Genomic DNA, 112548 nt, shown 5'->3' with positions numbered 1-112548 from the left:
TGATGATGAATTGCGTAGCATTTTAGTTTTGTGCAGTTGAAATTGGTAAGGTAGGGCGTATCATTAAACATAACGTTGACTTTTATGAGGAAAGTTCTAATATTAATTATTAAGATAGACTGACTAGTCGTTAGAGGGGAGTAACATGACAGCGAAGAATGAGCATTTTTACGAGGCTTTCCAACCTTCACATTATGATTTGTACATTGATGTGAACCGCGGTACAAAAGTGATTAGTGGACGCACAACGATTTCCGGTGAAGCCAAGGCAACCGAAATTTCAGTTCACCAAAAGTATTTGACGATTACGTCAGTGACTGATGAAGCCGGCCAAGAGTTGGCTTACAAAGTTGATAATGAACATGAGGCGATTCGCGTTACATTGCGTGAAGTGGGGCCAACCGCTTTGACGATTACGTACACGGCGCCATTGACCGACACGATGATGGGGATTTATCCGTCATACTATGAGGTGGCCGGTGAGAAGAAGCAGATTATCGGTACACAATTTGAAACGACTTTTGCGCGCCAAGCGTTCCCGGCAATCGATGAACCTGAAGCCAAGGCAACGTTTGATTTAGCGCTCAAGTTTGATGAGCAACCGGGTGAAACCGTGTTGGCAAATATGGCGGAACTACGTGAAGAAGATGGCGTGCACTATTTTGCGACGACTGTTCGCATGTCAACGTATTTGGTGGCCTTTGTGTTCGGTGATTTGCAGAGCAAGACAACGCGTACCAAGAGCGGTGTCGAAGTGGGTGTTTTTGCCACGAAGGCGCACCAGGCAAATGAATTAGACTTTGCGCTTGATATTGCTAAGCGTTCAATTGAATTCTATGAGGACTTCTACCAAACACCATATCCATTGCCACATTCATGGCAGTTGGCATTGCCTGATTTTTCAGCCGGTGCCATGGAAAACTGGGGCTTGGTTACGTATCGTGAAGCTTATCTAACGCTTGATCCAGATAATACCCCATTGCGTCAGAAACAACTGGTGGCGACTGTGATCGCGCACGAATTGGCGCACCAATGGTTCGGTGATTTGGTGACGATGAAGTGGTGGGATGACTTGTGGCTTAACGAAAGTTTCGCCAACATGATGGAGTATGTTGCCATTGATGCCATTGAACCAGATTGGCACATTTGGGAATTGTTCCAAACATCTGATGTGCCAGCAGCATTGAGCCGAGATGCGACTGATGGTGTGCAATCAGTTCACGTGCAGGTCGAAGATCCAGCAGAAATTGATGCGCTCTTTGACGGCGCCATCGTCTATGCGAAGGGTGCGCGGATGTTGGTCATGGTCCGTGCGTTGCTTGGGGATGATGCCTTGCGTAAGGGCTTGAAGGCTTACTTTGATGCGCACCAGTATGGTAATGCCACCGGTGCTGACCTATGGCAAGCGTTGGGTGACGCCTCTGGCTTGGATGTCGGTGCTATCATGACGTCTTGGTTGGAGCAACCAGGTTATCCAGTCGTGACAGCAGCAGTTGTCGATGGTCAATTGACCTTGTCACAACAACAATTCTTCATTGGTGAAGGTGAAGAAAAAGGTCGTCAGTGGCAAATTCCGTTGAACAGTAACTATGAAGTGGTGCCAGAATTGCTGACTGAACATGAAATCGTGGTTGGTGATTATCAACAATTGCGTGAGCAGAATGGTCAACCATTCCAATTGAACGTTGGCAATAACTCTCACTTCATTGTGAAATATGACGAGACGCTGTTGGCTGATTTGGCACAAGCTGCGACGAACTTGTCTGCCATTTCACAGTTGCAATTGCTACAAGATCAACGGTTATTGTCTGAAGGTCGTTTGACGTCATATGCCGCCGTTGTGCCATTGCTACAAACGTTTGCGAATAGTGAACATGTGATTGTCACGATAGCACTTTATGATGTGGCGAATAATTTGAAGAAGTTTGTGACACCTGACTCTGATGCAGAACGCGAACTACAAGTATTCTTTGATAACTTGAGTCGTAACCAGGTTGATCGTCTTGGTTGGCACGCACGATCTGGTGAAAGTATCGACGATGTGATTACACGTCCGCTGGTCTTGCGTGCAGCGTTGTATGCCCGAAACGCCGAAGCTATTGCGTCTGCCCACGATTTATTTGTGGCGCAACAAGCCGATTTGGCGGCTTTGCCAGCCGAAGTGCGTGGCTTGGTTTTGCGTAATGAGGTCGAAAACTTTGGTGACGAGGCCTTGTTTAATCAATTGCTTCAAGCTTACGTTTCGTCATCTGATGCGACGTTCAAGCGTGATATTCAAGGGGCGCTTACGCAAACGCCTGATCCAGCTTTGATTGCAACGTTAATCAACAAGTTTGAGGATGCTAACACCATCAAGCCGCAAGATTTGCGTGCTTGGTACCTCGGTGTCTTGGCAAACAAGCACGGTCAACAAGCGGCATGGGACTGGATTCGGGCAGACTGGCAATGGTTGTCAGATACAGTCGGTGGTGATATGGAGTTCACGACCTACATCATGGTTACGGCTGGTATTTTCCAAACGGCCGAGCGCTTGGCAGAGTTCAAGGAATTCTTTGAACCAAAGTTGCCAACGCCTGGTTTGACACGTGAAATCACGATGGATATCAAGGTCGTAGAAACCCGTGTTGCGTTAATTGAGGCGGAACAGGAAGCTGTTAACGCAGTTGTTCACCAGGTAAATAACAACTAATAGATAAAATAAAGAGGTAGAAAATCCGCGGATTTTCTACCTCTTTTTGTTTACATCAAAATGTTCTCAACAATCTTAACGAACATCGCAGAACCAACTGGCATGCAATCTTCATCGACGATGAACTTAGGGTGGTGGTTGACGAATTCGTAACCATCTTCAGCCAAGCCAGAACCCAAACCGAAGTACGCACCAGGCTTAACTTCCGTGTAGGCTGAGAAATCTTCACCGGCCATCAATTGTGGCATGGGGTACGTGTTCTTCACCAAGCAATTCCTTAGCTGTATCCAACACCAAATCCATTTCTTCCTTGGCGTTCATCACTGAACCATAGCCTTTTTGGAAATCCAAATCGTATTCAGCACCATACATTGCCGTCACGTGTTCGATAATGTCGCGAATCATACGTTCCATGTCGGCACGCACTTGTGGGTTACGTGAACGAACTGACGCTTTGATGTGTGCCGTGTGGGGAATGATGTTGTTAACAGTACCGGCCGTGAATTGTCCCCATGAAACCAAAGCAGCTTCAGTAGGGGCAACACGACGCGCAATCATGTTGTTAATTGATTGAATAATCTCTGTGCCAATCGTAATTGGATCGATTGATTGTTCAGGCGCCATCGCGTGAGCACCGCGTCCCTTAATCGTTAGATTGAACAAATCAGATGAGGCAGTGACTGGCCCGTAGGCAAAACCGATGGTACCAGTCTGAGTCATTGGGAAGATGTGCAAACCAAAGATTTGGTCCACATCATCCAATACACCGGCTTCAACCAAGGCGATTGCGCCACCAGGTGGCATTTCTTCAGCGGCTTGGAAGATAAACTTCACATCACCGTGAATATCATCACGCATCTCAGCAAGTGCGAATACGGCACCAAGCAAGATGGCAGCGTGGACGTCATGACCGCAAGAGTGCATCACACCAGGGTTAATTGACTTGTAAGGTACATCAGCCAATTCGTCCATTGGTAAAGCATCGATGTCGGCACGCAAGGCAATCGTCTTACCAGGGTGGGCACCGTGCAACGTCGCCACCAAACCGGTTGGCGCTGGGCGTTCAATCGTTAGGTTTGGCACATCGCGCAACAAGTTCTCGATGTAAGCCGTTGTTTCAAATTCTTCGAATGACAATTCGGCGTGTTGGTGCAACCAACGGCGCCAGGTTACTTGATCAGCAACCCGAATCTTTTCAAGCAATGCTTCCATAATTAGGCGTTCTCCTTAGATTGTTTTGGAATAAAGCGTGACCACAAGAACATCAAGGCTCCCAAGATTAGGAAGTAGACGAATACCATGAAGTAAGCGCCGTTAGCCATGTCAACCAACAACCCAATCAACGTTGGTGAAACGATACCACCCAAGATACCACCAGTCGCAACAATGGCGTATGATGGGCCGAACTTATGTGGCGCGAAACGCTTAACTGGCAATGACATCAACGTGACGAACGTCATGGCACTGAAAAATTCACCAGAAGCCAAGGCAATTGTAATCATGCCGCTGTCAGCAGAAAGTGAGGCCAAGAATAGGCTCACCGCAGCCATGATGGCCGCAAAACCGATAACTGTCTTTTCCTTACCGAAGAAGAACTTACCAACGATGTATGAACCACCGATTGACCCAACCAAGAAGGCCAAGCCACCAATAGCTGTGATGTGACCTTGCACAATCGTTGAAAGCTTCACTGATTGAATCAAGTAAGAAGGCATCCAGTTGATCATGCCGTACATCATGGCGTTAATTGTAAAGTTAGCTAGGAATAGTAGCCAAACAAACCGTTCACGGATGACTTCAGACATCTTGGCAGCGGGTGCTTGCTCTGTGACGGCTGCGTCAGATGCTTCCGTAAGCTTCTTTTCGCTTGGCAAAACGAAACGCAAGACAATCCCGACGACAACAGAAGCGATGGCAATCATCCAGAAGGCGCGTTGCCAACCGTAATCTTGCAAAACAGGTGACACGACCAATGGGACGATAATTCCTGAAATACCTGAAGCTGAAATCAAAATACCTTGCGCCAAAGTACGTTGATCCAACGGTAACTTGGTCGCAACTTCCTTGGCAGCACTAGGTGCATACCCAGAGTGAGCGATGGCACCGGCCAAGAAACGAATGATAATGATGAACAGCACAGCCTTGGCGAATCCAGCCATCGCAGCGAAAATAGCAATAGCGGCCATCGAGAAGACCAGCAAACGCTTTGAACCAAGCTTTGTGTTCAACAAACCAGCGGGCACTTGCATTGAAGCATATCCAATGAAGAAAGCTGACATAACCATTCCTTTTTGGACGTTACTGAAACCGAAGTCTTGTTGCATGCTAACCAAGATGATTCCAATCGCGTTTTTATCAAAGTAAATCATAATGAAGCCGAGGAATAGAGCGGCTACTAATGTGATTGTGCGGGCAGTGACCTTGGCTTTTGCCGGGGCTGCCGTTTCAGTGGACGGCTTTGCCACAATTGTTTCGTCATCCATAAGAAAAATTCTCCTTCTAAGACTAAATAGTTGTTATAGATGAAATTAGTCTACCGGTTGAGTATGGTAATTTTGTGAATTTCAACTAAGAAGATTTCTCATGGTATAGACCACGTATAGCAACCGTATTTTATTCATAATTTATGCATGCTAATTCAAAAAACCACACCAACTTTTTCGATTTTGTCCGGCATGATTAAACGTGACGAAAAATATTGAGGGGATATTAATATGGTTGCAAATATTCGAAACATGGAAATTGATAACGAGACGCAGAACGGTATCACGGCAATACGTGTCTATGGGGAGTCATTGAAGGGGTACATGATGCAAGAAGCAATGGCTTCAATGCACGCGCAAAATGGGGATGTCATCTTGGATGAAATTCTATGGCGTTTGTACGCCGGTTACCGTGAGACACCAGAGGCGGTTGTTGAACGCGTTAAGGACAAGATTGAATCGATGGGTCAAAAGGTTGAGGACATGAAGATCTTGACGGCTGGGGTGGAATTGTTGGATAAGGATCAATTCTTCCGTAACCGTTTTGTTGGTGAAGTGGCTGATACATTTGTGGAAAAGGGTTATGACATCAAGCTTGCCCGACCAGAAGGTTACGTGTTGATTAACCCGCGTCGATAATTTCCTAAATCAAAAATTATTTGATTGGGCAGCCGGGCAAAGTGGCTGTAACGTATAAGAAGAAAGGAGGTTCCGCATGAATAGTTCAGTTATTGCGACGGCATTTTGGTCAAACGGACTTGAGTTAACAGTATTTGGATGGCTAGTTGGTTTCTTAGTGCTACTCGGTGTTGTGTCAGCACTCGGTGAATTAAACTGGCGCAAAACTGCTAAGCAGGAACCTGCTGTTTTCGTACGTGCCGGTATGATTTTCGGTATGACGGTCATTGGATTGGTGATGTTGTCATCAGTGACAGCTTTCTCATTTGCATTGGGACAATAAATAATTTGAAGGTCGGCCAGCGATGGCCGACTTTTTTATTTTTACGACTAGTTGAATATTTGTTTGGTGGGTATACGGTCAGGTTAGATACACTAGAGCATGTTTAATGACCACATGCGAGGAGAATGATATGAAAGAGTATAAATTTGCACATCTAACGTTAGAAGTAGAGGACACAATGCGCGTAGCAATTTCTGAAGAAGGAGATTTTGCAACGGTTCTCCACAAAACAGATAAAAATGAAGGGGTAACATTCTCATTGTTCGTTGAGGATGGCGCTGTTAAATTTGGGGATATCCCTTTTTACCTCTTTGCGATTTCCTTGATGGCTGGTGATCGAATGGTGGTTAAGGTTCGTCCTGAACTGTAGTATTTGTACACGGTGTCCACTGTGAATTTTTGAGTCGACCAGTGATGGTCGGCTTTTTACATATTCTCCCTATTAAATGAGTCTCGTTTTTGTGACAAAAAGCAATCCCGGTTGTGGTACTAGTTACCGGGGTGATTTTGTGTACTAGGAGATAAGGAATCTGTAAACTTAATTAGTTGTTTATTTACAAATTGTTTTAGGGAGAAAAGGATGAATTTTAATAAAGGATTACTTTCAAAAACTTGGGTTAGGGTTTTGTTGGGGTTGTTTGTGGTAGGTGCATTTTCGGCAATGGGCGTCACTGGGATGATGATTGCATTTGGAGTCATCGTGTACGGTGGTTATAACATGTACCAAGACAATAAGGCAGGAAATCCAGCTTCGAAAAAGTACATATCATTTCTACTAGTAGGAGCCTTGTTGATGGTTATTGCCGGTACTGGTGTGGCTAACAAATCAGCACATTCAAACAGTGAATCAACGGTTGCAGAATCAAAGGAAACGCAATCAGTTAGCCATGATGAAGTACAGTACACGACTCTTACGGCGTCTTCTTCTTCAGAGTCTGTTGTTAAGGAAGAAACAATCGAAGACAAGGTTTCTAATTTAATTAAGCAAGGAAAAGCATTTGGACCTAGAAGTTATACTGCCGGTCAGGTTCCAGCAGGTGAATATGTTTTTGTTGCTACAAAATATGGCGCAAGTAAGTATTATTCCGAAGATGATGCGGCAGGAGAAATCATCGACAACGAAAACTTCTCTAGCTTTGGTTATGTTCAAGTCCACGCTACCGGTAATTTGACAACACGAGGAACGCTGGTCAATGTTGACTCTCTTGGCGAATTAGGTGTCTCAGGTGCGAAAGAGCTTTACGAAAAGTTGAATGATAAGCAGAATTATAACGGACCTGGAATGTACAAGATTGGCGTTGATTTGCCTGCCGGTATGCACACGGTGTCAAGTACGGGTTCGGCTTATGTTGCGGTAGTGACTGGTCCTGTTGGTAACAGTGACATTGTTGATAATGAAAACTTTAATGGAGATTATGCTGTGAATTTAGCTGATGGACAATATTTGGAAATGTCTCGAGCTATGTTTAAGAATTAATCGTGGCCAAAATTAATTTATACCTTTAGGTAGCGGAAGTGATAATGTGTATGCGTTATCGCTTCTTTTTGTTTCACTCTGGTAAAATAAGTAGATTGTGAAAAGAGGTTTAGGTTGATGAGTGACATTAATGAACAATATAATCATGCGCGCTCTTTGATTAAGGCCAAGCAGTTTGCTGAAGCGCAGGAAGTTTTGCAGCAGGTGATGACAAGCAAGCCAAGCTACAAGTCGGCACGTTACTATGCGGGACGGGCTGCATTTGCGTTGAAAGATTACGAACAAGCGGGCCAACTGTTTGCGGGGTTTGTCCGTCAGAAACCAACGCCGAAAGCGAATAGCGAATGCTTATTCTTATTTAGCGCGCTTGGCGATTCTTGATGAAGACAGTGATAGTGCGCGGAAACTCTTGCAACGCGCGGCTTCGCACGGATTAGTGAATGACCGTTTAGAAAAGATTCAGGCACAAATTTGGCATTTGGAAAACGCATTTGGTGATGATGAGCCAGTTTTGAATTCACGGATGAATGTCCGATTGGATCGGTTAGCCTCAAATGGTACGCCAATTGTCACGACAACTGAAAAGGGTTATCAAAGTGCATCTATTTTTGTCGATAAGCTATCTTATGATCAGATTCAAATGCTAACTGATAAGGAGTGGCACCAGTTACGTTTGACGACGCCACGTTGGACAAATATTCCAGGTTACATGAGTGCATCAGCGTTGGAGTCACGAACGTTGTATGAAAAGTTTCTGCCACGCATGACAGATATTCGTTACATGTCAGCGTTTAATGATTACTTGGAAGAGAATGCCTACTTCCAACAAAAGTGGGAGTTATCAAAGGTATTTGCATTATTACAAGTACCCGAGTTTAGTAAAGCAATTGTTGCGCAACTACTGGATGAAAGTCGTCTAACTGACGGGCAGGTGCTAAAGCATTTGGCGGCCGTGGATGATTTGGTCATGCTAAAAGCGAGCGGTGAGGTGCTGCCGGTTTCAGAACGTCAACGTTTCCGATCATTGGCATTAATGCAATCGCCGGAATTCGGTTTTATTAATGAAGAAGACCAATCAGGCTTGTTGTATTTGAAATCAAAGTTAGCGGATGAACGCTTGGTACGAAAGGCGTTGGCCAGCATAACAGACGCCCGCTTGCCATTCCGTGACAAAGTGACTGATTTTGAACCAATTGGTGAGCAAACTGACTTTATCAACTGGATTAAACAAGAAAAGCGTCGCTTAGTTGCGCTCCTTGGTGTTGGTGGTAGTGGTAAAACGTTTGTGTTGGGGAAGATTTTGAATACAGATGCTGTTGTAGCGTTAGCACCGACGCACAAAGCAAAGTTAAATCTGGTGGATAATGGCTTTAAAACAGTGGGGACGGTGCAGTCTGTCGCAGCGGATACTGATGCTGCCCAAGCGTTTAAGCAATTCGATACTGTCATTATCGACGAGATTTCGATGATGTCGATGGAAATGATGGCCAAGGTGTTGGCATTCTTTGGGCCAGGCACGCGCTTTATTTTGATTGGGGATGACGCGCAATTGCCGCCAGTTAGTTTGGATGAGGACGCTTTGTCGGTGACCGGTGATTTGATTGGGCTGATTCGTCAGTTCGGTACAGGATTCGTGTTCCAAAACAATCACCGTGCCAAGGTGTCGACGTTACGTGAATTCATTGCGCATGTGCGTGCTCAAGATGATTACTTTATTCAGACAACCGGGCAGTATCACACGGCGAAGTATGGCGACATGCTGCAAGATAAGCGTCGCCACTTAGAACTGGATGACGTGATGATTCTGGCGTACACCAATCAGCGCGTTGCTCAAGTGAATGAGTATTTCTTCAAGGCGCTGGCAGCTGATGAAGAAGTGGTGGTGCCGTTCACGAAGCGCGGTAAATATGGTCGTGGTGGCTTCTTTGTCGGGGCAAAGGTTATGTTCTACAACAATGACGATACCCATCAATATGGTTATACGACCAGCGAATATGGCGAAATCACCAATCTGCGTGTGTCAGACATGAATGGCGATTACGGTGAAGTCGAGGTCACGGTGCCAGCCACTGGTCAAACGTATAAGCTGCCCGTCTGGCAAGCAAAACGTGATTTGTTGTTGGCTTATGCAATTACGATTCACAAATCGCAAGGTAGTGGTGCCCGTAAAGTTTATGTGATGGAAGCGGCTGATTATGGACTAGCTTATACCGCGGTTTCGCGCGCAAAGGAAGAATTAGTTTTTGTGGACTACAGTCGCGAACAACTCATTCAAGCTTTGCATACGCCTTCGCCAAAGAAATTGAATTTGTATAACTAATTTAGCAGTCGATTCCAACAATGGAATCGGCTGCTTTTTCTATATTATTTCAATATCGTCAAATTATTTGTTATGTCTTTTGTCACTGATTTTACCCGCTATGCTATATGCAGTTCTATAATATAAGTAAATTGAATAAGTTACTGAAATTGCACACGGAATTGTAACGGGGGAAACGATACAATGGCAGAGAAGTTAACGACACAAGAGGGACAACCTTGGGCAAACAATCAACACAGTTTGACAGCCGGTCAACGCGGACCGGTGTTGATTCAAGACTACCAACTACTTGAAAAGTTGGCGCACTTTGATCGCGAACGCATTCCTGAGCGTGTCGTGCACGCCAAGGGTGCTGGTGCGAAGGGCGTGTTCAAGGTGACGCATGACATGAGCGCATACACCAAGGCGGATTTGTTCAACGGTGAAGGTAAGGAAACGCCACTGGCAATTCGCATTTCACAAGTTGCTGGTGAGTTAGGCTACCCAGATACAATTCGTGACGTACGCGGTTTCGCAGTGAAGTTCTACACGGAACAAGGTAACTACGACATCGTTGGTAACAACACACCAATTTTCTTTATTAACGATCCTTTGAAGTTCCCAGACTTCATTCACTCACAAAAGCGTGACCCACGTAGCCACAAGCGTGATGTGAATATGCAATTTGATTTCTGGGCACATTCACCGGAATCAATCCACCAAGTGACCTACCTCATGGGGGATCGTGGTAACCCAACCAGTTACCGGACGATGAACGGGTATGGTAGTCACACATACAAGTGGGTGAATGCGGCCGGTGAGCAATTCTGGGTGAAGTATCACTTCATCAGCGACCAAGGTGTATCAAATATGACCAATGAAGTTGCTGAAAAGTTGGCTGGTCAAGATACGGATTATTTGCAAAACGAATTGTTCAGTGCGATTGAAGATGGCAATTACCCTTCATGGACGCTATATGTCCAAATCATTCCTTACCAAGAAGGATTGGACTACAAGTACGACATTTTTGACGTCACGAAGGTTGTGTCACACAAGGATTATCCACTACAAGAAGTGGGTGTGATGACATTGAATGCTAACCCTGATAACTACTTTGAGGATGTTGAGGAAATCGCCTTTTCACCAGCTAACCTGGTGCCAGGGATTGAACCTTCATTGGATAAGCTGTTGCAAGGGCGTTTGTTTGCCTACAAGGATGCGGCGCGTTACCGTTTGGGAGCCAACTATGAGCAATTAAAGGCAAATCGTCCGCGTAACGAAGTCCACAACTATGCGCGTGATGGCTTTATGGCGCAAAACCAAGATGGCAGCGTGAACTATGAACCAAACAGCCAGGGTGGACCAGTTGAAGATCCACACGCATCAATTAGTGGTGATATGTTCCAAGGTATGACGGGGGCGTACGAGCCTTATGACACGGACTACTATTCAGCAGCCGGTCGTTTGTATAATTTGATGTCTGAAGAGGAAAAGCAACGTTTGGTTGAGACGTTCAAGCAAACATTGGGAACGATTGATAGCCTTGAAAACAAACGCTTGATGGTGCAACAAATGGCACGAGCCGACGCTGATTACGGTCAACGTGTTGCAGATGCCATTGGCGTTGATATGGCGGATATTGACCTATAATGACATGCTAATGAAGTGCAGCGGGAATGTTCTCGTTGCGCTTTTTTAATAAAGGGGTCCTAAAAAACGCCTTAATGGCGAGGAAGTTTGTCTTAAGATGGATAACATTTAACGCTTGTTGAGGACAAGGATACGTATTGTGAAAAAACGAACTAACCTTATAATTAATAAGAAGATGTGAAGAGGGGGACATCATGACGAAATCGAAATTATGGCGATTGATTACCTTGTTTTTGGTGATTGAAATTGTGAGTCAGAGCTTACATATTTTTGGGATGTATTGTATGCCTAAAGTGAGACACACGATGCTAGCGCTTGTTGTGGTAGAAGCAGCACTAGTCGGACTTACGTTGTTGCTTAATAAAGTTTTAACTCAGGTGCAGGTGCCGTTTGACCGGCATATGACCGTCCCGAAGTCAGCATATCTACTATTTCCAGGGTTTCTATTCTTAATTATGACACTGGGCACGTTGGTCAGTGCCGATTACACATTCAAAGGGTTTATAATCGCGGCTGTTTTGACGTTGTTAGTGGTATTCTTTGAGGAATACTTATGGCGCGGGATAATTTTGTCGGTGGTGAAGCAATACATTAAGAGTGAACTAGTGCTTGTTATTGTGCTGGGAATGCTGTTTGGTTTATGGCACATTACCAATGCCATTTCACAACCTTGGCATGATACGGTAGCGCAAATGATTGAAATTGCTGGCTTTGGTATGTTGCAAACGGCGCTGATGCTGCGAACGAAGAACTTGTTATATCCCATGATTATGCATGGGTTGTTGGATTTCAGTGGCATCTTGCGAAATTTGGCAGAGCCACACGGTATTCCTTATCATATCGCTGCGGTTGTGCTTGCTAGTTATGCCGTACCGGCATTATGGTATGTCTATTTGGGTAGAAGAAAACGTGGGGAAATGAGTGATGAGTAAACAATTAACGGGCTTTAAAGGGTTGCTATATATATTGGTGCTAGTGAGTGTGGGGCCGATCATTTTAGCGGTGATTGGTGGCGATAATATTTGGCAGGGATATCCCTGGGGCGTTGTTGCAACGGTAGCGGCGTCTTTCTTATACTTAACGAATCTAAATGAAGTGTTGCTGACGTTGTTGATTTATCTGGCATGGTTGGTTGCCATTGTTTTCTTTAAAAATGATCTTATTTTTCCAAAATTTATTATTCAGGCAATCTTGGCAGGATTTATGACCGGATTTTCGGCAATGCTTGGCATTTACGCTAAGAACCACAAATAACGTTTGAAGCCCAGGTCGTTCTGGGCTTTTTTCATCCTTGAATTTACAATTCAAGTGCAACACTAAGCTAAATAAAAACTGACTCATAATGAACCAGCGTAAAATGTAGTTTGTCTAGAACATACAGAACGCAGGAAACATTATGAGTCATTATCATCAGCTTACCGCATTTGATCGCGGACGTATAGAAGTTTTACTCAGAGAAGGGTTGTCAATGCGTAGCATTGCAAAAGAAATTGGTAGAAGCGCTTCGACAATCTCTCGTGAGATTGCCCGCTGTGTTGGCTCAACTTATGAAGCTGAGGATGCCGATCAAAAGCACATGCTTGCTCGAACGAAGTCGCATAAACACCGAAAGTTAGATAACACTGAACTGCGAGAACTAGTTATATATGGAATCAATCAAAAACATTGGTCGCCTGAACAGATAGCTGGTCGACTAAAGATATCAAAAGGTCATACGATTATTAGCGCAAATACAATCTACCGAGCGATTTATAGAGATAACTTGGGCCAGCCGGTGAAAAGTCACAAAGCTCGGGGCATTGCTCGTGCGCTTCGGCATAGAGGAAAAACTCGACATACTAAAGGTCATGTCGAGCGTCGAGGTAAGATTAGAATTCCAAATACGATTGACGAGCGACCTGCAGAAGCAGGTTGTCGCTCTCGAATTGGAGATTGGGAACTGGACACTGTTATTGGCCGTAAAGGCGGTCAAGTATTGGTCACAATGGTTGATAGGAAGACCAGAATATTACTTTCAAAACGAGCGGCATCAAAGAAAACCGTCGATGTTATGAGAATCATAGGTTCAATGCTAGATTCCCTTCCAACTAGTCAGATACAGACTTTAACTCCAGACCGCGGAAATGAATTCAGTGCGCAAGATGAGATAACAAAGAAATTCGATGTCCAGTTTTACTTTCCTGATCCCCACGCTCCATGGCAACGTGGGACCAACGAAAATACAAATGGGCTAATCCGTGAGTACGTCCCTAAAGGGACTGCAATCGAAGATTATTCAGACGAATACATTGAACAAATGGTTGAGCAAATTAATAGCCGACCTCGAAAGCTTTTCGGCTGGAGATCGGCTAAAGAATATTATTTATCTCAAGTGTTCCGGTTGAATTGACAATTCACCTCGCAAAATATGCTACGATTAGGAAAATTACGTGAGAGGTGCTCTGACATGGTACTGATTATTATTATCCTAGTTCTGGTGGCAATCGTTAGCGTGGCAGCCTTTTTTGACGATTCAGATCGGACGATTACCTGGGAAGATATCGACCGTTGGGAACAAGAACGACGTGATCACAAGCGTCGTAATCGTTAACTCCTTTTTAATTTGTCATTCGTGTTACAAAATGTAATAATAATGACATATTAAAACTGTTGGGGGATTGTGACATGAAGATGTGGCAACGAGGATTAGTTGTAACGATGGCTTTGGCTGGCCTTGGTGGGGGTGTAACGCCAGGTGCAGTTATTTTTGCAGATGAGGCAGTGTCAGCGACGAGTTCGTCAGCCGCAGCAATTCAAGCGGATATGGATTTGACGTTGGCTGGGGATGCTATCGCGGTGCAAAAGTTGAAGGTTGGTAAGACGATGGCTGCCGGCACAACGTTGGTGAAGATTTACTACATGAAGCCAGGTGCGGTGTTGCAATTATCAGGTCCATACACGGATTTTGGTGGCTACACAGTAACGTCAAACGAATTGCCAAAGATTAACACGGACAAGTATGTGTATGTCGTGAACGATGAGGGCCTCTCACAAGACGGCACGACGTTGAACCACAAGGATCCAGAGACAAAGATGTCGAAGGACGAGCCAAAGTTCAGCAACTACAGCAAGAAGTGGGCTAAGAAGTTGTCGACCAAGGAAGTTAAGGCAATTAACGAATACAGCAAGAACTACGGCGACATGAATAACTGGTTGCGTGGTTTGGACAAGAAGGCTTCTGCGAAGACAAAGAATGAGATTAAGTTGATTGATTCTTCATTCAAGAAGTTCAAGAATCCTAAGACGACGACGGTTTGGCGTGGCCTTTCAACGGACGGGTTTGATGCTGGTTTGAAAGGCAAGTTGAAGGTCGGTGCGATGTACACGGATAAGGGATACATGAGTGCAACGTTCGATCAAGAAATTGCCAAGAAGTATGCAACGGGTATCGTGCTCCAAATTACGTTGCCAAAGGGTAAGAGCACGGGTGCTTACATTGGTAACTTGTCAGACTGGAAGATTGAAAAGGAATACCTCATCAAGCACGGTAGCCAATTTAAGGTAACGGCGGTTGATGATTTGGGCGATAACAAGCTGGTTAGCTTGAAGTATGTGAAGTAATGCGATGAAGGTCGTTGGTGTGATGCCAACGGCTTTTTTGATACAGAGAAATATTTACGTGAAGTGCGTTACAAGGTAGAATGAGTTTTAGTTCAAAAATTTTATTAAAAACTATTCGCAAAGGCAAATATGAATATGGCGTTTAGTATTGAGGAGTAGGAAATGGGTGAAGAGAACCGCAATAGGTCTGGACGTAGCAAAGGTATTTTGAATGTAATCATCCATCCCAAGCTGATCCATAAAGTGATAATGGCTCTTGTTGTGCTAGTACTGGTTGCAGGTGGTTCATATTGGGCTGCAACACGACATTACGAGCAGAAACAACAAGAAAAGCAGGTGAAATCAGCGGTAAATGTTAGACAGATACAACAGATTGGGGAACTGAACGTGTTGTCAGTTTCGTACCAACAGTTGGTAAAACTTTCACAAAGCAAAAAAATTTCATTTACTAAAATTACGTATGGGAGCGCCTTAGATATTGTTGAAATTAAAGGACAAGTGAAACTTGGATTTAATACGAAGCATATTGAAATCAGTAAGACAGGAGCTCATAGCTATTCGGTTGGTGTACCTGAAATCAAAACAATGACGATTTCTAATGAGAAACAAGAATTGATTTACGAAGGAAAAAAGGCTTTTTTGTTAAGAATTCAAAAGAAGATTTGCAAAAGGCTATCAACAAACAACTTTCTTTGAAGAGTGCTTTTGCAGATAAGATACTTGATGAAAATCGAACAACTGCTGAATCAAGCTCCAAAAGGGTTTTGCGAGGCATTATTACTGGTATGGACCCAGAAGCTAAGGTGTCGTTCTATTTAGTGAATTAAGCGAACGAATAATATGAAGGTCGTTGGTGTGATGCCAACGGCTTTTTTATGTTATTCGTCAATAATGCGTAACTTGAATCGGGTCGAAATTAGCGTGCTTTCTAAAAATTGAACTATCATATAAGTAATAGGTGATATGGGAGAAAGCACAGAATGAAGAAAGTGATTTTGTTTTTAGGTTTAGTAGCCATTATTGTTATCGGGTCCGTTTTCTATTTTTTGGGTCGTGACTATAATCAAACATTGGTTAAGGATGAGCCGGCCAGTTCGTCGGTGGTAAGCGGCTCTGATGTCAAGACTCCGGACCTCTTTTTAGAGCCCGCTAGGGCTCGTACCACGAAAATTTTTCAAAATGACCTGATTTCGTACAGATTTTGGGTCATTTTTTAATGGGGTCCAGGGGTTTTGCCCCTGTGCCTGCCGGAGGCTATGGAGTTACGGTGGTCTAGTTTGGATTTTGTTGAATTTCACAAGTCTGAGGGTATAGCAAATAAGCACTGGTCAGAGTGATTTTTGGACTTCACAAAGTCAGTGCTTGTAAACGCCGGTGTATAGGCAAATTTGTATAATCGCGTTTATATCATCTAGAAATTGGTCTAGGCGGCATCACGGAGTGATATACGATTGTTGTTATACCAGTTGACGTACCATCCAACAGCGGCTTGCACATCAGCGATACTCTCGAAATCCTGTTGGTAGATCAGCTCCCTCTTGAGTAACGAGTGAAAACTTTCGATGCGGGCATTATCGTAAGGGTGCCCTTTACGGGAGTAAGAGTGCCTAATACCTATGGACTCCAGTGTATTTTCAAACAATTCGCTGGTATACTGGCTTCCCATATCGCTATGCACATACAGTGGTTTTTCACCTCGTCTTAGCGCCTTAACGATTACTGAGGTTGCTAGTTGAGCTGTCATCGTATCTGCAATTCGATACGACAGCACCTTACGGTCTTCCGGATCATATGCACTAGCCATGTAAACCCATGTCTTATCGGTCAACTGGATATACGTAATGTCAGTTGTAATTACGCCACTTAGGTCATCCAGATTGATAATGAGATTTGGCATCTGATCTTTGTCATTGACTGTTGTAGGCTTGTTATATCGCTTTTGCATACGCGATTTCAAGCCAGCTTCACTCATCAATTGCCATACAAAGCGGTCGCTGATTGCTAGTTTGAATAAGTCGCGCATGGTTTTAGCAATTCGTCGATAACCATAAATGCCTTTATTGGCTGTGTAAATTGATTCGACGGCAATTCTCAATTTGTTGTGTTGTATTTCTTGTGCGCTCGGCTCCCAATGGATCCAGTCAGAGTAAGTGGACATTGGAATTTTCAAAGCACTCAGAACGCGTGTGATGCGGTGCCCCTGTACCAAATTTTTGTGGATAATTGGTAAAACAACACTTCTACCGCGCAAAACTAATGTTTTGCCAGCAACACCGCCGCACGTTTTAAAATTTCGAGCTCTTCTTTCAAAATTGCGTTTTCCTTACGCAACTTCTTCAATTCATCAGCTGATATTGATTCGCCATTCACTTCTACAGGCGCATATTTTTTGACCCAATTCCGAATTGAAATCGGCTGAAGGACCGTATTCCTTGGATAATTCATCGGGCCGACGGCCCGCTTTAACCATCTCCACGATGGACTTTTTAAAGTCCTCTTCATAACGTGTAACCATAAATAAAAATACTCCTATGATGATATTTTACCAAACTAGAAAAACTAGTCCGGAATCTCATCATAAGAGCAAGCTCAGTTTCATCAAGCGTTCAGTCATCGGAGTCAGCATCTTCTTCCTCACAGGCTGTTGAAGTACCAAAAGAGTTGACGCTTTCCGGCGCACAAACTGACGCGTTTGGGCAGTGGATTGGTGAGCAAGCGGCTAAGATGAACCGGGCTGGATCAGTGTTGAATATTACGATGGGCGGCCCAGGTATAACGGAGTCTACGTCGTTGTATTATCAAACGGTTAATGGCCCATTGTACATCAACGGGACTAACGGTGGCCGTGGTCTCCAAGCCGAAGGGATTTTCGGATTCTATGTTTGGGATGCCAATGATTTGCATGGGATGGGGGCTTCCGATAATTACGATGGCACTGTTGGCTATCAAGGTGCACAAGATGTTCATATTGGTTATGAAGGCTATACCGGTCACGTAGCATCAACAACAGATCATTCAATGGATATGTATATCGTCGCTAATGATGGTAATATTTATGAGTTTAAAATCCCACAGTCCGAAAATGGCATTATGTTCAGGCCGAACGCTAGCGAAGGCGCATCAAGTTCAACTGGGGTCGTAGGGCAAGTTACGCAAGATCAAAATGCGAAGGCTGAATTAAACAGTCTAGTGGGTTATCAAGCGAATAAAGTGAGCCAGACATTTAATTATTAATATAAATTCGTCGCCGATGTTGAATTGGCGATTTTTTATTTTTGGAAAATTCGGGGCATTTCGACTCTTTATTATTGAACGACAACTAGTTGTATCAAATAGAAAGATGTGGTGACTTTGGAAGTTTTTGCTACTATATAGTAGCAAAGGAAACGTATTCACTATATAATTTGTGTGCTTGATGGTAAATGATATCGAAATTGGCGTAGCACTCGCACGATTGCAGTCTTGGGTAGCGCGGGATTCTTTTAGTGTTGTTGAACGCCATGCGCAACACGCACAGGCGGTTGATCGCAGTTTGATTAAGTTAGCGGTTCGAGACATGTTGAAGACGGATTTTGTTCGTAAAGATGTTGATCGTGATCGCCCAACTGAATATCTTTGGATTTTTATTACTACATCAAATTTAAATTCATGACTGGCTCCATCAGGGTGAAATTCATTAGTTTTCATTTAGCAAGAAAGTGAGTCGAAGAATAAATTATGGTTAAGACGTATGTCAAAGATTACACCAACACGTATCATATTCATGGCCACGAATATCGGGTCACGGCTCCTGCGCGATTCGATGCGGACACCGATGAGATGGTCGAAGATGCTGAATTAGATGATGCTGCCGCAAAAATTGCGAGGGCAATGTATCGGTCTGAGTTCGGCATTGTAGACCCGGAAAGTATCAAAGAATATCGGGCTCGAATTGGACTTTCGCAACGAGAATTTGCGAAGTTGCTGGGATGGAGCCCAAATACCGTTGCTATGTATGAGGTTGGTGGCTTTCCGTCAGAATCGAATAACAAGCTACTAAAAATGCTGATTGCTGATAATCATGTTCTGTATGAATTGGCTCAACAAACAGCTGGAAACGATAAAGAAGCATTACTAGAAAAAGTAAATGCCTATCTGAATGGACAGGATGGCAGTCAAATTGTGGTATTTGAAGAACCACGTTTTACCGCCATGCAATTAGCAAACTGGTTCCGAGCAGATAATTATTTTCAAGTTGAATCCGATATAAATGCTGAGTATTTAACGCAAATGAAGGTTGTGAAGCTACTTTACTTTGCGTACGGACGCTATTTGGCAAGAACAGGAAACAAACTGTTTAGTTCACCAATTATCGCGATGCCATACGGGCCGGTTGTTGCTGAAATTCATGAATCGTTTGACGGTCTGCATGAAATCGTGTTTGAAGACATGGATGCGCAAGTGTTTGACGATTTTAGTGCCATACAAAGAGATCATGAAATTTCTGACCTATTGATGGAAATCTTAAACGATTTTGGTGATTATACTGCATCTGGTTTGAGCCGAATTATGCATCGGGCCGGGTCGCCTTGGTCGAGGACAGAATCGTATGGTGTAATTAGTCCAACCATTATCGAAACGACATTTGTAAAAGGGATTGAACAATAGACTTGAGCCACCGGGTTAATATCTGGTGGCTTTTTTGTTGTCACTTTTTCCATTAATCTAACAAATTTAGCGTCTCCAAAATGCACTCGCAATCGTGGTTTGGTCAGTTTTAACAATTTATGGCCATAAAATCAGTGTTGCTTACTTTTTTGAAAGCGGTTACAATAAGTGCGTACAAAAAAGGAACCGGTTCCAAAATTAATATTGAGGGGAAATATTATGAACCACGAAGAGGTTGCAAAGCGGGTTGCGAAGGCTTTGGGTGATGATAATGTCATTACGGCAGCACACTGTGCCACGCGGTTGCGTCTGATTGTTAAGGATCGCGACAGCATTGACCAGCAAGCATTGGATAGCGATCCAGATTTGAAGGGGACATTCGATTCAAATGGTCAGTTTCAAATCATTGTTGGACCAGGGGATGTTAACAAAGTTTATGATCATTATGTGAGTCAAACGGGGGTTAAAACAGCGACACCGGAAGAACTTAAGGAACTTGCAGCGCAACAAGGCAAGAAAAAGAATCCGATTATGGCAGTGGTCCAGGTATTGTCCGATATTTTCGTACCATTGATTCCAGCAATGACGGCTGGTGGTTTGTTGATGGCGTTGAATAATATTCTGACGGGAAAGGACTTATTTGGACCGCAATCATTGGTTCAGATGTTTCCGCAAATTAAAGATGCGGCTGACATGATTAACTTAATGTCTTCGGCACCGTTTGCGTTTTTGCCAATCCTGATTGGTTATACAGCCACGAAGCGATTTGGTGGTAGTGAAATCTTGGGAGCCGTTGCGGGGATGATTTTAGTTATGCCAGCCTTGGTAAACGGTAATGATGTTGCGTCCGTCGTGGCGGCTGGAAAGATGCCGTCGTGGGATATATTTGGCTTGCATATTGCACAAGCTGGGTATCAAGGCCAAGTGCTGCCAGTTATCGGTGTGGCCTTTATCTTGGCGAATATCGAAAAGTTTTTCCATAAGCATTTGAAGGGCGCAATTGATTTCACCTTCACACCAATGTTTGCCATTATTATTACGGGATTCTTGACCTTCACCGTAGTTGGTCCCGTCCTACGAACATTGTCAAATGGGCTTACCGATGGGTTAGTGACACTTTATCAAACACTTGGGTTCCTGGGCATGGGAATTTTTGGTTCCGTTTATTCAGCAATTGTCGTGACGGGGTTGCACCAAAGTTTCCCAGCTATTGAAACGACGCTGCTTGCGGATATTACGAAGACGGGTGGCGATTTCATCTTCCCAATTGCAGCGGTTTCAAATGTCGCGCAAGGAGCGGCAGCGTTCGCGGTGTTCTTCTTGGCTAAAAAAGACGAGAAGCTGCGGGCGCTATCGTCATCAGCCGGGGCTTCCGCCATGCTTGGTATCACGGAACCGGCAATGTTTGGAGTTAACTTGAAGTACAAGTTCCCATTCTTTATTGCCCTTGGTTCAGCCGGAATTGCTGGTTTGGTGATTGGGTTGTTCCACGTGCTGTCATCTTCATTGGGACCAGCTGGGGTGATTGGGTTCATTGCCATTCCGGCGGCCAAGTGGGTTGGCTTCTTTATCAGTATTGCCTTGGCATTCGTTCTGGCTTTCTCGGTCACCTATGTTTATGGCAAGCGTCGTCATTTTGGTGACGATTTAACCGTAAGCGAAGAGCCGGTCCGTTACGAACCAAAGGCGGGCGACATTGTCGTAGCAGCGCCAGTTGATGGTCGGGTTGACCGGTTGAGTTCGGTTGATGACCCTGTCTTTTCAAGTGGTGCAATGGGTAAAGGTGTTGCAATCATGCCAGAGGCTGGGCAAGTATTTGCACCGGTGAATGGTACGGTAACCGTTGTTTATCCAACTGGTCATGCGTATGGCTTACTGGGTGATGACGGCGTTGAAATTCTAATTCACATCGGCGTGGATACAGTGTCAATGAATGGCGACGGTTTTGAAACGGCCGTAACGCAAAATCAACACGTTCGAGCTGGTGAAGTACTGGGAACGTTTGAGGCAGCTAAAATTAAAGCGACTGGTTTGGATGAACATGTCATGGTGATTGTGACGAATACAGCACAATATCAAGACGTACAGCAGATTGCAAACCAATCAGTAACGGCAGGTGAGCCATTATTGGCAGCCCAAAAGGAGAGTATCGTTTGATTATTGGAGATATAGCAAAATTTGAACAGTATCACATTTATGCAGAACATGGCTTAATTAATGATCCGAATGGTTTGATTTATTTTAACGGGCAATACCATGTTTTCTATCAGTGGAATCCCAACGCGTTGGACCATACTTATAAGGTTTGGGCGCATGTTGTCAGTGATGACTTGGTGAATTGGCAACGCTTGCCAGTTGCAATCGCCCCTAGTTTACCTGAAGATCGTTCAGGAATATATTCTGGCACAACAATCGAAAAGGATGGCCGACTTTACGCGTTTTATACCGGCAACGTGCGCAATGATGCTGGTGAGAGTGTTGCATCATTTCAAATGGCGGCAGTGTCTGATGACGGGGTGCACTTTGAAAAATTAGGTAAGCTATTCGATCAACCAACCGGGTATACGCGTCACGTTCGCGATCCGAAGGTCTTCGAGCGAAATGGGCATTATTACATGTTGCTCGGTGCCCAAAAACTTGATTTAACGGGTGATATCATTGCCTACGAATCAGCAGATTTGCATCATTGGACGTTTATGGGATCGATTTCTGGGTGACCAAATAATGGCTTATCGTGGTTATATGATGGAGTGTCCAGACCTTGTCACGATTGATGGGCAGGACGTGTTGATGTTTTCACCACAAGGCCTTGCCGCAGAAGGTGACCGTTTGCAGAATATTCATAACACGGGGTATGTTTTAGGTGAGTTTGACGATGTTAATGGCTTTTTCCAAGTGACAACGCAATTCCGGGAGCTTGACCAAGGATTTGAATTTTACGCGTCACAAACTTTGACGCGTGGCAATCGTCACCTGTTGTGGGGGTGGTCGGGGATGATGCCATCCGCTAGAGAAAAACAATTGCCAACGATGCAGGCTGGTTGGGCGCACGTTTTGTCGTTGCCACGTGACATGGCAATCGTTGACGGTGAATTACGTCAGTATGCGATTCCTGAATTGGGTGACTTCCAACTTGTGCAACCAGAAGCAGTTACAGGGTTAGGGTTGTGGCGTTTGGCGGCCAAGACTTGGCAGGTGTCGTTGACGTCAAAGATGTCTATCCAGCACGATGGCGATACCATTACGTTTACACGGGTGGCTTGGGAGTCTGGTGAGACGGAGGAGCGCCGGGCGCACGTGACTGGGGATGTGCTCTTGATTATTGATAACGATGTTGTTGAACTGTATACCACATCAGGCGACACGGTTATGACGGCGAGATATTTCGATTAAGGTAAATAGTCTTAAATAGCGACGTTGCGGATAACGTCGCTATTTCTTTTGCGCTCATTCTTGATAAAATGAATACGGAGGGGCGCGAGATGATCGAAAAAGAAAGAGTGACAATCAGTGATATTGCCCGACTAGCTGGTGTTGGGAAAAGCACAGTCTCACGCTATTTGAATGATGGTTCAGTTAGTCCCAAAACGCGGGCTAAGTTAGATGCCGTTGTTAAAGAATATGACTATGAACCAAATCGATTTGCGCAAAGTTTGAAAAAGACTACCAGTGGGATGATTGGTGTTGTTGTGCCAACGTTTGCGTCATTCTCGTTAACTGAGATGATGCGGGGTATGGATCATGTTAACCAGGATGATTTTTTTCTAACGATTAATACTTATCATGATGCGAAGCGCCAAGTTGAAGCGGTCAAGCAACTGGCACAGCAGAACGTTGATGGCATTATTGTCATGACTGGCCAAGTTACGGATGAAATGACCGCTGCGCTCGAACAAGTCTCCGTGCCGGTCATTGTGCAAGGACAGCCGTCAACGCAATTTGAGACAGTTAACGTTGATAACCAGCATGCCGGCGAATTGTTGTTGCCATTAATCGCCGACGGCGAACCAAGTGATGTGTTGCTGCTTGGCGTTGACCCGTCAGTTGACTACAACGTCGGTCAAGTGCGTTTCGATGCTATTATCAAAGCATTAGACGGCAAAATGAAACGGGTCTATACATCATTTGAGCGCAATGAAACAATCGAAGTTATGCGTGATTATCTTGCAACGCATGAGTTGCCTAAGTATATTATTGCGGCCACGGACATCATTGCATTGGGTGCGCTGGCAGCAGTGCAAGAGCAAGGCTTCAACGTTCCGGATGATGTCAAAATCGTGGCGTTTGATAATTCGCCGGCAGCTGAAATTGTGACACCAGCGTTGACGACGGTCGGGTTTGATTATTTTGTTTTGGGGCAATGGTTGTACCGTCGCCTAAAAGACCTATCTCAAGCTGAGCCAGTTTTACATGATCCGATGTTGGCAGGAAGTTTGGTGCGTCGTACGAGTTGGTAAGACTTGTGCCACGTAAATTAAGTTCGTATGCTCTAGAATTAGGTTACAAACATCTAGACAAGAGAGGATGCGAGCTATGAAGAAATTGATTGTATTTTTAGTACTAATCGCCGCAGTTGTGATTGGTGCGGTGGCATTTTTCTTAGGACGAGACTATAACCAAACATTGGTGAAAGATAAGCCAACTAGCTCATCAGTTGCTAGTTCGACGTCATCTAGTGACAAGTCATCAAAGTCGGCATCATCGACATCAGAAACGGCGGCACTTCCGAAGACGCTGACACTTTCAGGGGCGCAAACGGATGAGTTTGCTAAGTGGGTCGGTAATCAGGCTGAGAAGATGCGTCTGGCTGGGTCAGCACTGAATCTTGAGGTTGATATGCCCGACGTTAATGATACGGATCCAGTGTATTACCAGACGGTGAATGGACCGCTTTACATTAATGGCACAAATGATGGTCGTGGCTTACAAGCTGAGGGTATCTTTGGCTTCTACGTTTGGGATGCTTATCCAGTGCAGGATTTGAACGATAAGCAGAATTACGATGGCACAGTTGGCTATCAACCTGCGCAAACCGTGAAGTTTACCCTCGGTGCAAATTATGGCCACATTGCTGATACCACTAATCATTCAATGGATATGTATATTGTGGCAAACGATGGGAATATCTATGAATTTAAGCTAGCCCAAGGTGCAAGTAGTTTGGCGCCGTTGTATGGGGATGAACACGCATCAGAAAATGACGTCGTGGGACAAGTCACGCAGGATGAAGCAGCGAAGGCTGAGTTGAACCGCGTCGTGGGTTATCAAGCGGACAAGGTTAGTGAGTCGTTTAATTATTAATAACTGGAAAGGTCGCCAAGTTTACCTTGGCGATTTTTTATATGAAATCATACTTTGCGACTAAATATTGATTTGCGTCGCATATTTAACAGGCATACAATTAGGTTAATGATTAGTAACAATGGTATGAGGGGATATGAGTATGACAGCAGTTTATATTTTTATTGGTGTTGTGTTGATTTTGCTAGTAGCAGGAAATTATGTAATCTACAGACGTCATGCAACCAAAAGCTTAAATAAGACGCAATCCTTCCTGGGCGCGATAGTTTTGTCTATTGCAGATTTATTTTTGTAATCGTTGCTAAAAGAAAAAACGACGATGTCACCATCGCCGTCATTACTTATCCTGAATCGTCGAGATATCCTCGGCGATTTTTTCTTTTAGCGTTTGTAGCTGCAACTTTGAAAGGTTCGCTGACTCGATTAGTGAGACAATCGCTTCTAAATCAGTATCCAAATCCACAAATGCCAGTGGTAGTGTTTCAACACTGTTGTCTGGGTTATCAGTATTACCTAGTAGGTAGTTCACTGAAACGCCAAGAACGTTAGCGACTGCTTCAACGTGACGAACAGTGGGTTCCTTGAACTTCCAGCCGTAGATAGTATTGTGACCGAGCATAGCTACGTTATTAATCGTGCGCAACGAATAACCTTGCTTGTCTGCAATTTCCTTAATTCGGTCAAATGTGATTGATGAAAAGTTTGCCATGGTAACAACTTCCTCCGTTGATCTCATTATGCTACAAATACCGCCGTGGTGCTAGTCGGGGCGCCTATTTTCGCCACTTTCTGAAAATGGTGTTAGGCTATACGTAAATAAGAAAAGAAGGCAAGAAAAATGAAGGCAGTAGTTCTTAAGAAGCTTGGTGATTTTGCATCACTAACAGATGAAACGGTTCCTGATTTGAAGGTGACACCAGATGCCATCTTGGTGAAGGCGCACGCGGTGGCAGTTGATCCGATTGATATTAAGATTGGTAGCGGTAGCCGTGGTGGTAGTGCGCCAATGATTCTTGGTTCGTCAGTTGCAGGTGAAGTTGTTGCAGTTGGTCGCAATGTGCACAACTTCAAGGTCGGTGACCGTGTTGCAGCCAATGTCCGTGGTGGTGAAACGTATGCAGAAGAAGTACTAGTTCCTACTCATTTGGCAGCCCACATCCCGGACGATGTGACTTACGCAAGTGCGGTTTCTGTCGTACTAGGTGGTCAAACCGGTTACAGTGGTATTGTTCGTGGCTTGCAAGTTAAGGCCGGTCAAAATGTCCTCGTGCAAGGTGGTGCCGGTTCCGTTGGCTTGATGGCGGTGCAAACAGCATTGGATGCTGGTGCGAAGGTTAGTGCGACAGCTCACGGCTGGGGCTTGGAATTCTTGCGTGAGAAGTTCCCACAAGTGACGACGTTTGACTACAAGACGGATGACATCACTGCAAATGGTGCAGTTTATGATGCGGTGTACGATACGGTTGGGTCAGAAAAGGTGTTGGCAGATTCGTTTGCAGCAACTAAGGCTGACGGACATGTGCTATCGATCGTTGCGCGTTCACACCGTGACCCACGCTTTGTGCATTTCTTCAATCAACCAACTGGTGCAACGGTGCAAACGCTGTTGGACGGTTTGAGTAGCGGTCGCTTTATGGCGGTGGTTGATAGCGAGTTGCCATTGAGTGCTGACAATGTTCGCTTAGATTATGAGCGACTACAAAATGGCGGCGTACATGGTAAGCTGATATTAACGTTATGATACTTTTGCTTAGAAGTATTAAAATAAGATGATAAAAACTGTTGACACTTACTAATAACCAGCATATACTCATTTTCATCGAGTGATGAAGAGATAAGTATTAGCTGGCGAGTTTATCAGAGAGTCGATGGTTGGTGAGAATCGATAACAAGCCACTAAGAAAATGGTCTTGGAGCTTTATGCATTTGCGAGCGCAAGTAAGTGAATGCCGGGTGCGCCCGTTATCGCGTACGAGTATATCTGGAGGCTGTATCAGCTGGAAGGCGTACTTTTTGAGGATGGACTGGCGACAGTCTATCGAATCTGGGTGGTAACACGAGTTAATTCGTCCCGGGGATGCTATTTGTAGCGTCCCCGGGATTTTTATTTGGAGGAATTTTTCATGAGTAAGCATTTGGTTTTGCAAACGGATTTTGGTCTACAAGACGGTGCCGTATCAACGATGTATGGTGTTGCCTATCAAGTATCTGATGACATTGTCGTTTCTGATTTAACGCATGGTATTACGCCATTCAATATTTTTGAAGGATCATTCCGTTTGGCACAGACCGTGAAGTACTGGCAACCAGGGACCGTGTTTGTATCAGTTGTTGACCCAGGTGTTGGCTCTGACCGATTGTCGATTGTGGCAAAGCTAAAGACCGGCCACTTTGTCGTGACACCAGATAACGGCACCATCACACATTTGGCTGAACTATACGGTATTGAAGAAGTTCGCATTATCGATGAATCAATTGATCGTTTGCCAGGCTCAGAAAAGTCGGCGACATTCCACGGCCGTGACATTTACGTTTATAACGGTGCGCGCTTGGCGTCAGGCGAAATTTCATTTGCAGAAATCGGTGAGGTTTTGCCACTCGACAAGGTGGTGAAGTTGCCATTGCACCTTTCTAAATTTAACGGCGACACCATTGAAGGCAATATTGATATCACGGATGTTAACTTTGGATCACTTTGGACGAATATTCCTGAGGAAACTTGGACAGATGAATTCCATGCTGTGCAAGGTAAGCAATACCGCGTTCGTGTTTATCACCAAGGGCAATTGCAGTATGAAGAGACATTGCCATACGTGAAGACATTTGCGGATGTCCAACCAGGCGAGTCTTTGATTTATATCAACTCGGTATACACGGTCGCCTTGGCAGTTCACACTGGAAACTTTGCAACCGCCCACAACGTCGGTGCTGGACCTGATTGGTCAATCGACATTACACCCGCAATTTAGGAGAAAAATATTATGAAGCAACAAAAGGGACTTTCAACTCGCGCAGTGGTCGCAACTGGAATTGGTGCGGCTGTATTCTTGATTCTATTTAAATTCGTCGCAATTCCAACCGGTATTCCAAACACGCAAGTTAACGTGGCACAGGCTTGGGATGCACTAGTAACGGCCATCTTCGGACCAATTGTCGGGGGCTTGGTAGCCTTCATCGGACACGCTCTGAATGATGCGATTTCTTATGGCTCAGTTTGGTGGAGTTGGGTAATTGCAGATGCTGTGTTTGCGTTGGTATTTGGTTTTGCCATCAAGCGTTTGCAATTGACGAATGGTGACTTTACAACACGCAAAGCGGTTTTGTTCAACGTTTGGCAATTGATCGGTAACATCGTTGCTTGGAGCATTGTAGCGCCACTTGGCGACATCCTAATTTTCAGTGAGCCGGCAACCAAGGTGTTCCTCCAAGGGTTCGTTGCAACCGGGGTGAACTTTGTTTCAACTTTGATTTTGGGAACAATCATTTTAGCTGCGTACAACAAGACACAAGTGAAGCGCGGTTCATTGACTAAGGAAGATTAGCGTTTTCGGCGGGATTGCCCGTCATACATATATTTAAATTGAAGTGAGGAAAAGAACGTGACAGCAGCATTAGAATTTCAACACGTGACCTTTCAGTACGATGCGCAGGCAGCGCCCACATTGCGTGACATCAACTTAACCGTTCAGCGGGGTGAACGTATTTTGATTGCTGGTCCATCTGGGTCGGGGAAGACAACGTTAGGGCAGCTGATCAACGGCTTAATTCCACACGCCTATCCTGGTGAACTCACCGGGAAGATTTTGATCGACGGACAGGATGCGACGACCGCCAGTATCTTTGAGCGCTCGTTCTCCGTGGGAACGGTCCTACAAGATACAGATGCACAGTTTGTTGGTTTGAGTGTTGCTGAAGATATTGCGTTCGCCCTTGAAAACGATAATGCTACGCACGACGAGATTATCAGTAAAGTGCAACGCTGGGCCGATGTACTAGATTTGCAAGACCTACTGACGATAGCACCACAACATCTGTCTGGTGGCCAAAAGCAGCGTGTGGCTATGGCAGGTGTGTTAGTGGATGACAGTCCAATTTTGTTATTCGACGAACCGTTGGCGAGTTTAGATCCAGCCAGTGGGCACCGTATGTTAGCATTGTTGGACCAATTGCAAGCGGAGTACGGGCTGACAGTTGTTATGATTGAGCACCGCCTTGAAGATGTGTTGCAAAATCGTTTAGACCGCGTGATTGTATTGGAAGAGGGTCAGATAACGTTTGATGACACGCCAGAAACGTTGCTACGTAGCGATACATTGCACCAATATGGTTTGGCGGTGCCAGGCTACTTACAGGTGGTACAACAAACAGGCTTTGATTTAAATGTGGTGACCGGTATTCGTAGTCCAAAAACAATCGATGGCGAGGGCCTGGGTGAACGACTCACGCAGTTAGCATTGCCAAAGATTAAAGCGACTGGAAAGGCGAAAGAGCCGTTGCTAACAATCGACGAGTTATCCTTCGGCTTTGACCACCGGGCGCTATTTAATCAGCTGTCTACCGAAATTTATGATGGTGAGCTTGTGGCGTTGGTCGGTAAAAACGGATCTGGTAAATCAACGTTAAGTAAAATAATCGCTGGCTTTATCACACCGACAGCCGGTAAGTTGTCATTGGCAAATGTCGGTGATTTAGGCGTGCTCTCAATTAAAGAACGCGCGTCTTATATTGGCTATGTGTCGCAAAATCCTAATGAGATGATTACGCAAGCGATTATCTTCGATGAGGTCGCCAGTGGTTTGCGATTGCGCGGTGTGGCTGAAGAAGACATTACAAAACAAGTGAACGATTTGTTGCGCTTGGCTGGGTTGTATGAAATGCGTAATTGGCCAGTGACGGTGCTAAGTTACGGGCAAAAGAAGCGCCTGACGATTTTGAGTGTGTTGGCTCTTCAACCGCAAGTGCTTATTTTGGATGAACCAACGGCGGGGCAAGACTATGCGAATGCACAAGCGATTATGCAATTTGTGCGTCACCTACATGACGAGTTGGGGACGACGGTTATTGTCATTACGCACGATATGTCGCTGATGTTGCGTGTTGCGGAACGGGCGTTGGTATTGGTGGATGGTGAGTTGATTGCTGATACAACACCAGCAGATTTGTTGACGAATGAGGAGCTGGTTGATAAGGCAGCCTTGCATCTCACAACAGTCTACGATTTAGCACAACGCTTTAACTTGGCTAATCCGGCTGCGTTGACGCAATTGATTGCAGGAGAGTAAGAGAGTATGAATCAATTATTTGGTTATCGCGCAGGGAACTCGTTTATTCACCGGTTGACCGGTGGAACGAAGCTGCTCGCGTTTTTGATTTTAACGATGAGCGGTATGGTGAGTTTTGATTTGCGTTATTTGGCGTTGCTGATAGTTGTTGCGATTGCGGGTTTGGTGGTTGCTGGTATCCGTTGGCGTGATGTTTCGGCAGTTGTGTACTTTGTAGGCGTGTTCGCTCTGATGAATGTGGTACTTATTTACGTGTTCGCGCCACAATATGGCGTGAGTCTGTTTCATCATAAGATGGTGTTACTGGGGAGCGGACCGTATGCGCTGACGCTTGAGCAATTAGTGTATGAATTGATCGTGTTGATGAAGTACGTCTTCAGTTTGCCGTTGGCATTGATTTTCTTGTTGACGACTAATCCAAGTGAGTTTGCAGCTGGATTGAATAAAATCGGTGTGTCGTATCGTATTGCGTATGCTGTTGCACTGACCTTGCGCTACATACCAGATGTTCAACAAGAATTCGTGACCATCAGTCATGCCCAACAAGCACGCGGATATGATATGTCAAAGAAGGCGCCGTTAGTACAACGTGTACGTGGTGCAGCTGGTATTTTAATGCCATTGCTGTTTTCATCATTGGCAAGGATTGACGATATTAGTCGGTCGATGGACTTGCGTCGATTTGGTAAAGAGAAACGTCGAAGTTGGTACTATCAACAAACCTTCCGTCGTAATGATTGGATTGTGTTGGTGGGGATGGTTGTACTTGTGGTGATTGAATTTGTGCTTATTCGAGTTACTGGTGGGCGGTTTTGGTGGTCAATTTAAAAGTATGTCACTTACAAGAAGAGCGTGTCCATGCTATAGTCCCCTAGAGGTTGACGGAAGAAATAATATAAATTTCTTCCGTCAACTTCTAGGGGATTTTTCTATGTCTAGATCAAAATATTCACCTAAAGAGAAATTGAAGATGATTGAATCGTATCAAAAGTCTTCTTTATCTATGAGAGCCTTCGCTTTATCGAATAATGTCGGGCTGAATGCATTGCATAACTGGTTGCGGTTATACGCTAATTTCGGTATGGAGGGGCTTAGCGAATCACAAGATAATCAAAAATATTCTAAGGAATTTAAGCGTAAAGTTGTGCAAGCTTACTTGTCTGGTGAAGGAACATTACGAGAATTGACACGACGATTCAAACTACGTAGTGATAGTCAAATATCTGATTGGGTGGCTCTGATGTCAAGACTCCGGACCTCTTTTTAGAGCCCGCTAGGGCTCGTACCACGAAAATTTTTCAAAATGACCTGATTTCGTACAGATTTTGGGTCATTTTTTAATGGGGTCCAGGGGTTTTGCCCCTGTGCCTGCCGGAGGCTATGGAGTTACGGTGGTCTAGTTTGGATTTTGTTGAATTTCACAAGTCTGAGGGTATAGCAAATAAGCACTTGTCAGAGTGATTTTTGGACTTCACAAAGTCAGTGCTTGTAAACGCCGGTGTATAGGCAAATTTGTATAATCGCGTTTATGTCATCTAGAAATTGGTCTAGGCGGCATCACGGAGTGATATACGATTGTTGTTATACCAGTTGACGTACCATCCAACAGCGGCTTGCACATCAGCGATACTCTCGAAATCCTGTTGGTAGATCAGCTCCCTCTTGAGTAACGAGTGAAAACTTTCGATGCGGGCATTATCGTAAGGGTGCCCTTTACGGGAGTAAGAGTGCCTAATACCTATGGACTCCAGTGTATTTTCAAACAATTCGCTGGTATACTGGCTTCCCATATCGCTATGCACATACAGTGGTTTTTCACCTCGTCTTAGCGCCTTAACGATTACTGAGGTTGCTAGTTGAGCTGTCATCGTATCTGCGATTCGATACGACAGCACCTTACGGTCTTCCGGATCATATGCACTAGCCATGTAAACCCATGTCTTATCGGTCAACTGGATATACGTAATGTCAGTTGTAATTACGCCACTTAGGTCATCCAGATTGATAATGAGATTTGGCATCTGATCTTTGTCATTGACTGTTGTAGGCTTGTTATATCGCTTTTGCATACGCGATTTCAAGCCAGCTTCACTCATCAATTGCCATACAAAGCGGTCGCTGATTGCTAGTTTGAATAAGTCGCGCATGGTTTTAGCAATTCGTCGATAACCATAAATGCCTTTATTGGCTGTGTAAATTGATTCGACGGCAATTCTCAATTTGTTGTGTTGTATTTCTTGTGCGCTCGGCTCCCAATGGATCCAGTCAGAGTAAGTGGACATTGGAATTTTCAAAGCACTCAGAACGCGTGTGATGCGGTGCCCCTGTACCAAATTTTTGTGGATAATTGGTAAAACAACACTTCTACCGCGCAAAACTAATGTTTTGCCAGCAACACCGCCGCACGTTTTAAAATTTCGAGCTCTTCTTTCAAAATTGCGTTTTCCTTACGCAACTTCTTCAATTCATCAGCTGATATTGATTCGCCATTCACTTCTACAGGCGCATATTTTTTGACCCAATTCCGAATTAAATCGGCTGAAGGACCGTATTCCTTGGATAATTCATCGGGCCGACGGCCCGCTTTAACCATCTCCACGATGGACTTTTTAAAGTCCTCTTCATAACGTGTAACCATAAATAAAAATACTCCTATGATGATATTTTACCAAACTAGAAAAACTAGTCCGGAATCTCATCATAAGAGCAGGTTTCAAAGTATAATGGGAATCAAGAACTGCGTTCTTCAGGCGCAGGTACAAGGAGAGTTACCATGGCATCACGCAAGACAACATTCGAAGAGCGAGTTGAAATCGCAACATACGCAATCGAACACGACCGCAACTTCACCCATAGTTCAGAGGAGTTTAAAGTAAGCTACCAACAAGTCCGCTCATGGGTATTGAAGGTTGAAGCTGGTGGATTCGAAGCGTTGCGTGATGGCCGTGGTCGAAAGAAGACAGCAGACGAGTTATCAGAAATGGATAAGCTCGTTCTTGAGAATAAGCGTCTAAAGGCTGAGTTAAAGGCCCAACAGATGAAGTTAGACCTAGCAAAAAAATTACAAGAGATTCTAAGCAAAGGCAGGTAACTGTAAACCGGGTCGCTAACGTGCTGTTGTACGAAGCAATGCATGCACTTCATGAGGAAAATCCAGCGGCATATCCTATTTATCAATTAGCCGAGGCCGCCGAAGTATCTAAGCAAGCGTATTATAAGTGGCTTAGGCGGTCTGAAACGGCGAATGATCAACTAAACCAACTCGTGATGGAGAAAATCAGAGGCCTTGATGAAGCTCATAAGCACAACCTCGGGGTAAAGCGAATGACGATGTACATCAATCTTGATGAAGAAATTTCTCAACGTATCAACCACAAACGCGTTCGTCGTTTGATGCATATCGCCGGTATCCGTGCGGATATCCGAGAGAAGAAGCACAACCATATTAAGACAAATGAAATGTACATCACTGATAACGTGATGAATCAGGACTTTACTGCCTTAGCGCCTAATCAGAAGTGGGCAACTGATATGACTGAATTGCGCTACGGCGCAAACCTAGAACACACACTTAAACTTTCAGCCGTGATTGATTTATACGGTACGTACGTTCTTTCATTTAACGTAAGCGAAACAGAAACTTCAGCTGCAGCTGTCCAAACTTTTCAGCGCGCATATCGAATTAGCGGGCATCCACGACATGTTTTAGTGCATTCAGATCGTGGCGCAGCGTATACTTCTGGTGCTTTCAAAAACTATCTAAGGCGACACAACGCTCATCGCAGTATGTCTCGCCCGGGAACACCATACGACAACGCCATCATGGAGAAGTTTTGGAATGACTTCAAAGTCGAATGGTGGGATAAGCAACACAGTTTCACATTCAAGGAAGCAGTTAAGGCAATCAAAGCAGGAATTGATTACTTCAACTTGATTCGACGTTCGGAAACTATAAATGGCCATACCCCGGAAGAATTCCGGAATATGGCCATTTACGGCGGTGCGAGCGCCTAGTTAAATTTTATATTATTTCCACCGTCAACTTGACGGGGCCTAGTACACCAAATTGGATGCGCTTTTATTTTTTTAAGAGGCGCGAGACGCTTATGAAAGAATTATTAGAAATAAGTGTTGACTTTTCTAATGATGTGGATATACTAAGACTTATCAAAAAGAAGGAGGACAACGTCATGAAGAACGTGTCAGTTGAAAAGTTGAATGTTATGACGTTGGTTGCCCCAATTATCATTGCGATTATTATTATTTCGCAGTGATGGTTGGCTTTTTGAGATGCTAACGCTAGTCATGACTGCTTCCCAAGGAAGATTATCATGGCTAGCCAAATTTAATTACTTTGTAAACGAGTAACGGCTAGTATTTTGCGCAGAATACTAGCCGTTTTTTTATATATTTTTTTGAGCTCAAACTTTTTCTCGTAGGTCATACAGGAATATTAGGAGATATGGTTATGAATAAGTTTGTTAAACAATCAGTATTACTTTCAGCGACGGTCTTTGCCGCTCTTGGGGCTGCAACAGTAGCTGCTCATGCGGATGGCAAAACCATCAATTGGACGCAGACATCAGATTTGATGACTTTGGATCCTTCACAAGCTGGTCAAGGGCTTTATCGCATGGGAAAGGACGGTAAGGGTGAGTTGGCTGATGCCGTTTCAGCCAAGGTTTCCGATGATGGTAAGACGTGGACCTTCAAGCTCCGCGACGGATTGAAGTGGTCAAATGGTGATCCGGTCACTGCGGCAGATTATGTTTATGGCTGGCAGCGAACGGTGGACCCAGCTAACCAATCGACATCCGCGTCTTTGATGTCAAATATGGTTGGAGCAACGGATTTGAACAGTGGTAAAAGCACGGGCTTTGACACATTGGGTGTAAAAGCGTTGGATGAACAGACGTTGCAAGTTTCACTAAACGCACCTGAACCAATCTTGCCACAAGTGCTAGTCGGGACTGCATTTTATCCTCAAAATAAGGCGTTCGTTGAAAAAGAAGGTAGCAAGTTTGGTACAACCGCTGAAGAAACGCTATCAAACGGTCCGTTCGTGGTGAAGGGTTGGACCGGCTCAAACAAGACGTATTCATTGGAAAAGAACTCAGACTATGTTGACGCCAAGGAAGTTAAGCCAGATGAGGTAACGTTCCAAACGGTAACTGACTCAACGACAGGTTATAACCTCTACAACTCAGGCAAAGTTGATTTCACGACGCTAACTGCAACGCAAGTTAAAACAGCTAAAAGCAACAAGAACTTCCGTGAATTGAAGAATGCGCGTGCACAGTATATGGCGCTTAACGTGACTCACAGTGTGTTGGGTGACAAAAACGCTCGTCAAGCGTTGCAATACGCGGTCAACAAGGAACAAATGGTTAGCCGTGTTGTGACTGGTTCGGGAACCAACAGCACAACCTTCACACCAAAGGGCGTTGCAACCGATCCCAAAACTGGTAAGGATTTTGCTTCAGCTTATGCAACTGACTATACGACCTACAACAAGGTCAAGGCGCAAAAGCTATGGTCAAAGGCATTGAAAGATGCACATAAAAAGTCTGTCAAATTAACATTGTTAACCGATGAAGATGATTCATCAAAGAATCAAGCACAATTCTTACAATCACAACTACAAGAGTTGAAGGGACTGAAAGTGACTGTTAAAACAGAGCGAAAGCCAGCCCGCGTTAAGCAAATGCTGTCATCAGACTTCGATTTGGTACTTACTGGTTGGGGTGGGGATTATGCCGATCCGCTAAGTTACCTGGGGTTGTGGACGACTGGGGCTAAGATGGACTTTGGTAAGTGGTCAAACAAAGCATACGACAAGGCTGTGAGCGATGCGCAAACCACAGATGTACAAGACAAAGAGAAGCGTATGGCTGACTTAGGTGCAGCCGATAAGGTACTACAAGAGGACGTGCCAGCAGTTACGTTGTACTACCCAGCTAGCGCAACGTTGATGAATAGCAAGGTAAAGGGTGTTCAAGTTAACACAGTTGGGTCAATGTTTGATTTTACCTGCGCAGTTAAGAAGTAATTTGGAGGATAGTGATATGAGCCTAACAACGTATCGAAATGCACAAGTATTTACTGGAGAATCCGAGGTATTCACGCGAATGGATTTCACGGTTAATGATGAAACTGGTCGGTTAGTAGAACTCGACGATTCGGGAATGACGCGGGTTGTCGACTTAACGAGTAAATACGTGGTGCCGGGATTGATTAATGCGCACGTTCATGTGGTATTGGATCCATATGGCCAATTTACTGCTGGGGTGAACCCAGTAGTTGATACAACTGTTGCGCTGAATAATTTGCAGCAGGCCTTTGCGGCGGGTGTTACCTACGTGCGAGATATGGGGTCGACTTTTGATGTCGATTTAACCCTAGCTAATCTGGAGAAACAAGGTCAGCAATTGTTGCCGGAAATCGTCGGTAGTGGTCCGGCGTTGACCATGACTGGGGGTCACGGCGCCAATTTAGGTCGTGAAGTCGATGGACCGGATGAAGCTCGTAAAGCGGCACGTGAAAATATGAAACGGGGGGCCAAGAACGTAAAGCTTATGGCGACCGGGGGTGTCAGTGTTGACGGCGAACAACCGACTGATGTGCAATTGAACGAAGACGAGTTAACCGCTGCAGTACTGGAGGCCCACCATAAGGGGTTTACAGCGGCTGCGCATGCTCAAGGCACCGTTGGTATTAAGAATGCTGTTCGAGCTGGTGTAGATTCAGTGGAGCATGCTATTTATATGGATGAAGAAGCTGCTAATATGATGTTGGCGCGAGGAACGGTTATTGTGCCAACGTTAGTAGCACCTTGGGCAATCAATCGATGCCCAGATGTACTACCGGACTTTATGGTTAAGAAGGCACAAGAAGTTGCAGACGCTCACATGAATAGCATGAAGCTGGCTGTCCAAAGAGGTGTGAAAATGGCGATGGGGACCGACGCGGGTACGCCATACAATGATTTCCAAACAGCGGTTGTGCAGGAGTTGTTGATGATGCAGGAAGCGGGGGTGACACCGGCGCAGGTATTGCTTGCGGCCACGGTGTCAGGTGCCGAGTTGTTGCATGTGGCTGACGATGCAGGTGAGTTGGTTAATGGTAAGTTAGCAGACTTTGTTGTGTTGGGGAATAATCCGTTGGCAGACCTGCACGCGTTTGCAGAAGAGCGACAAGTATTCAAAAAGGGACAGTTGGTCTTTCAGTCGCAAGATTAAATAATTTCTGGCCAGGGGGATTCGTGCCCTGGCTTTTTCTGTGGTTTGCTACAAATAGAGAAAATGGCTCAATTGGTCAGTTAAACGAGTGCGTAACTTCATCTACAAAATGGCGGCGCGCATGGTAAGCTGGTTCTAACGATGTGAGATAATGACAGTTATGCATGAATTTTTCTGTTGAAGGAGGTGACGTCATGAAACAACTCATTTTAACGGCTGGCTTATCAAATGGTGACATGGCTGCGTTTGTTGCACAATTACAGCGTAACAATTCAAATATTCGCGTATTTGATGCTTTTCAAGAGCGACTCAACCAGTATGGGACGCTTGATATCACCCACACCCAAGATGTTACGGTGTATAACCGCATTTACAATTTGTTGGATACGGCAATTCTGCAAAATGAAGAGGGCGTGTTTGTGTTGTTGGATAGCAACTTAACGCGATCACGTCGGCGGGGGATGTACAACCGTTATAAAGAACCTAAATATGGTGTGTCACAAGTCACGACGCATTTCTTTATCCGGTCATACTCTGAGTTGATGAATGACGAAAACGGCTTGTCATCAAAGTCGGTTAAAGCACAGTACATTAGTTTTCAACCACCGCGAATTGGTGTAGATGCTGATGAAGTGATTATTCACTCTGATATCTTCAACACAGTAGACCGTGACAAGATAATTACCAGTCATTCTGCTGATGAACTGTTCACCCAACTATTGGTAACGCCGCTAGCAGATGAAATTAAGCTTGATTACCAAAGTCATGATAATCCACATCATTTGGAGTCGATTAAAGAGCACATTGATATGACAATTAAGGCAGCACCCGCAGATGAGCTACGCCAGGTCGCGATGTTCCATGACTTAGGTAAAGGTATAACCAAATCGGTAGATGGAATTACTGGGATTGCACATATGCCAGGGCATCAGTCCGTTGGTGCGATGATTGCGTTTGCATTCTATGGTGAGCCAAACAATATTACCGAAACGGTGTTGTGGCATATGGAGGCACACAAGGATATTTCTACGAAGGTTGTGAAACGGGAAAGGCTGGATCTGCCTGTTATGGAGTTACTGCAGAAATTTGCGGTGATTGATAGTAAGGCTCGGATAGACGTGACGCTGTAAAATGTCAAATTGAGAATGTGGTAGCTGTTAAACGCTAGGTCACGGATTAATGCGAGCTGGTAGTGTTTCTTAGTACATAGGAATTTTCATTCTTAGCAGATACGTTTGGAGTCGTTTTTATTAAGTGCTAAAGGAGTAAATTTCAATACGAAAAACAAGGCTGATGAGCTTGTGCGACGATTTTTATTCATGTACACAAAATAGGTTATAAACGTATGTATTTCAAATCATAATACGTGGCAGAAAGTTTAAAAATAACTTTCTGCCTTTTGCTATAATGAAATATGACAAATTGAACTGGGAAGTATGTACGATGGAAAAGCCCGTCATTAAATCTATAAATTATAGCGAACAAGGAATTCGTAATCTCCGAAAAGATCTCGATGCAACTGAGCGTGATGTAATTTTGAATCAGCCAACGGTTTACGTAATTAATCAAGATTACAAGAAAAAATCACATTATCGCGTGTACGTCGGAGAAACGAATGACGTTATCCAACGAACTGAACAGCATTTACAAAAAGCAACCGATAAGATAAATACGTTGAATGATGCCGACATGTATATCATCGGTAACCCATTGTTTCAAAAATCGATGACACTGGATATTGAGAATAGGATGATTGAATATCTAATTGGTGCGCCTGATGTGTTCGACATAGAACTATTAAATTCTAGAGGAAATGACCAGTCTCATAATTACAGTGGTAAGGATAAGACAGACGAGGTCTTTCGATTAACAATCGATGAACTGAATAAGCGAGATCCAAAGCTCTTTCCAAAATTTTCAGACGTGGTAACTCGTGCAATCTTTAAGGCATCTCCGTTTAAGAGCCTAAATGAGGAGCAAGAAAAGACGAAAGACCTTATACTAAACACGGTTGCTGGACAAGTTAAAAATAAAGCAACGGGTCAACTTATTCTTGTAGAGGGTGCAGCTGGAACTGGGAAAACAGTGCTGCTTAGCAGGCTGTTTTATGATTTGGCTTCGCGAGAGTTTGCTAAAAGGGCAGAGTTAAGTCAGAAATTGAGAGTTGCTTTAGTAGTGAACCATAAGGAACAAGTAAAGGTGTACAGCAATTTGGTCGATAAACTAAAAACGACTTTTGGTACACCTGATTTCATTGTCGGTACGCCTACCCAGCTTCTAAATCGAGTAATGAATCATGGTGATGAGTTTGATGTTGTGTTAATTGACGAAGCACACCTTGTTATGACCCAACCAAACAAAGGTGCTTGGACACATAAACTACAAAATTACTTTAATGCTAAAGAGCAAATCTCAGCAATTCAAAGCGTTGCAAAGACAACAATTGCAATATTTGACCCAAATCAAATTTTGAGAGCGGATCAGTCATGGGATGAAGATGCGGTTAAAAAATTACGGCAGCAAGCTACGACGCGTTATGAACTAACAACTCAGATGCGAATGGAAATAGATGATGAAGATAAAAAATGGATTGATGAATTTGTGAATGGCGAACTGCGTGAAATTCCCGTTTCAACGAATTATGAGATTAAGGCATTTGCAAATGTATCGGACATGTTTAATGAAATTAAATCTAAAAATGCTCAATTCGGATTGTCGCGAATGTTAGCTACTTACGATTGGGAATGGGACAACGTTGGCGAATGGTTTGTAGAGGTAGATGGTTTATCTATTCCATGGAACTATACTGCCGTTAAGGAAAAGAAAAAAGTAACGTGGGCTGAAGATTCGGATACGATTGTTGAAGTTGGGTCGACATTTACAATTCAAGGATTTGATTTGAATTATGCAGGTGTGATTCTGGGACCGTCAATAAAGTATCGTGATGGTCATATTGTAATCGATGATGATGAAAACAAATCTTACTGGGCTGCGTTTAATCGAAAGATTGGTTCTGCAGGTACTGAAAAACATTTACGCGATGCTCTAAATGTTTTGATGACACGCGCTGTCCGTGGGTTGTATATATATGCTGTTGATGATGAGCTGCGGAACCAGTTGTTAGGAAATTAGAATGTTCGATTAGCAGTGTAAGTGCAAAATGCGCATGTAGTTTTTCAAAATTAAAAAGTAGAGAGTGACTGGGCTTCACGTTTCGTATGTGTATATGAAACGCGGAGATCGGTCTTTTTTTATGCTTTTTATCTTAGAAATCAATGTCATTTTGAAATGGTATAATGAGGTTATTCATAGGTGAGTATTGAGTTTTTTGTTTAAAAAGACCACCACTTATTCTTTTTTTGAAAGGCAGAACCTTTTTATGGAAACAACATTTAATTGGCGCACAGCTCCGAGGTCTATCACGAGACTAATTGATTGGCTGCCGTATTTTGATAAATTTCAGAATGAGGATTACCAACTTGTAGTTCCTAATCAAAATCCAGATACTTCGAAAAGCTTTAAGAACTTACGACCAACTCGTCGTGCAATTAGATATGCATTCGAAAGTGATTTGGATTTTCCTGATAAGTTGGTGACCATCCCTTATCAAGATTTTCTAAAGGGAAAGCAGCCGGATGGTGATACTGCCGACAAGGAATCTATTGTTAGACAAGTTGTTACGACAGCTGAACAATATGGATTTATGGATGCAAGTAATGCAAATCTAACGCCTGTTGGTAGGAGGATTGTTGATGGAACGTTTAATGCTGAGGATTTCCTAGCACAACTGTTAAAGATGTATATTGTAGTTGATGGAGAAGGTGTGTTTCCAATCAAGACAGTTATTAAACTCATTGCCAAATTCGGGTACATTTCACGAAATGAAATGACTTTTATCTTTGGTCAGATTCACGATTCTGACTATAAAACTACTGAAAAGGCTGTAAGTGATTTTCGCCATAGATATGCCGACTTGCCTGCTAGAAATGATACGAAAGCGGTTGAAGATTTAGTTGAAGATGTTTGGAATACGTATTTGCCACCAGTGCCAACGAAAAAGATAAAAAGTATTTTGAAAGACTATACAGATGCATTGAGACGGTCGCTTGAGTTTACAGAAATGTTTTATAGTCATGGCCGTGGTACCGCGACAAAGCTTCGGGTGTCGGAACTTAATCAAACTAAATTCAAACAGTTGGTTGAGAAGTATACATTCGTAACGCCACCACTACAAGTAATTAAGGGTGAATCTGTTCAGCTTGGTTCTCGAATTCTTTGGAGTGGTATGGTGCGGTTGGAAATGTAACTCTACCGTGGGATAACGTGGATGAGCGTCGAGAGCTTGTTCAAGATAAACTTGACATAGCCAGTAAGTTGTATAGTGAGGTTCCCGAACCCGCGTTTACCTCTCAGAGAGCGTCTGACCTGTTGAAATCTGTTGTTAGAGCGCCAATAGCGACGTTGAAGGATATTGAGAGTGAGCTTGATTCAGTAGTGTTGGAGCGTAAAGAGCAGCTTTTTGTACAAGTCGAATCAAAAAGCCGTGCGGTTCGTCGTGAAATTTTGGAACGCTTTGATACGATATTGACAGATAATGATATGTCTGCGCTTTGGTTGGAAGTTAATACGTGGAAGGCTTTCGTTGCACTTAATGGAGATCATAAAAAGGTAGTTCACAATTTTAAGATGAATCCAGATTTAACACCTAAATCATTTGCACCTGGAACTGGTAATACTCCGGATATGGAAGTCTATTATAATAACTCAATAATTTTGCCAGAGGTTTCCCTAATGACTGGTGTACAACAATGGGAGCACGAAGGCAGTTCAGTGATTGATCACGTACTACGCAAAATTGAGCAAAATAAAGATACTGGCAAGCGTGTAATTGGATTGTTCATTTCTTCCAGAATGAACGTACGGACAATGTGGCAGTTTTTCTTGCTCAATCGAGAATCGTGGATTGGACAACCAGTCCCTGTTGTTCCTCTGACGATTAAACAATTTTCTGAGACTATGAAAGTTGCGTACAAGACTGACGCAAGTATTTATGATGTCGCTGCCCTTGTAGATGGTATCAGTCAAGTGACCCTCTCGATGAACAATTACGAAGAGTGGTCAAAGGGGATAGAAATATTAGTTGACACGTGGATGAAAGACAGAGTAGAAAATTATGGATGAAGATGAGTTGACAGAGCCAATGGCAAGAGTTGTTGCCCGAATGGCTTTGGAGCAATATGGTACGTTAAGTACGGAGGAAATGAAGAAGGTTTTTACTGAATTTTATGAACCCACTCCATTAGATTTAATTCCAAAATCGAGAAAAGAACCCAGATATTTGCAAACTATAGGTAATGTTGTATCTCATCAGAAAAAATCAAAAATCCGTGAGTACCAAGAAGGTTTTGAGGTTGAAAAATTTTTGGGCCCCAATGGAGATCGAGCAATTTGGCGCTTAATTGAAGGAGCGGGCGACGAAATCAGATTATCTGATTTATCCGATGCAAAAAGAAAGCGATTAGTGCGTAGAAGGCAGATGCCAAAGCCGGTTTTGCATACTGACTGGAATGCGATAAATGCAAATAGAAACAAGATTGGCAGCGAAGGTGAAGCTGTTGTAATGGAAATCGAAAGAAATCGTGTGGCAACACGGTTTCCAGATGATGTTCATAGAGTCCAACATACCTCTAAAGTGGTAGGTGATGGTACGGGTTATGATATTCTTTCTTTTGAAGATGACGGGCGAACGCGCTATATCGAAGTTAAAACAACGATAAGTTTAGACCCAAATGAACCATTCTATCTCTCGCCTAGAGAGTATTCGTTTTTAGCGGATCATTATAGATTACGAGATGCGTGGATTGCTAGGGTGTACGGTTTATATAGTGTGGATGGACCGATGGTGGACTTGTTATCAGCAGAAGAAGTGCTGGATGATTTTGATTTTTTGGTGACACAATTTAAAGCGTCGAGAAAATAATTCTATCTGAAAAGGTGCAATCGCGCCTTTTTTATGTTGTGGAAATCAATTCTTTTTTGTAAAATTAGATTCAGACGTTTTAAAAACACGAACAATAGGAGCGGTTGAATGTTATCTCCATTACTCAAATACCCGGGTGGTAAAACTAAGGAATTGAAATACATCATTCCTGCTCTTCCACGCAGTATTAAAAAGTACTATGAACCATTTGTTGGTGGCGGAGCGGTATATTTCCAAATGCCCAGCACAATTCAGAACCCACAGCAATACTATATTAATGATCGATCACACGAATTAATGAGCTTGTATCAATCGGTCGCAAATCAAGATGATGATTTCAAGAAAACAATCTTGGAAATGGATAGTTCTTGGAAGGGAGTCGATGTATTCGTTCAACAGAATATGGAAAGTCTGAAAGAATTGATGGAATTGGGGATGAAAATAGCTGACCCCAAAATTCGAAAAATGCATTTTGTTGACTCCCTAAAAAATATGAAATCAAATATGGTGTTTGCACCAAAAATGTTTGATGCAGCAACCTTCTTCAAGGATATACCCGTCTCTTTGGCTCGTAAGGCGGCGTTTTTGAGCAAAAAGGCGGATGAAGATATTTTAATCAGTGATGCCGACTTCGAAGATATAATCACAACTGCATTTAAGTCATCTATTTATGTGCATTATAGGGACGCCTTCAATGATATGAGCGTGTTCCCGCTAGGTGTACAAGCGGCGCTTTACTTGTTTATCCGGCAATATGCCTATAGCTCTATGTTCAGGTATAGTAAGACCGGTAAGTTTAATGTTCCGTATGGTGGGAAATCGTACAACAATATTATGATGGCTTCAAAAATTGAATATTTTGAATCGGAAGAGCTACAAAATCTACTAACCAAAACGGTTATGGGAAATATGGATTTTGAAACATTTATGGATAATCATACTCCAGAGCCAGGAGATTTTATCTTTCTTGATCCGCCATATGATACTGACTTTTCAACGTATGCAAATAATGAGTTTGGCCAATCTGAGCAGGAGCGTTTGGCAGACTATTTAATTCACAAAACAGCAGCTAATTGGATGATGATTATTAAGTCGACGGATTTAATTAATTCGTTGTATCCCGAAAGCGTGGATGCTGCGAATGGGCAAAAGATTCATGTCACTGGTTTTGATAAGTCGTATGGTGTAAACTTTATGAACCGTAATGAAAAGGATGTAGAGCATCTAATTATTACGAATTATCAATTACCAAATCTAGAACTGTAGAAACAATGTTATAAATAATAAGACGTGCACGTAGACAAAATATATTCAAAGGTATTGTGTAGAGTTTTCTGTAGCTTGTCTGGTATAGTATTGTGTCGTATCTTTGGAAAAGATAATGTCAAACAATCCCGCGAGTTACTGCATAAACAAAAAAGTTTAGCGAAAAAAGCATCCCCATCAAGGATTATTATCCATGGTGGGGATGCTTTTTATTGATTAGTTATTGTACCTTAGTCGATTAAGTTTGCTCTTATGATGAGATTCCGGACTAGTTTTTCTAGTTTGGTAAAATATCATCATAGGAGTATTTTTATTTATGGTTACACGTTATGAAGAGGACTTTAAAAAGTCCATCGTGGAGATGGTTAAAGCGGGCCGTCGGCCCGATGAATTATCCAAGGAATACGGTCCTTCAGCCGATTTAATTCGGAATTGGGTCAAAAAATATGCGCCTGTAGAAGTGAATGGCGAATCAATATCAGCTGATGAATTGAAGAAGTTGCGTAAGGAAAACGCAATTTTGAAAGAAGAGCTCGAAATTTTAAAACGTGCGGCGGTGTTGCTGGCAAAACATTAGTTTTGCGCGGTAGAAGTGTTGTTTTACCAATTATCCACAAAAATTTGGTACAGGGGCACCGCATCACACGCGTTCTGAGTGCTTTGAAAATTCCAATGTCCACTTACTCTGACTGGATCCATTGGGAGCCGAGCGCACAAGAAATACAACACAACAAATTGAGAATTGCCGTCGAATCAATTTACACAGCCAATAAAGGCATTTATGGTTATCGACGAATTGCTAAAACCATGCGCGACTTATTCAAACTAGCAATCAGCGACCGCTTTGTATGGCAATTGATGAGTGAAGCTGGCTTGAAATCGCGTATGCAAAAGCGATATAACAAGCCTACAACAGTCAATGACAAAGATCAGATGCCAAATCTCATTATCAATCTGGATGACCTAAGTGGCGTAATTACAACTGACATTACGTATATCCAGTTGACCGATAAGACATGGGTTTACATGGCTAGTGCATATGATCCGGAAGACCGTAAGGTGCTGTCGTATCGAATTGCAGATACGATGACAGCTCAACTAGCAACCTCAGTAATCGTTAAGGCGCTAAGACGAGGTGAAAAACCACTGTATGTGCATAGCGATATGGGAAGCCAGTATACCAGCGAATTGTTTGAAAATACACTGGAGTCCATAGGTATTAGGCACTCTTACTCCCGTAAAGGGCACCCTTACGATAATGCCCGCATCGAAAGTTTTCACTCGTTACTCAAGAGGGAGCTGATCTACCAACAGGATTTCGAGAGTATCGCTGATGTGCAAGCCGCTGTTGGATGGTACGTCAACTGGTATAACAACAATCGTATATCACTCCGTGATGCCGCCTAGACCAATTTCTAGATGACATAAACGCGATTATACAAATTTGCCTATACACCGGCGTTTACAAGCACTGACTTTGTGAAGTCCAAAAATCACTCTGACAAGTGCTTATTTGCTATACCCTCAGACTTGTGAAATTCAACAAAATCCAAACTAGACCACCGTAACTCCATATCAGAGCCGTTCATCAATGAAACGCAAAATCGCGGACTTAGGATAACCCAATTTTTTATAATCTGTCACTAACCGTCGTGCAAACGCAATCGGCTCAATAGAATTGTACTTTTGATCAGTTAAAGTCAGATTATCTAGACGATTATTCAAACTGTCACCGTCGATGTGATGGACAACGTAGCCAGTCTTAGGATAAGCCTGTAATTTAAAAAAGGCTTGATACACAACGCGATGAACTAAGACGGTTTGATGCTTAAGTTCTCCCTGTTCGTCTAAATATGATAGCGACATTTCATAATAGCTTTTGCCATTTGGATGAACGATTCGCAATGTCCGAAGGTACATGATGCCGTCTAATTTGCGTTTGGCTACTCTGCCCATGTTCGAAACAAATATCTGACCTTGATGGGTCTTTACTGGTTGTCCGGATGGGAGGAACTCTACTTTAACGAATTCTTCACCAGGCAAAACGTCAATTAGCTTTGTTGTATAAACGTCGGTTGGTCTTTGTTTAGCCAACAGATGTTCAACCGCCTCCTCAGTAGAGGAAGCTACTTTAAGGCAATTTGATAATGAATTAGGTTTCACACCAACGTATTTTGCAAGAGCAGATTGGCTAGCAAATATTTGACCATTATAGGAAATTGATGTGTCAGTTGGATTTAGCAAATCATTCATTGCTTCAGTAACCGAACGTCCATGTCGCAGTCGCCAAGAAAAATTTGCCAGGTTTACGTTATAATCGTCCGTTAAATCACGTTGTGTTTTGTAAGTTTTGCCTTTGTATTCATATGGCCCTGTAATTCTAGTCATCACTATCCTCCAAAGGAAAGTCATAATTCAAAAGCAAATTTTGCAGTTCACCAATCATGCTTTCGAACATGTTATCTGGAAATCCGATACGGTTGTACAGCTCGAATGTCCGCCGTGCATCAACGATTGGTTCGTGTGTATTTTCTAGATGAGAAACTAACGCTAGATTTTCAAGGTGGTTATCTAGCGAGTCGCCGCTTATGTGATGGATAACCAACTTTTTGGGTAGAGGTTCATTATCGTGGAAAACCATGTAAATTAAACGATGTAACTTTTCATTTGTTGTATGTTTTGACGTTTTCGATTTGTACCCCAGATTCACCGAGTAATATTTTTTTCCAGATGTTTGATTGAGATTAAGGTCAACAAGCCACATTTGATTGTCTTTTGACTTACGACTCACTCGACCATAGTTTGAGACGAATATGGGCTCTGTCAGCGAAACCAACTGTCCTGATGGGAATTTAGTAACCTCACGCCATTCTTCGTCTGCCGCAATTGGCGTCATGATGGCTTTGTGCTTATTTCGTTTATCTTTACGGTTTAAAAGAAGCGAAATGGCTTCGTCAGGTGACATTTTATTATCGAGGTATTCACGTAATTTACTACCGCTAATCTTAAAATGGTTCGCAACCGAGTTGATACTTGGCCAAGATTTGCCAAAAGCAGTAACTGGTCTGGTTTTGAGCTGCTTTCTATTTCGAATTCTTTCTACGTCTTCATCAGTTAGAATTCCAGTGACAATAGTAGCTTTACCTACCTGTTCTTCGGGTAGGCATAAGTGCTTGGATAGGGCTCGAACAGAAGGGTAGGTAACATTGTGATAGGTTACTTTTCTGCTACTGCCTCCGTTTAGTTCTCGATCCTTCAGTAGTTTAATAGCATCTAAATGAGAAATATTTAGTTCGCTCATTACCTGCTGCATACTGGAATAATTGACTTCAGCGGCTTTGGCGACTTCAGTTAAATGTTTATAGTTTACACCGTTGTAAGGAAACCGTTTATGTAAATGAGCCAAATCTTTAGAAAGTACGCGTCCGCTGTGAAGGTGTCGTTTGATGGTGGTAGTGCTAACATTTAAGAAGTCTGCTGCCGATTGTATCGAAGGGAATAACTGATTATCAACGTACACGGGGTGAGATTTGCCATCCATACCTTGTGCTTTTAGCTCAAGCATTTCGGCGACGGCATAATCAGGATGTTGCCCGTTAAGAATTCGATTACGAAGTTGTTTTTCACCTACATCAGCAATAGCAGCGATGTCCTTAATATGTTCATAATATGCATTGTTGAATGGATATTTTGCCAAAATAATCACCTGCTTGTTATCAATTTGCATTGATAGTTATACAACGTTTAGAATGATTAATCAACACTTGATTTGTAATGATTAATCAAACGAATTGGTTTAAACAACGCTTTTGTGTCATTGATTAATCATTGCGTTAATCATATAATTGATTTGTGATTATCTGGACGGATTGGCGGCATATCTTTCAGATAAGTGACTAATGAGTCTGTTTTTTGAGTAAGAAAAACTAGGAGGATTCTGTAATGGATGACGACACACAGGACAAAATAAAACGTCTTATAGAGCAAAAGAGAATAGAGCGAAAAGATATTGAAGCCAGACAAAAGTTGTTGATTGATGTTGCAACTCCTGAAAAAATTTATCACCGAATTAAGGCGTTCGCAGATGAACAAGGTAAAAGTCTTCGCCAAGTAGCAACATTTGCGCGATTGAGTCCAAGCGCTATAGCACAATATAAACGTGGCGTTGAGCCAACTTACGTATCACTGCTCAAAATTGCGGGCGCTTTAGACACTGACTACGGGAAACTTATAAGTGATGATCCAGTGTTTCAAAGCCTTGTGCGTATTAGTGGCGTATACAAAAAAATATTCATCAAAGGGATAGGTGGAATTTCTTTTGATGAGCTAATTGATTACTTTAAGTCCGGTAAGTTGCCAGAAGATTCGGTGACAGCAATCGCGAATGAATTAGGGGTTTCAACGCAGTACTTGCGTACAGGAACTATCATTAATGATCACGACGAAAAAGTTGAAAAAATGATTGAGTTAAGCTACAAACGCGCCATGACTCCGAAGTACGATGAAATAGATATGTTGGCTGGCGTGGATGTTCAACGGAAAATAGTTAACGTGCCAGCTGAATTCAGTGTGACAAGTTGGGTTAACAAGATTCCAGATATAAGTGATAAAACACGCAGACGCATAGCAAAATACGTTAAAGCACAAATTATGTTGGATGAACTTGATCGGGAAGAGAAAGCTGAAAATGAAGCGCGAGAAGCAAGGAAGAAAGACTAAGCGGTCTGATGAACATCGAATGTCGCAAATGAATGAGTCAGAGAAGCTGAGGCAACAGAGAAGAGAAGAAAGGCCGAAAGGAATCTCTGAGGATACTGTGGATGATAATATAAAGAGGTTTGTAAATGATCATCATGATTTGATAGCGTTGTTGGCTATGCATGATAAAGGTTGATTGTGTGTGTAAATCAGCATCGAAGAAGTGCGAAATGTACAATACTAAGGGGATAATTGTGGAAAAACTAAGGAAGATGCCTTTTGAAGATATGGACAAAAAATTTCGGGAGCACAGAAATTTTCACAAACTAGCTGCTAAGTTGGTGGATTATGGATATGTAGTTAGCTGGTTGCCGGTTGATGATAAAGGAGCGGATATTGTAGCTGTTCATACCGTAACAAGCGACGTTATCAAAATACAATTAAAAGGCAGGGTGACTATCGATTCTGAATATTTTGGGAAAAATATATACATGGCTTTTCCTAAGTCTGATAGCGAGCCTAATAAAAATTGGGTAATTGTCCCACATGATGAACTTGTAAAGATATATACAACACCAGAAAATTGGCAAAAAAACCAAGGCAAATCATCAGGAAGTGTTCCTAATAAAATTTGGGGTCTAATTTGGGGTCTAGTGAAGGAAATGTCCGTTGTAGAACCTCTGAACTTTTAATTGAAAGTGCGAGAGTTGCAAGGGATTGAAAGCAGGGGAGAAAGATGGATCAAAGTACTTTAGAACAACTAATTGAATCAAAAGTTCAGGAAAATGAGTGGATTGATTACAAAGAAGAGTGGCAAGCTAATAAAGCGGCTCTGATGTCAAGACTCCGGACCTCTTTTTAGAGCCCGCTAGGGCTCGTACCACGAAAATTTTTCAAAATGACCTGATTTCGTACAGATTTTGGGTCATTTTTTAATGGGGTCCAGGGGTTTTGCCCCTGTGCCTGCCGGAGGCTATGGAGTTACGGTGGTCTAGTTTGGATTTTGTTGAATTTCACAAGTCTGAGGGTATAGCAAATAAGCACTGGTCAGAGTGATTTTTGGACTTCACAAAGTCAGTGCTTGTAAACGCCGGTGTATAGGCAAATTTGTATAATCGCGTTTATATCATCTAGAAATTGGTCTAGGCGGCATCACGGAGTGATATACGATTGTTGTTATACCAGTTGACGTACCATCCAACAGCGGCTTGCACATCAGCGATACTCTCGAAATCTGGTAGATCAGCTCCCTCTTGAGTAACGAGTGAAAACTTTCGATGCGGGCATTATCGTAAGGGTGCCCTTTACGGGAGTAAGAGTGCCTAATACCTATGGACTCCAGTGTATTTTCAAACAATTCGCTGGTATACTGGCTTCCCATATCGCTATGCACATACAGTGGTTTTTCACCTCGTCTTAGCGCCTTAACGATTACTGAGGTTGCTAGTTGAGCTGTCATCGTATCTGCGATTCGATACGACAGCACCTTACGGTCTTCCGGATCATATGCACTAGCCATGTAAACCCATGTCTTATCGGTCAACTGGATATACGTAATGTCAGTTGTAATTACGCCACTTAGGTCATCCAGATTGATAATGAGATTTGGCATCTGATCTTTGTCATTGACTGTTGTAGGCTTGTTATATCGCTTTTGCATACGCGATTTCAAGCCAGCTTCACTCATCAATTGCCATACAAAGCGGTCGCTGATTGCTAGTTTGAATAAGTCGCGCATGGTTTTAGCAATTCGTCGATAACCATAAATGCCTTTATTGGCTGTGTAAATTGATTCGACGGCAATTCTCAATTTGTTGTGTTGTATTTCTTGTGCGCTCGGCTCCCAATGGATCCAGTCAGAGTAAGTGGACATTGGAATTTTCAAAGCACTCAGAACGCGTGTGATGCGGTGCCCCTGTACCAAATTTTTGTGGATAATTGGTAAAACAACACTTCTACCGCGCAAAACTAATGTTTTGCCAGCAACACCGCCGCACGTTTTAAAATTTCGAGCTCTTCTTTCAAAATTGCGTTTTCCTTACGCAACTTCTTCAATTCATCAGCTGATATTGATTCGCCATTCACTTCTACAGGCGCATATTTTTTGACCCAATTCCGAATTGAATCGGCTGAAGGACCGTATTCCTTGGATAATTCATCGGGCCGACGGCCCGCTTTAACCATCTCCACGATGGACTTTTTAAAGTCCTCTTCATAACGTGTAACCATAAATAAAAATACTCCTATGATGATATTTTACCAAACTAGAAAAACTAGTCCGGAATCTCATCATAAGAGCAAGCTGAATTACTAAGAGATATTCTTAGTTTTGTGAATACTACCCATTCACGAGATGCTTACTTGATATATGGCGTAAGAGATGGCTCTTTTGAAGTTAAGGGTGTTGAAAAAGACGAAGTTGGCAGAAAAAATAAGCAACAACTAACAGATTGGCTGTCTAATATTTCGTTATCAGGGGGTGTACCGCAGTTTGACCTTGAAACGTTTGAAGTTAAAGGACATTCGGTTGACGTTCTAACGATTTTGAATACTAATAACGTGCCACAATACTTGACTAAACCGTACAAAGACGGGAAAAAGATCATGGGAGTAGGTCAAATCTTTTCAAGAACCAACGATTCCAATACACCTATTAATCAAACAGCAGACGTTGAACGTCTAGAATTTTTATTTAAAAAACGTTTAGGGTTACATGAAAGTATTGAGAAACGTTCTGATGTTAGTGGACCAGATTGATGATTGGTCTTATTTTGATGAGAGTTCAAAACTGATATATAAATTTGATCCTAATTTTTATATTCAAATTGAGGAATATGATGCTTCAGATCGCCGGATAAAACAAGGCGACTATTACCCTTGGTTGATTGACGTTGGCCCGGAGTGGACGATTAGAGAGTACGATACAGTAAAGTTTATGTATGGACAACACAAAATAATGGAAGTTGGCCCGTTGCTCTGGTTTGATAGATATAGGGGAGTTGTGATTGCCCCAGAATTGGGTGAAATTAATCACCGTCAAGAAAACACTGGGTACCGTTATCTGACTAAGGATAGCTTGAAATATAAATTTTTCAAACTTTTAAAAACTTCATGGAATGAGGTTATGTCAGAAGACTTTGATCAAGCTCATTACTCAACACGTGAAGCTCTGGAAAACATCGTTATCTTTGATAATGATGAAGATAGGCTTGAATTCGAGGCCCGTTTTTATGGTGACGTACTCATATCTGATTTAGAAACAATATTGGAGGCTAAACTGCTGCCTGATAAGGATGAGGCAAAAAGAATTATTGGTACAAACAATGAATATACTGAACATTCTATTGTTACTAATAATCTTTCACGAGCAATACAGCATAATTACGACAGGTATAAATAGCAATGGTAAATTAGTTGTTGATTGATCTTGGTCGTAGAAATATCTGGGGTTACCCAACACCTGAAACCGCTTCCGTGATAAAATATAAGTGTCAATTAAAGAATTAATGGACATTGGGGAGGTTTATCATGAAAGATATTTTGCCGGGTATGACGGTGCATTTGACGGTTGGTAATTATACCGACACGACGATCACGGTCAATGGTCACAAGATGACGTACACAAGCATCTACGAAATCGGGTTGGGGGACACGGTATGCATGTTTGATGCGGATACAGAGAACGAAACAGTTCGCTTGTTGAAGGTGCCAGTTCACCAATATTAATTTGATACGAAAAAACGGGCCAAGGGAAGTCGGCTGACTCTCCTTGGCCCGTTTGTGTTAGTGATTAACTGTATCAGAAGTTAAAAATGCGTCATCGCTGCAGTTTTCTTGATTGGTAGTGAATACTGATCAATCACTTGGTCAACATCTTCAACTGGTACGTGAAGCCAAAGCGCCACGCGTCCAGAGTTTGAACGGTTACTTGCCGTGGTAATCTTACTTGCTGCATACGCAATACGCACATCTTCTTCTGTTAATGCCATATTATTCTCCTTAAGAATCGAGTTGAAACGTCGCTAAATCGTGGTGCTTATTTACATTATTCATCTCTTTTCTTTGCTGAGCACACTATCTCCAATATCTAGTGTACTCGGAATAGTGCAATACCGTATATAAAAGGGAACATTATGAAGAAGACGCCCTAAAACTAGGACGCCCCGAAGTTCACCTTAAGCTGTAACATCCAACATCAACAAACGAATCTGTTTAATCCAACGCGCGTAGGTGGCGCGATGTATATTTAGGCGCGCGCATCGGTTGGTGACGGTATCTGTGGGATACTTAATCAAATCGATGATTACGCGTTCTAAGTCAGATTTGTTCTTTTCCCAGGTGACCAACTTGGCCAGTACTTGATGTAGTTCAAAACGGTCTAAAGCGTTTGAACTACGCAGATCTTCAACGTTTTCATCAGCTGGCTCAAAACAGGTATGGTCATCATACCGTTTGGCCTGCCGCTGAAAATCGCGTAGTCGCCAAAGTAGCAACCGATAAAGGGCATTATTCTTGCAAGGGGAGGGAACGTAGCCACCCATCAGTTGTAATAGGATAATTAACCGCAGTTCCTGATAGTAATCGTCGTAATCAGGTGACGTGCGGAAAACATGCCCGGCTTTGAGTACGCTGCGAATCATCATATCGTACTGCGGGAGTTGAGTTGCATAATCTACTTGTTGGACCATAAAGTCCTCCTTTCGTTTTACCGCTTTCGGCGTAACCAGATTCTTATTTCTGGCCGTTTACTATTAAAGCACATCTGTTTTGTCTGCAAACTGTGCAAAAACCCGCGAAAATCGCGTGAAGGAGTTCTGATTTATATAAATTAGAGCTGAAATCACGGTTGTTGGTCAAAGCAGATGGCGTTAAAAAAGACGTAGGGGAATATGTTTTATGATTAAGTACGAAATTGATCGGACTGGATATGTCGTTGGGTTGAGTGGTCTTCCGTTGGAGAAGGGTAACCGTCAGATTGAGATGTCAGCTGACCAAACCTTGGCCTTGCTGCCTGAACAACATGACAAGGGGTTTGCGACACGCATCGTGACGATGGATGGGGAAGTCCGTTTGGTTGCGAAGACGCCGCGTGCGTTGCTAGCTGAAATGGTGGCACGAAACTACTGGGGGACGCCGTTGGAAATTAATGCTTATTATGAGCTATATGAAAATGGTCATAAGCGCTTAAATAAGGCTCAAATTGGGGCAGGGGTCGCATTTTACCCAGTTATTGATTCGGGGCGCAATACCAGTTGGATCAATGTGTCTGTGATTACTGGTGTAACTGGAACTGCTCGGGGGTCGATTATTGAAACGTCGGTTGGTATTAATTTTAAGGTGACGAAGAATGTTGATAATGTGCGGGCTGATTTAGCAGCTATTCGCGTTATTAGTCATTGGATGTGCCAGGTGAATGGGGCAAATCGTTATATTCAGGAACGCAGTATCTTGAATTGGTTAAGCTGGCCAAAACATGCACCACTCAATCTGGATGTAGTTGTGCTTGAACGGCTAAGAATTTGTTTGTTTTTGGGACATCTATTGACGCATTGCTCGATTAGCCCGAAATGTCATCAAGTCCTCACTGAGTTGGCTGAGGATATACTGGCCGGTAAGTACGAAGATTTCCGTCGTGTCAATATCGATAAGTTGCAGGCTTTGTTTGTTAATGAATAGAATTGGACGCCCTGGAGCTTTTGCTCTGGGGTTTATTTTTTTGCGTAACAATGTGCATTCACATGGAGAAAGTTTCTTTGAAATTTATGGTTAAAAATTTGAAGTAGAGCAGACTTCGAATCGGTAGTATCCTAATATTGTTGGGATTCGTTAATTCTGCGCAATTCGTGGTATCTAAGCATTGACATCGTTTTGGTGTTTAGTTGCGCGACAGTATGAAAAGGAGTAAGGATATGGTTAAGAGTGGTTTAGATGATGCTAATAAGTATCTTTTGTATCAAGGTGAGGATCAGAATGAAATTGATGAAATAAAGGTTGCATCTTTATTAAATGAATACTTAACGGCGAACATTAATTTAAGTGTCTTGTTAGGGTCCGGGTCATCAATTTTATCTATTCCAATCATGGGGACTACGTTTAAGGAGTATAAAAACCAATTAGTCGGTACTGAAAAGGATAATCTTGAATATCTAATGGGTAGATACATAGAAACAAAAATGGGGGCATCTGATTCAAATGTGGAAAACATTGAATTATTTTTGTCATGGCTTAGTGCACGTATTGAAGGTATGGCTGAAGCTGAGTTGATTAAAGGGGAAAATAAGATTAAAGATGACCTTATTCAAAAGCTATTGTTGTCTGTGAAATCAGGATATTACGATGAAGTGAATGGGCGTGTTACAAATAATAGTAAGAAATCGTTGCCTTTGTATCGAGATTTCATTTCAAAATTGGTTACTACGCGGGCGAATGCTGACGATTCTCATGATGTAGTGAATATTTTTACGCCCAATTATGATTTATATGTCGAAAAGGCTTTGGATGAAGTGGGGCTACCTTATACAGACGGTTTTAGGTCGGGGTTGGAGTCGGAGTTTAACATCGCCGAGTATGGACGTAGGGTTGTTGACACAACAAAACGTTACAGGGATAAATGGTCAACCGTTAGTCCTTTTTTTAGGGTATACAAGCTACACGGATCGTTAAACTGGCAAAAAGATTTAAACGGACGAGTGAAAAAAGTATATGGAATGGGGAATGGCTCAGAGGAATTGCTGATTGCTCCAACAAGCTCAAAATACGCAGATACTCAGGGATTTCCGTTTTCTGATTTGTTTAGGGAGTTGTCTGTTGAGATGCTGAAACCGAATACAGTTTTATTGATTAATGGATATGGTTTCGGTGACGAACATATTAATAATTTCTTGATTCAAGCGTTAGGTCGTCCCGATTTCACTATGATAGCCTTTATAGAACCAACTGCACAGCAATTGAAATTTGTTGAATCGGTTAAAGGACGTTTTGGAGCGATATTTGTGTCTAACGCTAAAAACCCAAATTATAACTCTCTCAATCCAGATGAAGATGGTAACTGGGAATACTTGGATAATAAAGCCCATTACTTTTCTTCATTAATCAAGTTCATGAATTTTGGTTTGGAAAATGAAGGTGAATAGATATGAATGAAAAATGGCCGATTGGAACGATTACATTGGTTTCTGAAGGAATTGTGGAGTACTCAGCAAAACATTCGGATTTAGAAACACGAATTAGTAATGGTAGAGTGCAGGAAATTAAAGGAGTTGGAGATTTTGTGTATGCATCAATTGCAGTCAGCTCAATCTTGTTATTACGTGTTTTTAAAGCGAGAATTGCCGGATTTGGTGAAGATGAACGAGAGAGTTCATTTATTCAGAGTGATAAAGTGATTTTTTCTGCAGAACCAATCGGTGTGCTTGGTAAAGATGGATTCGTATCAGGTGCTGGGAATTTTCCGCTGGTGGGAGACAACATATATGCTGCTGATGATCGTGTAATTGACCGTATTTTTTCTAATATCGGTGATCATTTAGTGAGCTTGGGGACAGTTAATAATTATGATAGAGTGCACCCTGATCTTAATCTACAAAAAATATTAACTTCTCACATTGCGATACTAGGTAACACAGGTTCTGGTAAGTCAACTACGCTCCGTACATTGTTACAAAAAATTGCCGATATTCAGAAGCAACTTAATCCTTTAGTGAAATTTTTTGTCTTTGATGTCCACGGGGATTATGAGGGATTAGAATTTACTACGGATATAGAAGTAACGCAAAAGCATTTGCCTCTTAATAAATTACGTTTGGATGACTGGGCTGCGGCTTTGCTACCGAGTGAGAAAACGCAACGACCTTTATTGGCGAGAGCGTTGAATATAGCTCGCATTTTACCGACGAACTCCCAGGTGGTGTATGCTTTGCTTGCTAGAGATGCGTTAGATAATACGACACAAGAAGGCCTTGCCACTTTGAAGAGGCTTGTGACGAGGTGGGTAAAAAAAGCATTTCCAGCTGATGAGACGATTAGGGAAGACTTAAAAAATTGGAAGTTGAATTATGGAAACGAAACGGGATGGGAGCCTATAGTTAAAAAAATTCGTGAGTATTTAGATACCGTTCAATTTGATAGTGTGGACGCAATAATAAAGTCTGTTAATAAAAATAACTCTTTTAACTTGGATGATTTAGAGGAAGCCTTTGAAGTTGTTTTTGGTGAGGAAGAAGTTAAAGGCAATCGACGAATTCGTGGCAATTCTGAGACATTCATGGCCCGGTTTAGAAATTTAAAGACGCGATATGGTCATGAAGCGGGGATATTAAACGAGCAACATGGGGAGGAATTAACATTAAGAAATGGTGATTCGTCTCGTGAAACAAAAATATATGTTTTAAATCTGTTCGGCCTAGACGATGATGCGTTAAGAATAGTATCGACGTACCTTGCAAGACAGGTTTTTGAATTTAACCGAAGTAGGTTCCAAAGTCAATCTGAAAAAGCCACGATGCCGTTTGATTATTTGTATCTAGATGAGGCGCATCGATATGTCCGAAATTTGGATGATGATTCGTCTACGATATTTGAAACAATAGCACGCGAAGGTCGGAAATTTAGTGTGTACTTAGGCGTAGTAAGTCAGATTCCTAATGAGTTATCGAGAGTTGTTATGTCACAAGTTGGAGCTTTTTTCATTCATAGGATTCAAAATTCTCTGGATTTGGATTACATTAGACGAAATGTTCCAGCGGCAACAAATGGCATGGTTGCTCGTTTACCGAGTTTACCGTCTGGAACAGCGCTGTTATCGGGAAATGCATTTGATGTTCCTTTTGAAATTAAGATTCAGGCTGGTTCACTAGGAGACGCCTCTAAGTCTCGTAATCCGATTCAGAAAGTGAAGGATTCTGAGTAAGTGTTGTATTGATACATGTGATAAGCCACCTAAATATAGGGCGTATACACGGAAATATAATCAATGACATACATTTTAACTTGCTATTATACGGATTTGAGTAGCAGAAGAGGAATGAAAAATTTTTTGTGGGTATCATAATGTCATGCAAACACGTCGTTTTGGGTATAACCGCAATTAATCAAAACGCAAACGGTAGCAACGTCCCTTGTAGGTGTGCACTGGAATAAGTGATTATCGACGAGGGAGAAGTTGAAATGGTTGTTAATTTTACCAATGCGGCTGAATTTTTCATGATTTTAAGCGCAATTATTGCTTCAGTCTTGATGCTACTGTACAGGGGTGCTTTTCGAAAGAGCGGTAACTTCAAAGTTATGGGCGGTCTCAAGAAAAAGTATAGTGTCGCATTTTTGCCAATCGCACTAATGCTTGCCATCGCTTTGTCTACCGATATTGTCAAGGCTACGTATTATCCAGTGATTGCTGACGTTGTGATTATTATTTTCGCAGTCGTCGGCATCGTTGGGCTGGCGACATTGAAAATGGATGACTCTAAAAGTGATGCTGCGATGGCACGGACGTTCGGATTATTTCGAAGCACGTTCATCATGTATACTTTCACATTTGAGATCATGATTCTTAGCATGCCATAACGAATGTTGAACAGAGTTCTGAAATATTTCGGGATGTTGTTTTTTTAGTTGAAATCGACCATTTTTTGACTAATCCTGATAGATTACTCGAATTTCGTTGTAACCGCTTACAACTGTTGGTATGCTGAATACGTATTAGACAGAATAAGATGTACGGGGGATACAACATGTACAAGTCAACGATTCCAACCGGTTTTCCAGAAGGGTTCTTATGGGGTGGTGCGACGGCTGCCAACCAATATGAGGGTGCTTGGAATGAAGATGGCAAGGGATTAAGCACGGCCGAAGTGGTGAAGAAGGCTGAAAAGCGTACGGATATGAATTTGGGTAATATCACGCTTGAAGATATTGAAATCGCAATTGCGGACAAGACGGATGAAAACTACCCAAAGCGTCGCGGGGTTGATTTCTACCACCGCTTTGAAGAAGATTTGGCGTTGATGGGCGAAATGGGTGCGAAGGCATTCCGTATTTCATTGGCTTGGACGCGTATCTTCCCGAATGGTGATGAGACGGAGCCGAACGAAGCTGGCTTGGCCTTCTATGACAAGGTTTTTGAAACAATGGCCAAGTACGGCATTGAACCCGTGGTGACGTTGTCACACTACGAGAGTCCAATCCATTTGACGGTGACGCGTAATGGTTGGGTTGATCGTGCAACGATTGCGGACTTTAACCGCTTTACGGAAACGGTCTTCCGTCGTTACAAGGGCAAGGTGAAGTACTGGTTGACGTTTAACGAAATCAACACCGGTTCATTTGGCTTCCACGAAACGGGGGCGGTTGATACTGGCTTGTCATATGACGAGCAACTGCAAATTCGTTACCAATCATTGCACCACCAATTTGTGGCCAGCGCGATTGCAACGAAGCAAGTTCATGAAATTGATCCGGAAGCGAAGATTGGTGCGATGTTGGCGCGTATGCAAACATACCCAGCTACGCCAAATCCGGCCGATGTGCAAGCTGCCCAAGTGCAAGATGAGTTGAACTTGTTCTTCACGGATGTGCAAGTACGTGGTGAGTATCCTGAGTTCATGAATTGTTACTTTGCGGAGCATAACGTGAAGATTGCGATGGCTGACGATGACGAGGCAATTTTGAAGGCGCACCCAGTCGACTTCTTGAGCTTCAGTTACTACATGTCAACGGTGACATCTGCCGGTGATAGTGAAGCGGATGCGCTTGGTAACATGGCCGTTGGTGGTCGTAACCCATACTTGGAGGCTTCTGATTGGGGGTGGCAAATCGACCCAATCGGTTTGCGTATTGCCTTGAACGAGATGTGGGACCGCTACCGTGTGCCATTGTTCATCGTTGAAAACGGGTTGGGCGCGGTTGATGAAATTGCTGAAGATGGTGGCATTCATGACACGTACCGTATCGATTACCTCCGCAAGCACATCGAGCAAATGCGTGAGGCGATTATCGACGGTGTGGATTTGATGGGTTACACCATGTGGGGAATCATTGACTTGGTGTCATTCTCAACATCAGAAATGTCAAAGCGTTACGGTGTGGTTTACGTGGATCAAGATGATGCCGGTAACGGAACATTGGAGCGTAAGAAGAAGGATTTATTCGCGTGGTACAAGCAGGTTATCGCGACGAATGGGGATGATTTGAATTAATGAAGGAACGTGTCTGCTGTGTTGGTGGGCACGTTTTTTGTTAGAATTTAGTCAAAGGCTATGGGGAGGCTGGACTATGACTAAAAATTTTCAACAATTTGTGGCGTCTCATAAGCGTGATGAACGTAAAATGCCGTTCGGACCGGTGGTGATAGGGCCGCTGCTGTATCCTTTTTTCAAAGATGTACTTGAACCGGTACCGGAAGTTATGGTAAATGATGATGGTTTGCCTGTTGTTGTCACTAAGGATGATTTATTGTACTTTTTGAAGCATGATATTTCGCCTTTTGTGACGGTGGGGATGGCGAATAAGACGATGTGGGAAGCGGTGAATGCTGTTAAAGCAGCGTCACGTTCGGAATGGACCAAGAGCGGAACTGGGTTATTTATGTTGCCGACTCGTTTGATTGAAAAACGCATTAAACAGTCAGTGATGCTGAGGTTTGCTCGTGGTAAAGAGTTTGTGACGCAGATTGGCAAGCTTGAGAAGATTACGGCTAAATTTGCAGAGGGTGACCTGGATAAGCAGCCTGAACAGACTACTTGGTATTTAGGCTAAATGCGTGACTGATTTAGGTGCATTTTTAAGTTTCATCACGTAAGCTATACCTATATACATACCATTGAGGGGGACTATGATAATGGCGAAAATGAGCGATGGTTTTCAATCTTTGAAGCAAAGTGCGGGCCGTATGGGTGAGTCGGTGAAGGCGAAGACGGTTGAAACACGCGTGAACATGATTGTGAATCGCAAGTTGCAACAACCATTCAAGGCGTTGAAGCAAACGCGCCGGGTGGCCATTCAGCAGTTGGCGGAGTTATATAAGAATAACAAAATTAGCACGAGTGAATTCGACGCAGTAGCTTTGCAATATGAAACGCAGTTGGTAGCGGGCGCGAATGAAGCGTTGCGCCACATGGTTGTGTCATTTATGACGGATGAAGCGACAAAGCAATTCGATTTTGACTCAGATTTGATTCACGATGTGCAATTAACGCCGATGACACCAGCTAAGTACGTGAAGATTACGCCAAATGCGACAGCAAATGCCTTGAGCAAGTCATCAAAGCGCGCGATGGTTTTGCAAGCGGGTACGATGGCTGCCCGACAGGCAGCTAAGTTGCGCAAAACAGCTGCTACAACACCGAAGAAGGGCAACCCATTGGTGAAGAATGTGGCTGTTGATCTGGCGGTCGCTGGGGTTGGCTTTGCCATTGATTTGGTTGAGAACCAAGTGATGGCACGCAAGCAGTTCAAGGTATCTGGTCTATTAACGGAGTACGAACAAGTTTTGCAACAGGTCGCTGAGCAAGTCGAAGTCTTCAAGGCCAGCCTGCAGGTGGTGGATGGTCAATTGAAGTTGTTGCCACTGGCGGAACTGATTGACGATGATAATGATGAGATTTAATCGATGCATTAGTAGTTGCTATGGTAGCTACTTGTCTGTCTGAAGGTGATATCGCCACTTTAGTCTTGTTTTTCAGACTTAAATAAATTAAAATTACGGTACGATAAAAAGAGGTGTCAGCGATGGAGCTGGCATCTCTTTTGTGGTTTATGGGGATTTGTTGACAGCGTTGACTGTTAGTAAGGGGGATGAAATGGTAAAAGAACGATATGTTACTTATGATGAGTTTCAAGAGTTCAAGCGAACTGATATTCAAGAGATGAAAGATGATATCCGTGATTTACAGAAGAATGTTTCTGAGATTAGCAAGGACGTTGGCCATCTGTCGGGCAAAATTGATGTACTGACAGCTCGATTTGACGATTTCACAAAGTCGATTACATGGTACAAATATGTGTTCTTGGTTGCAGTACTGGCGCCAGTTGCAGAAAGGATTTTCAATCATCTGTTCTAGAAAAAAGGAAGTACCGATTTGGCACTTCCTAATAAATACTATTTACTTGGCTGCGTTGTAACCATCGATAATGGCGTTAACGTTGGCGACGTTTTCTGCGACCCAGTCAGCCAATGTTGATGTGGTGTACAAGCGGTTCTCAGTGTGATCACCGTGTCGTGAATCAAGCACCAACGTTTCAGAATCAGTGACAAAGCGACCGTTGAACACAGCTTCGTCCGTGTGGGCAATCGTACCGATTTCAGACAAGGCAACGAACTTGTCAGTACCATTAAATTGGTTAAGTGGCGTTAGACCCATGAACAACAAGCCATTTTCTTCAAAACTAATCACGAAATTCTTACCCGTGAAAGCGTTAAAGGCGCCAATCACATCTTCAAGCTTGTGATTAGCTTCGATGTAAGCGACGTTGGTTGTGTCAGCGGGGTAACCCAATTCTTGTTTCTTTGCGGCGATATCCGCAGCGTTAAAAGCACTTGCCATGACGAACTCCTAAAATTTTGATGCAATTAGTTTAGCATAATGCCCGGTATGACTGGGTTGAAAAGGGAACTTGTCGTTTTTGTTCACTATTATGCAAAAAATGGTGATTGTATTTACCAGTAACTCTGTTACACTAATCATGAATTAAATATTCACCACTGGGGGAGCCATTTGGCTGAGACGGTATGACCGGACCCTTTGAACCTGTTGAGTTAAGACTTGCGTAGGGAAGTGATGGTAGACCGACCAGATAAGACTATCCAATCGATCAATCCGTTTCTTTATACGCGGGTTGGTCGATTTTTTTGTCTATTCTGGAGGAATTATGAACACTTTACTGACCAACGTCCGTGAGCAACAACCGCTCGTGCTGAACATTGCAAATTTTGTGACGATGCAACACGTAGCGGATGCGATTAACGTTGTGGGCGCTTCGCCTTTGATGACCAATGAACCACAAGAAGCTGCCGAACTAGTTAGCGTTTCGTCAGCGGTCGTTTTGAACATTGGTACGCTGTCCGAAGCGCAATGGCCGTTATTTTTGGCAGTTGGCCAAGCGGCTAATCAACAAAACAAGCCGGTAATTTTAGATCCGGTTGCGGTGGGGATGCCGTACCGCGCGCAGTTTGTGCGGCGGTTATTGGAGAAGGTGCATGTTGATATCATCCGAGGCAATGCCAGTGAAATTGCGTGGTTTGCTCAGGCGGAAGTGGCAGGTCGCGGGATTGATACCTTGGACCAAGAAACACATCAACAAGAAGCTGAGTTAGCTGCTAAAAACACCGGTGCTGTAATTGTGCAAACTGGCGTGGTTGACGTGATAACTAACGGTACGAAAACACAGACGGTGCATACGAATTCACCTTTGTTGACGATTAATGTGGGTGCTGGCGATATGTTGAGTGGTTTGATCGGCGCGTTTTCATCTGTGACGGACGACTACTTTGCGGCTGGTGTTGCCGCTACTGAGTTATTTGGTGAAGCCGGTGAACGAGCATCCGCTCAAGTGAATCAGTTGCCGGGTCATTTTATTGGTGCTTTATTCAATGAACTGTATACGATGACCCAAGTGGAGGTGGTGACGCGATGATTGATGTTACGCAGGTATTGACGGTAGCGGGCGTCGACTCTAGCGGTGGTGCTGGGGCCAATGCGGATTTGAAAACATTCCACAATCAAGGTGTTTATGGCGCTTCCGTCATTACGGGTTTGACAGCGCAAAATACATTGGGTGTACAAAACATTTTGCCAACGCCAACGGAATTTATTAGTGACCAATTTAGCAGTGTTTTAAGCGACCTAAATATTCGCGCACTAAAAACAGGTGCGTTGTTTGATGCCGAGCGGGTGCAAGTCGTTGCGAGCGAAATTGCTAAATCCGGCGTGGTACATGTGGTTGTTGATCCCGTGATGGTTGCAAAAGGCGGCGCTAAGCTACTGACTGATGATGCAATTGAAGCGGTCAAAACCGAGTTGTTTCCACTGGCGACGGTGGTGACACCAAACTTGGCTGAAGCCGCCGTTCTTTTGAATCGACCAATTGAGACGGTGGATGACATGATAGTTGCCGCGTATGATCTGCAACAACTGGGGCCGAAAAACGTGGTGTTAAAGGGCGGTCATCTGAATGACAGTCGCTCTAATGATGTGGCGGATTACGTGGTGTTTGCTGATGGCACAGGACGTTGGTACCACGCGTCACGCATTGAGACGAACCGCACGCATGGTACGGGCGATACGTTGTCCGCGTTTATTACTGCGCATCTTGCGCAAGGTGAAACGTTAGTAGACATCATGCCGCGGGCCAAAGCGTTTATGAACACCGCGATTGCTGAAAGTATTGCCGTGGGTCATGGCCACGGCCCACTAAATCATTGGGTGACGGTATGAAAAAAGAACTTTTACAGCGATATTTTGTTGCCGGCTCGCAGAATTTCCCGGATTTAACGTTGGCTGAATATGAAGAACGCATTGCCCTTATTATGAAATCAGGTATTACCGCGTATCAGTTTCGTGAAAAAATCCTGACTTGTCGACTGATGAAAAAAGAGCTTTAGCAATGCGCTTAAGAGAAAAGGCGCGCGAATTGGATGTGCCGTTTATTGTTGATGATGACGTTGCATTGGCGTTGGCTGTTGAAGCGGACGCCAATGCAACGTCGGCCAAGATGATATGCCAATTGCGGATGTTGTGAAGCGGATTGCTGGGCAGATGATTGTGGGACTATCGGTTCGCAATGAGACCGAAATGGTAGCTGCCCAGTCTGTGGCGGGAATTGATTATCTAGGTGTTGGACCAGTTTTTGCGACGACAACGAAGGTTGATGCCGCCGCACCGCTGGGATTGAAAGGTCTTGCGACAACCTTGAGTGCTAATACAACACAACTACCAATCGTTGCAATCGGTGGCATCAAACTTGAAGACTTACTTGCATTGCAGCGAGCGGGTGTCGACGGTGTTGCCGTCATTAGTTTATTGAGTGAAGCACGAAATGTTCGCGCAGTGATTAATGATATGAAAGAAAAGTGGGGCATGTTATGACGCGTGAAGAATTAATGCCAATTCGTGATAATATGATGGCCGCGATTATGCAAGAACCGTTTGTCCAAGGTATTCGGAATGGAAAAATATCACAAGCTAGTCGTGATTATTACGTTGCGCAAGACCATTATTATGTCGATGTGTTTATGAGGTTGTTAGACCAAACGAATGTACAACTACCATTAGAACTAAGAAGAAAAGAGATGACGGCGTCGAATGAGAGTGATGCGCATCTGGGGCTTGCACCAAGTGAGCAGTATCAACAAATTGCAGTAGGTGAGCATAATACAAGTTATCTCAATCATCTGCGGGCCACGGTGGCGCAAGGCGATCCACTAGCAAGCATGTTAGCTTTGTTACCGTGCACAGAATCATACGGCTTGATTGCACAAGACTTGCAACAGCAAGGTGTCGCTTCAAATGGGTTTAACGTTTGGGTGGACTATTATACAAATCAGGCATATCAGTCTGTCATTGACTGGAGTTGGCGGACTGTTGACCAGCTATTTGCTCAGAAGCAATCTGCACCGGCTGACTATGCCAGCATTTATGAAACGTCATATCAGCATGAATTAGCGTTTTGGCAGGCCGCTAATCAATGACACGGACAATCTGAAGAAAATCATCCCACAAAACGGTCTATATAATTCAGCGACGGGTAAAGAATTGCAGATGAACATTTTGAATGAGTCAACTATGCTTGTACTTGTGAGAGGGTTTAGTAGTTTCCTGTATTCTCCTAAACTAATGATGTTGTGGGTGATGTGAGTTACTCATAAGGGCGCGCTTCCATTAGCGTGCCTTTTTTGTGTTTGCAGGTATAATGAAAGAAAGCGAGCAAATGGAGGGGACTATGAAAACAATTGTGATTACTGGTGCTAGTGATGGTATCGGGGCCGCTGCCGCTAAGGAATTGGTTAGCCTTGGACATCAAGTGGTGATTGTTGGACGCAACCCAGAAAAAACAGCGACCGTCGCAACTGAACTTGGCATGCCGTATCATTTGGCCGATTTTACGAAGTTGGCTGATGTTAAGCGCTTGGCTGATGAGCTACGTCAGTATGACCACATTGATGTGCTGGCAAATAATGCAGGTGGCATCATGGGTGATCGTACATTAACGGCTGACGGCTTTGAAAAGACGTTCCAAGTGAACCACTTGGCTGGTTTCCTTCTGACGAATCTACTATTAGATAAATTGTTGGCTGATCATGCAACGGTCATTCAAACGTCAAGCATTGCTGCGAACTTATTCGTGAAGACATTTGATGTAGATAATGTGAATCTCGCTCGTGAGTATACGTCGGAAAAGGCGTACGGTTATGCGAAATACGAAAACATTCTATTCACTCGTGAACTACAACGCCGCTATGGTGATCAATTAACCGCCGTTGCGTTCCATCCTGGCGTGGTCCGCACAAGTTTTTCATCTGAATCAAACACGTTTATGCGTTGGTTATACCGCACACCATTGAAGTATCTAGGTACAATTAGTCCCAAACGCAGTGCCAAGCGTTTGGTAAACTTGGCCCTTGGCGTACCGGGTACAGATTTCATTGCCGGTGAAGTATATGATGGTAAGAAGTTGCTACCAGTCAAAGTAGTAGATGACGGTAATGCAAATGCACGTCAGTTGTGGGAAGAATCTGCTAAGATGGTGGCGCAGTTTACTTCTATATAGAAGAAACGAGGTTATGATGAGTAACAAGCAAATGATTTTCTGGGGACCGGAACTATTAAAAGTGGCAGCACTAGGTGTATTGGATATGGCGGATGGTCGTTTGTATCGCGTTGCTGACCGACGTTTAACTTTTCGTAGTACGCCAAGTGCGGCCGTGGCGACTGCTGAAGGCGTGACGGATGATAACCCGCAACCGTTAATCGTTAAAGAGTTTACGGTGACAGCAGAACAAGTCCGTGAAATAGAGACGCTGTTGCCGGAGTTCGATGTGATTGATGTGCTGGGGATGCTAGAACTACAAGCGCACGTTACTGATGAACACCATGAGATGAAACAGAGTTATATTGCCGATTTTAAAGAAACGTTCGAATCAGAGATTGGTCACCGTGACTTCGCGGCATATTTACGTGATGCGACTTATCGTTATGCCGATTAGTTGAGAGATGAGGAAGAGAATGGAAAAGAAGAACATTAAATTGGGGATGACGGTACTCGCAGTGTTGTTATTCCTGGTCGCAATCGTCGTGATGTTTGTGACGCATAGTAAGGAAGTTACATCAGGACTCGTTTTTATCGGTTTAGTGATTGGCTACTATGCAGCAAAGGTTAAGTAAGGAAAGATAAGAACAATGTATTTCGACTTTAAGATGGTGGATCTAGCGGATGGTATGCAAGAATTGCGTATTGCTCGACATGAGGGCGTACCAATGACTCAGCACACTCGTATTGCGCTATCACAAAAATTGGCAAAGACGATGGGATTCGACTATCGCTCACTACCAATGTTAGCGGCACCGGATGTTTCGGCCTATTACGCCGTGACATCGGAAAAAGCATCGGGTGACCTAGAAGTCATTATGCGTAATGCGATGGATAATGAACCGGAAGCATTTGTTGTTGCAGATTGGGAATCATATCTAGAAGGTGGCGAAGGTGAGTTTGGACCATTTTTGTTTGCGATGTTCGATGAATGGCTTCATGTACCAGAGGCACGTGACCTATATCAAATTTCATCATTGGAATTTGAAAACCAGTCCAGCGGACCGTGGGCGTTCTACCAAGCGCCACGAGAAATCACAAAGCAGATGGTTGCGGATAATCGCGACTTCGATAGCGAATTACGCCGTCGAATCCAAGAAACGGTTAACAAAGATTTGTATTACGATAAGTAAGAATGTGGTTGTCCCTGATTAGGGATAACCACTTTTCTGTTTTATGGGGTGAATTAGTTGACGTTTTGAGGTAAATAAGAGTAGTATATTTAAGTTGTCTTTTGGGTGTTTTGCCCACGTCCTTATGGGTTAAGAAAAAGGGTGTTGACAATATCAAATCTCTTCTGTAATATATATTAAATTGTTTCGGATGTATGAAGAATCCATGAACAAGCAATGAAAAAGAATTGAAATTGATTGTTGACAATCACGTTTCACTTCTGTATTATAGATTAAGTCGTCAGGGCGACGGCGTAGGTCATTGAAAACTGAATATCGTTTCGATGAAACAAATGTGTAGGGTCATCAAGCTAAGTTTGATGCAAAAACATTTGCGAAGTCAATTCGCTAGTAAATTCGTTTAACTTCTGTTAAACAACAAAAATTGAGTTATACTCAAACTTCAAATTGAGAGTTTGATCCTGGCTCAGGATGAACGCTGGCGGCGTGCCTAATACATGCAAGTCGAACGCTTTGTGGTTCAACTGATTTGAAGAGTTTGCTCAGATATGACGATGGACATTGCAAAGAGTGGCGAACGGGTGAGTAACACGTGGGAAACCTACCTCTTAGCAGGGGATAACATTTGGAAACAGATGCTAATACCGTATAACAATGACAACCGCATGGTTGTTATTTAAAAGATGGTTCTGCTATCACTAAGAGATGGTCCCGCGGTGCATTAGCTAGTTGGTAAGGTAATGGCTTACCAAGGCGATGATGCATAGCCGAGTTGAGAGACTGATCGGCCACAATGGGACTGAGACACGGCCCATACTCCTACGGGAGGCAGCAGTAGGGAATCTTCCACAATGGGCGAAAGCCTGATGGAGCAACGCCGCGTGTGTGATGAAGGGTTTCGGCTCGTAAAACACTGTTGTAAGAGAAGAATGACATTGAGAGTAACTGTTCAATGTGTGACGGTATCTTACCAGAAAGGAACGGCTAAATACGTGCCAGCAGCCGCGGTAATACGTATGTTCCAAGCGTTATCCGGATTTATTGGGCGTAAAGCGAGCGCAGACGGTTATTTAAGTCTGAAGTGAAAGCCCTCAGCTCAACTGAGGAATTGCTTTGGAAACTGGATGACTTGAGTGCAGTAGAGGAAAGTGGAACTCCATGTGTAGCGGTGAAATGCGTAGATATATGGAAGAACACCAGTGGCGAAGGCGGCTTTCTGGACTGTAACTGACGTTGAGGCTCGAAAGTGTGGGTAGCAAACAGGATTAGATACCCTGGTAGTCCACACCGTAAACGATGAGTGCTAGGTGTTTGAGGGTTTCCGCCCTTAAGTGCCGTAGCTAACGCATTAAGCACTCCGCCTGGGGAGTACGACCGCAAGGTTGAAACTCAAAGGAATTGACGGGGACCCGCACAAGCGGTGGAGCATGTGGTTTAATTCGAAGCAACGCGAAGAACCTTACCAGGTCTTGACATCCCTTGACAACTCCAGAGATGGAGCGTTCCCTTCGGGGACAAGGTGACAGGTGGTGCATGGTTGTCGTCAGCTCGTGTCGTGAGATGTTGGGTTAAGTCCCGCAACGAGCGCAACCCTTATTACTAGTTGCCAGCATTCAGTTGGGCACTCTAGTGAGACTGCCGGTGACAAACCGGAGGAAGGTGGGGATGACGTCAAATCATCATGCCCCTTATGACCTGGGCTACACACGTGCTACAATGGCGTATACAACGAGTTGCCAACCCGCGAGGGTGAGCTAATCTCTTAAAGTACGTCTCAGTTCGGATTGTAGGCTGCAACTCGCCTACATGAAGTCGGAATCGCTAGTAATCGCGGATCAGCACGTCGCGGTGAATACGTTCCCGGGTCTTGTACACACCGCCCGTCACACCATGAGAGTTTGTAACACCCAAAGCCGGTGGGGTAACCTTCGGGAGCCAGCCGTCTAAGGTGGGACAGATGATTAGGGTGAAGTCGTAACAAGGTAGCCGTAGGAGAACCTGCGGCTGGATCACCTCCTTTCTAAGGAAAATCGGAAACCTACACATTCACGAAACGATATTCAGTTTTGAGTGATTTACACTCAAACTTAGTTCTTTGAAAACTGAATCATAATTGTAAATTTTTAAATTCATTTAATATTGTTAATCAATATAAATTGAGCCGAAAAAATACACCGCGTAATTTTTTGAGTTTTTTAAATTAGTTTAAAATCGCTTGTGGCCTTGAGCCACATACTCAAACTTATATCATCAACGTCAGTTGATAGGTTAAGTTATTAAGGGCGCATGGTGGATGCCTTGGCACTAGGAGCCGATGAAGGACGGGACTAACACCGATATGCTTCGGGGAGCTGTAAGTAAGCTTTGATCCGGAGATTTCCGAATGGGGGAACCCAACTTGTTATGCAAGTTATCACCTAATGAATATATAGTTAGGTTGAAGGTAGACGTTGTGAACTGAAACATCTCATTAGCAACAGGAATAGAAAGAAAAATCGATACCGTCAGTAGCGGCGAGCGAAATCGGTAGAGCCCAAACCAAAGTGCTTGCACTTTGGGGTTGTAGGACTGACATTGTGGAGTTACAAAGTTAACATTTAGCAGAATCAGCTGGGAAGCTGAGCGAGACAGGGTGATAGCCCCGTATGCGAAAAGTGTTGACCTCCCGTCAGGATCCTGAGTACGGTCGGACACGTGAAATCCGGTCGGAATCCGCGAGGACCATCTCGCAAGGCTAAATACTCCCTAGTGACCGATAGTGAACCAGTACCGTGAGGGAAAGGTGAAAAGCACCCCGGAAGGGGAGTGAAAAAGTTCCTGAAACCATGTGCCTACAAGAAGTTAGAGCCCGTTAATGGGTGATAGCGTGCCTTTTGTAGAATGAACCGGCGAGTTACGATACCATGCAAGGTTAAGGTGGAAAGACCGGAGCCGTAGCGAAAGCGAGTCTGAAATGGGCGAATTAGTATGTTGTTGTAGACCCGAAACCAGGTGACCTACCCATGTCCAGGGTGAAGGTGCGGTAAAACGCACTGGAGGCCCGAACCCGTGCATGTTGAAAAATGCTGGGATGAGGTGTGGGTAGCGGTGAAATTCCAATCGAACTTGGAGATAGCTGGTTCTCTCCGAAATAGCTTTAGGGCTAGCCTCGGAATGTAGCGTGTTGGAGGTAGAGCACTGTTTTGGTGCGGGGCCCATCTCGGGTTACCAAATTAAGATAAACTCCGAATGCCAATCACGTATGTCCGGGAGTCAGACAGTGAGTGATAAGATCCATTGTCGAAAGGGGAACAGCCCAGATCGTCAGTTAAGGTCCCTAAGTGTGTGTTAAGTGGAAAAGGATGTGGAGTTGCATAGACAACTAGGATGTTGGCTTAGAAGCAGCCACCATTTAAAGAGTGCGTAATAGCTCACTAGTCGAGTGATTCTGCGCCGAAAATGTACCGGGGCTAAACACACCACCGAAACTACGGGTGCCACGTAAGTGGCGCGATAGGAGAGCGTTCTAAGGGCGATGAAGTCAGACCGTGAGGACTGGTGGAGCGCTTAGAAGTGAGAATGCCGGTATGAGTAGCGAAAGACAGGTGAAATCCTGTCCACCGTATGACTAAGGTTTCCTGGGGAAGGCTCGTCCTCCCAGGGTTAGTCGGGACCTAAGGCGAGGCCGAGAGGCGTAGTCGATGGATAACAGGTTGAGATTCCTGTACCAGGTGAACATGTTTGAACGATGGAGGGACGCAGAAGGCTAACGGATCCCAGCTGCTGGATATGCTGGGTTAAATAATAAGTCTTAGATCGAGTTAAATGCTTTATCTTTTAAGGACAAGTTATGATGAGGACCGAAATAAAGTAGGGAAGTCCGTGATGTCACGCTGCCGAGAAAAGCTTCTAGTTAGTGTTTACCTGCCCGTACCGCAAACCGACACAGGTAGTCGAGGAGAGCATCCTAAGGTGAGCGAGTGAACTCTCGTTAAGGAACTCGGCAAAATGACCCCGTAACTTCGGGAGAAGGGGTGCTCAGCGAAAGCTGAGCCGCAGTGAATAGGCCCAGGCGACTGTTTATCAAAAACACAGGTTTCTGCAAAATCGTAAGATGACGTATAGGGGCTGACGCCTGCCCGGTGCTGGAAGGTTAAAAGGAGTGCTTAGCTTCGGCGAAGGTACGAATTGAAGCCCCAGTAAACGGCGGCCGTAACTATAACGGTCCTAAGGTAGCGAAATTCCTTGTCGGGTAAGTTCCGACCCGCACGAAAGGCGTAACGATCTGGGCACTGTCTCAACGAGAGACTCGGTGAAATTTAAATACCCGTGAAGATGCGGGTTACCCGCGACAGGACGGAAAGACCCCATGGAGCTTTACTGTAGCTTGATATTGAGTGTTTGTGCAGCTTGTACAGCATAGGTAGGAGCCGTAGATACCGGGACGCTAGTTTCGGTGGAGGCGTCATTGGGATACTACCCTCGTTGTATGACCACTCTAACTCGCACCACTAAGCGTGGTGGAAGACAGTGTCTGGCAGGCAGTTTGACTGGGGCGGTCGCCTCCTAAAAGGTAACGGAGGCGCCCAAAGGTTCCCTCAGAATGGTTGGAAATCATTCGCAGAGTGTAAAGGCACAAGGGAGCTTGACTGTGAGACTTACCAGTCGAGCAGGTACGAAAGTAGGGCTTAGTGATCCGGTGGTTCCGCATGGAAGGGCCATCGCTCAACGGACAAAAGCTACCCTGGGGATAACAGGCTTATCTCCCCCAAGAGTCCACATCGACGGGGAGGTTTGGCACCTCGATGTCGGCTCATCGCATCCTGGGGCTGTAGTCGGTCCCAAGGGTTGGGCTGTTCGCCCATTAAAGCGGTACGCGAGCTGGGTTCAGAACGTCGTGAGACAGTTCGGTCCCTATCCGTCGCGGGCGTAGGAAATTTGAGAGGAGCTGCCCTTAGTACGAGAGGACCGGGGTGGACGTACCTCTGGTGTATCAGTTGTTCCGCCAGGAGCATCGCTGAGTAGCTATGTACGGATGAGATAAACGCTGAAAGCATCTAAGTGTGAAACTCGCCTCGAGATGAGATTTCCCATTCTTTATGAAGTAAGACCCCTCAGAGATGATGAGGTAGATAGGCTAGAAGTGGAAGTGCGGCGACGCATGGAGCGGACTAGTACTAATGGTTCGAGGACTTAACCAAGTTGAAAACGTGGTGTAAGGCTCAAACGAAGTTTGATTTACAGATTATGATTCAGTTTTGAGAGAGCTAAAATTTTCTCAATTAAATAACGTGTCGTGATGATGGCATTGAGGTCACACCTGTTCCCATACCGAACACAGAAGTTAAGCTCAATAGCGCCGAAAGTAGTTGGAGGATCGCTTCCTGCGAGGATAGGACGTCGCGATGCACATGGACGTTTAGCTCAGCTGGGAGAGCACCTGCCTTACAAGCAGGGGGTCACACGTTCGATCCCTGTAACGTCCATTATGGGCTTATATGCTAATTGGATAAACACCCCGGCTACGAACCGGGTATTGCAGGTTCGAGTCCTGCTAGGCCCATTAGCAACTTAATATTGCTAATATTCAAGTAATTGAATATTGTTCGGGACGTAGCTCAGCTTGGTAGAGCACCTGGTTTGGGACCAGGGGGTCGCAGGTTCGAATCCTGTCGTCCCGATTAATCGCGGTGTAGCTCAGCTGGCTAGAGCGTCCGGTTCATACCCGGGAGGTCGAGGGTTCGATCCCCCCCGCCGCGATTGGCAGAGATGCCGAAACAATTAAATCATGCGGATGTAGTACAATGGCTAGTGCTCCAGCCTTCCAAGCTGGGAATGCGGGTTCGATTCCCGTCGTCCGCTTCAATGGTTTACGAACGGTCTTACTTCGGTAAGGCCGTTTTTTTGTGCCATTGGACTATACGTAATCACTGTTTTATTATCGTGGAACAACGTATAATCATCTATAGGAGACTGACAGGGGGTTCTAGATTATGGATGAATCAGAAATGCCGTTTGATGCGGATAACTTTATTCCAGCGGATTATGCGGAATTGATTCGACAGTCATATGCTAAGCAAGGGGGCTTGGTACTACCACCGATTGATCAGACTGCGTTGATGATTAACCGTGCTTTAGCGGTGTCAGTCAGCGATGATTTAGTCAAAAAGTATCATGATAACAAGCAAGTTGATGATGACTTCGTTAACATTTTTGTTCGTCAAACGGTGGATTACGCCTTTATCTTGACGAATGAAGTGCCGAACAACTGGACACCAGACAATCTTTTCCAAGCAATGGGCATGACACTGGGTTACTTGGAAGTAGATCGGCAGTATACAGGGTTACTAGTTGAACTAATGGAGGCAATCGTTGAAAATTTGGTGGAACGTGGCCTAATTCGCGATAGTTTCTTTACGCCTGATGTGCGTGCTTGGCTGATGGAGACCGTGCCTGAGTACTTGAATGATTTAGAAGAATCAATTGATGAACCACTCGATGACGAAGAAGTGGAATTGATGCAAAATCTAATGACGGAGCTAGGTCTTGAAGTGACTGAAGATGAGTTGCGTGAGACGAACGTAGATTTCGCTCAAGAAACAACAACTGACGATGATGACCTACGTGTGAAGTTCTTCTTCGAGGTGTTGAATGATAGCGGTATACCGGCGCTATATAAGCAGCACCGCAGCATCCAACCAGTGATTAAGAAGCATATTGCATACCTAAAGGAACACCAAGAGTTGTTGGTGCTAACGGTCATATACGTCGCACCAATGCGCGAGTGGCTTGAAACTCAGATTGAAATGGGCGATTGGGCGGACACGCAATATGCGGTGCGTGACTTCTTTGATGGCTTAAATGGTTTGTTCCTACAGGACGTGGTGACGGTGTCTGAAAATGATGAGCGTATTCACTATACGGCGGAACTGCAAGCACTTATTACGGGTATTCTGGCGCATGAGCCTGATGAGCTAGCTTATTCAGGTGCTGACGGCGAGGTGCCAGACTATGATGACACCATTCACGACTTTATGACGGACTTGGTTGACCGCGATGAGTTAACGCCAGAAGGGTTGGAAACAGCGCAAGCGATTATATCAATGGTTCTGGATGAACTAGCGGTTAAAACACAGGCTAGTTTAGAAGCGATTACGCCTGATATGCTAGGCCGCGTCTTGCGTCAAAAGTTCCAAACCTTTGATTTGTTTGGCTTAGACGGCTTTGAATTCGTTGATGATATTGTGATTGAGTTTGCACGTTGGGCAGCCTCACAAGATTTGATGCCGAAAGCCAATGTTCTCAAGTGGGGCAAAGCGATTGAAACGGTTCAGTTTGATCGTTATGCCTATGCATTAATAGTGGATGCAGCAAATAAGCTGGAGATGGTCGAAATTGGCCAAGATATGCCGGCGATATATTAAGAAAATTTTAGCTGACCTGGATAGGGTCGGCTTTTTCTTTTCGCCTTTGGTATGGTTAAAACAGGAGGATAAACTGATGGTTCAAATCCTGTTATTACTAATTTATATAAGCGATATTTTACTCACACCACTAATTGGTGTACATCCACTTTTGATTATTTTGCCAGCTATTATTGCGACGATGACGTTATATTTCTTCTTAAAACGTGTTTCAACGCGGACTAGTTGTTGTGTCGCGACAGTGATCGTTGTTTTAGCAACCGTAGTCTTGGCTGTTCCGCTTGAACATGCCTACTGGATGGCATTGCAACGCGTCATGCTTGGTCAGTTGTTAGCGGTAATCGTCTTAACGGTGATGACGGTGGGCATGCGTGCCGTTCAACGCTAATCATGACGAAAACCACGTGCTATAATGAAACCACTAAGTATTGAGGAGTTCACAGGACTATGAAGACATTCATTTTTGACGTTGATGGCACATTGTTGAGCACAGAGAGCATGTACATGAAGTCATTGCAATTCACTTTGGAAGCCAACGGTATTCATAAAGAATATGAGGAGCTATACGCCATTTTCGGGTTGCCTTCATTGGATGCGTTGATTAAGTTCAACATCGAAAACCCAGAAGAAATGCAGAAGCAGTGGCAAAGTCACTACCACGATTTCTGGAACGAAGTGAAGCTATTTGACGGCATTCACGACATGTTGGCTGACTTGAAGGCGACCGGGGTTAAGATGGGGATTGTGACCTCTAACACGCCAGAAGAGTTCGCTGATCACGCTGATAACTTTGATATCAACGGCTACTTCGATGATTTCGTCTTTGCGGGTCAAACGCCAAAGATGAAGCCAGCCGCTGATCCGATTTTGAAGTCAATGGCTGATTTGGATGCAACGCCTTCAGAGTCAATTTACATCGGTGATTCAGTACACGACATGCATGCTGCACACAATGCCGGTATTAAGTTTGGAATGGCCTCATGGGGTGTCCGTGATCGCGCTGTCTTTAACGATGAAGCAGATTATATTTTTGAAACACCTGCTGATATCTTAAAGTTGGCTGAAAAGTAAGCGAAAAGACCTGGTCCTTTACCAGGTCTTTTACTTTTTCACTGCTAGTTACCTGAAAAGGCGTCTCAATGTTATAATGAAGACTTAGAAAAAACGAAAGAAGTGAAGATAATGGATAATCGTGCAATTGGTTACATCGATTCTGGTATCGGTGGGTTGACCGTGGTCAAGCAAGCCTTGCTGCAAATTCCTGATGAACAAGTCTACTACGTGGGGGACACGGCGCGTATGCCTTATGGTCCACGCCCACAGGATGAAGTCCTCGGCTTCACTTGGCAAATGGTTAATTATTTGCTGAAGAAGGATATCAAGATGCTGGTCGTGGCGTGCAACACAGCTACTGCGGCCGCACTTCCTGACCTTCAAGCAAAGCTAGACATCCCAGTTGTTGGTGTTATCCAACCTGGTGTCGATGCCGCTTTGCGCAAGTCAACGGACGGTGAAATTGGTGTTATCGCAACGGCCGGAACGGTTAAGTCATTGGCTTACTACAACGGTTTGTTGCAAGGTAACCGTGCAGCAAACGTTGTACAACTTGCCGCACCAGAATTTGTTGATGTGGCCGAAAACCACGACTACACCTCAGAATTTGCCTGCCAAGTGGTTAAGGAAAAGTTGATGTACTTTAAGAACCACCAAGTTGATACGTTGATTCTTGGATGCACGCACTTCCCATTGATGGAAGGCTTCATTCAAGAAGCGATGGGACCTCAAGTAACGTTGGTTAACTCAGGTGCCGAAACGATTTCAACGGTTGTCGAATTCTTGGACAAGTATGATTTGCGTCACGCAGCAGCAAACCCAGCTGATCACACGAACGACGAATACTTTACAACTGGTAGTGTAAAGCGTTTTGCCACGATTGGTGGTCGTTGGTTGGATGATAAGGAAATGACAGTTAAGCACTTGGATATCGTTGGTGATACACTAGTGTTGAACGAATTTGTTACAGACTAAAGTCATAAAGGGGGCCTCATGGCAAAGTTGATTTTTGCGTCAAAGAACGAAGGTAAGGTACGCGAATTCCGCGAGTTCCTAACACCACTTGGTATTGAAGTTGTGTCATTGAACGAATTGGACAATGTACCAGCAATCATTGAAGATGGGACGACATTCCAAGAGAATGCGACGATCAAAGCGGAAACGATTGCGCACGCATTTGGTGTGCCGGTAGTTGCTGAAGATGCCGGTTTGATGGTTGATGCTTTGAATGGTGCACCGGGTGTTCACTCAGCACGTTACGCAGGTGATCATGATGATGCAGCTAACAATGCAAAGTTGTTGCATGAGCTTGAAAGTACACCTGACATTGACCGTACCGCATCATTCCACGCAGTCATCGTGGCAATTAAGCCAGATGGTAAGCGCTTGGTTGCTGCTGGTAAGGTCGATGGTCGCATTTTGCGTGAACCACGCGGTGAAGGTGGCTTTGGGTACGATCCATTATTCTACTACGAGCCATTCGACAAGACGTTGGCCGAATTGACGCCAGCTGAGAAGAATGAAATTTCGCACCGTGGGGCGGCCTTGCGTGAATTTATGACTGAGTTTAAAGACTGGTGGGAGGATTAAATCATGGATTACTTGATTATTTCTGATGCACACGGCGATCGCCAAATTTTGGAGGACGTCGTGAATCACTACCGCGGTAAGGTAAAGGCCATGTTTTACAACGGTGATTCAGAGTTGTCACGCTCTGATGAGTTGTTCAACGACTTATTGCCAGTTATCGGAAACATGGACACAGATCCAATGTTCCCAGATGACCGCGATTACAAGGATGATAACTTCACGGCATACCAAACGCACGGTCACTTGGTACACACTGAGGTATCATTGAACCAATTGCGTGAAGTTGCTTCAGCTAAGGGTGTTGATGTGGTTTTGTCAGGTCACACGCACGTTTTGGGAGCTGAAGAGATTGATGGCCGTCTGTTCATCAACCCAGGTTCAATTTCATTGCCAAAGGGACAATACGCCTACCTTGGTGGGACGTATGCCATTTTGACGGTTGAGCCAGCACAATTTATCGTGCAATTCTACACGCGCGATATGAAGCCAGTAGATGGCCTACGCTTTACGTTTAAGCGTTAATCAAATATAAAGTAAAGAGACCTAGCAGGACGGGTTACCGCCTTGCTAGGTCTCTTTTAGCCTTCTTCTACTTCTGTGACGCCACCGTTGTGCAGGAAGCCGTCATATTCTCTTAGCCGCTGACGAGTTGCCGACAAGAAAAGTCGGGTCAAATGCTCATCAGAAAAATCATCGGTTCTGACGGCATATTCAGAACGATCAGTGTCGTAAACCACCAATGCAGGGAAGTTACGAACACCCATTTCGGCTGCCAAATTTTGATCAGCGCGGAATGCTTGCACAGCAAGGTCGCTATTGCGATCCTCAACAAACATTTCCTGGTCCAATGCCAAATCGTTAACAGTTTGCATCACCAACTCATCAGAATAGGCGTGTCCCTGTAATAGGGCCTGTTGAGTAGCCATCAAGTACTCACGAGCCGCCTTCTTGCCTTGGAATTGTGCCGCCTTAGTATCAACAGCTACTTGATAAAGTGTCTGTGAGACGACGTTCAAATCGTGCAAAGAAGGATGCAATGAGTTTGAGGCTGCCATCGCCGTTTCGCGTGCAGATTGCATCGTCACAACGGGGATAATTTGCATGGCAACTTTTTTATTTGATTGTTCTACGTATGTCGCTAGTTTCTTTTCGGTCTCTAAGCAGTCACCGGAAAGTGGGTTCACGAAGTGGTACACCTCTAACATAATGAGCCACGACCTCCAAAACTTTTCTTATGGATGTGAAAAAATGTCTTTTTCATATCCTCGATTATATTACCTGTTCAAACGGTCGGTGTCTAACTTGCAAGCTTCAAAATTCGCAATATTATCAACTCTTAACCAGATTGCAACAAGTGTCACAAAACTTGTGCGTGAGATGCGGAAGTTTTGTGAATTTTTAACCGTAATAAGCATAGCGCATTTAGACCTAAAATGCTGAAAATTTGTTTCTAATGTCTTGTATTTAGGGCAAAGAATTAGCGGGAAAAAGGCTGGTCGTTTTGCTATAATAGAGGAAGTGAGAAAAAAGTCGGGGGATAACGACATGACACAAATTGAGTGGGAGAAATTACTACAACCGTACGTTCAGGCTGTGGACGAACTTAAGGTCAAGTTACGTGGTATGCGCACGGAATTTGAATTGGCCGGTGTGAAGACGCCGGTTGAGTTTGTGACTGGGCGTGTTAAAGCGATTCCGAATATCGAGGAAAAAGCAGTTCGCCGTCACATCGACCTAGAACGTTTGGAACAAGATATGGAAGATTTGGCGGGGGTCCGAATCATGACGCAGTTCACAGAAGACATCTACAAGATTGTTGATTTGCTGCGCCAACGTAAAGACATGGTAATTTTGGAAGAACGGGATTACGTAACGAATGCTAAGCCATCCGGGTACCGTTCTTACCACATCGTGATTGAGTATCCAGTTCAAACAATCACTGGCGAAAAGAAGATTTTGGCCGAAATTCAAGTACGTACAATGCAAATGAATGTGTGGGCAACGATTGAACACGCGATTAATTACAAGTACGACGGTGAATATACTGAAGAAATGACTGAGAAGTTGCGTGAGGTTGCTGAATTGAGCATCCGCGTTGACGAATTGTTCTCAGAGTTACACAATGGGTTAGACAATCATACCGAGGCCTAATCCAGGTAGCAGGAAAGAAGACGACTAGCATGAAACTAGCAATTTATAGTAACAACGGCGCACAATCAAAAGCTGTTGTTGCCTTATTTAAAGAGAAATTAGCAGAGCGCAATACGGATCGCATTGTCTTTGATGATGAACACCCGGACGTTGTGATTTCTGTCGGTGGTGATGGTACGTTGCTAGGTGCATTCCACCACTACGCCGATCAATTGGCTTTTGTGCGCTTTATAGGTGTGCACACGGGACACTTGGGGTTCTACGCTGACTGGCAACACTTTGAAATCGATGAACTTATCGATAGCTTGGTGGCTGATGAAGAGTCACGTACGGTCAAGTACCCATTGTTGGAAGCTCGCGTTCGTTATACTGATGGACGTGAGGAGCGTGTGTTAGCGTTGAATGAAGCAGCGATCAAGCGTCCTTTGGGAACGTTGGTAGCGGATGTTTATATTCAAGGTGAGCTGTTTGAGCGCTTCCGTGGGGATGGTTTAACAGCCTCAACACCAACTGGTTCAACGGCCTACAACAAGGCTATCGGTGGTGCTGTGATGCACCCAAGTCTTGAAGCAATTCAATTGGCTGAAATCGCCTCAATCAACAGTCGTGTCTTCCGAACACTTGGTTCACCACTGATTATCGGTAGTCACGAAGTTATTCGTGTGCAACTAGAAAATGATGGCGCTGCTGTAACGTTGAGTTTCGACCACTTGAGCAAGATTGCCTCAAACATCGACTGGATTGAGTTCCGTGTCGCCCAAACAAAAATTCAATTTGCTGAGTACCGACACATGCATTTCTGGCATCGTGTCCAATCAAGTTTCATCGGCACGGAGGTAAACTAATGGCCCAATTTAGTTGGACAAACCAAGGCGATGAGACCTTGAAAATTAAGACATTTTTGGCACAACGTGGCGTGTCACACCGCATGTTTTCAATTGTGAAGCGTGGTGGTGGCTCAGTTTTGCTGGACGGTAAGCAAGTGCGTACCGTTGATGAAGTGAAGCCTGGTGATAAGGTCACGATTGTGATGCCTCCTGAAGAGTCAAACGAAGTTGTGGCAATGTCTGATTTACCAATCACGGTTTTGTTTGAAGACGAAAACTGGTTGGTCGTTGAAAAAGAAGCTGGCGTGACGTCAGTACCTGGAAAGGCTGACCGTGAGACCACCATGGTTAACCGTGTAAAGGGATATTTGGCGCGTTCAGGCGCTGAAGACTTGGTGCCACACGTGGTGACGCGTTTGGACCGATTTACGTCAGGGGTCGCTTTGCTTGCCAAGCACCGTTTTGCACACGGCTTGCTGGATAAGCAATTGCAAACACACTCAGTCGACAAGCGTTACTATGCGATTGTTGACGGTGATTTAGAAGATGACTATGGCTTCATTGATGCGCCAATCGGTCGTATGGATGATGACTTTATTCGTCGTGAGGTCCGCGAAGATGGTCGTCCATCTCAAACGGAGTACTGGGTAGTGAAGCGTTTTGGTAACCAAACCTTGGTTCGCGTGCAATTGCACACGGGGCGTACGCACCAAATTCGTGTGCACTTCAAGTACCTTGGTCACCCGTTGATTGGTGACGAAATTTATGGTGGTCCGATGGATCGCGGCATTACCCGTCAAGCGTTGCACGCCTACTGGTTGCGCTTCTACGACCCATTCGCACAAATGGAACGCACGGTACAAAGTGCGCTACCACAAGATATCGTTGATGTCTTGGATGGGTTCCAAGTGACACCAGACGAAAATTAAAAATATAGGGGAGGATAGTTTCATGGCAGATAACATGATGGATGACATCACAGAGGAGATGCGTGATGAACTGTCCGACCAGGCCCACCACCTTGTTCAATATTTGGAACACGGCGAGCGTGAGGCGTTCTTAGACGGCTTTGACGAACTGCACGGTTACGATCAGGCCGTTTTTTATGTGACATTGCCTTCGCAATTACGTCACCAAATTATTGAGTGGTTGACGCCAACTGAATTGGCGGCCGTCTTTGACGAAATCGAGCCAGAAGACGTTGATTTGAACGATTTGCTGGAAGAAATGTCACCACGCTATGCGGCGCAAATGCTGAACCAGATGTACACCGACAACTCGGTAGATTTGTTGGAAGAAGTGGAACCCCGCGAATTAGCAATGTACTTGGCCTTGATGCCAAAGACGGACGCTGATGAAATTCGGCGCTTGTTGAATTATGAAGATGACACGGCCGGTTCTTTGATGGGAACCGAGTTTGTGGCCATCAATCAAAATTTGACAATTGGCCAAGCTATGACGGCCGTGAAGCGCGCTGCCCAAGAAGCTGAGCAAATCACCTACATTTATGTGGTTGATGATGACGAGACGCTAGTTGGTGTTATCTCACTGCGTTCCTTGATTGTTTGGCCGGACGAGGCACGTGTTTCAGAAGTGATGGATACGAACCTGATTACCGTTGAACCCAGCGATGATCAAGAGGATGTCGCCCGTTTGATGGCCGACTATAACTTTGTTTCGATGCCTGTTGTGGTGAAGGACAAGTTAGTCGGAATTATCACAGTTGACGATATCGTGGATGTTATCGATGAAGAGGCTGCCGAAGACTACTCACGCTTGGCCGGTGTCGACGTCGTCACTCTGGAGGAGAATCCCTTTAAGTCGGCGACGAAGCGTTTGCCATGGTTGATTGGCTTGATTTTCTTGGGAATGGGAACAGCCAGTGTCATCAATACATTTGATGGGTTGGTCCAACAAGCATCAATTCTGGCTGTGTTCATTTCGTTGATTACGGGTACCGCCGGTAATGCTGGCACGCAATCGTTGGCCGTGTCAGTGCGTCGAATCGCCTTGCAAGAAACCAGTTCATTGCTTCGGATGTTGTTAACCGAGGTTTTGATTGGTGCAATGATTGGAACGACAGCTGGGGTAACGATTTTCTTAGTCGTTTGGGTCTGGAAAGCAAACTTGCTACTAGGTGTGGCAGTTGGTTTGGCCATGGGTGTCGCCATTTTGGTGGCGAATGTGGCTGGATCATTTATTCCGTTGATTATGGATAAGATTGGGGTGGATCCGGCAGTTGCATCGGGACCATTTATCTCAACACTGTCTGATTTGACGTCAGTTATTATCTATTTCAACATCGCTGGACTATTTATCACTCACTTTGTTAGTGCGTGAAAGTAAGCAAAAGGCTATACTTAATTATAGAAATTTAACGGCTCGTTGCGGGTCGTTTTTTATTTGAAGGTGAAGGATATGAAAAAGAGTATTGGAAAGCTACAGCTATTCCTGCTAGGGGTCTTGAGTGCATTCTCACCACTAGCGATGGATTTGTACTTGCCAGGGTTGCCAGAGTTGCAACAAGATTTACACACATCAACTTCATTGGCGCAAGTGACGATTACGGCGTCACTACTGGGGTTGGCACTAGGACAAGTGATTGTCGGACCGTGGTCTGACCGTATCGGTCGTCGTAAGCCGTTGTTGTGGGGGACAATAGCGTTTGCATTGAGTTCAGCAGCGATTGTCTTTGCACCGAATATTTGGGTGCTAATTGTGCTCCGTTTGGTGCAAGGACTAGCTGGATCAACTGGTATCGTGTTGTCATTGGCTGTGATTACTGATTTGTTTACGGGTAAGACATTGACGCAACAAATCGCGATTAACCAAACGATTAATGGGGTGTTCCCAGTATTGGCACCGGTATTCGGTGGCATCATTATCGCCTGGGCTGATTGGCAAATGACGTTCTGGGTATTGGCGGTGCTTGGTGTGCTCTTGTTCGCTGGCGTACTTTTCTCATTGCCTGAGACGTTGCCAGCTGAAAAGATAGCGCCACAAGAAAAGCAATCTGTTGTAGCAGGGTTCGGTAAGTTGTTTAAGCAACGCCAATTCGTGCTATTCGCGTTGACGCAAGCCTTTATGACGGCGGCCTTGTTCGCCTACATTTCAGGATCATCATTCGTCTTGCAAAAGATTTTTGGCTTGTCAGTGACAACATTTGGGATTGTCTACGCCATTAACGGGGCAGGAATTGCCTTTATGTCGAGCATGTCAGGTCGCTGGGCTGCCAAGTTTGGTGAGTACACGGCCTTGAAGTGGTTTATTCGTGTCGCGTTCATTGGTGGCTTGTGGTTGTTGGCAACGGCCTTTATGCCAAAGTCAATTTGGATGATTTTGCCACCGCTGTTCATCGTTGTTTCAACGGTCGGGGGAATTATTTCTTTGACGACAGCGTTGGGGATGCAAGGACAGCAAGAAAACGCCGGTTCAGCATCAGCGTTGCTTGGTTTGGCACGTTACGCCCTTGGTGGTTTGATGTCACCAATCGTCGGGTTGTTTGGTGAAACGACGTATTTGCCAATGGCAGTGTTGATTGTTGTTGTACAAGTAATTGGTGTCTCAATTTTCAGTCGCATTAAGCGTTAAAAAAGACGGAACCGTAGCTGGTTCCGTCTTTTTGCGTCTAAATGGCTTCATTGTACCCATTAGATGATATGTACAATTATCTATACTTTTAAGCAAGTTACCCGTGAATTTTAACCTGTTATCCAAAATAGTGATTTTGCCATTGAATAATTGGGTAATATTAGTCCATCAAATAAAAAGGAGTTAGCAAGATGTTAATTCAATTGAAGGACTTAACAAAAACAATAAACGGTAAAAACATCGTGGAACTAGTAAATCTCGAAATTGCGGTGGGTCAATTTGTCTCATTGCTAGGAACTAACGGTGCTGGTAAATCAACGACGATTAAAATGATTTTAGGTTTGTTATCACCGACTCGTGGTGAAGTTATATCGGGTCTGCAAAAGCCAATCGGCGTGGTATTTCAACAAAGTATCTTGGATAGTCGGTTGACGGTTGAAAAAAATTTGGCGTTCAGGCAAGCCTTATATTCTGATATTGATAACGTTTGGCGACAGGATTTGCTAGAAAGATTTGAGTTAGAGGATAGCTTGTTGCAAAAGAAGTATGGTGTACTGTCGGGTGGTGAGAAACGCAAGGTGGATATCGTGCGCGCACTGTTGGGAAAGCCGGAATTATTGATATTAGATGAGCCGACCACAGGGCTTGATATTCAAACACGTCAATTAATCTGGCAACAAATTCACAGTTTACGTTCAGAGATGGGAATGTCTGTTTTGTTAACGACACATTATCTTGAAGAAGCCGAAGATGCAGATTTTGTTTATATGATGCAGTCAGGAAGAGTCACGAGAGCTTTGTCACGGCAGGAGCTGAAATCGCGTTTTAAACAGCGACGACTGGTTGTTAACTTAGCTGACGGTACCACGCAAACATTTTCTGGTGTGTTGCCAAATGAGGTGCCGGGAATTTTAGGCAACCAACCGGCTTGGAATGATTTTGATTATCGACCTGTCACGATGGACGATATTTTTGTCAGTTTGGTGAAGGAGGGCACGCATGCTTAGTCTTGTTCGAAGGGAATTGACCTTATATTTCGGTTCGCCTAGCAACGTGTTTATGTCATTATTGGGGGCGTTGATTTCATTTGTTTTGTATTCAGTATTCTTGCAGCACAATTTAGCACAGAGCTTCACACACGTAGTCAATGGACAGGCTGTTTTGGATTTTTGGTTGCTATCAGGAACCATTGCAGTTGCAGGCATTACAACGACGTTTACAGGCATGAGCTTGTTCGTCAGGGACTTAGAATCAGGGACGATTGCTGATTTCTTAGTTAGTGGTGTGTCAAAAGTTAGAATTCGGCTGAGTTATTTGATTTCAACGTACATGATTGGCGTATTGATGCAATTGATTGTGTTTATTGTGATATTTGGTTACTTTGCTAGTGTTGATAAAATCACTTTATCATTAACTCAAATGGGACAAGCTGTTGGTTTGATTATATTTACTAGTGTTTTGTGGGTGATGCTAAATGCCTTGTTAACCTTCCCAGTAAATAGTAGTGATACTTTGGGACGAATGGGATCGATTATCGGAACCGCGGCAGGGTTCTTTGCGACCGTCTATATTCCAGTAGGGACTTTGAGCCGGGGGGCCCAGAACGTTATTGGTCTGACACCTGCTCCTTATGTATCGACGTTGTTTAGACAGGTTTTAATACCGCAATCAAGTTTGCCTAGCGACGTAAAAGACCTACTGGGATTGACGTTCACAATTAATCGCGTTACGCTCGAATCATCAAACGTGTTGCTGCTCATCGTTGCAGTATTTTTGCTTGTTTATACTGCATTTTTGGGCGTTGCCGTATTACGTAGAAGGGATTCAAATATGATATGAAGATTCGGGTAGAGTTGGATCGAACAATGGCAGCGGATGAACTTGTTATTAAAGCAGCGACACTTTCAGCTGATGTTGCACATATTGTGCAGATGGTTGAACAAGACACAGCGCAACGTCGAATCGCGATTCCAACTGAAGATCGGACGATGTTGAAAAATTTCGATGAGATTATTGCTATTTCGGTGACGGGTGAAACGTTAACGTACTATACGAATGAAGAAAACTTGGTTGCCCATGGCACACTCAAAATGATTCTCCAAAAATTAGATGCGAATCTGTTTGTACAAGTGTCTAAGCAGAATGTCATTAACTTAGACGGCTTGCTATCGCTCGAAGCTGGCTTCAGCGGTAGCATGGTGGCGGTTATGCGACGAGGCATTAAGATAGATGTCAGTCGACGTTATTTGCCAGAACTCAAGCGACACTTGGGGTTATAGGAGGGCAACATGAAAATACTAATTGATATGCTTCGCCGGTGGGTTATTGGCGATTTAATCGGCTCGCTGGTTATGATGATTTTGATTATCCTCACCGGTCCTCAAGTCACATTACAACGTTCAGAAGTCATTGCGGTTCTTGTAATGAGTGGATTTATTGGCTTGTATTCAGCGTTGTTCCGATATCTTGATATTGCTTTTTACCAACTTTTCGTGTTGCATTTTGTGTTAACCGTGACCACCGTTATTTTAACTAACAGGTATTTTGATGCAATCAAATTGACAGTTCACTTTGAAATTGGGTACACGTTGCTTATTTATTTCATTATATGGATTGGCATGTGGTGGTGGGAACGCGATGATCGCCGTCGAATCAATAATCAAATAAAAAAGCGACAACGAACTGACTAGCGTTTTCAGCACATTAATGCTGGAACGCAATTAAGTGATAGTCACGCTTAAATGATTCGCTATGAAAAAAGACGGCGCATGTGCGTCGTCTTTTTTGCTGTCATTAATTTGATGATGGTTGTGGCATGAATGGCTTTAGGACATTCGCAAAGTTTTCGATATTCAATGATTGAATCAAAATCTTTCCGGTTCCGTTAAATGTATTCACGACACCTTCACCAGTGCCGATTGAACCAATGACACCGCCACCTTCAAGGTGAATGTCATAGTTCAATGATGTTTCCCACGCAACCACGTGAGCGTTGTCGATGGTGAAGTCGTGGGCATCTTGCAAATCAATTTCCTTGATTGATCCGAATGCAGCGACCAACAATGTCCCCTCACCGCTCGTCTTCATAACGAACAAGCCACCTTGGCCACCAAAGAAGGCGCGGCCCAATGATTGGCGTTCCATTGAGTATTGCACTGTACCGTCCATTGCAAGGAAGGCTGAGTCGTTCAAGTAGTAAGTCTTGTCAGGTGTGACTTCCAACGCTTGAATGGCACCAGGTACATTAGGGGCGAGGGCCAACTCACCACCTTGAGAACCAGCAGTAACTTCAGTGATGAAGACTGATTCACCGCTGACCATTGAACGACCGGCAGCACGGATCAACTTGCCGATACCTGAGCCACCGTTTGCGTTCAAACGACCTTTAAGCTCAGTGTCGCCAGTGTGATAAACCATCGCACCACTTTGAATTCGTACCGTTTCGTTTGGTAACAAGTCATAGCTGACCAACGGGAATTGCATATTAGATTCGATCTTGTAATCCATTTTTGTTTGCCTCGATATATTTTTATAGTGTTAGTATATCGAAATTGTAACTGAAAAGCTTATAACAATGCTTATTCCGAATGTGAATCAGAAATAATTATTTTAGGTAACCCTTTTTACGTGCAAAGTTTTGGAAGGTTGGGTATTATACTCACATAAAGTAATAAATAAAAATATTGAAACAGACAAAAGAGGGTTGTTAGTTATGAAGACTCACCACATTTCATTGTTGACTGGCGATGCCAAGTTGAATGCAGATTACTACGTTGGCGTATTGGGAATGCGTTTTATCAAGAACTCAGTTAACCAAGCCAACCCAAAGAACCGTCACGTTTACTACGGTGACTTTATGGGAACACCAGGAACGGTTATTACGTTCTTCCCAATTGACGATTTGCGCGACCGCACTGACGGTAAGATGTTCTTCTCAGGCATCCACTACTCAATTCCTGAGGGATCAACGCAATACTGGTTGGACCGTTTTGCAGAAAAGGGTTTGAAGGCTGAAGTTGACGCAATGGGACGTATCCGCACGGCCGATTACGAAGACTTGCCAATCCGTATGCAAGAAACTGAAGGCAAGAACTTCGACTGGCACATCAACTACATGTCAGATGTCCCTGCAGAATTCCAAATCACTGGTGTTATCGGTGCTGAATTGCACGTGCCAGATGTTGCTGCAACTGGCCGCTTCTTCGAAGATTTGTTGGAAATCCCAGTTAAGGGGAACATCATTGACTTGGAAGGCGTTGAAGCTATCGAATTGGTTCAAACTGCTGAAGATGCACCTGAGTCACGCTTTGGAAAGGGTTCAACTGACCACTACGCTTTGGGTGTTGAGTCAGAAGAAGACTTGAAGTACTTCTGGGAGCGCGCAAAGGCTTTGGGTTACAAGCGTGAAGTCTTTATCGACCGTGGATACTTCCGTTCAGCATACTTCATCGAGCCTGGTGGAAACCGTGTTGAGTTGGCTACGACGAACCCAGGATTCACGTTGGACGAATCATTGTTCGATTTGGGTACGACGTTCGCTTTGCCACCACGTTTCGAGGCATCACGTCAAGAATTGCTTGACCACTACGCAAAGAAGGGTGTTTTCTTTGACGAAGTAAAGCCTTACACGGGAACTGGTCACTTGGAGAACGACGGTAAGATCCGTGCTATCCACGACGAAAAGGGCAGCACACGTAACGATTAATAGTGTTAACTAATGAAGAGATCACACTTTCGGGTGTGGTCTTTTTTTATTGTTAATTTTTGAAAATTCACGGTAAATTGATAAATACGTCATTCACAAAGCGTCGTAGTATGGTATAGTGTGTCCGTAAAAATAAAAGTCTAGGGGGGCTCTTTATGAAAACGGCAATTTTTGAAAAGCCAGGGCAAATGTCGGTACAGACAGTTGACAAGCCAGCGATTGAAAACAATGATGATGTCATTATCAAGGTGGTTCGTGCTTGTGTCTGTGGCTCTGACCTTTGGGCGTATGCTAATGGGGATGAAAAGCCAGAACATTCAGTGAACGATGGTCACGAAGCGATTGGGATTGTAGAGGAAGTTGGATCTGAGATTACAACGGTGCAACCGGGCGATTTTGTGATTGTGCCTTTCACACACGGTTGTGGTGAATGCGATGCTTGTCGTGCTGGTTTTGATGGCACGTGTGATCGTCACGTGGCGCCAACAAATTGGTCAAACGGCTTCCAATCTGAGTACATTCGCTTCCACTATGCTAATTGGGCGCTGATCAAGGTTCCGGGTCAACCATCGGATTACTCTGAAGGAATGATTAAGTCGCTGCTGACTTTAGCTGATGTGATGCCAACCGGTTATCACGCTGCACGGTCTGCTAATGTTAAGCCAGGTGACAAAGTGGTTGTTATTGGCGATGGTGCAGTCGGACAATGTGCGGTTATCGCTGCCAAGATGCGCGGGGCCTCACAAATTGTGATGATGAGTCGACATGAAGATCGTCAACAAATGGCATTACAATCAGGTGCAACGGCGGTTGTGGCTGAGCGTGGTGAAGAAGGAATTGCTAAGGTCCGCGAAGTGCTTGGTGGCGGTGCAGATGCTGTTCTTGAATGTGTTGGAACTGAAGCGGCTGTCGAACAAGCCTTTGGCGTTCTCCATAATGGTGGTCGTATTGGTGCAGTTGGTGTACCACACTACCACAAGTACCAACTAGGGGATACATTCTTCCAAAATATTGCATTTGCTGGTGGTTCAGCATCTGTTACGACATATGATAAGGAATTCCTACTAAAAGAGGTGTTGGACGGCAATATCAATCCAGGACGTGTCTTTACCAATACGTACGCGTTAGATGATGTTAACCAGGCTTACCAGGATATGCAAAATCGTAAGAGTATTAAGTCAATGTTGGTGGTGGCTGACTAAAGTCATATAATAACTTTTCGTTATAGTTCACCATAAAACAAAGGTATTGGTAATGGTCTGGCCGCACATGTTATTATTGCGGTACGGATGATGTTTACCTTATGTAAGGATTGTCTTTTAGACTGTTTATTGTGAAATATGATAAAAAGGAGTGACAAAATGACGATTGAAAATAAAGTTGTTGTTATTGCAGGTGCGTCATCTGGTATCGGTGCTGCAACCGCTAAGCTACTTGCTTCAAAGGGAGCCAAGTTGGTTTTGGGGGCGCGACGCGAGGAACGTTTGGCGGAAATTGCATCCGAAATTGGTGGCGATAACGTTATTTATCAAGCAACTGATGTGACGGATAAGGATCAAGTTAAGGCTTTGATTGACCTAGCCGTAGAAAAGTTTGGCCGTTTGGATGTTTTGTACAACAATGCTGGTATCATGCCACGTGAAAAGTTGGCAGACGCAAAGTTTGAAAACTGGGAAAAGGAAATCAACATTAACATTATGGGTGTTTTGCATGGTATTGCAGCTGCATTGCCAATTATGCAAGAACAAAATGATGGGTTGATTATCACAACCGACTCTGTTGCTGGCCACGTTGTTTATCCTGAATTAGCTGTTTACAACGGAACGAAGTATGCTGTTCGTGCTATCATGGAAGGCCTTCGTCAAGAAGAGCGCTTGCATGGTATCCGTTCAACGATTGTTTCACCAGGTTCAGTGGGAACTGAGTTGATGAGCACTTTGGATAATCCTGAAATGCAAGCAGCGATGGATGAAATGTTTAAGCATGTCTCACAAGAAGAGATGCGTATGAATGTGTTGGATCCAGAAGATATTGCCAATGCAGTGGCGTATGTTGTAAATCAACCAAAGCACGTGTCAATTACGGATATGATTATTCGTCCGACGGCTCAAGAAGTCTAAATTTACTGGCGCCTAACAGTGATGTTGGGTGCTTTTTATTTTGGGAGGTTAGGCGAGTATTGGATTGACTTATGTTGCAACAAAGGAAATGGTCGCGGTTATAATGCGTTTATAGAATAGGTAATATGGAGATGAATCATATGACGGAAACGCAATATTTGAACCGTGAAGAATTGCTTTCTTTGAATGAACAAGCAGTGCTTGAGTTTGGTGGCAATGCTGGTATTCAATCACCGCGGGCCTTTGAAGTTGTGATTGAACAGCCGAAGCAGGTTGTATTTGGACAAGAAGTTTATCCGGCCATTTGGTTGAAAGCTGCCTACATGATGCAACAAATTATTAAGACGCCAGTGTTTGTTGATGGCAGCAAGCGAACTGCGGGACTTGTGGTTTTGAGCTTCTTGCAGGAAAATGGGTATCAACCGGTGGGTGAGGATTATAACGAAGTTGCTCGGAAGTTTATTTTTGAGATGGTGCAACGAGATAATTCCGAAGATACGATGAAGTCGATTGCTGAGTGGTTATCGAACCACTTCACCGAAATCAAGTAAGGGTACGGAGCTGGATATGGCAAAAGTTATTGATGCGCTTTCGATTAGAGACATGACGCTCGTTGCGTTAGATGAAGATTTACCAATGGACACGAAGATTGGTAACTCTGTTCGTTTAAACGGCAAAATTGTTCATATATACGATATACCGGCCTATGATTTAGCCCCTGTTCATAATGTGCTAATTTTGGGTGTTAAGGTTGAAGTTGGCGATGAAATTATGTTTGAAAAATAACGTTAGTGAAAAGTTGCAAGGTTTGATAAGGTAAAACAAAACCCATTTGGAGAGTGACTGACATGTATGATAAGCAAAAATTGATTGACCTTGTATACGAAAACTCGGCAACTCACGAAACTTATCCATTCAATAAGTCCACATCACATGAAAATATTATTTGGACCGTTATGAAGCATAACGGCAGCGACAAAATCACGGCAATGATCTTTGAACGCGAGGATGTTTTGTATTTATCGTTGAAGCTGACACCTGATCACGTGGACGAAATGATTAAAACACGTGGTGTAGACCGTGGCTATCATATGAATAAGCAACATTGGGTAACGATTAACGTTAATGATACTGATTTAACGGAGCAGGAAATCTTGGGGATGCTGGCCGAGAGTGATGCGCTTACCAAGTGATGGTCACAGTTAAGCGCTTAAGCTTGACCAAGACAAACGCTTCTGTCATACTACACTTACTAAAAGAACACGGGGTAAGGTCCATTGCGCAATTAAGCTGATTTCATAATGATAGTGAGTTATCAATGAGATTGGTTTTAGTGTGGACTTTAGCGTGTTTGATGAACATGCTTTTTAGAGTGCCTCCAGTCTCATTGTGGTGAGATTGGAGGCTTTTATGTTAGAAGGACAAATTCAAAATGTTGTAAAGACTATCGATGGTGAAACGCTGTTTGAGATTGATCATCTGACCATTCCGACCACAGGCGTTGTTGCGATTGTTGGTGAAAACGGTGCTGGTAAGACGACGTTGCTCAACATGCTGCAGGGTATTGATACGGATTATACTGGTCAGATTAATCTACCGGGGTATGTGGCGACAGTGCCACAAATCAATGATATCGTGGGTGAATCTGGTGGTGAAATGACGCAACGGCTGATTCGTCAAGCCATTTCGGAGCGTCCTGACATCTTGATTTTAGACGAGCCAACTTCACACTTGGATGTTGATCATCACAAGTGGTTGGTAAAGACGATTTAACGGTTTAAAGGATTGGCGATTGTTGTATCTCACAATCGTGCCTTTTTGCGTGAGGTGGCGACCGTCGTTTGGTCATTTGAAAACGGTGCGGTTACGGCATTCAATAGTAGTTATGATGACTACTTAGCTGCCACTGCCTCAAAACGAAAAGCTCAGATGCAAGACTATAAGCAAGTTACAAGCGAAAAGAAACGATTAGCCCAGCGAGCGCAAGTAGCCGGCGAAAAGTCGGCTCGAGCAAAGAAAATTAACCCCCACAAGCACAGCCACGCTGAAATTGAGGCGATGAAATCGGGGTTAAATGGGGTTGAAAAAGGGTTTTCACAACAAAAGAAAGCGTTGAATAGTCGCATTGAACGTCTTGGCAAGGTTGAGAAGCCGGTTGATGCCACTAAACTAACGTTGCAAAATCCGCTTAATGTTCGATCGGGTAAGCCGGTTTTAACCGCTTTGAATTTGCAGGTTATGCAAGGAGATAATCTGTTGATTGAGAACGTGACGTTCAAAATTGAAACCGGACACCGCATCGCAATTGTTGGACCGAATGGATCGGGTAAATCAACACTCATTCAGCACTTGTTGTCAGGAGCACCCGGCGTAACACATGCTGATAATCTGCGAGTGAGCGTGGCCAACCAAGACTTAAGTCAGCTAGATACGACGAAAACGGCGTTACAAAATGTCATGATGACCAGTACCGAGTCTGAACAGGTAGCCCGTAATTTCTTGGGTGCGATGGGGATTCGCTTAATGCGGGTCAATGAAATGGTTGGCCAAATGAGCGGTGGTGAGCGCGTCCGTGTTGCTCTGGTAAAAGCATTGCTACAGACGAGTGAGTTGTTGGTGCTAGATGAACCGACCAATTATTTGGACATTCCAGCCTTAGAAGCCTTAACGGCGTATCTGCAAGAGACCAAACAAGCTGTACTGTTCGTTTCGCACGATGAACAGTTTGTGGCTGATGTTGCGACTGACGTTTGGCAGATTGTGGATGGACGTTTGGTGCTGCAAGACTAAAACCGATATAACCTTTTCAAATCTCATAAAAGCGTGCATAATGTTACTTGCTAAAAATAAGTGGAGGGTTCTAACATGCGTTCTGAACAACCAGGTGGGTGCACAGCATAGTGTTGATGCTGTGGACTTTATCAAGTAAACATCGTCAGCACTCGTTAAATTCAACAATGATTACTGAATTTTGAGTCTGTACGAATGGAGTTATTATGTTTTACATTTTGGGATTATTAGGTGGCTTTGCGGTTTCAAACCAAAGCCCAATTAACGCGCGTTTGGGTGGTGCTTTGAAGTCGCCATTCCGCGCCGCATTCTTGAGTTTTTCACTAGGTGTGATTTTCTTGGGATTGATCGCATTTATTCAAAACCCACATTTCTTGGGCGACATCATCGCGCTAACGAAGACAAACCAACCATGGTGGGTCTACTCAGCGGGAATCTTCTCAATGCTTTACCAAACGTCAAACATTTTGCTTTTTAAGAATGTTGGTGCGGTTAAGACAGTTGTTCTACCAACACTGGGACAAGTTGTGATGTCAATGATGATTTAAACCCTTGGTTGGGTCGGTGCAGAAACGGTGGCGTTGACAGCTGTGAAGGTCATCGGCGTTATCTTGGTTATGATTGGTGTGTTGGTTGCCGTCGTATTGAGTGCACGTTTGGAAAACAAGAACGGCTCAGCACCAAGCGGGTCGGTTTTCTGGCATGTTTGGGGAATTTTGACGGGAATGTTCGCGTCATTCCAACAAGCTATTACCGGACATTTGGGTCACTTGTTGGGTGCGCCAGTTGATGGTGCCTTTGTGTCATTCGTTGGTGCGTTGATTTTGCTAACGATTTTGGTTGCCGTAAAAGAACGACCATTCTTTAATCGTGAAGGCATGAAGGCAGCGCCATGGTGGGCCTTCCTAGGTGGTATTCCTGGCTCACTATTTGTGTTCTTCATTGGAATCGTCGTGCCAGTACTTGGACCTGGAATGGGTGCCATCCTTGGTTTAATGGGTATGTTAATCGGAACCATCATCGTGCAACAATTCGGCTGGTATCAATCAGTTAAGAAGCGCGTTAATTATATGCAAATTCTCGGAATCATTATCATGGTTGTCGGGGTTGCACTGATTCAATTAGTTTAGAAATATCGTTTGGCCAGTAGGTGATTAATCATCTGCTGGCTTTTTGTGTTTGACACGTTTTCATTCGCCCACGTATAATTAACCCACTATTAGAAAATAAGAGGACGATTAAATGACCAACGTACAGACAGAGATGTTGATCATTGGTGGGAGTGATGCTGGTATTTCAGCTGCACTACGCGCCCGTGAACTGAATACCACGATTAAAATCACGATGATTTTGGCGGATGAATTCCCAAACTTGTCAATTTGTGGCATTCCATATGCGGTCAGTAAAGAAGTGACCCAGTGGCAGAATTTAGCGCATCGAACGGTTGATGATTTGAAGGCGTATGACATCGATTTTTACATGAACACGTGGGCAACGGCCATTGATGCAGAGAATTACACCGTTACTGCGATGCGCGGTGACGACCAATTGACGTTTACGTACGACAAGTTGATGGTTGGAACCGGGGCTGTGCCAAAAGAATTGCCAATTGCCGGTGAAGGCGCAGGTATTCATGTGTTGCATACAATGGGTGACTTCTTTGATATTGAAGCGCAATTGGTGCAACATCAACCAAAGCGTGCAGCAATTGTTGGTGCGGGGTACGTGGGTATAGAGATGGCAGAGGCGTTGACGCGACGTGATGTTGCGGTGACGCTGGTACAACGTGGGTCTGAAGTGTTATCGACGGTTGAACCCGATTTGGCTGCTTCTGTACATGATGCATTGACTAATAATGTTGTCACGGTATTAACTGATGAAACGATTACTGAAATTCAAGCAACGGAAGCCGGGTACCAACTAATTGGGTCAACGACGGATGACGCATTCGATTTTGTCCTGGTTGTTGTGGGCGTCCGACCAAACAGTGAGCTGTTGGTCAATGCGGGTGCGACTGTTACCAATCAAAATGCGGTGGTGGTTGATGACCAGATGCGTACGAATTCTCCCTGACGTGTATGCAGCAGGTGACTTGGTTCAGACCAAGCACCGCCTATTAGGTGAGACGTATTTGCCACTGGGTACGACAGCGCATAAACAAGGTCGTATTGCCGGTGCTAATATTGTGGGTCGTGAGTCGCATTTTGCAGGAATCATCGGCTCACAGGTCTTGCGTGCGTTTGACATGATTGTGGCTCGCACAGGTTTATTGCCAAATGAGGCAACTGCAGCTGGCTTTATGCCAATCACGACAACTGCGGTCGTAGATGATCACAAGGGTTATTTCCCAGGTGCTGAAAAAATCACGATTCGTGTGACTGCAGACAAGGGGTCACACAAAATTTTAGGTGCCCAATTGGTGGGAAAGTACGGTAGCGAAGTGGCGAAACGAGCGGATGTCTTTGCAACTGCAATTTATAACGACATGACGGTTGAAGCGTTTAGTGACTTAGATTTGACGTATTCGCCAGTTGTCGGTGCACCTTGGGATGCCGTTCAAGCGGCTGTACAAGTGTTAGAAGCTGAATTATTGAAGTAGACGAAAAAAGAGCGATTTAGTCGCTGAACTGAACCCCATGAGTTGGAGCAAATCTAACTCATGGGGTTTTTGTATGTTTTCAAAAGAAATTCAAATAGAAGCAGTTTCTCTGTACCTCAAAGGTGTACCGACTGTTGAAATACGCAAGAAATTCGGAATTAAGGGATCATCAACGCTTGGAATCTGGGTGGACTCCATAAAACGTGACGGAGTATATGGAATTAAAGATTCCCATAGAAAGCAGACAAGTTATCCGTATTCCTTTAAAATCAAGGTAATTAATTGGCGACTTACACATCACGCGTCTTATCCTGTAGCAGCGAGAAAGTTCAGGGTGACTAGCCCTTCGTTGATTTGGCAGTGGGAACGTGCGTTGGAGTCTGGTCGGCTAAAACCTGATAAACGAAGGCGGAAACGAACTATGAATAAGCAAGAACACGACAAGATCAAGAAGCTCGAAGAAGAGAATGAACTACTTCGAATTAAGGTAGCCTACTTGGAAAAACTCGAGGCCTTAGCTCAGGAAAAGAAGAAATTACAAACCAAGACAAAGCGGTAGTAATCACTGTGCTAAGGCAAGAGTTGAAGTGCAAGTTGAAGCTGCTTCTTCAAGTAGCCGAGATGTCTAGCAGTAGTTATCATGACGCGTGCAAGCGTGCGTACAAGGAGTATCCACGTGAGTTAATTGATGAGATTATATCAATTCGTGATGACAACCCGGACTACGGTTACCGTCGTGTCACACAAGAGCTTCGTAATCGTGGCTTCAACACCAACCATAAGGTTGTGCTGAAAATTATGAAGATGAACGGGCTTCTCTGTACTGCTTTCAACCGTCTGACACGGAAGTACAATTCTTACGCCGGCACTGTCGGACATATCTCACCGAATCGTGTAAACCGTCGGTTCACAACGGATCGACCATATCAGAAGGTTCTCACCGACGTCACTGAAGTCCGTTGGGGATCAGGCACGATGGCTGAACGTGCTTATTTCACCGCCTATATTGATGTTTATAGTGGTGAGATTCTCACTTGGAATATCGATATTCATCCAACTGTCGAGTTCGTCACAAAGCCATTAGATGAGCTTCTACAAAATAGGCCAGAATTGAATTATCGAATGACAATTCACTCTGACCAAGGTTTCCAATATCAAAATTATGAGTATGTATCACGGCTAAAGACTAACCGTGTGTTCCAAAGCATGAGTCGCAAAGCGACATGCCTAGATAACGCAATGGCTGAGAGTATCTTCCACATCTTGAAGGTAGGAACGGTACATAACAACCACTATCAAAGTTATGACGAATTAAAGTCCGCCATAACTAACTATGTCTATTACTACAACAATAAGCGGATAAAAACAAAACTGGCCGGAAGAACTCCGGTTCAATACCGAAATCTTTCCGACCAGTTAGCCGCTTAAACTTCACTCCAATTTTTGGGGTTCAGTTCACGCTCTTTTTTTTACGCCGTAATATTAGTCACCACCAGTTTTTTCTTACTGGCACGGTGGAGTGGAATGGTGATGTTTGATGGTGGTACACCCAACCATGCATAAAGTTGATGGTCTAAGCGTGTGGTTGACGTTAAGCGAATCTGGTTAGTCACCCACCATGTTATTGCCAAAATAATCAAGAAAATCCCAATCCTAAAGCTGGCTAGATAAAACGTCCAATTTGAGACCTCCCCAACTGGCTCAAAATGAATCAGGTGTGCCAAAGTCAGAGTCAGCGTAATAGCCAACCCACTAAACATCAATAGTTTTAGCGTGAATGGATCAGGTTCAGAATATTCAAAATATGTCGAGCAGACCATTTCTTTGACAACCAGGTACACACGATAACGATAAGCTTCATCATAGTTGAATTTATCGTAGTTAATCCAATTGTGGTTATGATACACACAAGCAATCCCGAGAAAAAGGCGGTACCAAAATTCTTCTATGAAAGCAATTTCGGTCAGGGAAGCGTTGCTTTCGTCCAACACGTCGAACCAATTCACGTTACCAGATCCAGTACTGGTGGGTATTTTAGAAAATTGTTCCCGGAATTGTTCGGGGGTTAGACCATGCGTTTTTTGCATAAAAATATGCAATAGCTGACCGTGTTCCCCAAAAACTTGTTCCGTTTGTTCTTTTAATTGCGCAATTTGTTCACTGAGGAGGACAGCCTTTTTAAGCTCAATTTTTGTAACAGTTGAGTGCCTGACATCTTGCATGATAATAACCTCCACCTGCAGTATACGACGGTGAATTTTGTCAAAACATTTTGAGCTTCGCGTTTTCCTGTATAAGACAGACGGCAGTTCGCTTGAGCAATGCATCTTTTTAAATAAAAAAACGAGCTACTAGAGCTCGCTTGATTAATTCTCTAATTCATCTTCTAGAAAATGAATAAATTCTTCGTGTAATGGTGACAAGAACTGGGTGTGAGTCCAAATCATTGAGCCAACTGAAACGTTTTGTGGTGAAAAAGGTTTGAAGAGTAGTTCAGGAATGTTGATAACCCCCTCGATACCGACGAGCATAATGTGATTATCAATCATTGGATACATACCGGCATTGCCGATTAAGTTGTACTTGAGGCGAATGTTCAAATCAGATGCATTGAGGCCTAGTTCTTCCACTAGCGAATTGTTGAAAGATGATTGACGTGAAATTGCCAGCGGGTATTCCTTGAGCTGATCGGCGGTAATTGCTGATTCATCGGCCAAGGGATGATGTTTATTAATGAATACACCACGGACATCTTCGTCTGGAAAGTCGAGATAGTCATACGATGCTTTCTGGGTGAAATCCAGTGCGAAAAGAAAATCCAGCTCACCTTGGTTAAGTCGATCAAGAAGGTCAGTTGTTGAACCAGAAATGACCGTGAAAGTCACATTCGGATATGCTTGTTGCATGGCTGAAATCGCTCTAATTGCGTGGTTAAACATCTTAGTTTCCGCTGCACCAATCGTGATGACACCGGCAATCGCGTCTTTTGATTGTAGATTGGTGACGGTCTTGTCAGCAATCGCAATTAAACCCTCAGCTTGTTTAGCCAGATAGATGCCTTCGGGAGTTAGGGTAACTGGTTTATGGTCACGGTTGAGGAGTGTAACGCCTAATTCAGTTTCCAGTAATTTTAATTGTCGTGACAGGGCGGGCTGGGTGACGTTGAGTTTAGCAGCCGCTGCAGTGAGTGTGCCAGTATGGGCAACCTCTAGAAAATATCGTAAAACACGCAGTTCCATAACATTACCTTTCGTTATAGTTTTTCATAAATACAAAGCATTGGTAATGGTGATTATAGCGCAATATACTGGAGTCATAAAGTAGTGGAGGTGTAAATGATGACATTAACAACAACACAACAAGAAACGTTTGCGCGGGCTGATGACTTTCATATCGCACCTTATCGCGCAGATGGCACAACGCCGGGCACATTAACGTGGATTTGGTCCGTCGTGGTTGATGGTGACCTTTACGTGCGGGCTTGGAATGGTCAACAGTCACGTTGGTATAACGCCGCTAAAAATCAGGGCGCTGGCAAGATTATGATTGCCGGTAATGAATACACGGTTGCATTTGAACTCGTGCCGGTCGCTGGTCATGAAGCGTTACAAGATGAAATTGATGCAGCGTACCGCAAGAAATATGCCGGTAGCCAATACATGCCACCAATGATTGCTGACGGTCCACGAAATGCAACGGTGCGCGTGATTCTTAAATAAACGGAGGAAATTAGTATGCCGATTTTTGATGAAACCTATACTTTGAACAATGGCGTCAAGATTCCAAAGATTGGTTTTGGAACTTGGATGATTGAAGATAATGATGATGCAGCCAAGGCAGTCGAGACAGCGATTAAAGTTGGTTACCGTCACATTGATACTGCCGAAGCGTACGGCAATGAAATCGGTGTAGGTCGTGGTGTTCGCAACGCCAGTGTGCCACGTGAAGACATTTTTGTAACAACTAAGTTGCAAGCTGAATTTAAGAACTACGAAGAGGCGGTTGCCGCAATCGATCGTTCACTAACCGATTTGAATTCGATTACATTGATATGATGATTATTCACTCACCAAAGCCTTGGGTTGAATTCCAAAATGATGAGCGTTTCTTTGAAGGAAATTTGGCAGCCTGGCGTGCGCTATCTGAAGCTCAAGCTGCTGGTAAGATTCGTGCTATCGGTGTGTCGAACTTCGATGAAATTGACTTGCAGAATATCCTGGATAACAGTGATGTGAAGCCGGCGGTTAATCAAGTTTTGGCGCACATTGGTAACGTACCATTTAGTGTGTTCAAGTATGCCCAAAAGCATGACATTCAAATTGAAGCCTACTCACCATTCGGTCACGGTGAGATGTTGAAGAATGATAACCTGCAACAAATGGCGAATAAGTACGGCGTTTCCGTCGCACAATTGGGTATTCGCTACTTATTGCAACTGAACACATTGCCATTGCCAAAAGCAACGTCTGAAGCACACATGACGGCTAATGCAACAGTGGACTTCACGATTTCTGATGACGATATGGCCATGCTAAACAAAGTAACGTTTAATGATTATGGTGAATTTAGTGGGTTCCCAGTTTACGGTGGCACTTTGGATTAGGGGTGATTATCATGACGGAAAAAGTAACGGCAGGACATGACGCGCTTGGTGAATTTGCACCAAAGTTTGCGGAGCTTAATGACGATGTATTGTTTGGTCAAGTCTGGTCACGTGAAGCTGAATTGTCAGCCCGTGATCGTTCATTAACGACCATTACGGCATTGATTTCAACTGGCGCTTTTGAACAATTACCATTTCACATGGCAAAGGCCAAGGATAACGGCTTGACTGCTGATGAAGTGGCTGAAATTATTACGCAATTGGCATTCTATGTTGGTTGGCCAAAGGCGTGGTCAGCATTCAACGTTGCAAAAGAAGTATTCGGAGAAAAGTAATGGCAAAGTACGAAGAGATTAAGCAAGGAACGATTTTTCCGGCTGGTGTTTTGAATCCATACGGTGAATTCTTCGTTGGCGATACGTATCTAACGAATTTGGTAACGTCACCTGATGACAAAATCGGGGTTGGCTCAGTATCATTTGAGCCAGGTTCACGTAATAACTGGCACATTCACCATGATGGTTATCAAATTTTACTTGTCACAGCTGGTGAAGGTTGGTACCAAGAAGAAGGGCAACCAGCGCAATCATTGCAAGCTGGTGATACGATTGTGACCAAAGATGGCGTGAAGCACTGGCACGGGGCCAAGAAGGATAGTTGGTTTGAGCACATCGCGATTACCGCTGGTACGCCAGAATGGTTAGAGCCAGTGTCAGACGAGCTTTACGATGCACTGTAATAACTGTGAAGCAATTAATCTATGGCAGCGTAGGTTGATTGCTTTTTATTTAGAATGTTTTTTGTTGCAAATGCAACAAAAAGGGGTTAAGATATTCGTTGAGGATAACAATATGACGAGTAATTTGAGAGAAATTGGCATGATTGCCCGAGCTTTGGATTCAATTAGTAATGTTGAATTCAAAGCCTTTGATTTGACCAAGGGTCAGTATCTGTACTTAGCCCGTATCGCAGAGAATCCAGGTATTATTCAAGAAGAATTGTCTGAGATGATTATGGTTGATCGTACAACCGTTGCGCGTGCCGTTAAGAAGCTACTAGCGGACGGCATGATTGTGAAGCGGGACAGTGCAGAAAATTTGAAGATTAAACATTTGGAAGTGACGGATAAAGGTCGTGAACTGTATGACGTTATAAAACGTGAGAATGATTATTCAGAAATGGTCGCGTTGCAAGGATTCACAGCGGATGAAGTGCAAACACTTAATGACCTGTTACACCGAATGCGTGAGAATGTTGCAAGTGACTGGAATGCGGTCAAGAAAGGCCACCAACGAGAGTATTAGGAGAGAAATATGACGACGACACTTAAGCGATTAACTGTAGCTGATGTGAATGAGCTGCGCGAGATTTCAATCGAAACGTTTACAGATACATTTGGCGCTCAAAACACGCCTGAAAATTTGCGTGATTATTTGGCTGATGCCTATCAAGAATCAGTGCTTGCAAAAGAATTAGAAAATGCCGAGTCATTATTCTATTTCGTGATGGTTGATGATGAAATTGCAGGCTATTTGAAGTTGAATATTGGGGATGCCCAATCTGAAGACATGGGTGAGACAGCGCTCGAAGTTGAACGTATCTATGTTCGTAAGAGTTTCCAACGCCGCGGATTGGGGCGCGTCTTTATTACTGAGGCTGAAAAGGTTGCCCATGAGTTGCACAAGGACCGTATTTGGCTTGGCGTTTGGGAGTACAACCCAAATGCGATTGCTTTTTACGAGAAGATGGGCTTCTCAAAGACTGGTGAGTCCCATGATTTCTACATGGGCACAGATCGTCAGACTGATATCTTGATGGCTAAGAACTTGTGAGCATAACTGGATGAAGAGTAAAACAGTACAACTTATCATACTGGACGTCGTGACAGCGTTCATTATGCCTGCCTACATGTTATTTGTTTTCTATGTTTGGTTGCATTTGATTAATCCAATATGGGATGTCAAAGCTACTAATGACTTAATATTGATGCCGATAATGCTGTTGCTAGTTTTGTTACTAGTTGCATTGGTGTTCGGACCATTACTTGTGACCATCTGGTTTAATGCTAGATATTTTAGAAAGCGTGCACGGAATGGTGGCAAGGACACAATCTGGATTGCTTTAATAACACTCGCTGCGTACATCGAGGCCTGGTATTTTGGTAACCACTATTTGTGGAAGGTGATCGAGACCGTCCAGAACGATTATGTCTGGACATGGTGGTAATTCGGAGTGGAATGAAAAAAACAGATTCCCTAGTGGCGTTGTTCACTGGGGAATCTGTTGTTAATGAGTTGCGCTTATAAGAATGTAATTGCCAAGCCGACGAATTCAATCATCCAAATGAATGGCCAGCCAATGCCTTTGAAGAAACTCTTCATCACGCCGGCAAATGTGACATGCCCAGCGTTCTTACGGATGTAGTTCACGATGCCAACGATACCTGAAATCACAAGAATTATGGCTAGAATGATGACTCCGTATGTCAAAATTGTTTGAATGGATAGCATGATTGGTTCCTCCTGAACTGATTTATTGCTGTTAGGATACATGACGTTGGGCAGGTTGTCAGTCATGACAGGGGCAAAGTGCTAGAAATGGCACAAATGTATATGTATTTTTTGTCAGGAAGCTTCGTGGCTTAATGGGCGTGCACGTTGTATAATTGAAAGCATTATGAATAAGATTTTACAAGAACAATTTTTCGTTGATAATCTATCAGCGCAACAAGAAGCCGTTATTTCTAACATGAACGCCTACATTGGGGATGGTTTGAAGCAAAATGATCACCGTGTGGCCATTATCCAAGGTGCTGCCGGTACTGGTAAGTCAGTTGTTTTGATGAACTTGGTTACCAAGTATATGACTGATAAGCGTTACAAGACTGCATTGGTTGTTAACCACCCTGAGCTATTCAAGGCCTACAAGGATTTGGCCGTTGATATTCCAGGTATGCGCGATAAGGACATTACGCGTCCGACGCCATTGATTAACAACGCGCAAAAGCGTAACTGGAAGTACGATGTTATTTTCGTTGACGAAGCGCACTTGCTATTGTCAAAGCCAGAGCCATACATGCACTACAATGGTGAAAACCAATTGCAGGACTTGATGGATTTGGCTAAGGTTGTGGTCGTGGTTTACGACTTCGCCCAAGTGTTCCAATCAAAGATGTACTGGGATAAGGACTTGCTATTTAAGACGATTGGCAAGCACCCATATCACCAATTCGACATGGACTTCCAATACCGTATGGTGGCCAGCCAAGAACAAGTGGACTGGATGGATGATTTGACGGCTGAAAAGCCATTGCACCCATTCCCAAACAATTCTGATTTTGAATTCAAGGTCTTTGACAAGGCGGGTGATTTGTACGAAGCCATTAAGGCGAAGAACAAGGAATTCGGTCAAAGTCGTGTTGTTGCAACGTCAGGATTCCCACGTATTGATGGACGCCACAACGTTGAAATGGATACGTTTAACTTGCCTTGGGACGAGTGGGATCCACAACGTACGCACTGGGCCAAGCGTGAGGGTTCAATTACGCAAGTTGGAACGATTTATACGTTGCAAGGATTCGATTTGAACTATTTGGGGATGATTATCGGTCCTTCATTTGGTTACGATCCTAAGACGGATAGCGTGACGATTATTCCTGAAAAGTATTCTCACAAGGAAATTTTCAAGAAGCGTCAAGACCGTAAGTTCACAGAAAAAGAATACAAGGCCTTTATTGCCAACGTTTTGAATGTCTTGATTAAGCGTGGTAAGTATGGCTTGTACTTGACGGCATACGATGACGCCTTGCGTGCACGTTTGCTTGAATTGCAAGAAGAAAATAAGTAAATCTAATTAACGCGTTTAGCTAGTCGGCTAAGCGCGTTTTTGTCTGTGCTATAAAGATTAACTAGTGCGTTGCTGGAAAACTATCAAATCCGCGATAATGATAACGTTTTCACAAATTGAAATAGCCATGTAAGCGTATACAACGGCGTTTCCGGCGTTTATTTGTTCCTTTTTTCACAAATTAGTGCTATAGTTAATGCATTGATAAAAATGATTTAGAGGTAAACGACATGACTGCTGTGATGACGACGAATATTATTAATGTAAACAACCACTTCAACAATGTGCTACGCAAGTTGCGCGCTGGCCAAACGGTTTCATCTGTTGTTCGTGAAGAAGGTTGGGCTGCCCCAGTTTTGGAGCAAATGCAAACATGGTATACGTTTGATTACGAAGACTACATGTCAGATATCCGTACTATCGAAGCCGGTGAGACGCTACGTGATCTTGATTCAACTGAAGATGCTTGCAACTTGTTGATGGTTTACGCTGCAACGCGTCGTGATGGTTTTGACTACAAGGATGCCTACTACGAAATGTGCCGTTTGAATGATGAGTCGTCAGACTACCGTGCGAACGTTTTGGCTGTTATTGAAAACGCAGCTGCTTAATTTAAAATATGACTTTTAACACCTAACTTTGTTTGGATACGAGGTTGGGTGTTTTATTTTGTTATACTTGTGCTTAATAATACGAGGGAGGTGCGCTATGCAAGATGTATTTGATCTACTTAAGGCGCATGCAGATCCGGAAACGGCAGTGGGGATGGCTGCGTATCAACGCAATCAGTTTCAGTTTTTAGGAATTAAAACACCAGTTCGCCGAGAGTTAACCAAACCGTTTATCAAGGCTGCCAAGCAAATTGGCGTGATTGACTGGGATTTTGTAGAGGATGCTTGGGAACAAGATGCCCGTGAATACCAATATGTGGCCTTGGATATGTTGAAAGCACAGATGGATTTGTTGGTTCCTGCTGATTTAGCGCGTTTCCAAGCATTGGCGATGCGTAAGTCATGGTGGGATACAGTTGATAACATGGCGCACGAAGTTGGCCATATTGTTGGCACGTATCCTGAAACAAAAGCAACGATGTTGGCTTGGAGTCGACATGATGACTTTTGGGTGCGTCGTTTGGCGATTCTTCATCAATTGTTTCTGAAGGATCAAACGGATACAGCGTTAATGACGGAAATCCTAACTGCTAATTTTGGTTCGTCTGAGTTTTTCATTAACAAAGCAATCGGCTGGGCATTACGTCAGTATAGTAAAACAAATCCTGATTGGGTGCGTGAGTTTATTGCAACCAATGAAAGCGAAATGGCGCCATTATCAATTCGTGAAGGTAGCAAATATGTGTAGGATAATGACCTGCAAAAAAATAATTACTTTTTTGAGGTTTTAGACTTTACAAACAAAAACAAAGGGCGTATATTTAATTATGTTGTTGAGGCAACGAATTAAATATTGGGCTTATATGCTAATTGGATAAACACCCCGGCTACGAACCGGGTATTGCAGGTTCGAGTCCTGCTAGGCCCATAATGAAACGTCACATCGTGTAACATGATGTGACGTTTTTTTAGTCTGATAATTGACCAATCGTTCAAATATCATTTATAATATTGTTGAACGATTGGTCAATTAAACGTTTTGAAAGGAGATTTCATGACAAGGCAACGGAATTTTGACAAGGCTGCGATGGCCGTTAAATTAATGCCGGTCTTCACAGGTCACGGATACGAAGGCGCGTCGGTTTCTGAATTAGTGACGGTATCAGGTTTACTACGTGGCAGTTTATATGCGGCATATGGTAGTAAGTTAGGCATTTTTGTTGCAGGGTTAGAGCAGTTGCCACCTATCACCAAATTGACGGATGAACAATTAGACTTTGTTATTGTGGGATTGTTAGAGGTGGCGCCAAATAATCCGGTTGTGAAAGACTTTTTCAAAAAATATTTAGCAACCGCGGATAAAAATGAATTGGCACTAAAAATTGGTTCGGTAATTTTGGCGAAGACAAATTAAATGGGAGGGTGTTATGGCAATTAATTCAATTACTTTTGGGGAACAATCATTAACGGTTACTGTTAATGGCATTGATAAGATGTGGAGTTTTAAGAGTGAGTTGGTCATTCCTTATGATCACGTAGCTGGTGCAACCTTGGATAAAGATGTTTTAGCGGATTACAAGGGGATTCGCTGGCCTGGGTTATCGATTCCGGGAAAGTACGCCGGTACGTTCATCCTGCATGGCGAAAAGACATTTTATAATGCGGAAGTTGGTGAGGATGACGTCATTGTCATTCAACTGCACGATGAAGAATACGTGCGTTTAGTTCTGAGCGTTGATAATGGCGCGGATGTTGTGAACCAGATTAACCAACGTGTGATGTAGGCTAAACTAATAAAGCGACCTCGAAAATGAGGTCGCTTTATTAGTTATGACGGATATCAGTGAGCATATTCTCCCTCGTTTTTTGCTCGGGATCAAGCATACCGAACAGAAAAATTTCAGAAAATTGGGGCATTAAATCTGGCATTAAATTCATATTGAAATGTTTCATATTTTCTTTGGATCCGAAGAAAGAAATCCACATTTGGAAATACAACATCAATGCTTCGTCTGACAAGGTGGGACTAATCAGGTGCAAATGACGCAGACGCGTGATCAAGTGACGCCAATATGTTCTAACCCGCTCTTGATAGTAATTGTAGACATCAAAATCACCATGTTGACCAGAAAATTCGTTAGTAAAGTCAGCAATCAAACGGGGAGAGAAGGGGCCTTGTTCTAATTTTTGGTTGATTAGCGTAGCCAAATCTTGTGCAGTGAAGTTCTCTTTATCCGCCAATTGTGCTTCATACTTGGAAACGGTAGTATCGATGGCATTGATTGCAATGGTTTTAAAGACGGCGTGCTTATCGGCAAAATATTGGTAAAAAGTCGCCGATGGCATATTGGCAGCCTGAATGACCTGACGGGTGGTTGTTGCGTCATAACCTTGTTGATCAAATAAGTGGATGGCGTTGTCAAGAATGGTGGCACGTCGTTTTTCTTTGTTTTGTTCGCGTTTAGATATCATCGGTTAAGCTCCTCGCTATAACGGCTTTTTTCAGGAATAAGAAGTTGTGTGTTTAGTTATCTTGGCCTAAAACTAAAACAAATCATGAATAATGTTTGCTTTTCGTTGTAAAGCATACCACACTTGGACCATAATAATCGTGTTAATTGAAAGGGCGATATTATGAGAGACGAAGTATTAGTAGTTAAGGATTTACAGAAGCGATTTGCTCTTATGATGAGATTCCGGACTAGTTTTTCTAGTTTGGTAAAATATCATCATAGGAGTATTTTTATTTATGGTTACACGTTATGAAGAGGACTTTAAAAAGTCCATCGTGGAGATGGTTAAAGCGGGCCGTCGGCCCGATGAATTATCCAAGGAATACGGTCCTTCAGCCGATTCAATTCGGAATTGGGTCAAAAAATATGCGCCTGTAGAAGTGAATGGCGAATCAATATCAGCTGATGAATTGAAGAAGTTGCGTAAGGAAAACGCAATTTTGAAAGAAGAGCTCGAAATTTTAAAACGTGCGGCGGTGTTGCTGGCAAAACATTAGTTTTGCGCGGTAGAAGTGTTGTTTTACCAATTATCCACAAAAATTTGGTACAGGGGCACCGCATCACACGCGTTCTGAGTGCTTTGAAAATTCCAATGTCCACTTACTCTGACTGGATCCATTGGGAGCCGAGCGCACAAGAAATACAACACAACAAATTGAGAATTGCCGTCGAATCAATTTACACAGCCAATAAAGGCATTTATGGTTATCGACGAATTGCTAAAACCATGCGCGACTTATTCAAACTAGCAATCAGCGACCGCTTTGTATGGCAATTGATGAGTGAAGCTGGCTTGAAATCGCGTATGCAAAAGCGATATAACAAGCCTACAACAGTCAATGACAAAGATCAGATGCCAAATCTCATTATCAATCTGGATGACCTAAGTGGCGTAATTACAACTGACATTACGTATATCCAGTTGACCGATAAGACATGGGTTTACATGGCTAGTGCATATGATCCGGAAGACCGTAAGGTGCTGTCGTATCGAATTGCAGATACGATGACAGCTCAACTAGCAACCTCAGTAATCGTTAAGGCGCTAAGACGAGGTGAAAAACCACTGTATGTGCATAGCGATATGGGAAGCCAGTATACCAGCGAATTGTTTGAAAATACACTGGAGTCCATAGGTATTAGGCACTCTTACTCCCGTAAAGGGCACCCTTACGATAATGCCCGCATCGAAAGTTTTCACTCGTTACTCAAGAGGGAGCTGATCTACCAACAGGATTTCGAGAGTATCGCTGATGTGCAAGCCGCTGTTGGATGGTACGTCAACTGGTATAACAACAATCGTATATCACTCCGTGATGCCGCCTAGACCAATTTCTAGATGATATAAACGCGATTATACAAATTTGCCTATACACCGGCGTTTACAAGCACTGACTTTGTGAAGTCCAAAAATCACTCTGACCAGTGCTTATTTGCTATACCCTCAGACTTGTGAAATTCAACAAAATCCAAACTAGACCACCGTAACTCCATAGCCTCCGGCAGGCACAGGGGCAAAACCCCTGGACCCCATTAAAAAATGACCCAAAATCTGTACGAAATCAGGTCATTTTGAAAAATTTTCGTGGTACGAGCCCTAGCGGGCTCTAAAAAGAGGTCCGGAGTCTTGACATCAGAGCCAATTCAAACTTTTTGATTAGTGCGTCAACTTTGTCCGTGCGTTGGTGGCCACCCAGCTTCAAAAGCAAATCAATAATTTCACCACCGGTTAAGTTCGGCCATAAAAACACATCACCCGGTACGTACGCTAGTTGCTTGTGAACGTTCACAACATTCTTCGTTGCGTCCTCACCAAGTAATTTGATTTCGCCACCATCCTTGTGTAGCAATCCCAAAATTGTACGAATCGTGGTTGACTTACCAGCCCCGTTTGGTCCAAGAAAGCCAAATACCTCACCCTCGCGAACTTCAAAGGAAACATTTTGCAATGCTTGAAATTTGCCGAATGGCTCTGATGACTCCGGACCTTTTTTAGAGCCCGTAGGGCTCGTACCACGATTTTTCAAAATGACCTGATTTCGTACAGATTTTGGGTCATTTTTAATGGGGGTTTTTGCCCCTGTGCCTGCCGGAGGCTAAGTTACGGTGGTCTAGTTTGGATTTTGTTGAATTGTCTGAATAGCAAATAAGCACTTGTCAGTGATTTTTGGACTTCACAAAGTCAGTGCTTGTAAACGCCGGTTTGTATAATCGCGTTTATGTCATCTAAAATTGGTCTAGGCGGCATCACGGAGTGATATACGATTGTTGTTATACCAGTTGACGTACCATCCAACAGCGGCTTGCACATCAGCGATACTCTCGAAATCCTGTTGGTAGATCAGCTCCCTCTTGAGTAACGAGTGAAAACTTTCGATGCGGGCATTATCGTAAGGGTGCCCTTTACGGGAGTAAGAGTGCCTAATACCTATGGACTCCAGTGTATTTTCAAACAATTCGCTGGTATACTGGCTTCCCATATCGCTATGCACATACAGTGGTTTTTCACCTCGTCTTAGCGCCTTAACGATTACTGAGGTTGCTAGTTGAGCTGTCATCGTATCTGCGATTCATACGACAGCACCTTACGGTCTTCCGGATCATATGCACTAGCCATGTAAACCCATGTCTTATCGGTCAACTGGATATACGTAATGTCAGTTGTAATTACGCCACTTAGGTCATCCAGATTGATAATGAGATTTGGCATCTGATCTTTGTCATTGACTGTTGTAGGCTTGTTATATCGCTTTTGCATACGCGATTTCAAGCCAGCTTCACTCATCAATTGCCATACAAAGCGGTCGCTGATTGCTAGTTTGAATAAGTCGCGCATGGTTTTAGCAATTCGTCGATAACCATAAATGCCTTTATTGGCTGATAATTTGATTCGACGGCAATTCTCAATTTGTTGTGTTGTATTTCTTGTGCGCTCGGCTCCCAATGGATCCAGTCAGAGTAAGTGGACATTGGAATTTTCAAAGCACTCAGAACGCGTGTGATGCGGTGCCCCTGTACCAAATTTTTGTGGATAATTGGTAAAACAACACTTCTACCGCGCAAAACTAATGTTTTGCCAGCAACACCGCCGCACGTTTTAAAATTTCGAGCTCTTCTTTCAAAATTGCGTTTTCCTTACGCAACTTCTTCAATTCATCAGCTGATATTGATTCGCCATTCACTTCTACAGGCGCATATTTTTTGACCCAATTCCGAATTGAATCGGCTGAAGGACCGTATTCCTTGGATAATTCATCGGGCCGACGGCCCGCTTTAACCATCTCCACGATGGACTTTTTAAAGTCCTCTTCATAACGTGTAACCATAAATAAAATACTCCTATGATGATATTTTACCAAACTAGAAAAACTAGTCCGGGTAAATTTTCATCATAAGAGCAATTGGACCCCAAAAGAAAGCTCACACTTATTCGAAGCGGAATCTGTCAAAAGGTAGCCTTAATAGCTGCATTTGCTACAGATGTACCGTTTTACATTTTTGACGAGCCAACATGGGGCCTTAAATTTAGTTGCAGAAACGAAATTTTGCAAGAAGTGATGGCATTGAAGCAGCAGGAAAAACAATATTGTTGAGCTCACACATTTATCAGAAGTTGAAAAGATGGTGGATCGAGTGGCAATTA

At 43.8% G+C, this 112548-nt stretch carries 129 protein-coding genes, 6 tRNA genes, 3 rRNA genes, 5 pseudogenes, 1 riboswitch and 1 other annotated feature; of the genes and pseudogenes, 116 read left to right on the top strand and 27 right to left on the bottom strand.

Annotated elements, in window-relative coordinates; translation table 11 throughout:
* Positions 1-145 precede the first annotated feature (145 nt).
* Positions 146-2689 carry a M1 family metallopeptidase gene (locus tag OIT45_RS00710; RefSeq protein WP_199404449.1) on the top strand — a complete coding sequence of 848 codons (2544 nt, stop codon included), beginning with the start codon at positions 146-148 and terminating at the stop codon, positions 2687-2689.
* Positions 2690-2739: 50 nt separating this feature from the next.
* On the opposite strand, the gene OIT45_RS12535 is transcribed toward OIT45_RS00710, so the two are convergent.
* From OIT45_RS12535 to OIT45_RS00700, 3 genes are read right to left on the bottom strand one after another with little or no spacing between them, the layout of a single operon-like run.
* On the bottom strand, positions 2740-2937 hold the full coding sequence (locus OIT45_RS12535) for a hypothetical protein (RefSeq protein WP_319606962.1): 198 nt from the start codon (positions 2935-2937) through the stop codon (positions 2740-2742).
* Positions 2915-3901, bottom strand: a complete 987-nt coding sequence (locus tag OIT45_RS00705) for an amidohydrolase (protein WP_319606961.1) — start codon at positions 3899-3901, stop codon at positions 2915-2917. Before OIT45_RS00705 ends, OIT45_RS12535 begins: the two co-directional genes overlap by 23 nt.
* 2 nt (positions 3902-3903) lie before the next feature.
* The gene (locus OIT45_RS00700; protein WP_199404451.1) at positions 3904-5172 is read right to left on the bottom strand and encodes an MFS transporter; all 1269 of its coding nucleotides are present in this window, start codon (positions 5170-5172) and stop codon (positions 3904-3906) included.
* A gap of 231 nt (positions 5173-5403) precedes the next feature.
* Here OIT45_RS00700 and OIT45_RS00695 point away from each other — a divergent pair, with 231 nt between their 5' ends.
* The 14 genes from OIT45_RS00695 to OIT45_RS00630 all read left to right on the top strand — a co-directional run bounded on the left by OIT45_RS00695 (position 5404) and on the right by OIT45_RS00630 (position 16376).
* A complete protein-coding gene (locus OIT45_RS00695; protein ID WP_199404452.1) occupies positions 5404-5811 on the top strand; it encodes a hypothetical protein in 408 nt (135 codons plus the stop codon).
* 76 nt (positions 5812-5887) lie between these two features.
* Positions 5888-6133 carry a hypothetical protein gene (locus OIT45_RS00690; RefSeq protein ID WP_135797634.1) on the top strand — a complete coding sequence of 82 codons (246 nt, stop codon included), beginning with the start codon at positions 5888-5890 and terminating at the stop codon, positions 6131-6133.
* 130 nt (positions 6134-6263) lie between these two features.
* Positions 6264-6503 (top strand): hypothetical protein, encoded by a 240-nt coding sequence (locus OIT45_RS00685; protein WP_199404453.1) that lies wholly within the window; start codon positions 6264-6266, stop codon positions 6501-6503.
* A gap of 270 nt (positions 6504-6773) precedes the next feature.
* Entirely contained in the window at positions 6774-7610 is an 837-nt protein-coding gene (locus tag OIT45_RS00680; RefSeq protein WP_264339765.1) for a hypothetical protein, read from the top strand.
* Between the two features lie 117 nt (positions 7611-7727).
* Positions 7728-7991 carry a tetratricopeptide repeat protein gene (locus OIT45_RS00675; RefSeq protein WP_264339764.1) on the top strand — a complete coding sequence of 88 codons (264 nt, stop codon included), beginning with the start codon at positions 7728-7730 and terminating at the stop codon, positions 7989-7991.
* A gap of 28 nt (positions 7992-8019) precedes the next feature.
* A complete protein-coding gene (locus OIT45_RS00670) occupies positions 8020-9930 on the top strand; it encodes an AAA family ATPase (RefSeq protein ID WP_264339763.1) in 1911 nt (636 codons plus the stop codon).
* Positions 9931-10113: 183 nt separating this feature from the next.
* Positions 10114-11559 carry a catalase gene (locus OIT45_RS00665; protein ID WP_199404456.1) on the top strand — a complete coding sequence of 482 codons (1446 nt, stop codon included), beginning with the start codon at positions 10114-10116 and terminating at the stop codon, positions 11557-11559.
* A 284-nt stretch (positions 11560-11843) separates the two neighbouring features.
* Complete coding sequence (locus tag OIT45_RS00660; RefSeq protein ID WP_199404457.1) at positions 11844-12491, top strand: CPBP family intramembrane glutamic endopeptidase; 648 nt, start codon at positions 11844-11846, stop codon at positions 12489-12491.
* A complete protein-coding gene (locus OIT45_RS00655) occupies positions 12484-12813 on the top strand; it encodes a hypothetical protein (RefSeq protein WP_199404458.1) in 330 nt (109 codons plus the stop codon). Before OIT45_RS00660 ends, OIT45_RS00655 begins: the two co-directional genes overlap by 8 nt.
* 142 nt (positions 12814-12955) lie before the next feature.
* Positions 12956-13948, top strand: a complete 993-nt coding sequence (locus OIT45_RS00650) for an IS30 family transposase (RefSeq protein ID WP_264329956.1) — start codon at positions 12956-12958, stop codon at positions 13946-13948.
* A 57-nt stretch (positions 13949-14005) separates the two neighbouring features.
* Complete coding sequence (locus OIT45_RS00645) at positions 14006-14149, top strand: hypothetical protein (protein WP_167471000.1); 144 nt, start codon at positions 14006-14008, stop codon at positions 14147-14149.
* 74 nt (positions 14150-14223) lie between these two features.
* Positions 14224-15159 (top strand): ADP-ribosyltransferase, encoded by a 936-nt coding sequence (locus tag OIT45_RS00640; protein ID WP_199405048.1) that lies wholly within the window; start codon positions 14224-14226, stop codon positions 15157-15159.
* A 162-nt stretch (positions 15160-15321) separates the two neighbouring features.
* Positions 15322-15855 (top strand): DUF4230 domain-containing protein, encoded by a 534-nt coding sequence (locus tag OIT45_RS00635; protein WP_199405049.1) that lies wholly within the window; start codon positions 15322-15324, stop codon positions 15853-15855.
* Positions 15856-16139: 284 nt separating this feature from the next.
* Positions 16140-16376, top strand: a complete 237-nt coding sequence (locus tag OIT45_RS00630; protein ID WP_199405050.1) for a hypothetical protein — start codon at positions 16140-16142, stop codon at positions 16374-16376.
* 206 nt (positions 16377-16582) lie between these two features.
* On the opposite strand, the gene OIT45_RS00625 is transcribed toward OIT45_RS00630, so the two are convergent.
* Positions 16583-17410: an IS3 family transposase gene (locus OIT45_RS00625; protein WP_264329899.1), complete on the bottom strand. Its 828-nt coding sequence runs from the start codon at positions 17408-17410 to the stop codon at positions 16583-16585.
* Positions 17411-17412: 2 nt separating this feature from the next.
* Positions 17413-17604 (bottom strand): transposase, encoded by a 192-nt coding sequence (locus tag OIT45_RS00620; protein ID WP_264330248.1) that lies wholly within the window; start codon positions 17602-17604, stop codon positions 17413-17415.
* 216 nt (positions 17605-17820) lie between these two features.
* Between OIT45_RS00620 and OIT45_RS00615 the strand changes: the two genes are divergently transcribed.
* The 8 genes and pseudogenes from OIT45_RS00615 to OIT45_RS00580 all read left to right on the top strand — a co-directional run bounded on the left by OIT45_RS00615 (position 17821) and on the right by OIT45_RS00580 (position 25402).
* A complete protein-coding gene (locus OIT45_RS00615) occupies positions 17821-18393 on the top strand; it encodes a hypothetical protein (RefSeq protein ID WP_199404856.1) in 573 nt (190 codons plus the stop codon).
* Positions 18394-18574: 181 nt separating this feature from the next.
* Positions 18575-18811, top strand: a complete 237-nt coding sequence (locus tag OIT45_RS00610) for a hypothetical protein (protein ID WP_199404857.1) — start codon at positions 18575-18577, stop codon at positions 18809-18811.
* A gap of 65 nt (positions 18812-18876) precedes the next feature.
* Complete coding sequence (locus tag OIT45_RS00605; RefSeq protein WP_199404858.1) at positions 18877-19806, top strand: type II TA system antitoxin MqsA family protein; 930 nt, start codon at positions 18877-18879, stop codon at positions 19804-19806.
* A 219-nt stretch (positions 19807-20025) separates the two neighbouring features.
* On the top strand, positions 20026-21963 hold the full coding sequence (locus tag OIT45_RS00600) for a sucrose-specific PTS transporter subunit IIBC (RefSeq protein ID WP_264339762.1): 1938 nt from the start codon (positions 20026-20028) through the stop codon (positions 21961-21963).
* Positions 21960-23199: pseudogene (locus OIT45_RS00595) on the top strand (glycoside hydrolase family 32 protein). Before OIT45_RS00600 ends, OIT45_RS00595 begins: the two are co-directional and overlap by 4 nt.
* A gap of 89 nt (positions 23200-23288) precedes the next feature.
* A complete protein-coding gene (locus OIT45_RS00590) occupies positions 23289-24263 on the top strand; it encodes a LacI family DNA-binding transcriptional regulator (protein ID WP_199404861.1) in 975 nt (324 codons plus the stop codon).
* 76 nt (positions 24264-24339) lie between these two features.
* Positions 24340-25107, top strand: coding sequence for a hypothetical protein (locus tag OIT45_RS00585; RefSeq protein ID WP_264339761.1), 768 nt, complete (start codon positions 24340-24342; stop codon positions 25105-25107).
* Positions 25108-25249: 142 nt separating this feature from the next.
* Complete coding sequence (locus OIT45_RS00580; protein WP_199404863.1) at positions 25250-25402, top strand: hypothetical protein; 153 nt, start codon at positions 25250-25252, stop codon at positions 25400-25402.
* A gap of 42 nt (positions 25403-25444) precedes the next feature.
* Here OIT45_RS00580 and OIT45_RS00575 read toward each other — a convergent pair whose 3' ends face one another.
* Positions 25445-25816: a helix-turn-helix domain-containing protein gene (locus OIT45_RS00575; protein ID WP_199404864.1), complete on the bottom strand. Its 372-nt coding sequence runs from the start codon at positions 25814-25816 to the stop codon at positions 25445-25447.
* 129 nt (positions 25817-25945) lie between these two features.
* Here OIT45_RS00575 and OIT45_RS00570 point away from each other — a divergent pair, with 129 nt between their 5' ends.
* The 6 genes from OIT45_RS00570 (at position 25946) to OIT45_RS00545 (ending at position 31656) form a co-directional block, all read left to right on the top strand.
* On the top strand, positions 25946-26848 hold the full coding sequence (locus OIT45_RS00570) for an NADP-dependent oxidoreductase (protein ID WP_199404865.1): 903 nt from the start codon (positions 25946-25948) through the stop codon (positions 26846-26848).
* Positions 26849-26924: 76 nt separating this feature from the next.
* Positions 26925-27184, top strand: a binding site (T-box leader).
* A gap of 46 nt (positions 27185-27230) precedes the next feature.
* Positions 27231-28076 carry an S-adenosyl-l-methionine hydroxide adenosyltransferase family protein gene (locus OIT45_RS00565; RefSeq protein ID WP_199404866.1) on the top strand — a complete coding sequence of 282 codons (846 nt, stop codon included), beginning with the start codon at positions 27231-27233 and terminating at the stop codon, positions 28074-28076.
* A gap of 12 nt (positions 28077-28088) precedes the next feature.
* A complete protein-coding gene (locus tag OIT45_RS00560) occupies positions 28089-28649 on the top strand; it encodes an ECF-type riboflavin transporter substrate-binding protein (protein ID WP_135797653.1) in 561 nt (186 codons plus the stop codon).
* A 57-nt stretch (positions 28650-28706) separates the two neighbouring features.
* On the top strand, positions 28707-30389 hold the full coding sequence (locus OIT45_RS00555) for an ABC transporter ATP-binding protein (RefSeq protein ID WP_199404867.1): 1683 nt from the start codon (positions 28707-28709) through the stop codon (positions 30387-30389).
* Positions 30390-30395: 6 nt separating this feature from the next.
* A complete protein-coding gene (locus OIT45_RS00550) occupies positions 30396-31217 on the top strand; it encodes an energy-coupling factor transporter transmembrane component T family protein (RefSeq protein ID WP_199404868.1) in 822 nt (273 codons plus the stop codon).
* A 103-nt stretch (positions 31218-31320) separates the two neighbouring features.
* A complete protein-coding gene (locus OIT45_RS00545; protein WP_264339760.1) occupies positions 31321-31656 on the top strand; it encodes a transposase in 336 nt (111 codons plus the stop codon).
* A gap of 280 nt (positions 31657-31936) precedes the next feature.
* Here the strand turns inward: OIT45_RS00545 and OIT45_RS00540 are convergent, their stop codons facing one another.
* Positions 31937-32764: an IS3 family transposase gene (locus tag OIT45_RS00540; protein ID WP_264329899.1), complete on the bottom strand. Its 828-nt coding sequence runs from the start codon at positions 32762-32764 to the stop codon at positions 31937-31939.
* Between the two features lie 2 nt (positions 32765-32766).
* Complete coding sequence (locus tag OIT45_RS00535) at positions 32767-33027, bottom strand: transposase (protein WP_264329950.1); 261 nt, start codon at positions 33025-33027, stop codon at positions 32767-32769.
* 135 nt (positions 33028-33162) lie between these two features.
* Between OIT45_RS00535 and OIT45_RS00530 the strand changes: the two genes are divergently transcribed.
* The 13 genes from OIT45_RS00530 to OIT45_RS00470 all read left to right on the top strand — a co-directional run bounded on the left by OIT45_RS00530 (position 33163) and on the right by OIT45_RS00470 (position 46280).
* Positions 33163-33480: a helix-turn-helix domain-containing protein gene (locus OIT45_RS00530; RefSeq protein ID WP_199405062.1), complete on the top strand. Its 318-nt coding sequence runs from the start codon at positions 33163-33165 to the stop codon at positions 33478-33480.
* A gap of 20 nt (positions 33481-33500) precedes the next feature.
* On the top strand, positions 33501-34403 hold the full coding sequence (locus tag OIT45_RS00525) for an IS3 family transposase (RefSeq protein ID WP_264330023.1): 903 nt from the start codon (positions 33501-33503) through the stop codon (positions 34401-34403).
* Positions 34404-34495: 92 nt separating this feature from the next.
* Complete coding sequence (locus tag OIT45_RS00520) at positions 34496-34663, top strand: hypothetical protein (RefSeq protein WP_199404903.1); 168 nt, start codon at positions 34496-34498, stop codon at positions 34661-34663.
* Between the two features lie 194 nt (positions 34664-34857).
* Entirely contained in the window at positions 34858-36438 is a 1581-nt protein-coding gene (locus tag OIT45_RS00515; RefSeq protein WP_199404904.1) for a peptide ABC transporter substrate-binding protein, read from the top strand.
* 16 nt (positions 36439-36454) lie between these two features.
* Entirely contained in the window at positions 36455-37627 is a 1173-nt protein-coding gene (locus tag OIT45_RS00510; RefSeq protein ID WP_264339759.1) for a metal-dependent hydrolase family protein, read from the top strand.
* 194 nt (positions 37628-37821) lie between these two features.
* Positions 37822-38757 carry a hypothetical protein gene (locus OIT45_RS00505; RefSeq protein WP_199404906.1) on the top strand — a complete coding sequence of 312 codons (936 nt, stop codon included), beginning with the start codon at positions 37822-37824 and terminating at the stop codon, positions 38755-38757.
* A gap of 313 nt (positions 38758-39070) precedes the next feature.
* Positions 39071-40759: a DUF2075 domain-containing protein gene (locus OIT45_RS00500; RefSeq protein ID WP_199404907.1), complete on the top strand. Its 1689-nt coding sequence runs from the start codon at positions 39071-39073 to the stop codon at positions 40757-40759.
* A gap of 247 nt (positions 40760-41006) precedes the next feature.
* Complete coding sequence (locus OIT45_RS00495) at positions 41007-41933, top strand: AlwI family type II restriction endonuclease (RefSeq protein WP_264339758.1); 927 nt, start codon at positions 41007-41009, stop codon at positions 41931-41933.
* Between the two features lie 17 nt (positions 41934-41950).
* Positions 41951-42808, top strand: coding sequence for an AlwI family type II restriction endonuclease (locus tag OIT45_RS00490; protein ID WP_264339757.1), 858 nt, complete (start codon positions 41951-41953; stop codon positions 42806-42808).
* The gene (locus tag OIT45_RS00485) at positions 42801-43607 is read left to right on the top strand and encodes a DUF3883 domain-containing protein (protein ID WP_199404909.1); all 807 of its coding nucleotides are present in this window, start codon (positions 42801-42803) and stop codon (positions 43605-43607) included. The genes OIT45_RS00490 and OIT45_RS00485 overlap by 8 nt, the downstream gene beginning before the upstream one ends.
* Positions 43608-43715: 108 nt before the next feature.
* Positions 43716-44873: a DNA adenine methylase gene (locus OIT45_RS00480; protein ID WP_199404910.1), complete on the top strand. Its 1158-nt coding sequence runs from the start codon at positions 43716-43718 to the stop codon at positions 44871-44873.
* A gap of 316 nt (positions 44874-45189) precedes the next feature.
* Positions 45190-45450 carry a transposase gene (locus OIT45_RS00475; protein ID WP_264329950.1) on the top strand — a complete coding sequence of 87 codons (261 nt, stop codon included), beginning with the start codon at positions 45190-45192 and terminating at the stop codon, positions 45448-45450.
* Between the two features lie 2 nt (positions 45451-45452).
* Positions 45453-46280: an IS3 family transposase gene (locus OIT45_RS00470; protein WP_264329899.1), complete on the top strand. Its 828-nt coding sequence runs from the start codon at positions 45453-45455 to the stop codon at positions 46278-46280.
* A 168-nt stretch (positions 46281-46448) separates the two neighbouring features.
* Here OIT45_RS00470 and OIT45_RS00465 read toward each other — a convergent pair whose 3' ends face one another.
* Together OIT45_RS00465 and OIT45_RS00460 are read right to left on the bottom strand one after the other, a co-directional pair.
* Entirely contained in the window at positions 46449-47261 is an 813-nt protein-coding gene (locus tag OIT45_RS00465) for an HNH endonuclease signature motif containing protein (protein WP_199405021.1), read from the bottom strand.
* Complete coding sequence (locus OIT45_RS00460) at positions 47254-48570, bottom strand: HNH endonuclease signature motif containing protein (protein WP_264339756.1); 1317 nt, start codon at positions 48568-48570, stop codon at positions 47254-47256. The genes OIT45_RS00465 and OIT45_RS00460 overlap by 8 nt, the downstream gene beginning before the upstream one ends.
* A gap of 245 nt (positions 48571-48815) precedes the next feature.
* On the opposite strand from OIT45_RS00460, the gene OIT45_RS00455 reads away from it, so the two are divergent.
* The 3 genes from OIT45_RS00455 (at position 48816) to OIT45_RS00445 (ending at position 50433) form a co-directional block, all read left to right on the top strand.
* The gene (locus OIT45_RS00455) at positions 48816-49592 is read left to right on the top strand and encodes a helix-turn-helix domain-containing protein (RefSeq protein ID WP_199405023.1); all 777 of its coding nucleotides are present in this window, start codon (positions 48816-48818) and stop codon (positions 49590-49592) included.
* A 233-nt stretch (positions 49593-49825) separates the two neighbouring features.
* On the top strand, positions 49826-50263 hold the full coding sequence (locus OIT45_RS00450) for a hypothetical protein (RefSeq protein WP_264339755.1): 438 nt from the start codon (positions 49826-49828) through the stop codon (positions 50261-50263).
* A gap of 44 nt (positions 50264-50307) precedes the next feature.
* Entirely contained in the window at positions 50308-50433 is a 126-nt protein-coding gene (locus OIT45_RS00445) for a hypothetical protein (protein ID WP_264330337.1), read from the top strand.
* A 280-nt stretch (positions 50434-50713) separates the two neighbouring features.
* Here OIT45_RS00445 and OIT45_RS00440 read toward each other — a convergent pair whose 3' ends face one another.
* From OIT45_RS00440 to OIT45_RS00430, 3 genes and pseudogenes are all read right to left on the bottom strand, one after another.
* Positions 50714-50785: a hypothetical protein gene (locus OIT45_RS00440; protein WP_264340011.1), complete on the bottom strand. Its 72-nt coding sequence runs from the start codon at positions 50783-50785 to the stop codon at positions 50714-50716.
* Between the two features lie 59 nt (positions 50786-50844).
* Positions 50845-51456, bottom strand: a pseudogene (locus OIT45_RS00435) (DDE-type integrase/transposase/recombinase); the annotation flags it as partial.
* Positions 51457-51539: 83 nt separating this feature from the next.
* Entirely contained in the window at positions 51540-51800 is a 261-nt protein-coding gene (locus tag OIT45_RS00430; protein WP_199404344.1) for a transposase, read from the bottom strand.
* A gap of 90 nt (positions 51801-51890) precedes the next feature.
* Between OIT45_RS00430 and OIT45_RS00425 the strand changes: the two genes are divergently transcribed.
* The 3 genes from OIT45_RS00425 to OIT45_RS00415 all read left to right on the top strand — a co-directional run bounded on the left by OIT45_RS00425 (position 51891) and on the right by OIT45_RS00415 (position 53297).
* Positions 51891-52328, top strand: a complete 438-nt coding sequence (locus tag OIT45_RS00425) for an RNA-binding domain-containing protein (RefSeq protein ID WP_413743294.1) — start codon at positions 51891-51893, stop codon at positions 52326-52328.
* Entirely contained in the window at positions 52309-52971 is a 663-nt protein-coding gene (locus OIT45_RS00420) for a hypothetical protein (RefSeq protein ID WP_264339754.1), read from the top strand. The genes OIT45_RS00425 and OIT45_RS00420 overlap by 20 nt, the downstream gene beginning before the upstream one ends.
* A 128-nt stretch (positions 52972-53099) precedes the next feature.
* Positions 53100-53297, top strand: coding sequence for a hypothetical protein (locus OIT45_RS00415; protein ID WP_003610589.1), 198 nt, complete (start codon positions 53100-53102; stop codon positions 53295-53297).
* An 80-nt stretch (positions 53298-53377) separates the two neighbouring features.
* Here the strand turns inward: OIT45_RS00415 and OIT45_RS00410 are convergent, their stop codons facing one another.
* Positions 53378-53560 carry a hypothetical protein gene (locus tag OIT45_RS00410; protein ID WP_003610585.1) on the bottom strand — a complete coding sequence of 61 codons (183 nt, stop codon included), beginning with the start codon at positions 53558-53560 and terminating at the stop codon, positions 53378-53380.
* A 186-nt stretch (positions 53561-53746) separates the two neighbouring features.
* Complete coding sequence (locus tag OIT45_RS00405; RefSeq protein ID WP_199404787.1) at positions 53747-54259, bottom strand: hypothetical protein; 513 nt, start codon at positions 54257-54259, stop codon at positions 53747-53749.
* Between the two features lie 208 nt (positions 54260-54467).
* Here OIT45_RS00405 and OIT45_RS00400 point away from each other — a divergent pair, with 208 nt between their 5' ends.
* The 8 genes from OIT45_RS00400 to OIT45_RS00365 all read left to right on the top strand — a co-directional run bounded on the left by OIT45_RS00400 (position 54468) and on the right by OIT45_RS00365 (position 62626).
* Positions 54468-55247, top strand: a complete 780-nt coding sequence (locus OIT45_RS00400; protein ID WP_199404786.1) for a hypothetical protein — start codon at positions 54468-54470, stop codon at positions 55245-55247.
* Positions 55248-55480: 233 nt separating this feature from the next.
* Complete coding sequence (locus OIT45_RS00395) at positions 55481-56704, top strand: SIR2 family protein (protein WP_264339753.1); 1224 nt, start codon at positions 55481-55483, stop codon at positions 56702-56704.
* Between the two features lie 2 nt (positions 56705-56706).
* Positions 56707-58479, top strand: coding sequence for an ATP-binding protein (locus tag OIT45_RS00390; RefSeq protein WP_199404784.1), 1773 nt, complete (start codon positions 56707-56709; stop codon positions 58477-58479).
* Positions 58480-58736: 257 nt separating this feature from the next.
* Positions 58737-59132, top strand: coding sequence for a hypothetical protein (locus OIT45_RS00385; RefSeq protein ID WP_199404783.1), 396 nt, complete (start codon positions 58737-58739; stop codon positions 59130-59132).
* Positions 59133-59299: 167 nt separating this feature from the next.
* Positions 59300-60763, top strand: coding sequence for a glycoside hydrolase family 1 protein (locus OIT45_RS00380; RefSeq protein WP_264339752.1), 1464 nt, complete (start codon positions 59300-59302; stop codon positions 60761-60763).
* A 76-nt stretch (positions 60764-60839) separates the two neighbouring features.
* Positions 60840-61322 (top strand): hypothetical protein, encoded by a 483-nt coding sequence (locus OIT45_RS00375; protein ID WP_199404781.1) that lies wholly within the window; start codon positions 60840-60842, stop codon positions 61320-61322.
* An 82-nt stretch (positions 61323-61404) separates the two neighbouring features.
* Complete coding sequence (locus OIT45_RS00370) at positions 61405-62172, top strand: hypothetical protein (RefSeq protein ID WP_199404780.1); 768 nt, start codon at positions 61405-61407, stop codon at positions 62170-62172.
* A 193-nt stretch (positions 62173-62365) separates the two neighbouring features.
* The gene (locus OIT45_RS00365) at positions 62366-62626 is read left to right on the top strand and encodes a hypothetical protein (RefSeq protein WP_135797671.1); all 261 of its coding nucleotides are present in this window, start codon (positions 62366-62368) and stop codon (positions 62624-62626) included.
* 42 nt (positions 62627-62668) lie between these two features.
* On the opposite strand, the gene OIT45_RS00360 is transcribed toward OIT45_RS00365, so the two are convergent.
* Positions 62669-63109 carry a hypothetical protein gene (locus tag OIT45_RS00360; RefSeq protein WP_199404779.1) on the bottom strand — a complete coding sequence of 147 codons (441 nt, stop codon included), beginning with the start codon at positions 63107-63109 and terminating at the stop codon, positions 62669-62671.
* A 150-nt stretch (positions 63110-63259) separates the two neighbouring features.
* Positions 63260-63356, top strand: a riboswitch (TPP riboswitch).
* 78 nt (positions 63357-63434) lie between these two features.
* Between OIT45_RS00360 and thiM the strand changes: the two genes are divergently transcribed.
* The 24 genes from thiM (at position 63435) to OIT45_RS00240 (ending at position 79071) form a co-directional block, all read left to right on the top strand.
* Positions 63435-64199 carry a hydroxyethylthiazole kinase gene (gene thiM / locus OIT45_RS00355; RefSeq protein ID WP_199404778.1) on the top strand — a complete coding sequence of 255 codons (765 nt, stop codon included), beginning with the start codon at positions 63435-63437 and terminating at the stop codon, positions 64197-64199.
* Positions 64196-64999, top strand: a complete 804-nt coding sequence (gene thiD, locus OIT45_RS00350; protein ID WP_199404777.1) for a bifunctional hydroxymethylpyrimidine kinase/phosphomethylpyrimidine kinase — start codon at positions 64196-64198, stop codon at positions 64997-64999. The genes thiM and thiD overlap by 4 nt, the downstream gene beginning before the upstream one ends.
* A complete protein-coding gene (locus tag OIT45_RS00345) occupies positions 64996-65166 on the top strand; it encodes a hypothetical protein (protein WP_264339751.1) in 171 nt (56 codons plus the stop codon). The genes thiD and OIT45_RS00345 overlap by 4 nt, the downstream gene beginning before the upstream one ends.
* 2 nt (positions 65167-65168) lie before the next feature.
* Positions 65169-65303 carry a hypothetical protein gene (locus tag OIT45_RS00340; RefSeq protein ID WP_264339750.1) on the top strand — a complete coding sequence of 45 codons (135 nt, stop codon included), beginning with the start codon at positions 65169-65171 and terminating at the stop codon, positions 65301-65303.
* Positions 65282-65650 carry a thiamine phosphate synthase gene (locus OIT45_RS00335; RefSeq protein ID WP_264330331.1) on the top strand — a complete coding sequence of 123 codons (369 nt, stop codon included), beginning with the start codon at positions 65282-65284 and terminating at the stop codon, positions 65648-65650. The genes OIT45_RS00340 and OIT45_RS00335 overlap by 22 nt, the downstream gene beginning before the upstream one ends.
* Positions 65647-66252 (top strand): TenA family protein, encoded by a 606-nt coding sequence (locus OIT45_RS00330; RefSeq protein WP_264339749.1) that lies wholly within the window; start codon positions 65647-65649, stop codon positions 66250-66252. The genes OIT45_RS00335 and OIT45_RS00330 overlap by 4 nt, the downstream gene beginning before the upstream one ends.
* 251 nt (positions 66253-66503) lie before the next feature.
* Complete coding sequence (locus OIT45_RS00325) at positions 66504-67331, top strand: SDR family NAD(P)-dependent oxidoreductase (RefSeq protein WP_242458299.1); 828 nt, start codon at positions 66504-66506, stop codon at positions 67329-67331.
* Between the two features lie 13 nt (positions 67332-67344).
* Positions 67345-67767 (top strand): hypothetical protein, encoded by a 423-nt coding sequence (locus OIT45_RS00320; RefSeq protein WP_264339748.1) that lies wholly within the window; start codon positions 67345-67347, stop codon positions 67765-67767.
* A gap of 19 nt (positions 67768-67786) precedes the next feature.
* Positions 67787-67945, top strand: coding sequence for a hypothetical protein (locus OIT45_RS00315; protein ID WP_167471005.1), 159 nt, complete (start codon positions 67787-67789; stop codon positions 67943-67945).
* 15 nt (positions 67946-67960) lie between these two features.
* Positions 67961-68503, top strand: a complete 543-nt coding sequence (locus OIT45_RS00310) for a hypothetical protein (RefSeq protein ID WP_199404773.1) — start codon at positions 67961-67963, stop codon at positions 68501-68503.
* 443 nt (positions 68504-68946) lie between these two features.
* A 16S ribosomal RNA gene (locus OIT45_RS00305) occupies positions 68947-70523 on the top strand.
* A gap of 246 nt (positions 70524-70769) precedes the next feature.
* Positions 70770-73683, top strand: a 23S ribosomal RNA gene (locus OIT45_RS00300).
* A gap of 91 nt (positions 73684-73774) precedes the next feature.
* Positions 73775-73891: ribosomal RNA gene (rrf, locus tag OIT45_RS00295) — 5S ribosomal RNA — on the top strand.
* The 16S, 23S and 5S rRNA genes sit together here with 5 tRNA genes alongside, the layout of an rRNA operon.
* Before the next feature lie 4 nt (positions 73892-73895).
* Positions 73896-73968, top strand: a tRNA-Val gene (locus OIT45_RS00290).
* Between the two features lie 4 nt (positions 73969-73972).
* Positions 73973-74045 (top strand) — tRNA-Arg (locus OIT45_RS00285).
* Positions 74046-74089: 44 nt separating this feature from the next.
* Positions 74090-74163 (top strand) — tRNA-Pro (locus OIT45_RS00280).
* A gap of 5 nt (positions 74164-74168) precedes the next feature.
* Positions 74169-74242 (top strand) — tRNA-Met (locus tag OIT45_RS00275).
* A 30-nt stretch (positions 74243-74272) separates the two neighbouring features.
* A tRNA-Gly gene (locus OIT45_RS00270) sits at positions 74273-74344 on the top strand.
* 131 nt (positions 74345-74475) lie between these two features.
* Positions 74476-75906, top strand: a complete 1431-nt coding sequence (locus OIT45_RS00265) for a hypothetical protein (RefSeq protein ID WP_199404683.1) — start codon at positions 74476-74478, stop codon at positions 75904-75906.
* A 76-nt stretch (positions 75907-75982) separates the two neighbouring features.
* Positions 75983-76294, top strand: a complete 312-nt coding sequence (locus OIT45_RS00260) for a hypothetical protein (protein ID WP_161691420.1) — start codon at positions 75983-75985, stop codon at positions 76292-76294.
* Between the two features lie 59 nt (positions 76295-76353).
* A complete protein-coding gene (locus OIT45_RS00255) occupies positions 76354-76977 on the top strand; it encodes an HAD family hydrolase (RefSeq protein WP_199404684.1) in 624 nt (207 codons plus the stop codon).
* Between the two features lie 111 nt (positions 76978-77088).
* Complete coding sequence (gene racE, locus OIT45_RS00250) at positions 77089-77934, top strand: glutamate racemase (RefSeq protein WP_264339747.1); 846 nt, start codon at positions 77089-77091, stop codon at positions 77932-77934.
* 18 nt (positions 77935-77952) lie between these two features.
* Positions 77953-78549, top strand: coding sequence for an XTP/dITP diphosphatase (locus OIT45_RS00245; RefSeq protein ID WP_199404686.1), 597 nt, complete (start codon positions 77953-77955; stop codon positions 78547-78549).
* A gap of 3 nt (positions 78550-78552) precedes the next feature.
* A complete protein-coding gene (locus OIT45_RS00240) occupies positions 78553-79071 on the top strand; it encodes a YfcE family phosphodiesterase (protein WP_199404687.1) in 519 nt (172 codons plus the stop codon).
* Positions 79072-79127: 56 nt separating this feature from the next.
* Here the strand turns inward: OIT45_RS00240 and OIT45_RS00235 are convergent, their stop codons facing one another.
* On the bottom strand, positions 79128-79754 hold the full coding sequence (locus OIT45_RS00235; RefSeq protein WP_199404688.1) for a DsbA family protein: 627 nt from the start codon (positions 79752-79754) through the stop codon (positions 79128-79130).
* A gap of 340 nt (positions 79755-80094) precedes the next feature.
* Between OIT45_RS00235 and OIT45_RS00230 the strand changes: the two genes are divergently transcribed.
* The 9 genes from OIT45_RS00230 to OIT45_RS00190 all read left to right on the top strand — a co-directional run bounded on the left by OIT45_RS00230 (position 80095) and on the right by OIT45_RS00190 (position 87808).
* Positions 80095-80700: a GTP pyrophosphokinase family protein gene (locus tag OIT45_RS00230; protein WP_056973359.1), complete on the top strand. Its 606-nt coding sequence runs from the start codon at positions 80095-80097 to the stop codon at positions 80698-80700.
* 29 nt (positions 80701-80729) lie between these two features.
* Positions 80730-81545 (top strand): NAD kinase, encoded by an 816-nt coding sequence (locus OIT45_RS00225; RefSeq protein ID WP_003608012.1) that lies wholly within the window; start codon positions 80730-80732, stop codon positions 81543-81545.
* Positions 81545-82456 carry an RluA family pseudouridine synthase gene (locus OIT45_RS00220; protein ID WP_199404689.1) on the top strand — a complete coding sequence of 304 codons (912 nt, stop codon included), beginning with the start codon at positions 81545-81547 and terminating at the stop codon, positions 82454-82456. The genes OIT45_RS00225 and OIT45_RS00220 overlap by 1 nt, the downstream gene beginning before the upstream one ends.
* 22 nt (positions 82457-82478) lie before the next feature.
* Positions 82479-83867, top strand: a complete 1389-nt coding sequence (gene mgtE / locus OIT45_RS00215; RefSeq protein ID WP_242458296.1) for a magnesium transporter — start codon at positions 82479-82481, stop codon at positions 83865-83867.
* Between the two features lie 78 nt (positions 83868-83945).
* Complete coding sequence (locus OIT45_RS00210) at positions 83946-85118, top strand: multidrug effflux MFS transporter (protein WP_135797689.1); 1173 nt, start codon at positions 83946-83948, stop codon at positions 85116-85118.
* Positions 85119-85309: 191 nt separating this feature from the next.
* Positions 85310-86125, top strand: a complete 816-nt coding sequence (locus OIT45_RS00205; protein WP_199404690.1) for an ABC transporter ATP-binding protein — start codon at positions 85310-85312, stop codon at positions 86123-86125.
* Positions 86118-86957, top strand: coding sequence for an ABC transporter permease (locus OIT45_RS00200; RefSeq protein ID WP_199404691.1), 840 nt, complete (start codon positions 86118-86120; stop codon positions 86955-86957). Before OIT45_RS00205 ends, OIT45_RS00200 begins: the two co-directional genes overlap by 8 nt.
* On the top strand, positions 86954-87397 hold the full coding sequence (locus OIT45_RS00195; RefSeq protein WP_199404692.1) for a LytTR family DNA-binding domain-containing protein: 444 nt from the start codon (positions 86954-86956) through the stop codon (positions 87395-87397). Before OIT45_RS00200 ends, OIT45_RS00195 begins: the two co-directional genes overlap by 4 nt.
* A gap of 9 nt (positions 87398-87406) precedes the next feature.
* Positions 87407-87808: a DUF3021 family protein gene (locus OIT45_RS00190; RefSeq protein ID WP_199404693.1), complete on the top strand. Its 402-nt coding sequence runs from the start codon at positions 87407-87409 to the stop codon at positions 87806-87808.
* Between the two features lie 103 nt (positions 87809-87911).
* Here OIT45_RS00190 and OIT45_RS00185 read toward each other — a convergent pair whose 3' ends face one another.
* Positions 87912-88625 carry a TIGR00266 family protein gene (locus OIT45_RS00185; RefSeq protein WP_199404694.1) on the bottom strand — a complete coding sequence of 238 codons (714 nt, stop codon included), beginning with the start codon at positions 88623-88625 and terminating at the stop codon, positions 87912-87914.
* Positions 88626-88830: 205 nt separating this feature from the next.
* Here OIT45_RS00185 and OIT45_RS00180 point away from each other — a divergent pair, with 205 nt between their 5' ends.
* The 13 genes and pseudogenes from OIT45_RS00180 to OIT45_RS00120 all read left to right on the top strand — a co-directional run bounded on the left by OIT45_RS00180 (position 88831) and on the right by OIT45_RS00120 (position 98760).
* A complete protein-coding gene (locus OIT45_RS00180; RefSeq protein ID WP_199404695.1) occupies positions 88831-89823 on the top strand; it encodes a VOC family protein in 993 nt (330 codons plus the stop codon).
* A gap of 155 nt (positions 89824-89978) precedes the next feature.
* Positions 89979-91025 carry a zinc-binding dehydrogenase gene (locus OIT45_RS00175; RefSeq protein ID WP_199404696.1) on the top strand — a complete coding sequence of 349 codons (1047 nt, stop codon included), beginning with the start codon at positions 89979-89981 and terminating at the stop codon, positions 91023-91025.
* A 159-nt stretch (positions 91026-91184) separates the two neighbouring features.
* Positions 91185-91943 carry an SDR family oxidoreductase gene (locus OIT45_RS00170; RefSeq protein WP_264330328.1) on the top strand — a complete coding sequence of 253 codons (759 nt, stop codon included), beginning with the start codon at positions 91185-91187 and terminating at the stop codon, positions 91941-91943.
* A 140-nt stretch (positions 91944-92083) separates the two neighbouring features.
* Complete coding sequence (locus tag OIT45_RS00165; protein WP_199404698.1) at positions 92084-92494, top strand: type II toxin-antitoxin system death-on-curing family toxin; 411 nt, start codon at positions 92084-92086, stop codon at positions 92492-92494.
* Positions 92495-92510: 16 nt separating this feature from the next.
* Positions 92511-92729 (top strand): hypothetical protein, encoded by a 219-nt coding sequence (locus OIT45_RS00160; RefSeq protein WP_264330327.1) that lies wholly within the window; start codon positions 92511-92513, stop codon positions 92727-92729.
* Positions 92730-92791: 62 nt separating this feature from the next.
* Positions 92792-93136, top strand: a complete 345-nt coding sequence (locus tag OIT45_RS00155) for an MmcQ/YjbR family DNA-binding protein (protein ID WP_199404700.1) — start codon at positions 92792-92794, stop codon at positions 93134-93136.
* Between the two features lie 217 nt (positions 93137-93353).
* On the top strand, positions 93354-93716 hold the full coding sequence (locus OIT45_RS00150; protein WP_264330326.1) for an ATP-binding cassette domain-containing protein: 363 nt from the start codon (positions 93354-93356) through the stop codon (positions 93714-93716).
* A 12-nt stretch (positions 93717-93728) separates the two neighbouring features.
* The gene (locus OIT45_RS00145; RefSeq protein WP_264330325.1) at positions 93729-94733 is read left to right on the top strand and encodes an ATP-binding cassette domain-containing protein; all 1005 of its coding nucleotides are present in this window, start codon (positions 93729-93731) and stop codon (positions 94731-94733) included.
* A gap of 206 nt (positions 94734-94939) precedes the next feature.
* Entirely contained in the window at positions 94940-95281 is a 342-nt protein-coding gene (locus OIT45_RS00140; RefSeq protein WP_264330324.1) for a DMT family transporter, read from the top strand.
* A gap of 27 nt (positions 95282-95308) precedes the next feature.
* Positions 95309-95863: a DMT family transporter gene (locus OIT45_RS00135; RefSeq protein WP_264339746.1), complete on the top strand. Its 555-nt coding sequence runs from the start codon at positions 95309-95311 to the stop codon at positions 95861-95863.
* A gap of 112 nt (positions 95864-95975) precedes the next feature.
* Positions 95976-97332: pseudogene (locus tag OIT45_RS00130) on the top strand (FAD-dependent oxidoreductase).
* A gap of 73 nt (positions 97333-97405) precedes the next feature.
* Positions 97406-97891, top strand: coding sequence for a helix-turn-helix domain-containing protein (locus OIT45_RS00125; RefSeq protein WP_087043610.1), 486 nt, complete (start codon positions 97406-97408; stop codon positions 97889-97891).
* An 8-nt stretch (positions 97892-97899) separates the two neighbouring features.
* Positions 97900-98760 carry an IS3 family transposase gene (locus OIT45_RS00120; protein ID WP_264329911.1) on the top strand — a complete coding sequence of 287 codons (861 nt, stop codon included), beginning with the start codon at positions 97900-97902 and terminating at the stop codon, positions 98758-98760.
* Positions 98761-98801: 41 nt separating this feature from the next.
* Here the strand turns inward: OIT45_RS00120 and OIT45_RS00115 are convergent, their stop codons facing one another.
* Entirely contained in the window at positions 98802-99554 is a 753-nt protein-coding gene (locus OIT45_RS00115) for a hypothetical protein (protein WP_199404922.1), read from the bottom strand.
* A 144-nt stretch (positions 99555-99698) separates the two neighbouring features.
* Positions 99699-100571 carry a LysR family transcriptional regulator gene (locus tag OIT45_RS00110; protein ID WP_264339745.1) on the bottom strand — a complete coding sequence of 291 codons (873 nt, stop codon included), beginning with the start codon at positions 100569-100571 and terminating at the stop codon, positions 99699-99701.
* A gap of 99 nt (positions 100572-100670) precedes the next feature.
* Here OIT45_RS00110 and OIT45_RS00105 point away from each other — a divergent pair, with 99 nt between their 5' ends.
* From OIT45_RS00105 to OIT45_RS00080, 6 genes and pseudogenes are all read left to right on the top strand, one after another.
* Positions 100671-101051: a DUF2255 family protein gene (locus OIT45_RS00105; protein ID WP_199404936.1), complete on the top strand. Its 381-nt coding sequence runs from the start codon at positions 100671-100673 to the stop codon at positions 101049-101051.
* 15 nt (positions 101052-101066) lie between these two features.
* Positions 101067-101935 (top strand): annotated as a pseudogene (locus OIT45_RS00100) (aldo/keto reductase).
* Between the two features lie 11 nt (positions 101936-101946).
* Positions 101947-102270, top strand: a complete 324-nt coding sequence (locus OIT45_RS00095; protein ID WP_199404924.1) for a carboxymuconolactone decarboxylase family protein — start codon at positions 101947-101949, stop codon at positions 102268-102270.
* Positions 102270-102674 (top strand): cupin domain-containing protein, encoded by a 405-nt coding sequence (locus tag OIT45_RS00090; RefSeq protein ID WP_199404925.1) that lies wholly within the window; start codon positions 102270-102272, stop codon positions 102672-102674. Before OIT45_RS00095 ends, OIT45_RS00090 begins: the two co-directional genes overlap by 1 nt.
* Before the next feature lie 112 nt (positions 102675-102786).
* Positions 102787-103239, top strand: coding sequence for a MarR family winged helix-turn-helix transcriptional regulator (locus OIT45_RS00085; protein ID WP_199404926.1), 453 nt, complete (start codon positions 102787-102789; stop codon positions 103237-103239).
* Positions 103240-103248: 9 nt separating this feature from the next.
* The gene (locus tag OIT45_RS00080) at positions 103249-103767 is read left to right on the top strand and encodes a GNAT family N-acetyltransferase (RefSeq protein WP_199404927.1); all 519 of its coding nucleotides are present in this window, start codon (positions 103249-103251) and stop codon (positions 103765-103767) included.
* 468 nt (positions 103768-104235) lie between these two features.
* Here the strand turns inward: OIT45_RS00080 and OIT45_RS00075 are convergent, their stop codons facing one another.
* Positions 104236-104445, bottom strand: a complete 210-nt coding sequence (locus OIT45_RS00075; protein WP_199404929.1) for a hypothetical protein — start codon at positions 104443-104445, stop codon at positions 104236-104238.
* Between the two features lie 166 nt (positions 104446-104611).
* On the opposite strand from OIT45_RS00075, the gene OIT45_RS00070 reads away from it, so the two are divergent.
* The 6 genes from OIT45_RS00070 to OIT45_RS00045 all read left to right on the top strand — a co-directional run bounded on the left by OIT45_RS00070 (position 104612) and on the right by OIT45_RS00045 (position 108176).
* Positions 104612-105781, top strand: a complete 1170-nt coding sequence (locus tag OIT45_RS00070; protein ID WP_199404930.1) for a DUF2075 domain-containing protein — start codon at positions 104612-104614, stop codon at positions 105779-105781.
* A gap of 230 nt (positions 105782-106011) precedes the next feature.
* The gene (locus OIT45_RS00065) at positions 106012-106392 is read left to right on the top strand and encodes a hypothetical protein (RefSeq protein WP_199404931.1); all 381 of its coding nucleotides are present in this window, start codon (positions 106012-106014) and stop codon (positions 106390-106392) included.
* Positions 106393-106489: 97 nt separating this feature from the next.
* Positions 106490-107140: a DNA alkylation repair protein gene (locus OIT45_RS00060; RefSeq protein WP_199404932.1), complete on the top strand. Its 651-nt coding sequence runs from the start codon at positions 106490-106492 to the stop codon at positions 107138-107140.
* A gap of 107 nt (positions 107141-107247) precedes the next feature.
* A tRNA-Arg gene (locus OIT45_RS00055) sits at positions 107248-107320 on the top strand.
* 126 nt (positions 107321-107446) lie between these two features.
* Positions 107447-107806, top strand: coding sequence for a TetR/AcrR family transcriptional regulator (locus OIT45_RS00050; RefSeq protein ID WP_264339744.1), 360 nt, complete (start codon positions 107447-107449; stop codon positions 107804-107806).
* A 13-nt stretch (positions 107807-107819) separates the two neighbouring features.
* Positions 107820-108176 carry a PH domain-containing protein gene (locus OIT45_RS00045; RefSeq protein WP_199404934.1) on the top strand — a complete coding sequence of 119 codons (357 nt, stop codon included), beginning with the start codon at positions 107820-107822 and terminating at the stop codon, positions 108174-108176.
* A gap of 40 nt (positions 108177-108216) precedes the next feature.
* Here OIT45_RS00045 and OIT45_RS00040 read toward each other — a convergent pair whose 3' ends face one another.
* On the bottom strand, positions 108217-108864 hold the full coding sequence (locus OIT45_RS00040; RefSeq protein ID WP_199404935.1) for a TetR/AcrR family transcriptional regulator: 648 nt from the start codon (positions 108862-108864) through the stop codon (positions 108217-108219).
* Between the two features lie 277 nt (positions 108865-109141).
* Between OIT45_RS00040 and OIT45_RS00035 the strand changes: the two genes are divergently transcribed.
* Positions 109142-109402: a transposase gene (locus OIT45_RS00035; RefSeq protein ID WP_199404344.1), complete on the top strand. Its 261-nt coding sequence runs from the start codon at positions 109142-109144 to the stop codon at positions 109400-109402.
* Positions 109403-109404: 2 nt separating this feature from the next.
* Positions 109405-110232, top strand: a complete 828-nt coding sequence (locus OIT45_RS00030; protein ID WP_264329899.1) for an IS3 family transposase — start codon at positions 109405-109407, stop codon at positions 110230-110232.
* 289 nt (positions 110233-110521) lie between these two features.
* On the opposite strand, the pseudogene OIT45_RS00025 reads toward OIT45_RS00030, so the two are convergent.
* From OIT45_RS00025 to OIT45_RS00005, 5 genes and pseudogenes are all read right to left on the bottom strand, one after another.
* Positions 110522-110932, bottom strand: a pseudogene (locus OIT45_RS00025) (ATP-binding cassette domain-containing protein); the annotation flags it as partial.
* 210 nt (positions 110933-111142) lie between these two features.
* Complete coding sequence (locus OIT45_RS00020; RefSeq protein ID WP_264330151.1) at positions 111143-111463, bottom strand: integrase core domain-containing protein; 321 nt, start codon at positions 111461-111463, stop codon at positions 111143-111145.
* Positions 111460-111741, bottom strand: a complete 282-nt coding sequence (locus tag OIT45_RS00015) for a hypothetical protein (protein WP_264339743.1) — start codon at positions 111739-111741, stop codon at positions 111460-111462. Before OIT45_RS00015 ends, OIT45_RS00020 begins: the two co-directional genes overlap by 4 nt.
* The gene (locus OIT45_RS00010; RefSeq protein WP_264339742.1) at positions 111720-111968 is read right to left on the bottom strand and encodes a hypothetical protein; all 249 of its coding nucleotides are present in this window, start codon (positions 111966-111968) and stop codon (positions 111720-111722) included. Before OIT45_RS00010 ends, OIT45_RS00015 begins: the two co-directional genes overlap by 22 nt.
* A gap of 2 nt (positions 111969-111970) precedes the next feature.
* On the bottom strand, positions 111971-112231 hold the full coding sequence (locus OIT45_RS00005; RefSeq protein WP_199404344.1) for a transposase: 261 nt from the start codon (positions 112229-112231) through the stop codon (positions 111971-111973).
* Positions 112232-112548 lie beyond the last annotated feature (317 nt).

Origin of the sequence: Weissella sp. LMG 11983, from assembly GCF_025908495.1 — a bacterium.
Taxonomy (GTDB): domain Bacteria; phylum Bacillota; class Bacilli; order Lactobacillales; family Lactobacillaceae; genus Weissella; species Weissella fermenti.
Note: the sequence above shows the minus strand (reverse complement) of the source record. Positions and strands in the feature narration are given on the sequence as shown.

Coding starts and splice junctions, on each gene's coding strand:
- OIT45_RS00495 (WP_264339758.1), top strand. CDS start 41,007: ATGGAAACAACATTTAATTGGCGCACAGCTCCGAGGTCTATCACGAGA.
- OIT45_RS00550 (WP_199404868.1), top strand. CDS start 30,396: ATGAATCAATTATTTGGTTATCGCGCAGGGAACTCGTTTATTCACCGG.
- OIT45_RS00500 (WP_199404907.1), top strand. CDS start 39,071: ATGGAAAAGCCCGTCATTAAATCTATAAATTATAGCGAACAAGGAATT.
- OIT45_RS00335 (WP_264330331.1), top strand. CDS start 65,282: ATGCCAATTGCGGATGTTGTGAAGCGGATTGCTGGGCAGATGATTGTG.
- OIT45_RS00430 (WP_199404344.1), bottom strand. CDS start 51,800: ATGGTTACACGTTATGAAGAGGACTTTAAAAAGTCCATCGTGGAGATG.
- OIT45_RS00710 (WP_199404449.1), top strand. CDS start 146: ATGACAGCGAAGAATGAGCATTTTTACGAGGCTTTCCAACCTTCACAT.
- OIT45_RS00310 (WP_199404773.1), top strand. CDS start 67,961: ATGTATTTCGACTTTAAGATGGTGGATCTAGCGGATGGTATGCAAGAA.
- OIT45_RS00455 (WP_199405023.1), top strand. CDS start 48,816: ATGGATGACGACACACAGGACAAAATAAAACGTCTTATAGAGCAAAAG.
- OIT45_RS00185 (WP_199404694.1), bottom strand. CDS start 88,625: ATGGATTACAAGATCGAATCTAATATGCAATTCCCGTTGGTCAGCTAT.
- OIT45_RS00600 (WP_264339762.1), top strand. CDS start 20,026: ATGAACCACGAAGAGGTTGCAAAGCGGGTTGCGAAGGCTTTGGGTGAT.
- OIT45_RS00700 (WP_199404451.1), bottom strand. CDS start 5,172: ATGGATGACGAAACAATTGTGGCAAAGCCGTCCACTGAAACGGCAGCC.
- OIT45_RS00340 (WP_264339750.1), top strand. CDS start 65,169: ATGCGCTTAAGAGAAAAGGCGCGCGAATTGGATGTGCCGTTTATTGTT.
- OIT45_RS00605 (WP_199404858.1), top strand. CDS start 18,877: ATGGTTAAGACGTATGTCAAAGATTACACCAACACGTATCATATTCAT.
- OIT45_RS00065 (WP_199404931.1), top strand. CDS start 106,012: ATGACTGCTGTGATGACGACGAATATTATTAATGTAAACAACCACTTC.
- OIT45_RS00210 (WP_135797689.1), top strand. CDS start 83,946: ATGAAAAAGAGTATTGGAAAGCTACAGCTATTCCTGCTAGGGGTCTTG.
- OIT45_RS00195 (WP_199404692.1), top strand. CDS start 86,954: ATGAAGATTCGGGTAGAGTTGGATCGAACAATGGCAGCGGATGAACTT.
- OIT45_RS00180 (WP_199404695.1), top strand. CDS start 88,831: ATGAAGACTCACCACATTTCATTGTTGACTGGCGATGCCAAGTTGAAT.
- OIT45_RS00690 (WP_135797634.1), top strand. CDS start 5,888: ATGAATAGTTCAGTTATTGCGACGGCATTTTGGTCAAACGGACTTGAG.
- OIT45_RS00345 (WP_264339751.1), top strand. CDS start 64,996: ATGAAAAAAGAACTTTTACAGCGATATTTTGTTGCCGGCTCGCAGAAT.
- OIT45_RS00655 (WP_199404458.1), top strand. CDS start 12,484: ATGAGTAAACAATTAACGGGCTTTAAAGGGTTGCTATATATATTGGTG.
- OIT45_RS00415 (WP_003610589.1), top strand. CDS start 53,100: ATGAAAGATATTTTGCCGGGTATGACGGTGCATTTGACGGTTGGTAAT.
- OIT45_RS00315 (WP_167471005.1), top strand. CDS start 67,787: ATGGAAAAGAAGAACATTAAATTGGGGATGACGGTACTCGCAGTGTTG.
- OIT45_RS00165 (WP_199404698.1), top strand. CDS start 92,084: ATGACGGAAACGCAATATTTGAACCGTGAAGAATTGCTTTCTTTGAAT.
- OIT45_RS00110 (WP_264339745.1), bottom strand. CDS start 100,571: ATGGAACTGCGTGTTTTACGATATTTTCTAGAGGTTGCCCATACTGGC.
- OIT45_RS00640 (WP_199405048.1), top strand. CDS start 14,224: ATGAAGATGTGGCAACGAGGATTAGTTGTAACGATGGCTTTGGCTGGC.
- OIT45_RS00510 (WP_264339759.1), top strand. CDS start 36,455: ATGAGCCTAACAACGTATCGAAATGCACAAGTATTTACTGGAGAATCC.
- OIT45_RS00590 (WP_199404861.1), top strand. CDS start 23,289: ATGATCGAAAAAGAAAGAGTGACAATCAGTGATATTGCCCGACTAGCT.
- OIT45_RS00365 (WP_135797671.1), top strand. CDS start 62,366: ATGGTAAAAGAACGATATGTTACTTATGATGAGTTTCAAGAGTTCAAG.
- OIT45_RS00560 (WP_135797653.1), top strand. CDS start 28,089: ATGAAGCAACAAAAGGGACTTTCAACTCGCGCAGTGGTCGCAACTGGA.
- OIT45_RS00265 (WP_199404683.1), top strand. CDS start 74,476: ATGGATGAATCAGAAATGCCGTTTGATGCGGATAACTTTATTCCAGCG.
- OIT45_RS00665 (WP_199404456.1), top strand. CDS start 10,114: ATGGCAGAGAAGTTAACGACACAAGAGGGACAACCTTGGGCAAACAAT.
- racE (WP_264339747.1), top strand. CDS start 77,089: ATGGATAATCGTGCAATTGGTTACATCGATTCTGGTATCGGTGGGTTG.
- OIT45_RS00505 (WP_199404906.1), top strand. CDS start 37,822: ATGAAACAACTCATTTTAACGGCTGGCTTATCAAATGGTGACATGGCT.
- OIT45_RS00255 (WP_199404684.1), top strand. CDS start 76,354: ATGAAGACATTCATTTTTGACGTTGATGGCACATTGTTGAGCACAGAG.
- OIT45_RS00230 (WP_056973359.1), top strand. CDS start 80,095: ATGACACAAATTGAGTGGGAGAAATTACTACAACCGTACGTTCAGGCT.
- OIT45_RS00045 (WP_199404934.1), top strand. CDS start 107,820: ATGGCAATTAATTCAATTACTTTTGGGGAACAATCATTAACGGTTACT.
- OIT45_RS00535 (WP_264329950.1), bottom strand. CDS start 33,027: ATGGTTACACGTTATGAAGAGGACTTTAAAAAGTCCATCGTGGAGATG.
- OIT45_RS00520 (WP_199404903.1), top strand. CDS start 34,496: ATGAAAGAATTATTAGAAATAAGTGTTGACTTTTCTAATGATGTGGAT.
- OIT45_RS00125 (WP_087043610.1), top strand. CDS start 97,406: ATGTTTTCAAAAGAAATTCAAATAGAAGCAGTTTCTCTGTACCTCAAA.
- OIT45_RS00445 (WP_264330337.1), top strand. CDS start 50,308: ATGGATCAAAGTACTTTAGAACAACTAATTGAATCAAAAGTTCAGGAA.
- OIT45_RS00005 (WP_199404344.1), bottom strand. CDS start 112,231: ATGGTTACACGTTATGAAGAGGACTTTAAAAAGTCCATCGTGGAGATG.
- OIT45_RS00085 (WP_199404926.1), top strand. CDS start 102,787: ATGACGAGTAATTTGAGAGAAATTGGCATGATTGCCCGAGCTTTGGAT.
- OIT45_RS00040 (WP_199404935.1), bottom strand. CDS start 108,864: ATGATATCTAAACGCGAACAAAACAAAGAAAAACGACGTGCCACCATT.
- OIT45_RS12535 (WP_319606962.1), bottom strand. CDS start 2,937: ATGCCACAATTGATGGCCGGTGAAGATTTCTCAGCCTACACGGAAGTT.
- OIT45_RS00530 (WP_199405062.1), top strand. CDS start 33,163: ATGGCATCACGCAAGACAACATTCGAAGAGCGAGTTGAAATCGCAACA.
- thiD (WP_199404777.1), top strand. CDS start 64,196: ATGATTGATGTTACGCAGGTATTGACGGTAGCGGGCGTCGACTCTAGC.
- OIT45_RS00320 (WP_264339748.1), top strand. CDS start 67,345: ATGATGAGTAACAAGCAAATGATTTTCTGGGGACCGGAACTATTAAAA.
- OIT45_RS00325 (WP_242458299.1), top strand. CDS start 66,504: ATGAAAACAATTGTGATTACTGGTGCTAGTGATGGTATCGGGGCCGCT.
- OIT45_RS00650 (WP_264329956.1), top strand. CDS start 12,956: ATGAGTCATTATCATCAGCTTACCGCATTTGATCGCGGACGTATAGAA.
- OIT45_RS00220 (WP_199404689.1), top strand. CDS start 81,545: ATGGCCCAATTTAGTTGGACAAACCAAGGCGATGAGACCTTGAAAATT.
- OIT45_RS00080 (WP_199404927.1), top strand. CDS start 103,249: ATGACGACGACACTTAAGCGATTAACTGTAGCTGATGTGAATGAGCTG.
- OIT45_RS00630 (WP_199405050.1), top strand. CDS start 16,140: ATGAAGAAAGTGATTTTGTTTTTAGGTTTAGTAGCCATTATTGTTATC.
- OIT45_RS00465 (WP_199405021.1), bottom strand. CDS start 47,261: ATGACTAGAATTACAGGGCCATATGAATACAAAGGCAAAACTTACAAA.
- OIT45_RS00050 (WP_264339744.1), top strand. CDS start 107,447: ATGACAAGGCAACGGAATTTTGACAAGGCTGCGATGGCCGTTAAATTA.
- OIT45_RS00115 (WP_199404922.1), bottom strand. CDS start 99,554: ATGCAAGATGTCAGGCACTCAACTGTTACAAAAATTGAGCTTAAAAAG.
- OIT45_RS00015 (WP_264339743.1), bottom strand. CDS start 111,741: ATGCGCGACTTATTCAAACTAGCAATCAGCGACCGCTTTGTATGGCAA.
- OIT45_RS00565 (WP_199404866.1), top strand. CDS start 27,231: ATGAGTAAGCATTTGGTTTTGCAAACGGATTTTGGTCTACAAGACGGT.
- OIT45_RS00485 (WP_199404909.1), top strand. CDS start 42,801: ATGGATGAAGATGAGTTGACAGAGCCAATGGCAAGAGTTGTTGCCCGA.
- OIT45_RS00105 (WP_199404936.1), top strand. CDS start 100,671: ATGACATTAACAACAACACAACAAGAAACGTTTGCGCGGGCTGATGAC.
- OIT45_RS00400 (WP_199404786.1), top strand. CDS start 54,468: ATGATTAAGTACGAAATTGATCGGACTGGATATGTCGTTGGGTTGAGT.
- OIT45_RS00070 (WP_199404930.1), top strand. CDS start 104,612: ATGAATAAGATTTTACAAGAACAATTTTTCGTTGATAATCTATCAGCG.
- OIT45_RS00155 (WP_199404700.1), top strand. CDS start 92,792: ATGTATGATAAGCAAAAATTGATTGACCTTGTATACGAAAACTCGGCA.
- OIT45_RS00585 (WP_264339761.1), top strand. CDS start 24,340: ATGAAGAAATTGATTGTATTTTTAGTACTAATCGCCGCAGTTGTGATT.
- OIT45_RS00420 (WP_264339754.1), top strand. CDS start 52,309: ATGTTAGTGGACCAGATTGATGATTGGTCTTATTTTGATGAGAGTTCA.
- OIT45_RS00175 (WP_199404696.1), top strand. CDS start 89,979: ATGAAAACGGCAATTTTTGAAAAGCCAGGGCAAATGTCGGTACAGACA.
- OIT45_RS00575 (WP_199404864.1), bottom strand. CDS start 25,816: ATGGCAAACTTTTCATCAATCACATTTGACCGAATTAAGGAAATTGCA.
- OIT45_RS00240 (WP_199404687.1), top strand. CDS start 78,553: ATGGATTACTTGATTATTTCTGATGCACACGGCGATCGCCAAATTTTG.
- OIT45_RS00570 (WP_199404865.1), top strand. CDS start 25,946: ATGAAGGCAGTAGTTCTTAAGAAGCTTGGTGATTTTGCATCACTAACA.
- OIT45_RS00395 (WP_264339753.1), top strand. CDS start 55,481: ATGGTTAAGAGTGGTTTAGATGATGCTAATAAGTATCTTTTGTATCAA.
- OIT45_RS00405 (WP_199404787.1), bottom strand. CDS start 54,259: ATGGTCCAACAAGTAGATTATGCAACTCAACTCCCGCAGTACGATATG.
- OIT45_RS00675 (WP_264339764.1), top strand. CDS start 7,728: ATGAGTGACATTAATGAACAATATAATCATGCGCGCTCTTTGATTAAG.
- OIT45_RS00090 (WP_199404925.1), top strand. CDS start 102,270: ATGGCAAAGTACGAAGAGATTAAGCAAGGAACGATTTTTCCGGCTGGT.
- OIT45_RS00225 (WP_003608012.1), top strand. CDS start 80,730: ATGAAACTAGCAATTTATAGTAACAACGGCGCACAATCAAAAGCTGTT.
- mgtE (WP_242458296.1), top strand. CDS start 82,479: ATGGCAGATAACATGATGGATGACATCACAGAGGAGATGCGTGATGAA.
- OIT45_RS00610 (WP_199404857.1), top strand. CDS start 18,575: ATGGTAAATGATATCGAAATTGGCGTAGCACTCGCACGATTGCAGTCT.
- OIT45_RS00385 (WP_199404783.1), top strand. CDS start 58,737: ATGGTTGTTAATTTTACCAATGCGGCTGAATTTTTCATGATTTTAAGC.
- OIT45_RS00260 (WP_161691420.1), top strand. CDS start 75,983: ATGGTTCAAATCCTGTTATTACTAATTTATATAAGCGATATTTTACTC.
- OIT45_RS00235 (WP_199404688.1), bottom strand. CDS start 79,754: ATGTTAGAGGTGTACCACTTCGTGAACCCACTTTCCGGTGACTGCTTA.
- thiM (WP_199404778.1), top strand. CDS start 63,435: ATGAACACTTTACTGACCAACGTCCGTGAGCAACAACCGCTCGTGCTG.
- OIT45_RS00035 (WP_199404344.1), top strand. CDS start 109,142: ATGGTTACACGTTATGAAGAGGACTTTAAAAAGTCCATCGTGGAGATG.
- OIT45_RS00515 (WP_199404904.1), top strand. CDS start 34,858: ATGAATAAGTTTGTTAAACAATCAGTATTACTTTCAGCGACGGTCTTT.
- OIT45_RS00150 (WP_264330326.1), top strand. CDS start 93,354: ATGTTAGAAGGACAAATTCAAAATGTTGTAAAGACTATCGATGGTGAA.
- OIT45_RS00380 (WP_264339752.1), top strand. CDS start 59,300: ATGTACAAGTCAACGATTCCAACCGGTTTTCCAGAAGGGTTCTTATGG.
- OIT45_RS00545 (WP_264339760.1), top strand. CDS start 31,321: ATGTCTAGATCAAAATATTCACCTAAAGAGAAATTGAAGATGATTGAA.
- OIT45_RS00705 (WP_319606961.1), bottom strand. CDS start 3,901: ATGGAAGCATTGCTTGAAAAGATTCGGGTTGCTGATCAAGTAACCTGG.
- OIT45_RS00390 (WP_199404784.1), top strand. CDS start 56,707: ATGAATGAAAAATGGCCGATTGGAACGATTACATTGGTTTCTGAAGGA.
- OIT45_RS00330 (WP_264339749.1), top strand. CDS start 65,647: ATGACGCGTGAAGAATTAATGCCAATTCGTGATAATATGATGGCCGCG.
- OIT45_RS00645 (WP_167471000.1), top strand. CDS start 14,006: ATGGTACTGATTATTATTATCCTAGTTCTGGTGGCAATCGTTAGCGTG.
- OIT45_RS00635 (WP_199405049.1), top strand. CDS start 15,322: ATGGGTGAAGAGAACCGCAATAGGTCTGGACGTAGCAAAGGTATTTTG.
- OIT45_RS00190 (WP_199404693.1), top strand. CDS start 87,407: ATGAAAATACTAATTGATATGCTTCGCCGGTGGGTTATTGGCGATTTA.
- OIT45_RS00410 (WP_003610585.1), bottom strand. CDS start 53,560: ATGGCATTAACAGAAGAAGATGTGCGTATTGCGTATGCAGCAAGTAAG.
- OIT45_RS00685 (WP_199404453.1), top strand. CDS start 6,264: ATGAAAGAGTATAAATTTGCACATCTAACGTTAGAAGTAGAGGACACA.
- OIT45_RS00020 (WP_264330151.1), bottom strand. CDS start 111,463: ATGACAGCTCAACTAGCAACCTCAGTAATCGTTAAGGCGCTAAGACGA.
- OIT45_RS00620 (WP_264330248.1), bottom strand. CDS start 17,604: ATGAATTATCCAAGGAATACGGTCCTTCAGCCGATTTCAATTCGGAAT.
- OIT45_RS00475 (WP_264329950.1), top strand. CDS start 45,190: ATGGTTACACGTTATGAAGAGGACTTTAAAAAGTCCATCGTGGAGATG.
- OIT45_RS00580 (WP_199404863.1), top strand. CDS start 25,250: ATGACAGCAGTTTATATTTTTATTGGTGTTGTGTTGATTTTGCTAGTA.
- OIT45_RS00480 (WP_199404910.1), top strand. CDS start 43,716: ATGTTATCTCCATTACTCAAATACCCGGGTGGTAAAACTAAGGAATTG.
- OIT45_RS00695 (WP_199404452.1), top strand. CDS start 5,404: ATGGTTGCAAATATTCGAAACATGGAAATTGATAACGAGACGCAGAAC.
- OIT45_RS00095 (WP_199404924.1), top strand. CDS start 101,947: ATGACGGAAAAAGTAACGGCAGGACATGACGCGCTTGGTGAATTTGCA.
- OIT45_RS00370 (WP_199404780.1), top strand. CDS start 61,405: ATGGCGAAAATGAGCGATGGTTTTCAATCTTTGAAGCAAAGTGCGGGC.
- OIT45_RS00160 (WP_264330327.1), top strand. CDS start 92,511: ATGGCAAAAGTTATTGATGCGCTTTCGATTAGAGACATGACGCTCGTT.
- OIT45_RS00245 (WP_199404686.1), top strand. CDS start 77,953: ATGGCAAAGTTGATTTTTGCGTCAAAGAACGAAGGTAAGGTACGCGAA.
- OIT45_RS00170 (WP_264330328.1), top strand. CDS start 91,185: ATGACGATTGAAAATAAAGTTGTTGTTATTGCAGGTGCGTCATCTGGT.
- OIT45_RS00660 (WP_199404457.1), top strand. CDS start 11,844: ATGCCTAAAGTGAGACACACGATGCTAGCGCTTGTTGTGGTAGAAGCA.
- OIT45_RS00375 (WP_199404781.1), top strand. CDS start 60,840: ATGACTAAAAATTTTCAACAATTTGTGGCGTCTCATAAGCGTGATGAA.
- OIT45_RS00060 (WP_199404932.1), top strand. CDS start 106,490: ATGCAAGATGTATTTGATCTACTTAAGGCGCATGCAGATCCGGAAACG.
- OIT45_RS00360 (WP_199404779.1), bottom strand. CDS start 63,109: ATGGCAAGTGCTTTTAACGCTGCGGATATCGCCGCAAAGAAACAAGAA.
- OIT45_RS00205 (WP_199404690.1), top strand. CDS start 85,310: ATGTTAATTCAATTGAAGGACTTAACAAAAACAATAAACGGTAAAAAC.
- OIT45_RS00140 (WP_264330324.1), top strand. CDS start 94,940: ATGTTTTACATTTTGGGATTATTAGGTGGCTTTGCGGTTTCAAACCAA.
- OIT45_RS00075 (WP_199404929.1), bottom strand. CDS start 104,445: ATGCTATCCATTCAAACAATTTTGACATACGGAGTCATCATTCTAGCC.
- OIT45_RS00200 (WP_199404691.1), top strand. CDS start 86,118: ATGCTTAGTCTTGTTCGAAGGGAATTGACCTTATATTTCGGTTCGCCT.